77 protein-coding genes, 3 tRNA genes and 2 pseudogenes are annotated in these 80774 nt (G+C 67.4%); 26 read left to right on the top strand and 56 right to left on the bottom strand.

Features of this window, described 5'->3' with window-relative positions:
- Position 1: 1 nt before the first annotated feature.
- The 8 genes from AC1RNC_RS05390 to AC1RNC_RS05355 form a co-directional block, all read right to left on the bottom strand.
- Positions 2 to 76: transfer RNA gene (locus tag AC1RNC_RS05390), tRNA-Glu, on the bottom strand.
- Between the two features lie 45 nt (positions 77 to 121).
- Positions 122 to 196 (bottom strand) — tRNA-Glu (locus AC1RNC_RS05385).
- Between the two features lie 101 nt (positions 197 to 297).
- Positions 298 to 2127 carry a single-stranded-DNA-specific exonuclease RecJ gene (gene recJ / locus AC1RNC_RS05380; protein WP_492884402.1) on the bottom strand — a complete coding sequence of 610 codons (1830 nt, stop codon included), beginning with the start codon at positions 2125 to 2127 and terminating at the stop codon, positions 298 to 300.
- A 124-nt stretch (positions 2128 to 2251) separates the two neighbouring features.
- The gene (locus tag AC1RNC_RS05375; RefSeq protein WP_492884307.1) at positions 2252 to 3229 is read right to left on the bottom strand and encodes a class 1 fructose-bisphosphatase; all 978 of its coding nucleotides are present in this window, start codon (positions 3227 to 3229) and stop codon (positions 2252 to 2254) included.
- Between the two features lie 62 nt (positions 3230 to 3291).
- Complete coding sequence (gene glpX / locus AC1RNC_RS05370; RefSeq protein WP_492840056.1) at positions 3292 to 4245, bottom strand: class II fructose-bisphosphatase; 954 nt, start codon at positions 4243 to 4245, stop codon at positions 3292 to 3294.
- A gap of 76 nt (positions 4246 to 4321) precedes the next feature.
- Positions 4322 to 5611: a homoserine dehydrogenase gene (locus AC1RNC_RS05365; RefSeq protein WP_492884305.1), complete on the bottom strand. Its 1290-nt coding sequence runs from the start codon at positions 5609 to 5611 to the stop codon at positions 4322 to 4324.
- A gap of 29 nt (positions 5612 to 5640) precedes the next feature.
- On the bottom strand, positions 5641 to 6861 hold the full coding sequence (locus AC1RNC_RS05360) for an LL-diaminopimelate aminotransferase (protein ID WP_125158118.1): 1221 nt from the start codon (positions 6859 to 6861) through the stop codon (positions 5641 to 5643).
- 109 nt (positions 6862 to 6970) lie between these two features.
- Positions 6971 to 7411: a hypothetical protein gene (locus tag AC1RNC_RS05355; protein WP_395443762.1), complete on the bottom strand. Its 441-nt coding sequence runs from the start codon at positions 7409 to 7411 to the stop codon at positions 6971 to 6973.
- Positions 7412 to 7501: 90 nt separating this feature from the next.
- On the opposite strand from AC1RNC_RS05355, the gene AC1RNC_RS05350 reads away from it, so the two are divergent.
- On the top strand, positions 7502 to 9502 hold the full coding sequence (locus AC1RNC_RS05350) for a class I poly(R)-hydroxyalkanoic acid synthase (RefSeq protein ID WP_492884303.1): 2001 nt from the start codon (positions 7502 to 7504) through the stop codon (positions 9500 to 9502).
- A 101-nt stretch (positions 9503 to 9603) separates the two neighbouring features.
- On the top strand, positions 9604 to 10236 hold the full coding sequence (locus AC1RNC_RS05345) for a DUF1287 domain-containing protein (protein WP_492884301.1): 633 nt from the start codon (positions 9604 to 9606) through the stop codon (positions 10234 to 10236).
- A 10-nt stretch (positions 10237 to 10246) separates the two neighbouring features.
- Here AC1RNC_RS05345 and argC read toward each other — a convergent pair whose 3' ends face one another.
- The 5 genes from argC to AC1RNC_RS05320 all read right to left on the bottom strand — a co-directional run bounded on the left by argC (position 10247) and on the right by AC1RNC_RS05320 (position 15104).
- A complete protein-coding gene (gene argC, locus AC1RNC_RS05340; RefSeq protein ID WP_492884299.1) occupies positions 10247 to 11200 on the bottom strand; it encodes an N-acetyl-gamma-glutamyl-phosphate reductase in 954 nt (317 codons plus the stop codon).
- A 112-nt stretch (positions 11201 to 11312) separates the two neighbouring features.
- The gene (gene rpsI, locus AC1RNC_RS05335) at positions 11313 to 11786 is read right to left on the bottom strand and encodes a 30S ribosomal protein S9 (RefSeq protein ID WP_492840062.1); all 474 of its coding nucleotides are present in this window, start codon (positions 11784 to 11786) and stop codon (positions 11313 to 11315) included.
- A gap of 3 nt (positions 11787 to 11789) precedes the next feature.
- Positions 11790 to 12263 carry a 50S ribosomal protein L13 gene (gene rplM, locus AC1RNC_RS05330; RefSeq protein WP_492840063.1) on the bottom strand — a complete coding sequence of 158 codons (474 nt, stop codon included), beginning with the start codon at positions 12261 to 12263 and terminating at the stop codon, positions 11790 to 11792.
- A gap of 182 nt (positions 12264 to 12445) precedes the next feature.
- The gene (locus AC1RNC_RS05325; protein WP_492884297.1) at positions 12446 to 13990 is read right to left on the bottom strand and encodes an alkaline phosphatase; all 1545 of its coding nucleotides are present in this window, start codon (positions 13988 to 13990) and stop codon (positions 12446 to 12448) included.
- A gap of 82 nt (positions 13991 to 14072) precedes the next feature.
- Positions 14073 to 15104, bottom strand: a complete 1032-nt coding sequence (locus tag AC1RNC_RS05320; RefSeq protein ID WP_199743512.1) for a COX15/CtaA family protein — start codon at positions 15102 to 15104, stop codon at positions 14073 to 14075.
- Between the two features lie 153 nt (positions 15105 to 15257).
- Here AC1RNC_RS05320 and AC1RNC_RS05315 point away from each other — a divergent pair, with 153 nt between their 5' ends.
- Together AC1RNC_RS05315 and AC1RNC_RS05310 are read left to right on the top strand one after the other, a co-directional pair.
- The gene (locus AC1RNC_RS05315; protein ID WP_125158111.1) at positions 15258 to 15509 is read left to right on the top strand and encodes a GlsB/YeaQ/YmgE family stress response membrane protein; all 252 of its coding nucleotides are present in this window, start codon (positions 15258 to 15260) and stop codon (positions 15507 to 15509) included.
- 8 nt (positions 15510 to 15517) lie between these two features.
- Positions 15518 to 15757 carry a DUF2842 domain-containing protein gene (locus AC1RNC_RS05310; RefSeq protein ID WP_492884400.1) on the top strand — a complete coding sequence of 80 codons (240 nt, stop codon included), beginning with the start codon at positions 15518 to 15520 and terminating at the stop codon, positions 15755 to 15757.
- 99 nt (positions 15758 to 15856) lie between these two features.
- Here AC1RNC_RS05310 and AC1RNC_RS05305 read toward each other — a convergent pair.
- From AC1RNC_RS05305 to AC1RNC_RS05275, 7 genes are all read right to left on the bottom strand, one after another.
- Positions 15857 to 15933 (bottom strand) — tRNA-Pro (locus AC1RNC_RS05305).
- Positions 15934 to 15995: 62 nt separating this feature from the next.
- Positions 15996 to 16424 (bottom strand): MerR family transcriptional regulator, encoded by a 429-nt coding sequence (locus tag AC1RNC_RS05300; RefSeq protein WP_492884294.1) that lies wholly within the window; start codon positions 16422 to 16424, stop codon positions 15996 to 15998.
- Positions 16425 to 16436: 12 nt separating this feature from the next.
- Positions 16437 to 16739, bottom strand: a complete 303-nt coding sequence (locus tag AC1RNC_RS05295) for an integration host factor subunit alpha (protein WP_099578878.1) — start codon at positions 16737 to 16739, stop codon at positions 16437 to 16439.
- Positions 16740 to 16939: 200 nt separating this feature from the next.
- Positions 16940 to 17917, bottom strand: a complete 978-nt coding sequence (locus AC1RNC_RS05290; protein WP_492884292.1) for a beta-ketoacyl-ACP synthase III — start codon at positions 17915 to 17917, stop codon at positions 16940 to 16942.
- The gene (gene plsX, locus AC1RNC_RS05285; RefSeq protein WP_492884290.1) at positions 17914 to 18978 is read right to left on the bottom strand and encodes a phosphate acyltransferase PlsX; all 1065 of its coding nucleotides are present in this window, start codon (positions 18976 to 18978) and stop codon (positions 17914 to 17916) included. Before plsX ends, AC1RNC_RS05290 begins: the two co-directional genes overlap by 4 nt.
- Positions 18979 to 19072: 94 nt before the next feature.
- Positions 19073 to 19609, bottom strand: a complete 537-nt coding sequence (locus tag AC1RNC_RS05280; RefSeq protein ID WP_492884288.1) for a YceD family protein — start codon at positions 19607 to 19609, stop codon at positions 19073 to 19075.
- The gene (locus tag AC1RNC_RS05275; RefSeq protein WP_492884286.1) at positions 19594 to 20124 is read right to left on the bottom strand and encodes a ubiquinol-cytochrome C chaperone family protein; all 531 of its coding nucleotides are present in this window, start codon (positions 20122 to 20124) and stop codon (positions 19594 to 19596) included. The genes AC1RNC_RS05280 and AC1RNC_RS05275 overlap by 16 nt, the downstream gene beginning before the upstream one ends.
- Before the next feature lie 120 nt (positions 20125 to 20244).
- On the opposite strand from AC1RNC_RS05275, the gene AC1RNC_RS05270 reads away from it, so the two are divergent.
- Positions 20245 to 20727, top strand: a complete 483-nt coding sequence (locus AC1RNC_RS05270) for an outer membrane protein assembly factor BamE (protein WP_492840071.1) — start codon at positions 20245 to 20247, stop codon at positions 20725 to 20727.
- A 364-nt stretch (positions 20728 to 21091) separates the two neighbouring features.
- Entirely contained in the window at positions 21092 to 21634 is a 543-nt protein-coding gene (locus tag AC1RNC_RS05265; protein ID WP_492840072.1) for a response regulator, read from the top strand.
- An 82-nt stretch (positions 21635 to 21716) separates the two neighbouring features.
- On the opposite strand, the gene AC1RNC_RS05260 is transcribed toward AC1RNC_RS05265, so the two are convergent.
- The 7 genes from AC1RNC_RS05260 to glyA form a co-directional block, all read right to left on the bottom strand.
- Positions 21717 to 23852 carry a sodium-translocating pyrophosphatase gene (locus AC1RNC_RS05260; protein ID WP_492884284.1) on the bottom strand — a complete coding sequence of 712 codons (2136 nt, stop codon included), beginning with the start codon at positions 23850 to 23852 and terminating at the stop codon, positions 21717 to 21719.
- Between the two features lie 245 nt (positions 23853 to 24097).
- Positions 24098 to 24604, bottom strand: coding sequence for a hypothetical protein (locus AC1RNC_RS05255; RefSeq protein WP_492884282.1), 507 nt, complete (start codon positions 24602 to 24604; stop codon positions 24098 to 24100).
- Between the two features lie 69 nt (positions 24605 to 24673).
- A complete protein-coding gene (thiL, locus tag AC1RNC_RS05250) occupies positions 24674 to 25735 on the bottom strand; it encodes a thiamine-phosphate kinase (RefSeq protein ID WP_492884280.1) in 1062 nt (353 codons plus the stop codon).
- Entirely contained in the window at positions 25695 to 26144 is a 450-nt protein-coding gene (nusB, locus tag AC1RNC_RS05245; protein WP_492840076.1) for a transcription antitermination factor NusB, read from the bottom strand. The genes thiL and nusB overlap by 41 nt, the downstream gene beginning before the upstream one ends.
- Positions 26141 to 26605, bottom strand: a complete 465-nt coding sequence (locus AC1RNC_RS05240) for a 6,7-dimethyl-8-ribityllumazine synthase (protein WP_492884278.1) — start codon at positions 26603 to 26605, stop codon at positions 26141 to 26143. The genes nusB and AC1RNC_RS05240 overlap by 4 nt, the downstream gene beginning before the upstream one ends.
- Before the next feature lie 65 nt (positions 26606 to 26670).
- Complete coding sequence (nrdR, locus tag AC1RNC_RS05235) at positions 26671 to 27144, bottom strand: transcriptional regulator NrdR (RefSeq protein ID WP_492840078.1); 474 nt, start codon at positions 27142 to 27144, stop codon at positions 26671 to 26673.
- Positions 27145 to 27176: 32 nt separating this feature from the next.
- Positions 27177 to 28463: a serine hydroxymethyltransferase gene (gene glyA / locus AC1RNC_RS05230; RefSeq protein ID WP_492884276.1), complete on the bottom strand. Its 1287-nt coding sequence runs from the start codon at positions 28461 to 28463 to the stop codon at positions 27177 to 27179.
- 164 nt (positions 28464 to 28627) lie between these two features.
- Here glyA and AC1RNC_RS05225 point away from each other — a divergent pair, with 164 nt between their 5' ends.
- Positions 28628 to 29071 (top strand): Ros/MucR family transcriptional regulator, encoded by a 444-nt coding sequence (locus AC1RNC_RS05225; protein WP_492840080.1) that lies wholly within the window; start codon positions 28628 to 28630, stop codon positions 29069 to 29071.
- A gap of 185 nt (positions 29072 to 29256) precedes the next feature.
- On the opposite strand, the gene hemA is transcribed toward AC1RNC_RS05225, so the two are convergent.
- The 6 genes from hemA to AC1RNC_RS05195 all read right to left on the bottom strand — a co-directional run bounded on the left by hemA (position 29257) and on the right by AC1RNC_RS05195 (position 35310).
- Positions 29257 to 30483 (bottom strand): 5-aminolevulinate synthase, encoded by a 1227-nt coding sequence (hemA, locus tag AC1RNC_RS05220; protein ID WP_492884274.1) that lies wholly within the window; start codon positions 30481 to 30483, stop codon positions 29257 to 29259.
- Between the two features lie 178 nt (positions 30484 to 30661).
- On the bottom strand, positions 30662 to 31558 hold the full coding sequence (gene mmsB / locus AC1RNC_RS05215) for a 3-hydroxyisobutyrate dehydrogenase (protein ID WP_492840082.1): 897 nt from the start codon (positions 31556 to 31558) through the stop codon (positions 30662 to 30664).
- A 76-nt stretch (positions 31559 to 31634) separates the two neighbouring features.
- Entirely contained in the window at positions 31635 to 32438 is an 804-nt protein-coding gene (locus AC1RNC_RS05210) for a class I SAM-dependent methyltransferase (protein WP_492884272.1), read from the bottom strand.
- Positions 32439 to 32494: 56 nt separating this feature from the next.
- Entirely contained in the window at positions 32495 to 33547 is a 1053-nt protein-coding gene (locus AC1RNC_RS05205; RefSeq protein WP_492884270.1) for an enoyl-CoA hydratase/isomerase family protein, read from the bottom strand.
- Positions 33548 to 33556: 9 nt separating this feature from the next.
- Positions 33557 to 34168, bottom strand: a complete 612-nt coding sequence (locus AC1RNC_RS05200; protein ID WP_492884268.1) for a histidine phosphatase family protein — start codon at positions 34166 to 34168, stop codon at positions 33557 to 33559.
- Positions 34165 to 35310, bottom strand: a complete 1146-nt coding sequence (locus AC1RNC_RS05195; RefSeq protein WP_492884266.1) for an isobutyryl-CoA dehydrogenase — start codon at positions 35308 to 35310, stop codon at positions 34165 to 34167. Before AC1RNC_RS05195 ends, AC1RNC_RS05200 begins: the two co-directional genes overlap by 4 nt.
- A gap of 229 nt (positions 35311 to 35539) precedes the next feature.
- On the opposite strand from AC1RNC_RS05195, the gene AC1RNC_RS05190 reads away from it, so the two are divergent.
- The 6 genes from AC1RNC_RS05190 (at position 35540) to AC1RNC_RS05165 (ending at position 41127) form a co-directional block, all read left to right on the top strand.
- A complete protein-coding gene (locus tag AC1RNC_RS05190; protein ID WP_492884264.1) occupies positions 35540 to 36004 on the top strand; it encodes a DUF2147 domain-containing protein in 465 nt (154 codons plus the stop codon).
- 140 nt (positions 36005 to 36144) lie between these two features.
- Complete coding sequence (locus AC1RNC_RS05185; protein ID WP_492884262.1) at positions 36145 to 37644, top strand: flavin-containing monooxygenase; 1500 nt, start codon at positions 36145 to 36147, stop codon at positions 37642 to 37644.
- A gap of 57 nt (positions 37645 to 37701) precedes the next feature.
- On the top strand, positions 37702 to 38703 hold the full coding sequence (gene hemB, locus AC1RNC_RS05180; RefSeq protein WP_492884260.1) for a porphobilinogen synthase: 1002 nt from the start codon (positions 37702 to 37704) through the stop codon (positions 38701 to 38703).
- 1 nt (position 38704) lies between these two features.
- Positions 38705 to 39568 carry a helix-turn-helix transcriptional regulator gene (locus tag AC1RNC_RS05175; RefSeq protein WP_492884258.1) on the top strand — a complete coding sequence of 288 codons (864 nt, stop codon included), beginning with the start codon at positions 38705 to 38707 and terminating at the stop codon, positions 39566 to 39568.
- A gap of 30 nt (positions 39569 to 39598) precedes the next feature.
- On the top strand, positions 39599 to 40684 hold the full coding sequence (locus AC1RNC_RS05170; RefSeq protein WP_492884256.1) for a serine hydrolase domain-containing protein: 1086 nt from the start codon (positions 39599 to 39601) through the stop codon (positions 40682 to 40684).
- 47 nt (positions 40685 to 40731) lie between these two features.
- A complete protein-coding gene (locus tag AC1RNC_RS05165; protein WP_492884254.1) occupies positions 40732 to 41127 on the top strand; it encodes an NUDIX hydrolase in 396 nt (131 codons plus the stop codon).
- Between the two features lie 110 nt (positions 41128 to 41237).
- Here the strand turns inward: AC1RNC_RS05165 and AC1RNC_RS05160 are convergent, their stop codons facing one another.
- Positions 41238 to 41843 carry a TetR/AcrR family transcriptional regulator gene (locus tag AC1RNC_RS05160; protein WP_492884252.1) on the bottom strand — a complete coding sequence of 202 codons (606 nt, stop codon included), beginning with the start codon at positions 41841 to 41843 and terminating at the stop codon, positions 41238 to 41240.
- Between the two features lie 72 nt (positions 41844 to 41915).
- On the opposite strand from AC1RNC_RS05160, the gene AC1RNC_RS05155 reads away from it, so the two are divergent.
- A complete protein-coding gene (locus tag AC1RNC_RS05155; RefSeq protein WP_492884250.1) occupies positions 41916 to 42758 on the top strand; it encodes a metal-dependent hydrolase in 843 nt (280 codons plus the stop codon).
- A gap of 160 nt (positions 42759 to 42918) precedes the next feature.
- Here the strand turns inward: AC1RNC_RS05155 and glyS are convergent, their stop codons facing one another.
- From glyS to AC1RNC_RS05135, 4 genes are all read right to left on the bottom strand, one after another.
- The gene (gene glyS / locus AC1RNC_RS05150) at positions 42919 to 44988 is read right to left on the bottom strand and encodes a glycine--tRNA ligase subunit beta (RefSeq protein ID WP_492884249.1); all 2070 of its coding nucleotides are present in this window, start codon (positions 44986 to 44988) and stop codon (positions 42919 to 42921) included.
- Between the two features lie 6 nt (positions 44989 to 44994).
- A complete protein-coding gene (locus tag AC1RNC_RS05145; RefSeq protein ID WP_492081354.1) occupies positions 44995 to 45894 on the bottom strand; it encodes a glycine--tRNA ligase subunit alpha in 900 nt (299 codons plus the stop codon).
- A gap of 85 nt (positions 45895 to 45979) precedes the next feature.
- Entirely contained in the window at positions 45980 to 46882 is a 903-nt protein-coding gene (locus AC1RNC_RS05140; RefSeq protein ID WP_492884248.1) for a fasciclin domain-containing protein, read from the bottom strand.
- 84 nt (positions 46883 to 46966) lie between these two features.
- Complete coding sequence (locus AC1RNC_RS05135; RefSeq protein ID WP_492840098.1) at positions 46967 to 47317, bottom strand: DMT family protein; 351 nt, start codon at positions 47315 to 47317, stop codon at positions 46967 to 46969.
- 323 nt (positions 47318 to 47640) lie between these two features.
- On the opposite strand from AC1RNC_RS05135, the gene AC1RNC_RS05130 reads away from it, so the two are divergent.
- The 3 genes from AC1RNC_RS05130 to AC1RNC_RS05120 all read left to right on the top strand — a co-directional run bounded on the left by AC1RNC_RS05130 (position 47641) and on the right by AC1RNC_RS05120 (position 50458).
- The gene (locus AC1RNC_RS05130) at positions 47641 to 47979 is read left to right on the top strand and encodes a P-II family nitrogen regulator (RefSeq protein ID WP_004623580.1); all 339 of its coding nucleotides are present in this window, start codon (positions 47641 to 47643) and stop codon (positions 47977 to 47979) included.
- Positions 47980 to 48005: 26 nt separating this feature from the next.
- The gene (locus tag AC1RNC_RS05125; protein WP_492840099.1) at positions 48006 to 49535 is read left to right on the top strand and encodes an ammonium transporter; all 1530 of its coding nucleotides are present in this window, start codon (positions 48006 to 48008) and stop codon (positions 49533 to 49535) included.
- A 119-nt stretch (positions 49536 to 49654) separates the two neighbouring features.
- Positions 49655 to 50458 (top strand): lipid II flippase Amj family protein, encoded by an 804-nt coding sequence (locus AC1RNC_RS05120; protein WP_492884246.1) that lies wholly within the window; start codon positions 49655 to 49657, stop codon positions 50456 to 50458.
- Here the strand turns inward: AC1RNC_RS05120 and AC1RNC_RS05115 are convergent.
- The 4 genes from AC1RNC_RS05115 to AC1RNC_RS05100 form a co-directional block, all read right to left on the bottom strand.
- Positions 50455 to 51105 (bottom strand): peptidylprolyl isomerase, encoded by a 651-nt coding sequence (locus AC1RNC_RS05115; protein ID WP_492884244.1) that lies wholly within the window; start codon positions 51103 to 51105, stop codon positions 50455 to 50457. The two genes, AC1RNC_RS05120 and AC1RNC_RS05115, sit on opposite strands and share 4 nt — an antisense overlap.
- Before the next feature lie 10 nt (positions 51106 to 51115).
- Entirely contained in the window at positions 51116 to 51988 is an 873-nt protein-coding gene (locus AC1RNC_RS05110) for a 4-(cytidine 5'-diphospho)-2-C-methyl-D-erythritol kinase (RefSeq protein ID WP_492884242.1), read from the bottom strand.
- Positions 51989 to 52029: 41 nt separating this feature from the next.
- Positions 52030 to 53760: a tetratricopeptide repeat protein gene (locus AC1RNC_RS05105; RefSeq protein WP_492884240.1), complete on the bottom strand. Its 1731-nt coding sequence runs from the start codon at positions 53758 to 53760 to the stop codon at positions 52030 to 52032.
- A gap of 74 nt (positions 53761 to 53834) precedes the next feature.
- Complete coding sequence (locus AC1RNC_RS05100; RefSeq protein WP_492884238.1) at positions 53835 to 55508, bottom strand: electron transfer flavoprotein-ubiquinone oxidoreductase; 1674 nt, start codon at positions 55506 to 55508, stop codon at positions 53835 to 53837.
- 241 nt (positions 55509 to 55749) lie between these two features.
- Between AC1RNC_RS05100 and AC1RNC_RS05095 the strand changes: the two genes are divergently transcribed.
- Together AC1RNC_RS05095 and AC1RNC_RS05090 are read left to right on the top strand one after the other, a co-directional pair.
- On the top strand, positions 55750 to 56571 hold the full coding sequence (locus AC1RNC_RS05095) for a uracil-DNA glycosylase (protein ID WP_492884236.1): 822 nt from the start codon (positions 55750 to 55752) through the stop codon (positions 56569 to 56571).
- Between the two features lie 60 nt (positions 56572 to 56631).
- Complete coding sequence (locus AC1RNC_RS05090; protein WP_492884234.1) at positions 56632 to 58248, top strand: lytic transglycosylase domain-containing protein; 1617 nt, start codon at positions 56632 to 56634, stop codon at positions 58246 to 58248.
- Positions 58249 to 58296: 48 nt separating this feature from the next.
- Here AC1RNC_RS05090 and AC1RNC_RS05085 read toward each other — a convergent pair whose 3' ends face one another.
- From AC1RNC_RS05085 to AC1RNC_RS05050, 8 genes and pseudogenes are all read right to left on the bottom strand, one after another.
- Complete coding sequence (locus tag AC1RNC_RS05085) at positions 58297 to 58752, bottom strand: glycosyltransferase family protein (RefSeq protein ID WP_492884232.1); 456 nt, start codon at positions 58750 to 58752, stop codon at positions 58297 to 58299.
- A gap of 30 nt (positions 58753 to 58782) precedes the next feature.
- Positions 58783 to 58882 (bottom strand): annotated as a pseudogene (locus AC1RNC_RS05080) (hypothetical protein); the annotation flags it as partial.
- Between the two features lie 2 nt (positions 58883 to 58884).
- Entirely contained in the window at positions 58885 to 59967 is a 1083-nt protein-coding gene (locus tag AC1RNC_RS05075) for a PA0069 family radical SAM protein (RefSeq protein WP_492884231.1), read from the bottom strand.
- Positions 59968 to 60007: 40 nt separating this feature from the next.
- Positions 60008 to 61270, bottom strand: coding sequence for an RNA polymerase sigma factor (locus AC1RNC_RS05070; protein ID WP_492884229.1), 1263 nt, complete (start codon positions 61268 to 61270; stop codon positions 60008 to 60010).
- Positions 61267 to 61665, bottom strand: a complete 399-nt coding sequence (locus AC1RNC_RS05065) for a YciI family protein (protein ID WP_492884227.1) — start codon at positions 61663 to 61665, stop codon at positions 61267 to 61269. Before AC1RNC_RS05065 ends, AC1RNC_RS05070 begins: the two co-directional genes overlap by 4 nt.
- A 69-nt stretch (positions 61666 to 61734) precedes the next feature.
- Complete coding sequence (locus AC1RNC_RS05060) at positions 61735 to 62736, bottom strand: acyltransferase family protein (protein WP_492884226.1); 1002 nt, start codon at positions 62734 to 62736, stop codon at positions 61735 to 61737.
- Between the two features lie 22 nt (positions 62737 to 62758).
- On the bottom strand, positions 62759 to 63817 hold the full coding sequence (locus tag AC1RNC_RS05055; protein WP_492884224.1) for a class I SAM-dependent methyltransferase: 1059 nt from the start codon (positions 63815 to 63817) through the stop codon (positions 62759 to 62761).
- A 19-nt stretch (positions 63818 to 63836) separates the two neighbouring features.
- Positions 63837 to 65084, bottom strand: a complete 1248-nt coding sequence (locus AC1RNC_RS05050) for a class I SAM-dependent RNA methyltransferase (protein WP_492884222.1) — start codon at positions 65082 to 65084, stop codon at positions 63837 to 63839.
- Between the two features lie 215 nt (positions 65085 to 65299).
- Between AC1RNC_RS05050 and AC1RNC_RS05045 the strand changes: the two genes are divergently transcribed.
- Positions 65300 to 65929: a hypothetical protein gene (locus AC1RNC_RS05045; RefSeq protein ID WP_492884220.1), complete on the top strand. Its 630-nt coding sequence runs from the start codon at positions 65300 to 65302 to the stop codon at positions 65927 to 65929.
- 77 nt (positions 65930 to 66006) lie between these two features.
- On the opposite strand, the gene AC1RNC_RS05040 is transcribed toward AC1RNC_RS05045, so the two are convergent.
- Positions 66007 to 66738, bottom strand: coding sequence for a TlyA family RNA methyltransferase (locus tag AC1RNC_RS05040; protein ID WP_492884218.1), 732 nt, complete (start codon positions 66736 to 66738; stop codon positions 66007 to 66009).
- Positions 66739 to 66885: 147 nt separating this feature from the next.
- Here AC1RNC_RS05040 and AC1RNC_RS05035 point away from each other — a divergent pair, with 147 nt between their 5' ends.
- Positions 66886 to 68373: an amidase gene (locus AC1RNC_RS05035; protein ID WP_492884216.1), complete on the top strand. Its 1488-nt coding sequence runs from the start codon at positions 66886 to 66888 to the stop codon at positions 68371 to 68373.
- 60 nt (positions 68374 to 68433) lie between these two features.
- Here the strand turns inward: AC1RNC_RS05035 and AC1RNC_RS05030 are convergent, their stop codons facing one another.
- The gene (locus AC1RNC_RS05030) at positions 68434 to 70191 is read right to left on the bottom strand and encodes a class I adenylate-forming enzyme family protein (protein WP_492884214.1); all 1758 of its coding nucleotides are present in this window, start codon (positions 70189 to 70191) and stop codon (positions 68434 to 68436) included.
- A 196-nt stretch (positions 70192 to 70387) separates the two neighbouring features.
- Here AC1RNC_RS05030 and AC1RNC_RS05025 point away from each other — a divergent pair, with 196 nt between their 5' ends.
- Both AC1RNC_RS05025 and AC1RNC_RS05020 read left to right on the top strand, forming a co-directional pair.
- The gene (locus AC1RNC_RS05025) at positions 70388 to 71041 is read left to right on the top strand and encodes an HAD-IA family hydrolase (RefSeq protein ID WP_492884212.1); all 654 of its coding nucleotides are present in this window, start codon (positions 70388 to 70390) and stop codon (positions 71039 to 71041) included.
- Positions 71041 to 71151, top strand: a pseudogene (locus AC1RNC_RS05020) (hypothetical protein); the annotation flags it as partial. The gene AC1RNC_RS05025 and the pseudogene AC1RNC_RS05020, both read left to right, overlap by 1 nt.
- 14 nt (positions 71152 to 71165) lie before the next feature.
- On the opposite strand, the gene AC1RNC_RS05015 reads toward AC1RNC_RS05020, so the two are convergent.
- The 4 genes from AC1RNC_RS05015 to AC1RNC_RS05000 form a co-directional block, all read right to left on the bottom strand.
- Positions 71166 to 73886 (bottom strand): valine--tRNA ligase, encoded by a 2721-nt coding sequence (locus tag AC1RNC_RS05015; protein WP_492884210.1) that lies wholly within the window; start codon positions 73884 to 73886, stop codon positions 71166 to 71168.
- Between the two features lie 125 nt (positions 73887 to 74011).
- Positions 74012 to 74545: a pole-organizing protein PopZ gene (popZ, locus tag AC1RNC_RS05010; RefSeq protein WP_492884208.1), complete on the bottom strand. Its 534-nt coding sequence runs from the start codon at positions 74543 to 74545 to the stop codon at positions 74012 to 74014.
- Between the two features lie 128 nt (positions 74546 to 74673).
- Positions 74674 to 76149, bottom strand: a complete 1476-nt coding sequence (locus AC1RNC_RS05005; protein ID WP_492884206.1) for a TolC family outer membrane protein — start codon at positions 76147 to 76149, stop codon at positions 74674 to 74676.
- 131 nt (positions 76150 to 76280) lie between these two features.
- Positions 76281 to 76853 (bottom strand): protein-L-isoaspartate O-methyltransferase family protein, encoded by a 573-nt coding sequence (locus tag AC1RNC_RS05000; RefSeq protein ID WP_492884204.1) that lies wholly within the window; start codon positions 76851 to 76853, stop codon positions 76281 to 76283.
- 294 nt (positions 76854 to 77147) lie between these two features.
- Between AC1RNC_RS05000 and AC1RNC_RS04995 the strand changes: the two genes are divergently transcribed.
- The 3 genes from AC1RNC_RS04995 (at position 77148) to AC1RNC_RS04985 (ending at position 80679) form a co-directional block, all read left to right on the top strand.
- Positions 77148 to 77318 carry a hypothetical protein gene (locus AC1RNC_RS04995; protein WP_492884202.1) on the top strand — a complete coding sequence of 57 codons (171 nt, stop codon included), beginning with the start codon at positions 77148 to 77150 and terminating at the stop codon, positions 77316 to 77318.
- A gap of 109 nt (positions 77319 to 77427) precedes the next feature.
- Positions 77428 to 78501 carry a glycosyltransferase family 4 protein gene (locus AC1RNC_RS04990; RefSeq protein ID WP_492884200.1) on the top strand — a complete coding sequence of 358 codons (1074 nt, stop codon included), beginning with the start codon at positions 77428 to 77430 and terminating at the stop codon, positions 78499 to 78501.
- A gap of 15 nt (positions 78502 to 78516) precedes the next feature.
- Positions 78517 to 80679, top strand: coding sequence for an amylo-alpha-1,6-glucosidase (locus AC1RNC_RS04985; RefSeq protein ID WP_492884198.1), 2163 nt, complete (start codon positions 78517 to 78519; stop codon positions 80677 to 80679).
- Positions 80680 to 80774: the final 95 nt, after the last annotated feature.

Raw genomic sequence — 80774 nt, 5'->3', positions numbered from 1 at the left:
GTGGCAGTCCCTAGGGGAGTCGAACCCCTCTCTCCAGATTGAAAATCTGGCGTCCTAACCGATAGACGAAGGGACCACATCGTCGCCGAAGCGGAACATAGCCGATATATAGCCTCGCGGGTGGCAGTCCCTAGGGGAGTCGAACCCCTCTCTCCAGATTGAAAATCTGGCGTCCTAACCGATAGACGAAGGGACCACGGCCCCGCGAGGAAGCGGGTGTATAGCCGCGACCTTAGGGGTGCGCAAGCGGGCGAAAGTCATTTTTTCAGTCCGCCCACGACGCCTGTGGCAAAGGGTCTATTCTGAGTATCGCGCTCTGGGATCATGGGCGTCCTCGATCTCCAACTGGACGCCGTTGCGGCCCATGTAATCGTCCGGCTTCAGCTTGCCGACGACATCCAGCGCGCCGCCGCCCGCCAGCAGACGCTGGCCCAGCGGCGTTTCGGCGCTGCGCCAGCTGATGGCCTTGATGCGGTCGCCCGTGGGGCCCACGAGGTCCATGCGCACGTGGCCGCCTTTCAGCGCCGAGACCCGGTCGGGCCTCACCTGGGTAAGCGCGAACATCGGCTCGGGATTGCCGGGGCCGAACGGGGCCAGGCGCTGGAAGTCGTCGAGCAGCGCCCGATTCGCCGCGCGCGGCTGCACGAGGGCGTCGATCTCGACCGACTCGACGCCCACAGCCTCCATCTCACCGGCCAAGCGTTCCTCCAGGAAGGCGCGGAACTCTGGAATCATCTCGGGACGGATCGACAGGCCGGCCGCCATGGCGTGGCCGCCGCCGGCCATCAGCAGGCCCGCCTCGAAAGCGGCCTGGATGGCGCGGCCCAGATTGACGCCGGGCTGCGAGCGGCCCGAGCCCTTGCCGACATTGGCGGCGCGGTCGACGCCGATGACCACCACCGGCTTGCGATAGCGTTCGCGCAAACGGCCCGCGACGATGCCGATGACGCCGGGATGCCAGTCCTCGCCGGCCACCACGATGACGGGCGCGTCGGTGTTGAAGTTGCCGCGCTCCAGCACGGCCGCGGCCTCTTCGACCACGGCCGCCTCGACAGCCTTGCGCTCGGTGTTGAGACCGTCCAGCTCCTCGGCCAGGGCGGCGGCTTCCAGAGGATCGTCGGTCGACAGCAGCTTGGCGCCGAGGTCCGAGCGCCCGATGCGGCCGCCGGCGTTGATACGCGGCCCCAGGATGAAGCCGGCGTGGAACACGGACGGCTCGCCCGAGCCCTTGCCGACCTCGAACAAGGCCTTCAGCCCTGGATTGGCCCAGGCGCCCATGGTCCGCAGGCCCAGCGCCGTCAGGGCGCGGTTGAAGCCGACCAGCTGGGTGACGTCGCAGACCTCGCCCAGGGCCACGAGGTCGAGCCACTGGCGCAGGTCCGGTTGCGGCCGCTCATCGGAGAACAGGCCGCGCTTGCGGGCCTCGCGGTTCAGGGCGGCCAGCAGCACGAAGGTCACCCCGGCGGCGGCCAAGACCCCCTGCCCGCTCTGGCAACCGGGACGGTTCGGGTTGACCACGGCGGCGGCGGCTGGCGGATCCTCGCGCATCAGGTGGTGGTCGATAACCACGACCTCCAGGCCGATTTCGGCGGCGCTGGCGATGGCGTCATAGGCCGCCGCGCCGCAGTCCAGGGTCACGACCAGCTCGGCCCCGCCGTCACGGATCGTCTTGAACGCCGCCGGGCTGGGGCCATAGCCCTCGGTCAGGCGGTCGGGAATATAGATAGGCAGTTCGACGCCCATATACCGGAACCAGCGGACCAGTTGGGCGGCGCTGGTGGCCCCGTCGACATCGTAGTCGGCGAAGACCATGGTCGGGCGGCCTCGCTCCAGGGCGTCGATCAGGATCTCGGCGGCCCGGTCCATGTCGGTGAAACTGGACGGGTCCGGAAACAGCGCCTTCAGGGTCGGACGCAGATAGTGCTCAGCCTGCTCCAGCGAGACGCCGCGCGAGGCCAGGGCCCGGGCCAGGGGCTCGGTCAGGCCGTGACGCTGCTGGATGTCGCGCACCACGGCCATGTCGGCCGGCCGCTCGCGCCAGGCGCGGCCGCTCAGCGAGCGTTCGACGCCCAGAAAAGCGCTGGGCAAGGCGCTGGCGGAAATATCGGTGACACCATCGGCGGGCATCGCTGGAGAGTAGCTGGTCACGTGGATTCGGACCATGCGGCGCCGAGACGACAGGCCCGGACGCAGGGAGTCTTTGCTTGGCGCGCGATGGCCGCCAAAACCGGCGACCACTTTCGGCTATCGCTTAGCCCGCCTGAACCTCGCCGCGAACCTGCTCGACCTCGTTGGCCGAACCCAGCACCACCGGCACGCGCTGGTGCAGCTTGGTAGGTTGGATGTCGAGAATATCCGTAACGCCCTCGATCGACTTGCCGCCCGCACGCTCGATCAGCAGGCTCATCGGGTTGGCTTCGTACATCAGACGCAGCTTGCCCGGCTTGGCCGGTTCGCGGGCGTCCCACGGGTACAGAAAGATCCCGCCGCGCATCAGGATGCGGTGGACGTCGGCGACCATCGAAGCCACCCAGCGCATGTTGAAGTTCTTGCCCCGCGGGCCGTCCTTGCCCGCCAGGCAGCCGTCGATGTAGCGGCGCACCGGCGGCGCCCAGTGGCGCTGGTTGGACATGTTGATCGCGAACTCGGCCGAGTCGGCCTTGATCGCCAGATTCGGGTGGGTCAGCAGCCACTGGCCGTCGGCGCTGAGCGTGAAGCCGTCGACGCCGCCCGACAGCGTCAGGACCAGCATGGTCTGCGGGCCGTAGACGGCGTAACCGGCGGCGACCTGGTTTCTGCCCGATAGAAGGAAGTCAGCTTCCGTCGGCGCGTGGCCCGTTGGCGCGGGCAGCACCGAGAAGATCGTCCCGACCGAGACGTTGACGTCGATATTGCTGGAGCCGTCCAGCGGGTCGAAGGTCACCAGATAGCCGCCCACACGGCCGGTCGGCTCGACTTCTTCCAGCTCTTCAGAGGCCAGGCCGGCGACGGCGGCGCAGGCCTTCAGGGCGTCGCTGAGCATGTCGTTGGTGATGACGTCGAGCTTCTTCTGCTCCTCATCCTGGACGTTGGTGCTGCCCGCGGCGCCCAGGCTGCCCGAGAGCGCGCCGGAAGCGACGACGCGGCTGATCCGCGCGCAGGTCGCGGCGATCGTCTGGACCACGTCCTTGAGAGCGGCGTCGGCCGGCTCGGCCGCGAGCCGGGCGGCCAGGTCGACAAAGGCGGTCATCTGGAATCCTCGAAATCGAAAGCAGAACGGCCGCCCTACAGGACGGCCATGACAGAAAGGTCTCAGACCTTCCGCTTCATGCGGACCTCGCGGACGGTGCCCGTCGAGGAGTTCATCACCAGGGTATGGGTGTGGACGCAGCCGTCACGGAAGACGACGCCGTCCAGCAGCCCGCCGCGCGTCACGCCGGTGGCGGCGAAGATCGCCTCGTCCCGGACGATCTCGTGCAGGTCGTACTTCTTGTCGAGATCCGTCACGCCCCAGCGCGCGGCGCGGGCGCGCTCGTCGGCGTTGCGGAACAGCAGGCGACCCTGAAACTGTCCGCCGACGCACTTCAGCGCCGCGCAAGCCAGGACGCCTTCCGGCGCGCCGCCCGAGCCCAGATAGAGGTCGATGCCGGTCGAAGGATCGGTGGTGTTGATCACCCCGGCCACGTCACCGTCCGTGATCAGATGGATGCGAGCGCCGGCGGCGCGGACCTTGGCGATGATATCGGCGTGACGCGGACGATCCAGGACGCAGACGGTGATCTCGGTCTCCGCCACGCCCTTGGCGTCGGCGATCGCCTTGATGTTCTCGGCCGGCGAGCGGTCCAGGTCGATCACCCCTGCGGGCAGGCCCGGACCGCAGGCGATCTTGTCCATGTAGGTGTCGGGCGCGTTCAACAACGTGCCCTTGGGCGCCCAGGCCATGACCGTAAGAGCATTGGGCTGGGCCTTGGCCGCCAGGGTCGTGCCTTCTAGCGGATCCAGGGCGATATCGACCTTGGGCCCCTTCCCCGTGCCGACCTTCTCACCGATGTACAGCATCGGCGCCTCGTCGCGCTCACCTTCGCCGATGACGATTTCGCCGTCGATATCCAGCGTGTTCAAGGCGTTGCGCATCGCGTCGACGGCGGCCTGATCGGCGGCCATCTCGTCGCCACGACCCAGCATCGTCCACGACGCGATGGCGGCGGCTTCGGTTACGCGAACGGCGTCCAGGACCAGCGAGCGGTCCAGGGTGTTCGAACTCATCCGTCTCTCCCGACCGCCCCGGAAGAAGGCGGCCTTGTTCCCAATGTCGCCTTCAACGCTCAGTTTTCTGGGTCGTCTAGATGCGCGCGACGCGCAGAAGGCGGGGACGCTCTAGCACGGTCTGCAATTTTTCGATGCGGCTAATCGCGTCCAGAAGTTTCGATTCCGGCGTCGCATGGGTAACGAGCACGATCGGCACGCCGCCCGCTCCTTCGACGGGCTTTTGCAGGAAGCTGTCGATCGAAACGCCACATTCGGCCAGGGTTTCGGAGATGGCGGCGATCACGCCCGGCTGATCCTTGACCATGATCCGCAGATACGCCTTGCCCACCGCGCGGGCCGGATCGATGGCGATGAACGGGGCCAGAGCGCCGGCCGGAGCCTGGAACACGGGGCGGACGGCCTTGGTCATCACGTCGGCGATGTCGGCGGCCACGGCGGCGGCGGTGGGACCCGCGCCCGCGCCCGGCCCCTGGATGAAGATCCGGCCGATGCGCTTGCCCTCGATGAACAGAGCGTTGAGCGCGCCGCCCGCCTGGGCCAGCGGATGGTCCAGCGGGGTTAGCGAGGGATGCACCTTCACGGCCACGCCATCGTCGGTCTTGGCGGCGCTGGCCACGAGCTTGATGCGGTAACCCAGGTCCTTGGCCAGCTTGATGTCGAGCAGCTCGACATCGCTGATGCCCTCGATCTCGGCGGCCTCGAAGTTCGGGGCGCAGCCGAAGGCCAGGGCGGCCAGGATGCTGATCTTGTGGCCAGCGTCGAAACCGCCGACGTCCGTGGTCGGATCAGCCTCGGCATAGCCCAGGCCTTGGGCTTCGCGCAGCACGTCGGCGAACGAGCGGCCAGTCTTCTCCATCTCGGTCAGGATGAAGTTGCAGGTGCCGTTGAGGATGCCCGCGACCGAGACGACGTCGTCGCCGACCATGGCCTCGCGCAGCATCTTCACAGCCGGGGTGCCGCCCATCACGGCCGCCTCGAACAGCAGCGGCACGCCCTGGGATTCGGCCAGGGCGGCCAGCTCGGCGCCGTGAACGGCGATCAGGGCTTTATTGGCGGTGACGACCGGTTTTCCGGCCTTCAGCGCGGTCTCGACGGCGGCCTTGGCCGGGCCGTCGCTGCCGCCGATCAGTTCGACGAACAGGTCGACGTCCGGCGAGGCGGCCAGGGCCACCGGGTCGTCGAACCAGGCCAGGTTCGAGATGTCGACCGGACGGGCGCGGGTCTTGTTGCGGGCCGAGACGGCGGTGACCACCGCCCGGTCGCCGGCCGGCGCGAAGTCCGGGCGCTCGGCCAGGAATTGCAGAAGTCCGCCGCCGACGGTGCCGAGGCCCGCGACGCCGACGCGCCAGGTCTTCTTCGTCATCTTCGAGTCCTTGGAGTCGAAACCAGCCCTCAGGCCTGTTCCATCTTGTTGTGAGCCTTGGCCAGGATGGAGTCGGCGTTGGCGATGAATTTCTTCACATTGCGCGCGGCCTGGCGGATGCGGTGCTCGTTCTCGACCAGGCCGATCCGGACATAGCCCTCGCCATACTCGCCGAAGCCGATCCCCGGGGCGACGGCGACGCCGGCCTCCTCGATCAGCAGGCGCGAGAACAGCATCGAGCCGGCCTCGCGATAGGCCTCTGGAATCTTGGCCCAGGCGAACATCGAGGCCGGCGGATTGGGGATGTCCCAGCCAGCGCCCTTCATCGACTTGATCAGGGTGTCGCGGCGGCTCTTGTAGATGCCGCGGATCTCGTCGACGCAATCCTGCGGGCCGTTCAGCGCCGTGGCCGCGGCCACCTGCACCGGGGTATAGGCGCCGTAATCCAGGTACGACTTCACGCGGGCCAGGGCCGCGCAGATGCGGGCGTTGCCGACCACCATGCCCACGCGCCAGCCGGCCATGGCGTAGGTCTTCGACAGCGAGTTGACCTCGACCGCGATGTCCTTGGCCCCATCCACCTGCAGGATCGACGGCGGCGGATTGTTCTCGAAATAGATCTCGCCATAGGCCACGTCGCTGATCACCAGCAGGTCGTGCTTCTTGGCCAGCGCCACGGCGTCCTTATAGAAGTCCAGATCCACCCACTGGGCGGTCGGGTTCGACGGATAGGACAGGATCAGCACGCTGGGCGGCGGCACGGAGTGCTTCACCGCGCGGCTGATGTTGGAGAGGTACTCCTCCGGCGACAGGGCCGGCACATGGCGGATGATGCCGCCGGCCATGATGAAGCCGAAGGCGTGGATCGGATAGGCGGGGTTCGGGCAGATGATCACGTCGCCCGGACCGGTCAGGGCCTGGGCCAGGTTGGCGAAGCCTTCCTTGGACCCGAGCGTGGCGATCACCTCGGTGTCGGGGTTCAGCTTCACGCCGAAGCGGCGGCCGTAATAGTTGGCCATGGCCTTGCGAAGGCCGGGGATGCCCTTGGACGCGGAATAGCGCCCCGCCTTGGGGTCGCGCGCCGTCTCGATCAGCTTGTCGACGATGTGCTGGGGCGTGGGCATGTCCGGATTGCCCATGCCGAAGTCGATGATGTCGGTCCCCTCGGCGCGGAGGCGCGCCTTGATCTTGTTGACCTCTTCGAAGACGTAAGGCGGCAGGCGGCGGATACGGTGAAAATCGGTGCTCATGGGGGCTCTATGCGCCGCGTCGGCGCTCTGGGAGCGAAAAGTCGGGCATGGATAGACCCCGAGCGGGGCCACGCCAAGCCAGTTCAAGGACGATTATGCCTCCGTCGGCCTATTTGGGCTGGGACGGAGGCGCGCTAGCTCGGCCGCGTGCGTCACGGGCGAAGGCTTCGGTGGCGGCGCGATCGGCGTCGGTCGGCGCCTCGAAGGCGGGCGGCTTGGCGTCGCGACGAGCCTTGGCCGCGTAGGTCTCGCTGTCCTTGAGTTCCCAGGTGCTGGGCGCGGTGGCCGCCGTCAGGGCGTCGCCGGCGCGTTGCTGCTGCACCACGGCCGCGCGCACCTGGTCGGCGGTCGGCACGTCCGTGGGGATCGCCGGGATGTCCGAGAACTTGCGGCGTTCGCCCTTGGCCTTGGCCGCGGCGGTGGCGCGGGCGGCGATCGGCGAACTGGGATCGACCTTGGCGGTCGAGAACGGCGTCGCGCACGCGGCCACGCCGGCCGTCAGGCCGACGATCAGAGCGACACGTACGATTTTGCGGGTTTCGCCGTTCATTGGTTCTGGTCTTATGCGATGATCGCGGCGAGCGAAAGGCGTTCGGCGCCGCTTTTCGCGAACAAGACAATAGCACGCGGAGGAAACCTCATGGCCACGGCGAAGGCGGCTCCCAAGGCCCGGAAGAAAGCTTCCCCCAAGGACGAGATCGCCGCCCCCAAGGTCAAGGCCCCGCCCAAGACCAGCAAGGCCAAGTCCAGGCCAGCGGCTCCCGAGGCGCCGCCCAAAACCGAATCGGCTAGCAAGACTTCGGAGGGCTTCCAGGGCGGCCAGACTCCCCCCCCCTTCCCGCCGTTCGAAAAGGTGCTCTCCGCCGACCAACTGAAGATGGTCGAGACCCTCTCGGCCAACCTGGCCCGCGCCGCCGTCACCGCCCAGGGCGCGATCGCCGAAGCCGCGCTGCGCCAGGCCGACCGCCCGGCCGCCCTGACCCCCGACCCATTCCATGTCGCGCCCGCCCTGAACGAGGTGATGACCCGCCTGGCCGCCCAGCCCGACCGGCTGATGCGGGCTCAGGCCGACCTCTTCAGCCAGTACATGGACCTGTGGCAGTCGACCGCTCGCCGCGCCGCCGGCGAGGCGGTCACCCCCATTGTCGCCCCCGCCGCCGGCGACAAGCGCTTCAACGACCCGGACTGGGCGTCAAACCCGATGTTCGACCTGATGAAGCAGTCGTACCTGCTGTCATCGAACTGGCTGAACGGCCTGATCGCCGAGGTCGAGGGCGTCGATCCTAGCGCCAAGCGCCGGGTCGAGTTCTTCACCAAGATGCTGACCGACGCCTTCTCGCCGTCGAACTTCCTGATCTCCAACCCCGCCGCCCTGCGCGAGGTGGTGCAGACCCAGGGCCAGAGCCTGGTGCGCGGCATGGAGAATTTCGCCGCCGACCTGGAGCGCGGCGGCGGCCAGCTGGCGATCAGCCAGACGGATCTGGCCAAGTTCAAGGTCGGCGAGAACGTCGCCACGGCGCCCGGCAAGGTCGTCTACCAGAACGACATCCTGCAACTGCTGCAGTTCGATCCGACCACGGAAACGGTCTGCGAGATCCCGCTGCTGATCTTCCCGCCGTGGATCAACAAGTTCTACATCATGGACCTGCGGCCCGAGAACTCGATGATCCGCTGGCTGACCGGCCAGGGCTTCACGGTGTTCGTCGCCTCGTGGGTCAATCCGGACCAGAAGCTCGCGGCCAAGACCTTCGAGGACTACATGCTCGAAGGTATCTACGACGCCACTCAACAGGTCATGACCCAGTGCGGCGTCGATCGAGTCAACACGGTCGGCTACTGCATCGGCGGCACCCTGCTGTCGGTCGCCCTGGCCCACATGGCCGCGCGGGGCGACAAGCGAATCAATTCGGCCACCTTCTTCGCCGCCCAGCAGGACTTCGCCGAAGCCGGCGACCTTCTGCTGTTCACCAACGAGGAATGGCTGCAGTCGATCGAGCAGCAGATGGACCAGGCCGGCGGCTTCCTGCCCAGCCAGTCGATGGCCGACACCTTCAACGCCCTGCGCGGAAACGACCTGATCTGGTCGTTCTTCGTCAGCAACTATCTGATGGGCAAGGAGCCGCGGCCGTTCGACCTGCTGTTCTGGAACGCCGACCAGACCCGGATGCCCAAGGCGCTGCACCTGTTCTATCTGCGCAACTTCTACAAGGACAACGCCCTGACGACGGGCAAGCTGTCGCTGGGCGGCGAACGCCTGGACCTGTCGAAAGTGAAGATCCCCATCTACGTCCAGTCGTCCAAGGACGACCACATCGCGCCCTATCGCAGCGTCTATCGCGGGGCCAAGGCGTTCGGCGGCCCCGTGACCTTCACCATGGCCGGTTCGGGCCATATCGCGGGCGTGATCAACCATCCGGACGCCAAGAAGTACCAGCACTGGACCAACGAGAGCCTGCCCGGCGACGTCAGTGAATGGATCGCGGGCGCGCAGGAGCATCCGGGCTCTTGGTGGCCGCACTGGGCGGCCTGGCTGAAGGCGCGCTCGGGCGATCAGGTCCCGGCTCGTGACCCGACCAAGGGCCCTCTGAAGCCGCTGGAGGAAGCGCCGGGCTCGTTCGTCCTGGTCAGGTCCGACGACTAGAGCGCGCGTGTTGGCGCCCAGCGCGTTTTGATCGACGACTGAGGCCTTCAAGACCCACGTTCGCCCAAATGCCGCCGCGATCGTGGCGAAGCTTCCGCGCCATGCTCACGCTGGATCGCCGCACCGTTCTGGGGATGGCCGTCGTCGCGCCCTTCGCGGCGGCGAGCGACGTCAGTCACGCGCTGATTCCCGACGCCGGCCGCAAGCTGGCCATGGCCGCCCGCCAGCAGGTCGGCGTCACCGTCGACTACGATCCCAGCTACCGCAATATCGGCTATCCCAACGGCGACGTGCTGCGCACCAGCGGCGTCTGCTCCGACGTCTTGGTCCGCGCCGCCCGCGACGCCTGGGACATCGACCTGCAGCGGCAGGTGCACGAGGACATGCTCAAGGCCTTCTCGGCCTATCCGTCACGCCGCGAATGGGGCCTGACCAAGCCTGACGCCAATATCGACCACCGGCGGGTGCTGAACCTGGAGACCTTCCTGACGCGGCAAGGCGCCAGCCTACCCCTGCCCGCCCGGCGCCCCTTCGGCGGCGACGGGTTCGAGTCGCCGCTGCCCGGCGACGTCCTGACCTGGCGACTGGCTGGCGGCCGTCCGCACCTCGGCGTCGTGGTCGACGGCCCGCAGCATGTCCGCGTAACGCACAATATCGGCGAAGGCGTCCGCGAGGAGCCCCTCTGGATGTTCAAGCTGCACAAACCCGCCGGGCACTATCGCTGGCGGGTCTGAGGACCGGTCCCTAGAGACCGGCGTCCTCCTTGAGGCCCAAGGCGATGTTCATGTTCTGAACGGCCGCGCCCGAAGCGCCCTTGCCCAGATTGTCCAGCAGCGCCACCAGACGCGCCTGGCCGCTACTGTCGGAGCCGAACACGAACAGCTTCAGGCGGTTGGTGCCATTCAAGCCTTCCGGATCCAGGGTCGTCAGGCTCTTGGCTTCCTCGAGCGAGGCGACCTCGACGAATTTCTCGCCCTTGTAGTGCTTGTGAAGGGCGGCGTGGATGTCGCCCAGCGACGGCGCGCCGTTCAGCGTCGAGAAGTGCAGCGGCATCTCGACGAGCATGCCCTGGCGATAGCGGCCGACGGCCGGCATGAAGATCGGCCGGCTCAGTAGACCGCCGTGCATCTGCATTTCCGGCACGTGCTTGTGGCCCATCGACAGGCCGTAGATCCGGTACGGGACCTTGGTGAAGCTTCCGATGCTTTCGTCCTCGAACTCGGCGATCATGGCCTTGCCGCCGCCGCTGTAGCCTGAGACGGCGTTGTACGAGACCGGCAGTTCCGGCGGCAGGATGCCGGCGCTGACCAGCGGCCGCGTCAGGGCGATGGCGCCGGTCGGGTAGCAGCCCGGGTTGGAGATGCGCTTGGCCTTGGCGATCTTGCCGCGCTGCTGCTTGTCCAGCTCGGGGAAACCGTAGGCCCAGCCCTCGGCGGTGCGATAGGCGGTCGAGGCATCGATGATCACCGTGTTCGGATTGGTGACCAGCGCCACGGCCTCCTTGGCCGCATCGTCGGGCAGGCACAGGATCACGGCGTCGGCGCCGTTCAGCATCTCGGCGCGGGCGTCGGCGTCCTTGCGCTTGTCGGGGTCGATCGAGACCAGCTGCAGGTCGGTGCGGCCGGTCAGGCGCTCGCGGATCTGCAGGCCGGTGGTGCCGGCTTCGCCGTCGATGAAGACCTTGGGGGCGCTGGTCATGCGGACTCCGATCCTGGCTCTAGCCAGAGGAAGCAGAAAACAGAGACAGAAATGAAAAGGGGCGCTTCGGCCTGACCGAAGCGCCCCTTCCCGTAAGACGTAATCGTCGCGATTAGCGCTTCGAGAACTGGAAGCTGCGGCGGGCCTTGGCCTTGCCGTACTTCTTACGCTCGACGACACGGCTGTCGCGGGTCAGGAAGCCGTGCGGCTTCAGGACCGGGCGCAGGCCGGGTTCGTAGTAGGTCAGAGCCTTGGACAGGCCGTGACGGATGGCGCCGGCTTGACCCGACAGACCCGAGCCTTCGACGGTCACGATGACGTCGAATTGACCCAGACGGTCGGTCACTTCCAGCGGCTGGGCGATCATCATGCGCAGCACCGGACGGGCGAAGTAGACTTCCTGGTCACGACCATTGATCGTGATCGAGCCCTTGCCCGGCTTGATCCAGACGCGAGCGATCGCGTTCTTGCGCTTGCCGGTCGCGTACGAGCGGCCTTGGGCGTCGATCTTGGGTTCGACCGGAGCGGCAGCTTCCGGGTTGCTGGACAGGCTGGCCAGCGCTTCAAAGCCTTGTGCGTCGGTCATGGCTTAGAGGCTCCGGGTGTTCTTGGCGTTGCGGGCCGCGAAGTCGACGACTTCAGGGCTTTGCGCTTGGTGCGGGTGCTCGCCGTTGTTGTAGATGAGCAGGTGCGTGAGCTGCTTGCGAGCCAGCGGGCTCTCCTTCGGCAGCATGCGCTCGACGGCCTTCTCCAGGACGCGTTCCGGGAACTTGCCGCCCAGCACCTTGCGCGGGGTGGTTTCCTTGACGCCGCCCGGGTGACCGGTGTGACGGTAGTACACCTTATCGTCCATCTTCTTGCCGGTGAACTTCACCTTGTCGGCGTTGATGACGACGACGAAGTCACCGCAATCGACGTGCGGGGTGTAGTCAGGACGGTGCTTGCCGCGAAGACGCATGGCGATGAACGTCGCCAGACGGCCGACAACGGCGTCCTGGGCGTCGACCACGATCCACTTCTTCTCGACCTCGGCCGGCTTCAACGAAGCCGTGATCTTTTGCATGGGATTGATCCGTAATTTCTAGGCGTCCGACCCCGAGAAATCCGGTTTCGTCCGTGTGAGGCGCGGCATGTACGGGAGGGTTCGCGCGCTGTCAACAATGCGGAAGCAAGAAAGTACACAAACCCTTACTTTACAAAGGCTTGCGTGATACGGTATTCAGATACCGTATCACGCAATCTTCCCTAGCCGCGCTTGAACCACGATTTCTTGGTCTTGGGCGCCTCGGCCGACGGGGCGGCGGCAGGCGCGATCGCCGGGGCGTCGAAGCCGAAGGCGTGGCGCATGACCTGGAAGATGTAGCTCTCCTCGACCACGCCGCGCAGCAGGAAGGCCTGCGGGCCGTCGGCGAACACCCCCACGTCCTCGCCGGCGTGAGCGGCGCTGGCGAGGTTCACCGTGGCCTGCTGGTGATAGTCGACGTCGTCCAAGTCTTCCTTGGCCGGGTCGTTGCGCGTGTTGTTGCCCGTCGGCCCGCCCGGGCCGGTAGCGAACATCAGGGTCGTATAGGCCTTGCCATCGCCGGCGATGGCGGGGTCGCCCTCGTTGCCGGCCATGCCCAGGATCGGCGAATTGCGGGCGGCGTAGCCTGAGATCACCAGACCGTGGCTGTGGTCGGCCGTGACGACGACCAGGGTGTCCTTCAGGTCGACCTTGGCCAGCACGGCGGCGATGGCCTTGGAGAACTCGACCGTCTCGCTGAGCGTGCGCTTGGCGTTGCCCAGGTGGCTGCCCATGTCGATCTTGCCGCCCTCGACCAGCAGGAAGTAGCCGTTCGGGTTCTTGGACAGCACGTCGACGGCCGAGGTCGCCATCTCGGCCAGTGTCGGGACGCCCTGCCCCAGCACTGCGCGCTCCACCTCGTACGGCAGGTGCTCGGGCGCGAAGAGGCCCAGCACGTGCCTGGTGTCGGCCGGAATGGCCTTCAACTGGTCGACGCTGGTCACGTAGGACGAGCCCGGACCTTCCGCCTTCAGCCACTCGGCCGTCAGGTCCCGGCCGTCGGCGCGCTTGCCGTCCTTGTCGTCGGGGAGGAAGCGCGAGCGGCCGCCGCCCATGACGACGTCCAGCCGCAGGTTGTCGGGCGCTTCGATCAGCTGGCGGGCGATGTCCTTGCAGCCGGCCTGCAGGGCCTCGACCGGCATGTCGCCGTCGCCTTCCCAGTCGCGATAGGCGGTGTGGGCGTAGGCGCCGGCCGGGGTGGCGTGGGTGACGCGGGTGGTGGTGACGACGCCGGCGGCCTTGCCGCGCGCCTTGGCCAGCTCGGCCAGGGTGTCGACGCCATTGCCCTTCTCGGTCTCGCACTTCTCGCCAATCGCCGCGCCGGTCAGGCCGATGATCTTGTTGCGGGTCTTCACGCCGGTCATGATCGCGGTGATACCGGCGGCGCTGTCGGTGACCTGGGTGTCATGGCTGTAGGTCTTGGAGAGCGCCGAATAGGACAGCTTCTCGAAGGCCAGCGAATTGGACTCGCCATCGACGCCCTTCAGCTGGCCGTCATAGATGCGGCCGGCCGTGACCGTCGAAATGCCCATGCCGTCGCCCAGGAACAGGATGACGTTCTTGGCCTTGCCCGTGTTCGGGACCACGGCGATCTGCCTGGCCAGGGCGGCTTCGCCGGCCTTGTAATAGGCGTCCGCGGCGCTGACGGCGGCGTTCGGCGTTTGGGCGAACGCTAGAGCAGGAAAGGCGACGGACGCGACCAGCGCGAGAACAATGGGGCGGATCAAGGCCAAGCTCCATGAGGAATCGGCCCGATTTGCGCCCCGCGTGTGACAGTTGTTGCGGGACTTTGTTTCAGCCCCTCAAAATTCAGGGCCTGCGCACCCGCCACGCGAAGACGGTCGCCGTCGCCAGCAGCACGGCCGCGCCCGCCTGGTGCAGCACGCCCAAAGCGATCGGCACGCTGGCCATCAGCGTCCAGATCCCCAGTCCCGCCTGCAAGGTGACGACGATCGCCACGGCCACGGCCGCGGCCTTGCTGCCCGGCGCCAGCGGACGATCCCGCTGCGCCAGGAAGGCGATCGCCAGACCGGCCGCGAACAGGGCGTAAGCCGTCAGCCGGTGGTGCAGTTGTACGGCGCCCTGGCTGTGCGCCAGCGTGCCCCACAGACCCTTGCCCAGATATTCGGCGGGGAAGAAGCCGCCGTTCATCAGCGGCCAGTCGTTATAGACGAGGCCCGCGTCGTTGCCGGCGACCAGCGCGCCCAGCAGGCTCTGGAAAAACACCGCGCCCAGGAAGGCCAGGGCCCAGCCGCGCCAGGCGGAGCGCTCCTCGACGCGCGGCGATCCATTCCAGGCGTCGAGCGCGGTCCAGATCAAGACGACGAACAGGGCCAGCGCCAGGCCCAGGTGGGTCATCAGCCGCTCGGGCGCGACCGAGACGCGCTCGGAGAGGCCGCTCGACACCATCCACCAGCCCACCACACCTTGCAGGCCGCCCAATCCCAGCATGACGGCGCAGCGCCAGATCAGACGGCGCGGGATGTCGCGGCGGATCAGGAAGACGGCGAACGGGATGGCGAAGGCCACGCCCACGGTCCGCCCCAGCAGCCTGTGCGCCCACTCCCACCAGAAGATGCCCTTGTAACCCTCCAGGGTCATGTCCGGGTTCACGAGCTGGAACTGGGGGATCTTCTTGTAGAGCTCGAAGCTCTCGCGCCAGGCCTGCTCGGACAGGGGCGGCAGCGCGCCCATGATCGGCTTCCACTGGGTGATCGAAAGACCCGAGTCGGTCAGGCGGGTCGCGCCGCCCACGACGACCATGGCGAACACCATGGCGGCGACGATGAAGAGCCAGATCGCGACGGGGCGCGAACGGTCGGAACGCAGGAAGGACGTCATGGGGCCTGAAAAGCGTCACTACTGGGCCGAAATGCGGCGAGACCTCCCTACGCCCGACGCTTGCCCGCATCAATGTTTCTGTGGCTCGGCATGACGGCGCCGCGGGTTCGTGCGAGAAACGGGCGTCTTGGGCGAGGCGGGACGGAGAAAACAATGAGCGGCATGGGCGTATTCGCGGCGGCGGTGATCGGCATCCTGGCCGGCTGGATCGCCGACATCGTGCTGGGTCGCCACCACTCGCTGTTCATCAAGCTCTTGATCGGCGTGATCGGCTCGTTCATCGGAGCCTTCATCGCCTCGCGCATCGATCTGCACCTGGCCGGCTTCGTCGGCGAGCTGATCGTCTCCAGCGTGGGCGCGATCCTGTTCCTGGCCGTGCTCGGCCTTTTCCGGAGAACCGCGTGAGCGCTCCCATGAAGCCGGCCCGCCAGATACCCGCGAGACTGCGCAAGCTGATCGGCGCGTTCGCCGTGATGGCTGTCCTGTTCGCCTGGATCTGGGCCTTCACCAGCCTCTACGACCACCTGCCGCAGAACCGCTTCGTGCACCTGGTCTATTTCGTGGTCCTGGGCATGGGCTGGGTGCTGCCGGTGATCCCGCTGATCTCTTGGATGGGCAAGGCCGACAAGCCGCTCGACGTCGGCCAAAGATAATCGCGGCCAGCGCTGCCCCCGAAATGAAAAAGGCCGCCCCGAAGGGCGGCCTTTCGTCTTCCGCCCCATTCCCGAAGGAAAAGGGTTTCCCTAAGGAAATGGTCGGAGCGACAGGATTTGAACCTGCGACCCCTTGACCCCCAGTCAAGTGCGCTACCAGGCTGCGCCACGCTCCGACGGAAGAGGCGCTCTTATAGGCGCCGCTCCCCCATTGGGCAACAGCGATTTCGGACGAAATTCAACCCCTGACGAGAAGACCGTCCAGGCGTGATTTGATGGCCGTCAGGTCGTCCAGCGCGAAGGCCAGACGATCGCGCGCATGCGCGTCCAGACGCTTGGCGGGCGCATCCGAAATCTCATAGTCGAAATTGGGATCCAGGCTGGCGGAGCCGTTCGAGCCTATGCCGGCGGCGATCACCTGGGCCAAGCCCTGATCGCGGTGCAGCTTCTGCACGCCTTTGATAGTCAGGCCTTCGCTGTGCAGCAAGGTGCGGACGCCGTTCAGCACGGCCACGTCCTGCGGGCGATAGAAGCGTCGCCCGCCGGCCCGTTTCATCGGGCGAATAAAGGAGAACTTGGTTTCCCAGAAGCGCAGCACGTGCTGCGGCACGCCCAGCTCATCGGCGGCCTCTGAAATCGTGCGGAAGGCGTTCGGCCCCTTCGCCACCGCATCGATTCCCTAGTCGCCCAAGGCGCGGTCGATTCGCGCCTTCATGACCTGGGAGGCGCGGAAGCCGATCACCCGACGGGGTTCGATCTCGGCCGGCTCGCCAGTCTTGGGATTGCGCCCCATGCGGGCGCGCTTGGCGCGGACCTGAAAGACGCCGAAACCGGAAAGCTTGACCGTCTCGCCCTCTTCGAGCGCCTCGGCCACGAGATCCAGGGTGCGCTCGACCAGGCCGGCGCAGTCCTGACGGGTCAATCCGACCTCTTCATGGACCGCCTCACACAGGTCGGCCCGGGTCAAAGTAGCGCCCTTCATGCAACCCCCTTCACGCGTATCTTGGCGGTCCGATAGACCACCTCCGATGGAGCACTCGCGGCGAACCTGAGTATGCCGCGACCGCCCTCAACGGACCGCGCCCAAAATTCACCGACGACCTCATGCCGTGATTATCGCATGAAGTCAAAGGCTCAACGTCAGGAGTTCATGCCCGACGAGAAGATCGCGCAAGCTGCGCCTTAAAGACGCAGAACGCAGGCGCCCCAGGTCAGGCCGCCGCCCATGGCTTCCAGCAGCAGCAGATCGCCTTTCTTGATTCGACCATCCTTCACGCCGTGCGCGAGGGCCAGCGGGATCGAGGCGGCCGAGGTGTTGGCGTGGGTCGCGACCGTCGAGATCACCTTTTCCTCGTCGATGCCGCAACGGTGGGCGACGCCGGCGAGGATGCGCTGGTTGGCCTGGTGCGGGATGAACCAGTCGACGTCCGCCACCTCGACGCCGGCGTTGGCGGCGGCCGCGTGGATGGCTTCGGAGATGTTGATCACGGCGTGCTTGAAGACCTGGTTGCCTAGCATCCGCAGCTTGCCGACCGTGCCGGTCGTCGAGACGCCGCCGTCGACATAGAGCAGGTCCTGTTTGGTCCCGTCGGCGCGCAGGGCGAAGCCCAGCAAGCCCTGGTCGCCGGTGGTCCCCTCGCCCTCCTTCGGCTCCAACACGACGGCGCCGGCGCCGTCGCCGAACAGCACGCAGGTGCCGCGGTCGCTCCAGTCCATCAGGCGGGTCATGGTCTCGGCGCCGATCACCAGGGCGCACTTGGCGTGACCGCGCGCCACGAAGCCGTCGGCGACGCTCAGGGCGTAGACGAAGCCCGAGCAGACGGCCTGGACGTCGAAGGCGATGCCGACGGGCGCGCCCAGCTTGCGCTGAACGATGGTGGCGACGGCGGGAAAGGTCAGGTCGGCCGTGGTGGTGGCCACGATGATCAGGTCGACGTCGGCCGCGGACTTGCCGGCGGCCGCCAGGGCCTCCTTGGCGGCCTCGACGGCCAGGTCCGAGACCGGCTGGTCGTCGGCGGCCTGGTGGCGCTGGTGGATACCGGTGCGCTCGACGATCCAGGCGTCGCTGGTGTCAACGAACTTGGCCAGGTCATCATTGGTCACGATCTTCGGCGGCAGATACGCGCCGACGCCAGTCACTGCACTGCGAGTTACGCTCACTCGGCCGCTCCCTGCCCCTGCTCCGGGGCTTCGCTCTTGGCCGCCACGGCGGTCAGACGCTTCAGATTTCTATCGACCTCGGCGCGGAAATCGCTGCGTGCGAGGTTGGTGGCGACCCGGACGGCCGCGGCGAAGCCGTTGGCGTCCGCGCCGCCGTGGCTCTTGACCACGATTCCATTGAGACCCAGCAACGGGGCTCCGTTCACCCGGCTCGGATCCAGCCGCTGGCGCATTTTCTTCAACGCGCCGGAGGCGATCAGGGCGCCGAGCATGGCCATCGGTCCGGAGGTCAGGGTGGCCCTGATCTCGTTCGAGAAGAACCGCGCCATGCCCTCGGCGGTCTTCAGGGCCACATTACCGGTGAAGCCGTCCGTGACGACGACGTCAACCGTGCCGTACGCGATGTCATTGCCCTCGACGAAGCCGTGATAGTCGAAATCGAGCTTGGTATCGCGCAGGACGGCGTGAGCCTCGCGGACCTCCTCGTGACCCTTCTCGTCCTCGGAACCGACGTTCAGCAGCCCTACGGTCGGGCGCTTGGAGCCATGCACGGCGTGGTGGAAGGCCGCGCCCATGATCGCGAACTCGACCAGCTGGGCCGCGTCACTCTCGACATTGGCGCCGACGTCCAGGACCGTTGTCACGCCCTTCATATTGGGCCAGTTGGCGACGATGGCCGGGCGCTCCAGGTCCGCGCCCATGCGCAGGATCAGCTTGGAGATCGCCATCAGGGCGCCGGTGTTGCCGGCCGAGACGCAGGCCTGGGCCTGATTCTCGCGCAACGCCTCGATCGCGTTCCACATCGACGAGCCCTTGCCCCGGCGCATGGCCTGGGCGGGCTTTTCGTCCATGCCGATGGCCTTGTCGGTGTGGCGCACCTCGCTCACGCTCTTGGCGGAGGGATGCTTGGCCAGTTCAGCCTCGACCTTCGCGCCGTCGCCATGCAGCAGGAACCGCACACCCGGGAGCGCCTGGGCCGCTTGCGCGACGCCGGGCACGACGATGGAGGGGCCGTGGTCGCCGCCCATGGCGTCGACCGAGATGACTACGGATTGGGACACGTGGCGCTGTGAGCTCCGAGAGGCGGTCTCGCCGGGCGGCGGACGATACATCCGCGTGAATATCACGCAAGCGGTCGAGTCGGGCGCTTTCGCCCTACTCGCTGTCGCCTCTGAGGCTCTTTAGCGCCGCGAACGGGGAAAGTTCGACCGGCTCGGGCGGTTGGACGAACACCGCGCCCGGCTTGCGGGGGAACGGATCCAGTTCCAGGGCCAAGTGCTCGATCACGTAACCCGAGACGTCGATCTTGTCGCCGTCCAGCACGTCCGGCGGATCGTCGGCGTCCGGGTCGACGCCCAGGTCGCCGCTGTCCTCGTCCTGCGGTGCGTTCTTGCTGTTGGCCGGCAGAACGCGCAAGTCGAAGCGCGCGTCGATCGGCGTTTCGAAGTCGTCGGCCGTCGCGCTGCAGGTCTGGACCACGCGGGCGCGCAAGATGCCCGAGACCTCGGCCCCGTCCAGCCACGAGGTCAGGAACACCTCGGCGCTCAGTTCTTCCAGGCTCACCAGATCCAGTTGCTTGGCGATCGCCTTGCGCTGGTCGGCCGAGGGTTCCAGGCGCAGCTTGACGGCGCCACGGTCGACCTGGGCCAGCGAAATCTCACACGGCCAGGGCGCGGTCACGGGTTCGGCCATGTCACGTCTCCTTGTAGCAGGCCCTGCAGCGGCTGTTCCGCCAGGGCTTCGCGCGTCTTGATCACATAGGCGGCCAGGGCCGCGATGTCGCCCTCGCCGCGCTCCTCGAATGCGGTGCGGGCCAGGAAGCCGGTCATGCCCGCGAGATCCGGCAGGGTGGCGACGGCTTCGTCATAGGCCTTCAGACGGCCGTAGAAGGCGCCGGCCAGCTTCTTCATCTTCTTGCCGACCGCCGTGTCCGACACGCCGATCTCGCGGAAGGCGTCGTCCAAGCCCTTCACATACGAGTCGAAAACCGCCTGCGAGGTCTCCGCCGCCGCGTCGCCCTGCCCCTTCAGTCGCTCGATCAGGAATATCACATGCAGGCTGAAGAGTTCAAAGCGGCCTTCCATCGAGTCGCGGACGCCGAAGTCACGATAAAAGATCGCGGACCGCGCCTGAGCCACCGCGCCCGCATAGAGCTTGGCTCCCGCCGCCTTGGCGGGCCTGGGCTTGAGCCACCGATCCAGAAACATGAAACGCCTCGATTTCGCCGCGACATCCCGCTAGACGCGGGGTCCGCTTTCACGCGGGCATTGAACTAAGCTCCCGCGGGCGATAGGTCAAAGTCTGCATTTTTCCGGTTCGGAGCCTTGATGTCTCGCCCCGCCGTTTTCGCCGCCGCCATTCTGGGCCTGGCGATCGCCACGTCCGCCTGTACGCCGCTGACCAGCTACTCCGGCTTTCAGGCCATCGAGGCCAAGCCCGCCGACATGAAGGTCGGCGAGGACAGCAAGTCGACCCTGATGGAAAAGCTGGGTTCGCCGTCGGCGGTTTCGACCTTCGACAACAACACCTGGTACTACATCTCGCAGACGACCGACCGTGTGGCCTTCTACATGCCGCGCGTGATCAAGCGCGACGTCGTAGCCATCAAATTCAACCAGGCCGACGAAAAGGTCGCCTCGGTGAACACCTATACGCTGAAGGACGGCAAGGTCATCGCCTACAACGGCCGTGAGACTCCGACCCGCGGCCGCGAGATGACCATCCTCGAACAGCTGCTCGGCAACGTCGGTCGCGGCGGCATGCTCCCGCAGGACGACGAGGCCCCGGGCCAGCGCCCCGGCGGTCGCTAGAGCATTTTCCGATGGAGGGCCGCCGGCTCGCCGTCGAAAAAATGCGTAAGAGCAGGAAACTGGAGCATTTCACCGATCCAGTCGGATCGGAAAGCGCTCCAGAGTAAGTCGACAGCTCGACAGATCAAGAAAGCCGTCCACTGCAAGGTGGGCGGCTTTTTCGCGCGCCAGACGCCGAACCCCGCGCCGCCGCCCGACACGGTAAAGTAAATTTCTCCGATTTACTGTGAATTTGATATTCACCGTCCCAATTCGGATAGAATACTCACCCCTAAACACTTCATAAACCCAAAACGGGTCACACTCGACTCAAGCCACCTAAGTCGTGGCGCGGCGAATTCTCGACGGCGGTGGGAGACGCACTGTGGAAGGCATGGACCTTCGTGACGTATCGGTGCTTCTGGTCGACGACAACGCGAACATGCGCAAGCTCGTGGCCGAAATCCTGAAGGCCGCCGGCGTTCGCAGGATCCGCGAGGCCGGCGATGGCCTCGACGCGCTCAAGATCTTTCAGACGCAAGAGATCGACATCGTCTTCACCGACCTGATGATGCATCCGGTCGACGGCCTGGCCTTCATCCGCTGGATCCGCACCTCGAGCGCCAGCCCCAATCCGTACGTGCCGATCATCATGATGACCGGCCACGCCACCCAGCGCACGCTGACCGCCGCGCGCATGGCCGGCGTCACCGAGTTCCTGGCCAAGCCACTAACCGCGCGCGGGGTCATGCACCGGATCAACGAGATCGTGAACAACCCCCGACCGTTCGTGCGGGCCAGCGAGTATTTCGGCCCCTGTCGGCGTCGCCGGATCGACCACGAATTCTCCGGCGTCGAACGCCGGGGAGGCCAGCCGGACGAGATCACGGACGCCCTGTCCCAGATGGACCCCGAGGACGTGTACTAAGGTCCTCGACGGCAGGCCCCGAAGACAAAAACGCCCCGGAGGAAACTCCGGGGCGTTCCAGTTTCAGGCTGCTTTCGAAAGATTAGCCGTGGGCCAGCACCGCCAGCAGCAGCAGGGCCACGATGTTGGTGATCTTGATCATCGGGTTCACGGCCGGACCCGAGGTGTCCTTGTAGGGGTCGCCGACGGTGTCGCCGGTGACGGCGGCCTTGTGGGTGTCGCCGCCCTTGGTGTGCAGGACGCCATTCTTGTCGGTGAAGCCCTCTTCGATGACCTTCTTGGCGTTGTCCCAAGCGCCGCCGCCGCTGGTCATCGAGATGGCGACGAACAGGCCGGTGACGATCACGCCCATCAACATGGCGCCCAGCGAGGCGAACGCGTCGACCTTGCCGGCGATGGCCTTGATCACGAAGAACAGCACCACCGGCGAGACGACCGGCAGCAGGCTGGGCACGATCATCTCGCGGATGGCCGCCTTGGTCAGGATGTCCACGGCCTTGCCGTACTCGGGCTTGACCTCGCCGGTCATGATGCCCGGGTTCTCGCGGAACTGACGACGCACCTCGGCGACGACCGACTCGGCCGCGCGACCGACGGCGGTCATCGCCATGCCGCCGAACAGGAACGGCAGCAGGCCGCCGAACAGCAGGCCGACCACGACATAGGGGTTCGACAGGTCGAAGGTCACCGGCCCCATGCCGTCGAAGAAGCTGCCCGGCGTCGCATTGGCCGAGAAGAACTTCAGGTCCTCGGTATAGGCGGCGAACAGCACCAGGGCGCCCAGTCCGGCCGAACCGATGGCGTAGCCCTTGGTCACGGCCTTGGTGGTGTTGCCCACGGCGTCCAGCGCGTCGGTGGTGACGCGGACTTCCGGCGGCAGGCCCGCCATCTCGGCGATGCCGCCGGCGTTGTCGGTGACCGGACCGAAGGCGTCCAGGGCGACGATGAAGCCGGCCATCGACAGCATGGTCGTGGTGGCGATGGCGATGCCGAACAGACCCGCCAGATTATAGGTCACCAGGATGCCGACGATGATGGTCAGGGCCGGCAGGGCCGTGGATTCCAGCGACATGGCCAGACCCTGGATCACGTTCGTGCCGTGACCCGAGACCGACGCCTGCGCCACCGACTTCACCGGACGGAAGTTGGTGCCCGTGTAGTACTCGGTGATCATGACGATGGCGGCGGTGACCGCCAGACCGACCAGACCGCAATAGAACAGGCCATCGGCGGTATAGGTGCGCGCGGCCGTCACGACCGGGGCCGGGATCAGGTCGTGCAGCACGTACCAGACGGCCGGGATCGACAGCAGGCCCGTCACGATCAGGCCCTTGTAGAGGGCCCCCATGATGTTCTGGCTCTTGCCCAGGCGAACGAAGAACGCGCCGATGATCGAGGTGACGATGCAGACCGCGCAGATGGCCAGCGGCAGCAGCATCATGGCGCCCACGGCCTCCGTGCCACGGAAGAAGATGGCGGCCAGGACCATGGTGGCGACCGTGGTCACCGCATAGGTCTCGAACAGGTCGGCGGCCATGCCGGCGCAGTCGCCGACATTGTCGCCCACGTTGTCGGCGATGGTGGCGGCGTTGCGCGGATCATCTTCCGGGATGCCGGCTTCCACCTTGCCCACGAGGTCACCGCCCACGTCGGCGCCCTTGGTGAAGATGCCGCCGCCCAGACGGGCGAAGATCGAGATCAGCGAGGCGCCGAAGCCCAGGGCCACCAGGGCGTCGACGACGCCGCGGCCGGTTGGTTCCAGGCCCAGCGGGCCCGTCAGCACCCAATAGTAGCCGGCCACGCCCAGCAGCGCGAAGCCAGCCACCAGCATGCCGGTGATGGCGCCGGAGGTGAAGGCCAGCGACAGCCCTCTGGCCAGCCCCTCGGAAGCGGCCTGGGCCGTACGGACGTTGGCGCGGACCGAGATCAGCATCCCCGCGAAGCCGGCCGCGCCCGAAAGCACGGAGCCGACGAGGAAGCCCAGAGCGGCCCACTGGCCGATCAGCAGGTAGACGGCGACGAGGATGACCGCGCCAACGACCGAGATAGTGAGGTACTGCCGACGCAGGTAGGCTTGCGCCCCTTCCTGGATCGCCGCGGCGATCTCCTGCATCCTCGCATTGCCGGGCGACGCCCGCATCAGACTGGCCGTCTGCACGGCGCCGTACAGCACCGCCAGCAGCCCGGCCCCGATGGCCAGATAAAGCCAAAGACTCATTAGGTTCTTCGCCCCTTCGCGCTTCCAATCACGAGGGGGATGCCGGTCCCGGCGGCTGGAGGTAATGACGCACGTCAAACCGCCGCCCGGATCGACGGGCGGGCCTTTGGCCTCGTGCCCCCTCGATGCTCCCAAAATGACAGCCGAACGGCGTCATCCGAAAGAGACTGTCAGATGGTCGGGGGGCGCGCAACCCGCGTCGGCGCAAGCCTTTGCAGCGGCAAAGCTTGGCGCGGGGCATGGAATCAGGGGTGCAGTTCGCCCTGGCCGACCGGCTTGGCGGCGCTGGATTTGGGCGGCATCAGCTGCTGGCGGGGGATCTGCTTGACGATCTCGACCGAGGCGACCTTGCCCTTGCCCATCAGTACGCCGCATTGGCTCAGGACGAAGCTGGTCAGGCGCGGACCGTCGACTTCCTTCCAGGTGTCGGCGCGCGTGAACGGAGTCTTGTAGGCGGCCCGTACGATCGCGTCGCGCAGCATCGGCTCCTGGTCCTTCAGGGCCGCGGCGTCGGCGCCCTCCTTCAGCTTCAGGGTCATGGCGACGAAGACGTAGTTGACGATCCGGCCGTTGGCGATGATCGGAATGGTCATCGAGCCCAGCTTGTACGTCGGGTCGAGCGCCTGGCCCTCGCCCTCCTTCTTCTCCTTCTTGCCGCTATTGGCGAAGGCCGGCGCGGCCCCGATGGCGAAGGGGGCGGCGAAGGCGGCCGCGAGCAGGATACGGCGCGAGGGTGTGGCAAGATCGATCATGGCCATCATCCATAACCGACAGGGCTTGATATTGACCTAACCGGCTCCTTGCAGGGGCCTCGGGCGGGATCAGCCGTGCAACCAGCCCAGGCGCGAAGGCGTGACGTCGCGACCCTTGTAGTAGGCCGAGACCCCCTCGCCTTCCACGAACTCGCCGATCTCGCTGACCTTCACGCCGGCCGCGGCGGCGGCGACGCGGAAGTTCCAGGCCTCGCTGGGATCGACGGCGCAGACGATCTCATAGTCGTCGCCGCCGGAAGCCAGCGAGATACGGCCCTCGACCTGCTCTGGCTGCTGGTCCAGCCAGGCCTGACCGCCCGGCGACAGCGGCAGGCGCTCCAGGTCGACGCGCACCCGGCAGCCGCTGGCCTTGGCGATATGGGCGCTGTCGGCCAGCAGGCCGTCGGAGACGTCGGCGGCGGCCTTGGCGTGGACACGCATCGCCTCGCGCAGGGTGACGCGCGGTTCGGGCTGGCGATAGCGGCGCAGCATGGCGCCGTCGGCGTCGACCACCTCGCCCCACTGGGCCAGGAGACCCAGCCAGCCATCGCCGATCGTGCCGGAGACCATCAGGCGGTCGCCCGGCTTGGCGCCGCGTCGCAGGATGGCCCCGCCCTCGGGAACCCAGCCCAGCAAAGTGGCCGAAACGACCAGCGGCCCTGAGGTGGTGACCGTGTCGCCGCCCAGCAGCGACATGTCGAACAGCGCGCCGTCCTCGGCCAGACCCCGGGCGAAGGTCTCGCGCGAGGTGACGTCGGAGCCCGAGGGCCAGCCGATGGCCAGGAAATAGCCGTAGGGTTCGGCCGCCTTGGCCGCCAAGTCGGAGAGATTGGTGCGCAGCAGCTTGCGCGCGACGACGTCCAGGGCCTCGTCGGCCAGAAAGTGCACGCCAGCCACCATGGCGTCCTTGGTGATCACCAGGTCGTAGCCAGGACGCGACGGTAGCACGGCCGCGTCGTCCAGCAGGTCCAGCGCCGCCGGGTCGCCACGCGTTAGCGGACGCAGCAGGCGCGCGATGTGGTCGAATTCCGTCGGGGGCGCCTCCGCCGCGGCGGGCGCGGCGTCATCGTCAGCGAACCAGTCGTCTTCGTCAGTCTCGTGCATCACGGGCGATCGCGTCGAGGGCGCCATTGATGAAGCCTGACTCGGGACCCTCAAAAAAGGATTTAGCGATCTCGACATACTCGTTGATGACGACTTCGGTCGGAACGTCCGGCCGGTACATCAATTCGTAGGCGCCGGCGCGCAGCACGGCGCGGGCCGTGGCGTCCAGGCGCTCCAGGCGCCAGCCCGAGGCCAGGCGCTTGACGATGCCCTGGTCGATCTTGGACTGGTTGGTCACCACGCCCTTGGCCAGTTCGGCGAAGAAGGTCTCGTCGGCGGCGGCCAGGCGCTCGCCCTCGACATCGCGGTCGAAGCGGTGCTCGCCGAACTCGCGCACCACGGCGTCGACGCCCGCGCCCGAGACTTCCATCTGGTACAGGGCCTGGACGGCGGCGAGACGCGCCACCGAGCGCGGTTGGATGCGGTTGCCGCTCATCGGACCTGTCCCAGCAGTTGACGCTTCAGGGCGATGGTCTCGAGGCAGGCCTTGGCGGCCGAACCGCCGCGGTCGCCTTCGCTGACCCGCGCTCGGGTCAAGGCCTGGGCTTCGTCGTCGACGGCCAGGACGCCGAAGCCGATCGCCAGCCGCTTGCCGATGCCCAGATCCTGCAGGCCGCGGGCGGTTTCATTGGCGACCAGTTCGAAATGGTAGGTCTCGCCCCGGATGACCGCGCCGAGCGCGACATAGCCTTCGTAGCGCACGCCCACGGGGCGGCGAGCCGCGTCCTCGGCCATGGCGATGACCGTCGGGATCTGCAGGGCGCTGGAGACGGTGATCACGTCGTATTCCGCGCCCTGGGCCTCGATCGCCTGCACGGCTCCGCGCAGCAGCTCGTCGGAGATCCCCGAATGGCTTCGGCCCTCTACGATCAGCAAGCGGATGTTGTCTTCAACCATCTAGCTTCGAATCTCCACGGCCGCGCTTGCCGCGCGCACACAAACACACATCAGGGATTAACGAACTATAGCTCTTCTTCGACGCTGTCGCTCAGACCTTCTTCGGTCAGGAACTTGGCGAAGTCGCTGGTTTCCTTGAAATCCCGATAGACGGAGGCGTAACGGACATAGGCGACGTCATCGAGCGATTTCAACGCCTTCATGACCATTTCGCCCACCGTCGAGGACGGAAGCTCGGTCTCGCCCATGCTTTCGAGCTGCCGGACGATGCCGTTGATCATACGCTCGACGCGCTCGGCCTCGACGGGCCGCTTCTGGGTGGCCAGGGCGATCGAACGCACCAGCTTGTCGCGATCGAACGGCGAGCGCCGGCCCGAACGCTTCAGGATGATCAGCTCGCGCAGTTGCACCCGCTCGAACGTGGTGAAGCGACCGCCGCACTCGGGGCACATGCGGCGACGGCGGATGGCCGCGCCGTCTTCAGACGGGCGGCTGTCCTTAACCTGGCTTTCGGCGTGTCCGCAGAAGGGGCAGCGCATGATGTGGCCCCTCCCGCGGCGCCTAGACCATATTAGTTGTAGATCGGGAAGCGGGCCGTCAAGGCCAGCACTTCCTCGCGGACCTTACCCTCGACCTCGGCGTTGCCTTCCGGACCGTTGGCGGCCAGGCCGTTGACCACTTCGCCGATCAGCTCGCCCACGCGGGTGAACTCGGCTTCCTTGAAGCCGCGCGTGGTGCCGGCCGGCGTGCCCAGGCGAACGCCCGAGGTGATCGTGAACGGCGCGGTGTCGAACGGCACGCCGTTCTTGTTGCAGGTCATGTGGGCGCGCTCGAGGCTGTGCTCGGTGTCCCGGCCTGTCACGCCCTTCGGACGCAGGTCGACCAGCATCAGGTGGCTGTCGGTGCCGCCCGAGACGATGTTGACGCCCGACTTCAGCAGGGCTTCCGACAGCGCCTTGGCGTTGGCGATGATCTGCCGGGCATAGTCCTTGAACGCCGGCTGCAGCGCTTCGCCGAAGGCCACGGCCTTGGCGGCGATGACGTGCTCCAGCGGACCGCCTTGCAAGCCCGGGAAAACGGCCGAATTGACCTTCTTGATGATGGCTTCGTCGTTGGTCAGCACCATGCCGCCACGCGGGCCGCGAAGGGTCTTGTGGGTGGTGGTGGTGACGACGTGGGCGTGGGGGACCGGGCTCGGGAACACGCCGCCGGCCACCAGGCCGGCGAAGTGGGCCATGTCGACCATCAGATAGGCGCCGACGCTGTCGGCGATCTGACGGAAGCGGGCGAAGTCGATTTCGCGGCTATAGGCGCTGCCGCCGGCGATGATCAGCTTGGGCTTCTCGCGCTCGGCCACCTCGGCGACGTTGTCGTAGTCGATCAACTGGTCCTGCTGGCGCACGGTGTAGGACACCGGCTTGAACCACTTGCCCGACTGGTTGGCGGGCGAGCCGTGGGTCAGGTGGCCGCCGGCGGCCAGGTCCATGCCCAGGAAGCTGTCGCCCGGCTGCAGCAGAGCCATGAACACCGCTTGGTTGGCCTGCGAACCCGAGTGCGGCTGAACGTTGGCGAAACCGGCGCCGAACAGCGACTTGGCGCGTTCGATGGCGATCGTCTCGATCTCGTCGACATATTCGCAGCCGCCGTAGTAGCGCTTGCCCGGATAACCCTCGGCGTATTTGTTGGTCAGGATCGAGCCCTGGGCCTCCAACACCGCCTTCGAGACGATGTTCTCCGAGGCGATCAGCTCGATCTGGTTCTGCTGACGGTCCAGCTCGCGACCGATGCGGTCGAAGATGTCCTTGTCCGCGGTGGCGAGGTCGGCGCCGAAAAAGGCGCTGGTGTTGGCTTGGGTCATTTCGCTCTCCGGGCGTTTGGGGGAGTCGGCAGAGGCGCCCTCTTTAACGGGATGGGCGCGGCGATCAATGTAGGAACCGCATCCTGTTTTGTGCGTTGCCGTCCTGCAGGGCGGTGCTCAACCCCCGCGGAGTTCCAACGACAACAACGGGAATGGGGTATCTCATGGCGTCTCAAGGCGGCGGCACGGACACGACGAGCGACAACAACGTCGATATTCTGGGGCTCAGCGCCGAGATCGTGGCGGCTTATGTAGGTCAGAACACAGTCTCTCAGACGGCCATTCCGGACCTGATCCGTACGGTCCACCAGGCGCTCGCCTCGCTGGGCAACGGCGGCGAGGCTCCGCAACCGGCCGAAAAGGCCAAGCCGGCGGTTCCGGTGGGCCGCTCGGTGCAGCATGACTTCATCGTCTGTCTGGAGGACGGGAAGAAGCTCAAGATGCTCAAGCGCTATCTGCGCTCGCACTACGACATGAGCCCCGAGGAATACCGTCGCAAGTGGGGCCTGCCGCCCGACTATCCGATGGTGGCGCCGGCCTATGCGGCCCGCCGCTCGGACTTCGCCAAGAAGATCGGCCTGGGCAAGGGCGTGCGACGGGGAAGCTGACCGCCTCTCGCCGTTCGGGCACGCGAACGCCGCCGGACTCCGGCGGCGTTTTTCGGTTCGACGATGTGCGGTCTGGTCGAAGCTGAAGGTGCGTCTGATCCCCTGAACGTGGCGAAGACCACGTTCAAAATGTTTGAGATAGAGCCTGTTTATCCGCTTCGGATAAAATCCAAAACGGATAGGCTCTACGCCGCGTAGCCGCCCATGCGGGCGACATTGCAGTGAGCCCACAGCTTTTCCATCGCCGCGACCAGCTTGCGCATCATGTCGTCGGTATGGAACGGAGTCGGGGTGAAGCGCAGGCGCTCGGTGCCGCGTGGCACCGTCGGGTAGTTGATCGGCTGCACATAGACGCCGTGATCGGCCAGCAGCATGTCGCTGATCAGCTTGGTGTGGACGGGATCGCCGACCAGCACCGGAACGATGTGGCTCTCGTTTTCCATCACCGGCAGGCCGGCGGCCTTGAACATGGCCTTCAGGGTCGCTGCGCGCTCCTGGTGGATCTCGCGCACTTCCGGGTGCTGTTTCAGCCAGCGGACGCTGGCCAGCGCGCCGGCCACCAAGGCCGGCGGCAGCGAGGTGGTGAAGATGAAGCCCGCAGCCATCAGGCGGATGGCGTCGATCACTTCGGCGTCGCCGGTGATGTAGCCGCCCATGACGCCGAACGCCTTGCCGAGCGTCCCTTCGATGATGTCGATCTCGCCCATCAGGCCGTCGCGCTCCGCGACGCCGCCGCCGCGCGGGCCGTACATGCCGACCGCGTGGACCTCGTCCAGATAGGTCATGGCGCCGTACTTCTTGGCGAGAGCCGCCGTGGCGCGGATGTCGGCGATATCGCCGTCCATCGAATAGACGCTCTCGAAGGCGACCATCTTGGGCGCGTCGGCCGGGGCCGCCGCCAGCAGCTCTTCGAGATGCTCAAGATCGTTGTGGCGGAACACCTTGCGCGGACCGCCGCCATTGCGGATGCCGGCGATCATCGAGGCGTGGTTCAACTCGTCCGAGAAGATGATCAGGCCGGGCAGGATCTTCTGCACCACCGACAGACTGGCCTCGTTGGAGACGTAGCCCGAGGTGAACAGCAGCGCGCCTTCCTTGCCGTGCAGGTCGGCCAGTTCCTGCTCCAGCAGGACGTGGTCGTGGTTGGTGCCCGAGATGTTGCGGGTGCCGCCCGAGCCCGAGCCATGCGCGTCGACGGCGGCCTTCATGGCGTCCATGACGACGGAATTCTGACCCTGGCCGAGATAGTCGTTGCTGCACCAGACCACGACTTCACGTTCCGAGCCGTCCTGACGGGTCCAGGTGGCGCGCGGGAACTGTCCACGCTGTCGCTTAAGGTCGGCGAAGACCCGGTAGCGGCCCTCTTCGCGGATCTGGTCGACGGCGCTGCGGAACGCGGCTTTGTAGTCCATGTCGATCTCTAAACCACCGGCCGGATGGTCCGGGGGTCCCCTTAGTTCATGGCTCGGCTTTTCGCACCAAGCGCCGTTGGTGTCCATCTAGGGACGTTTACCTAGCAAATTGAAGTACGCGATTGGCCGCATCGACTTCGCCAATGAACTCCGTCGCGGATGCGGCGTCCTCGGCGATTCATCCAAGCTGCGCCAGCTTTCCGCGCAGTAACTGGATGATGGCCGAGAAGTCCTTGCCGCCGAAGCCGTTGCCGTCGAACAACGCGTACAGCGCCTCGGCCTGCGCCCCCATCGGCGTGCTGGCCCCAGCCTTGGCGGCGGCCTCCTGGGCCAGCTTCAGGTCCTTCAGCATCATGGCCGAGGCGAAGCCGCCCTCGTAGTGGCGGTCGGCCGGAGTCTGGGGCCCCACGCCCGGGACCGGGCAGTAACTGGTCACCGACCAGCACTGGCCCGATGACTTGCTGGCGATCTCGAAGAAGCGATCGGCGTCCAGACCCAACTTCTCGGCGAGGGCAAAGGCTTCGCAGGTCCCCAGCATCGAGACGCCCAGCAGCATGTTGTTGCAGATCTTGGCCGCCTGCCCCGCCCCGTGGTCGCCGGCGTGGATCGTCACGCGCGACATCGGGTCCAGCGCCGCCTCGATGGCCGGAAAATCCACGGCCGCGCAGCCGACCATGAAGGCCAGGGCGCCGGCCTCGGCGGCCATCACGCCGCCCGACACCGGCGCGTCGGCGAAGCGGAAACCGGCCTCGGCCGCCTGCCCGGCCACAGCGCGGGCGCTCTCGACGTCGATCGTCGAGCTGTCGATCAGCAAGGCGGACTTGGGCGCGCTCTTCAGAATCTGCTCGCCATAGACGGCGCGCACGTGCGGACCGGCCGGCAGCATGGTGATCACCACCTCGGCGTCCGCCACCGCCTCGGCGACCGAGCCAGCCGCCTGGCAGCCAGCCGCAACCGCCCGTTCGACCGCCGCCGCCGACAGGTCGAAAGCGTGGACCTCGTGACCAGCCTTGGCCTGATTGGCGGCCATGCCGCCGCCCATGTTGCCCAGGCCGATGAAGGCGATGCGGGTCATTGTGGAGCTCCCAGAAAAGGCGAACCGCGCCTCATGGGCGCGGCTCTTATCATTGAATATCCTGGCGCTTTCCGGCTCAGCGCGCCGTGGCCGGCTTGCGGAACTTGTAGACGAACTGGTCGGTCTTCCCGCGGATCGACGGGTCGTAGACGTTGGCCTTGCGGGAGTCGGCCGGATCCTTCAGCACGCGGCTCTCGCCCTCGAAGATGAAGCCGGCGGCCGTGACCTCGGACCTCACCACCGCCGAGTCGATGCGGTGCAGGGTCTCGGTGTCGCGCAGGCCCGAGCCGGCCTCGGCCGAATGGTCGATAACCAGGAACACGCCGCCCGGCTTCAGAGCTCTGAAGATCTGGCGGTTCACGACCGACAGGTCGGCCGGTCCCATGAACTTGTCGTGCATGTCGTGATAGTTTTGGGCGGTGAACACCAGATCCAACCTCTCCGGCGTGGAGAAGTTCGGCAGCGTGTTCAGGATCACCTTCACGTTCGAATAGGCCGGATCACGGGCGATGGCGTTCACCGCGGGCTCGCGATTGGCCAGCTTGGTCAGCTCGTCCGGCACATAGGCATAGACCACGCCCCTGGGGCCGACCGACTTGGCCAGGATGCGGGTGAAGTAGCCGCCGCCGGGGATCAGATCGGCGACCTTCGCGCCCGGGCGCACCCCGGCGAAGGTCAGGACCTCGCCCGGATGCCGGTTGGCGTCTCGGACCATGTCGGCGGCCGGACGCGACGGATCGCTGAGCGCGGCGGCGATGTTCGGCGAGATGGCCGCGGCCGCCGGGCCCGAAGGCGGCGGCGGCGGAGGTCCCATCATCGGCTGGGTGGCGCAGGCCGCGAGGCCCAGCACGGCGACGAGACTGAGAAGCGGCTTACGCATGGCAATCCTTCCGAACCGACGTGTTCTTGTTGTGCGACCCTAACCTAGCGTGACGGCTACGTCAGCGGCCTCCATTCCTCCCCGCGGGGAAGCGGAGCGAAAATCTCCTCCAGCATGGCGTCCGTGACCCCCTCGAGGGTCGCGGGATTCCACTTCGGGGCGTTGTCCTTGTCGACGATCACGGCCCGGACGCCCTCGATGAAGTCGTGCTTCATCACCACCCGCGAGCCGATCCGGTACTCCATGACCATGTTGTCAGCGAAGTCGGTCATGGCCGCGCCGCGCTTCAGCTGCTCGAAAGCGACTTTCATCGTCTGGGGCGACTTGGTCCGCATCACGGCCAACTGGGCCTTGCCCCAGTCGCTGGAGTCGAGGGTCAGGAACTCCACGATCTCCTCGACGGTCTCGCCGACGAACAGGCGGTTGAGGTCCTGCTCGAAGCCCAGCAGCGCCGCCTTGCCAGCGTCGGCGCGGTATTTCTTGAGGATCTCTTCGATGCGGCGGGGATCGGCGATGATCGCCTTCTTCAGCCCCGCCACGGCGCCGAACTCGACGAAGTGGGTGGCTACTCCCAAGCGCATGCAGTCCGCGCCCTTGATCCGCGCGCCGGTCAGGGCCAGCCACAGCCCCGCCTTGCCCGGCAGGCGCGGCAGGTACCAGCCGCCGCCGACATCCGGAAACAGGCCGATGCCGGTCTCGGGCATGGCGAAGGTCGTGCGCTCGGTGGCGATCCGCACATGGGCCGGCATCGAGATGCCGACACCACCGCCCATGACGATGCCGTCCATCACCGCCACGACGGGCGTGTCATAGGTGAACAGCAGGTGGTTCAACTGGTACTCGGTGTGGAAGAACCGTCGCGCCTCGACGCCGTCCTTGGCCCCGCTGTCGGCCAGCATCCGGATGTCGCCGCCGGCGCAGAAGCCGCGCTCGCCCGCATGGTCGATCAGGACCATGTAGATCTCGGGATCTTCCCGCCAGTCCAGCAGCGCGCCGATCATGGTCTCGCACATGCCAAGCGTCAGGGCGTGCAGGGCTTTCGGGCGATTGAGCGTGATGCGGCCGACGTTCTTCTCGACGCGGATCAGGACTTCGGGTTCGTCGGTCATCGATAGGTCCTAGGCGGGTTCGGCGACGGGCGCGCAGTCGAAGCGGTCGATCTGACCGGCCGTGAGGCGATAGACGGCGTCCTGCGGGATGTCCTGGGCCAGAGTCTCGGCTTGCGACAAGCCGGCATAGGCGCCGCGCAGCAGCCGGCCGGCGACGCCGTGGCTGACGACGATCAGCCGGCGCTCGGGCTCGGCCGCCTGTTCGCCCAGCCAGTGGGTAATGCGGGCCATCATGGCCTCATAGGTCTCGCCGCCCGGCGCGTGGAAGCCCCAGGCGTCGTCGCCGTGAAGATGCGGATTCTCGCCTCTCACCTCCTCGCGGAGGCGGTTGGACCATTCGCCGACGTCGATCTCCACCAGGCGTTCGTCGGTCGCGACCGACAGCCCCAGATGCGCGCCGATGGTCTCGGCCGTGTCGCGCGCCCGGCGCAACGGGCTGGCGACGATGCGCCACTCACCCAGGGGGCCGGCCGGCGGGTCGCGGCGAACCAGGTCGAACAACAGGTCGGCCATGGCTCCCGCCTGGGCGCGGCCCAGCGGCGTCAGGTCCGACTCCGACCGCCCCTGCAGACGGCCTTCGCGATTGTGGAAGGTCTCCCCATGGCGACAGAGATAGATCACTGCCTGAACATCTCTCGGGCGATGATGACGCGCATGATCTCGTTGGTCCCTTCCAGGATCTGGTGCACCCGCAGGTCGCGCACGATGCGCTCCAGCGGATAATCCTGGAGGTAGCCGTAGCCGCCGTGCAGCTGCAAGGCGTCATTGGCCACCTGGAAACCGGCGTCGGTGGCGAACCGCTTGGCCATGGCGCACAGCTTGGTCGCTTCCGGGTGGCGATTGTCCAGGGCGTGGGCGGCCCGGCGCACCATCAGGCGGGCGGCCTCCAGCTCGGTGGCCATGTCGGCCAGCTTGAACTGCAGCGCCTGGAAGTCCTTCAGCGCTTTGCCGAACTGGTTGCGGGTCTCCATGTAAGCCTTGGCCGTATCGAGGGCGAACTGCGCCCCGCCCAGCGAGCACGAGGCGATGTTCAGGCGACCGCCGTCCAGGCCCATCATGGCGAAGCGGAAGCCTTCGCCTTCCTGGCCGATGCGGTTCTCGACCGGCACGCGGCAATTGTCGAAATTCACCTGCGCCGTCGGCTGGGCGTTCCAGCCCATCTTGCGCTCGTTGGCCCCGAAGCTGAGCCCTTCCGTCCCCTTCTCGACCACGAAGGCCGAAACGCCCTTGGCGCCCTCGCCGCCCGTACGCGCCATGACGACATAGACGTCCGACACGCCGCCGCCCGAGATGAAGGCCTTTCCACCGTTCAGGACATAGTGGTCGCCGTCGAGCTGGGCGCTCGTGCGCATGTTGGCCGCGTCCGAGCCCGAGCCCGGCTCGGTCAGGCAGTAGCTGGCGATCAGCTCCATGGTCGTCAGACGCGGCAGGTAACGCTTGCGCAGATCCTCGGAGCCGAAGCGATCGATCATCCACGAGGCCATGTTGTGGATGGTCAGATAGGCGGCGGTCGGCACGTCGCCGTAGCTGAGCGCCTCGAAGATGATCGAGGCGTCTAGGCGCGACAGACCGCTGCCACCAACATCCTCGTTCACATAGATGCCGGCGAAGCCCAGCTCGGCGGCTTGGCGCAGGGTCTCGACGGGGAAATGCTTCTTCTCGTCCCATTCGGCCGAGAACGGGGCAAGCTGTCCTTCGGCGAAAGCGCGAGCCGCATCCTGGATTGCGACTTGATCTTCGTTCAGCGCGAAATCCATGCGCACTTCCTCCCGTTCGGGGCAAAGCCGCCCTCACCTTCTTGGCCGCTGACGTGCCGCGCCGTGCGCCGGCTGTCAACGCGTGTCGCGCGGGCCTCCAAGTGTGGCCTGAAATCCTCCGTTACACGGTGTGTAGCGGATCAGGCGTCGCACCCCCTTGATAACCATCGCCTTTCGGCCCAAATGCCGATCTCGAGTCTGGGCGTTCTCAACAATAACATTTGCATCGACGATCATGCGTTTCGTGAAACTTGCACTCGCCGCTCTTGTCGCGGCCCTGGGGATGGCCACGGCCGCGGTCCCGGCCCATGCGGCCGAGGGCGGCGACATCGCGCGTAGCTACGGCGTGTGGCGTAACCCGCACAACACCGTGCACCTGGAAATCAAGGATTGCGGCCCCAGCACCTGCGGCGTCGTCGTGTGGGCCAGCGCCAAGGCCGAGGCCGACGCGCGCAAGGCGGGCGCCGACACCCTGATCGGCAAGCAACTGCTGCGTGACTTCGAAAGCCAGCGCGACGGTTCTCTGAAGGGGCGCGTGTGGGTCCCGACCCTGAAGGTCACCCTCGTGGGGTCGGCCAACATCATCGACCCCAAGACCATGCGCGCCAAAGGCTGCGTGATCGGCAACTTCCTGTGCAAGTCGCAGCTGTGGACACGCATCGACGGACCGTCGATGCTGGCCGCCCGCACGGCGCCCTGACCTTTTCGCCCAAACGCGCAAACGCCGCTTGATTCAGCTCAAACGGCGCAGCACCCTCTAAGTGTACATTGATAACCCAGGCGTCCGAAGAGACGCCGGGGGCGACTTGGCCGTCTGTCGGCCAGCACGGGAGGAATGACATGACCGAGGCGGCGACGCTTTCGAAGACCGCGTCAGGCGCGGCCACACAGCATTTCGACGTGATCATCGTGGGCGCGGGCATTTCCGGGATCGGGAGCGCCTATCACCTTGGCGTGCAACGACCGGGGACGACCTTCACGGTGCTGGAGGCGCTCGAGAGTTTTGGCGGCACCTGGCTAACGCACACCTACCCCGGCATCCGCTCGGACAGCGACCTCTACACTTTCGGCTATCGCTTCAAGCCGTGGGTCGGGCCACCGATCGCCACCGCCGCGGAAATCCTCGACTACATGAGCGAGGTGATCACCGAGAACGACTTGGCGCGCCACATCCGCTATCGGCGACGGATCGTCTCGGCCAGTTGGTCGTCCGCTGACAAGCTCTGGACGCTGGAGGTCGCTGGCCCGGACGGCGCCGAGCGCTACACCACCAACTTCCTGTGGATGTGCCAGGGCTATTACCGTCACTCGGTGGGCTATACGCCCGACTGGCCCGGCATGTCGGACTACAAGGGCCGGATCGTGCATCCGCAAACCTGGCCCGACGACCTCGACTTGAAGAACAAGCGGGTGGTGGTGATCGGCTCTGGCGCGACGGCCGCGACGCTGGTTCCCAACATCGCCGGCGACTGCGCCCATGTCACCGTGCTGCAGCGCTCGCCCACCTACTTCGTGCCTGGCCGCAACGAGAACGAGCTGGCCAATGTCCTGCGCCAGCTGGAGATCGACGAGACCTGGATCCACGAGATCGTTCGCCGCAAGGTGCTGTTCGACCAGAACGAATTCACGCGGCGCTCGATCGAGGAGCCCGAAGTGGTCAAGGCCGAGTTGCTGGAAGGCGTGAAGGCCTTCCTGGGTCCCGACTTCGACATCAAGACCCATTTCACGCCGCGCTATCGTCCGTGGCGGCAGCGCATCGCCTTCGTGCCCGACGGCGATCTCTTTCAGGGGATCGCCTCCGGCAAGGCCTCGGTGGTGACCGACGAGATCGACCGTTTCACCGAGACGGGGCTGCTGCTCAAGTCCGGCAAGACGCTGGAGGCGGACGTCGTCGTCACGGCGACGGGCTTCGACCTCAGCGTCCTGGGCGACATCGCGTTCGCGGTGGACGGCAAGCCGCTCGACTTCGCCAAGACGGTCACCTACCGCGGCATGATGTTCACCGGCCTGCCGAACCTCGTCTGGGTCTTCGGCTATTTCCGGGCCAGCTGGACCTTGCGCGCCGACATGATCGGCGACTTCGTCTGCCGGCTGCTGGCCCACATGGAAGCCAAAGGCGCGCGACAGGTCGAAGTCGCCCTGCGGCCGCAGGACGCGGACATGAAGATCGGCGAATGGATCGATCCAGAGGACTTCAATCCCGGCTATCTGATGCGGAACATGCATCTGCTGCCCAAGGCCGGCGACAAGCCGGAGTGGCGACACACCCAGGACTACTGGACCGAGAAGGACCTCTTCCCGACCCTCGACCTGGACGATCCGGCGTTCCGCTATTCTTGAGCCTCTTAAGGGTCCCATGAACTTGCCTAGAGAGGCGGCGCGGTCCAAATCAACGCCATGACCGTTCCGCCCCTCGCTCCCTATCCCGCCACCCGCCTGCGCCGCCTGCGCCAAGCTGACTGGACCCGTCGCCTCGTCCGCGAGACCGAGGTCCGACCATCGGACCTGATCTGGTCGATGGTGGTGCACGAGGGCGAAGGGACGATCCCCGTCGCCTCGATGCCGGGCGTCGAGCGCCTTTCCGTCAAGGAGGCCGCCAAGGCCGCTGTCCGCGCCCGCGACCTGGGCATCCCCGCCATCGCCATCTTCCCGCACATCGACGGCTCGCGGAAGGACGCGACCGGCTCGATCGCCGCCGATCCGGACGGCGTCATCCCCCGCGCCGTCAAGGCCATGAAGGACGCCGCCCCCGAGGTCGGCATCATGTGCGACGTCGCCCTGGACCCCTTCACCGACCACGGCCACGACGGCGTGATCGAGGGCGGCAAGATCCTCAACGACCCGACCATCGAGCGCCTGGTCGAACAGGGGCTGATCCAGGCCGAGGCCGGCGCCGACATCCTGGCTCCGTCCGACATGATGGATGGCCGTATCGGCAAGCTGCGCGCGGCGCTGGAAGGCGCGAACTTCCAGGACACGATGATCATGTCCTACGCGGCCAAGTACGCCTCGGCGTTCTACGGTCCGTACCGCGACGCTATCGGCTCGGCCAAGCTGGCCGGCGGCCAGGGCGACAAGAAGACCTACCAGATGGACCCGGCCAACACCGAGGAAGCCATCCGCGAGGTCGCGCTCGACATCGCCGAGGGCGCCGACATGGTCATGGTCAAGCCGGGCATGCCGTATCTGGACATCGTCCGGCGCCTCGTCGACGAGTTCCGCATGCCCACCTACGCCTTCCAGGTGTCGGGCGAGTACGCGATGATCATGGCCGCCGCCCAGAACGGCTGGATCGACCAGGACCGCGCCATCCTCGAAAGCCTGTCAGCGTTCAAGCGCGCCGGCGCGGCGGGCGTCATCACCTATTTCGCCCCCTGGGCGGCCGAGAAGCTGGGCTGACGTGGCCGCGCCGAGGACCGCCTTCAGCCAAGGCCGGTTCTATGGCGCGCCGACCGTCGAGCGCCAGCTTCACGGCGTGCGCCTGGCGCACCTGGAGGCCACCAAGCGCGCCGAGCATGTCGACGAGCACAGCCACGACGACGCCCACTTCGTGCTGGCCACCCACGGCCGCTACCTGACCACCGCCGCCGGCCCCGAGACGGAGGGGCCGGTGCTGGTCTTCAACCCGCCGGGCGTGGTGCATCGCGACCGCTTCGTCGATGTCGGCGGCTATTTCCTGGCCGTCAGCTTCGCCCCCACCGACTGGCGGACCCTGGCCGACGCCGGACGCGGCGCGGCGATCGACGCTCTGCGGCTGACCGGTCCCGCCGCCCGCCGCGCGGCGCTGCGCCTGACCCGATCGCTGCTGGCCCGCGACGCCGAGACGCTGTCGCTGGAGGGCCTGAGCCTGGAGCTGGCCGCCCAGGCGCTGACGCCGGCCTCGGACGGCGACAGCCGCCCACCCTGGCTGGACCGCGCCGAGACCTATCTGGCCGACACGTTCGACCAGCCGATCAGCGTCGCGGATCTCGCCGAGATCGCCGGGGTGCATCCGGTCCACCTGGCGCGCGGCTATCGCCGCTGGCTCGGAGCGGCGCCCGGCGACCGCCTGCGCACCCGCCGGCTGGAGCGGGCCGCCGACCTGCTGATGCGCGGCCGCGATCCGATCGGCGAGATCGCCCTGGCCACCGGCTTCTGCGACCAGAGCCACCTCAATCGCCAGTTCCTCAAGGCCTATGGCGTCACGCCTGGCGAGTTCGCCCGGCTGTGCGGTCGCCGGCCGGAAGTTTCAAGCGTCCAAGACGAGGCGGCCGGCTCAGCCTAGACGGCGGAGGTTCCTTTTGGAGTTCACGCCTTGAAAGCCTTCGCGTTCGCCGCCGCCCTCGTCCTGACACCGCTGGGCGCCCAGGCCGCCGACTGGTCCACGGCCACGCCCGCCGCCGAGGGCCTTTCCGCCGCCAAGCTCGACGCGATGTCGGCCGCCATCAAGGCCGGACAGTTCCAGCAGATCACCAGCGTCCTGGTCGCACGCCACGGCAAGCTGGTGTTCGAGGCCTATTACGACGCCGATCAGAAGGACGGCGGTCCCGAGGCGCGGCGCAATACCCGCTCCACCACCAAGACCGTCACCGCCATGCTGGCCGGGGCCGCCATCGCCCGCGGCGCCCTGCCCGGCGTCAACGCGCCCATCAAGGCCTACCTGAAGGACCGCCCGCCGGTCGCCAATCCTGACCCGCGCAAGGACAAGGTCACGGTCGAGGACCTGCTGACCATGAGCTCGATCGCCGAGTGCGATGACGACAACGAGTTCTCGCGCGGCAACGAGGAGCGGATGTACCTGATCGAGGACTGGGTCGGCTTCTACCTCGACCTGCCGGTGCGTGGCTTCCCCGACTGGATGCCCAAGCCGGAGGCTTCGCCGTATGGCCGCAGCTTCAGCTACTGCACCGCCGGGGTCGTGACCCTGGGTCAGGTCGTCCAGAACGCCGTGAAGAAGCCCCTGCCCGCCTTCGCCGACGAGGTGCTGTTCAAGCCGCTCGGCATCGAGGCCCCACACTGGCAGATATCGCCCAAGGGCCTGGCCATGGGCGGCGGCGGTCTGGGCCTGCGTAGCCGCGACCTGCTGAAGCTGGGCCAGCTCTATGCCAATGGCGGCCAGTGGGACGGCAAGCCGGTGCTGCCGGCCGACTTCGTGAAGGCGGCCGTCGCGCCCCACGCCAACGCCCGGGAGAACACCGACTACGGCTACCTGATCTGGCTGCAGACCTTTGCCGGCCACAAGGCCTGGGTAATGAGCGGCACGGGCGGCCAGAAGGTCGCCATCGTACCGGACCTCGACCTGGTGGCGGTGATCACCACCACCAACTTCGGCGTCCGCCAGCCGCACGTCATCGCCGAGAAGCTGCTGACCGAGCACATCCTGGCGGCGGTCGAGAAATAGCGCCGCGAAGCCCGGAAAAGAATCGGGGACGCGGCTATCTTCCCGGGATGAGCCGCGTCCTCGACATCGTCACCGCCGTGATCCGCGACCAGGACGGCCGCATGCTGCTGGTCCGCAAGCGCGGTACCGCCACTTTCATGAAGCCCGGCGGCAAGCGCGACGCCGGCGAGGACGATCTCACCACCCTGGCGCGCGAGCTCGACGAGGAGCTGGGTTGCCGGCTGGTCCATGCCGAACTGCTGGGCCATTTCTCGGCCCCGGCCGCCAACGAGGCCGGCTTCACCGTCCAGTCGGCGACCTATCTGGCCACGGTCGAGGGCGACATCGCCGCTCAAGCCGAGATCGAAGAACTGGTCTGGATCGACCCGGCCGCGCCGGGCGACCTCCGCCTGGCGCCCTTGCTGACGCAGGCCGTCCTGCCGGCGCTGCTGGCCCGCGCCTAGAGCCTGTCCCGTTTAGATGGAGCCATCTAAACGGGATAAACAGGCTCTAGAATCAAACATTTAGAGCCCTTTTGAACGCTTTAGATGATTCCATCTAAAGCTAAAGGGCCCTAGGCCTTGCCGCCCATGGCGGTGATCCGTCCCGCGACCATCTCCAGCGCCAGTTCACGCGCGCGGCCCGACGGCCGGCCCAGCAGCTCGCTCAGCGTCGGCCCGAACAGGCCCACCCCGATCGCCAGGATGATGTTGACCAGGATGAAGTCGACGATCTTGTCGCGCTCGACGCCGACGTCGCGCGCCAGCCGCGTCTGAACCACCTCGTCGACGACCCCTCGCACCAGGGTCATGCGCCGCCCTTCCCCGGTCAGCTCCAGCCACGCCGCCAGCCGCGCCACGCCCTTGGCCTCGAAGGCGTCGAACAGGGCCTGGGCCCCGAAGCCCGGCGAAACGCCCTGCGCGTTGAACCCGACGATGATCTTGTCGGCCAGTTGCCGGATCATCCGCTCCATCAGCGCCGTCTCGACCCCGGCGATCGAACCGAAGTGGTGGATGACATTGGCGTGGACCACACCGGCGGCCTTGGCGACATCGGCCAGCTTGATGGCCTGGGGGCCGTGTTCGACCAGCAGGACTTCGGCGGCCGCGAGGATGTTCTCGCGCGCGGCCTCGGGCGTACGACGCACGCGGGTCTTCGGGGCTGAAGCCTCTATTGACATTTTTGTCAGTACAACTCACTCTGCGCCATCGAGCGGCTTAGACAGCCCTAAACCGGCGGAGCGCAGAACGCCATGATCGACACCAAAACCACCCCGGCCGACCTGGACGTCACCCCGCGCGACATCCGCTTCGACCTCGCCGACGCCCAGAAGGGCCACTGGCTGGGCGGCGATCCCGTCGGCACGGCGGTGTTCAACGCCCTGTCCCTGACCTTCCCGGACGGCGAGCGCCTGTTCATGGACGCGGTTCGCAACTACCGCCACCTGCTGACCGGCAAGCTGCTGGACGACGCCAGGAACTTCATCGCCCAGGAAGCCATCCACTCGCGCGAGCACCATCAGCTGAACAGCCTGATCGACCGCGACCGCTATCCGGTCGCCGAGATCGAGGAGACGGTGCGGGGCCGCGTGAAGATGGCCCGCGAGCGCGGCCAGATGGCCATGCTGCTGTCGACCATCGCGCTGGAGCACTTCACGGCGATGATGGCCGAGACCCACGCGCGTCATCAGGACCTGTTCGACAAAGCCCATCCCGAAGTCGAGAAGCTGTGGCGCTGGCACGCCATGGAGGAGACCGAGCACAAGGCGGTCGCCTATGATGTCTTCATGGTCGCGACCAAGGACTGGTCGGCCCGCCGCCGCTATTTCACGCGCTGCCGGGCGATGTTCTTCGTGACCATCATGTTCACCCGCAACATCTGCCGCTACTCCGCCCGCCTGCTGGAGGCCGACGGCTATTCGCCCAAGGCGGCGCTGAAGGCGGTCAACGCGTTCGTCTGGGGCAATCCCGGTCTGTTCCGCCGGGGCTGGAAGACCTATTTCGCCTGGTACCGCCCCGGCTTCCACCCCTGGGACCAGGACGACCGCGCCGCCTTCGCCGGCTGGAAAGCCGAGTTCGACGCGGCGGCGGCTTAGGGGTCTTTCGAACCAAAACACCCGATCTCCCCGGCGAATGCCGGGGCCCAGATCCATCCTGAACGTCAGCCGTGAATGCGAAAGAGCGCCGAGCGAAGCCGCCCGGCGCTCTTGGTTCGTCTGGGCCCCGGCATTCGCCGGGGAAATCGGAAGATCGGATTTACCCCGCGATCAGTCCGAAGTCCGCCACCTGGCCCATGGCGTCGCGGACGGCGGCCAGGGTTTTGAGGCGGTTGTCGCGGTGCTCGGGCTCGTTGACGAACACGCCGTCGAGATAGGCGTCGACCGGGCCGCGCAGCTCGGCCAGCTGGGTCATGGCGCCGGTGAAGTCTTCCTTGGCCAGGGCGTCCTTCAGCGGTTTGTCCAGCAGGCGTAAGGCGTTGTAGAGCCCCACCTCGGCGGCGCTGTCGGCGGCCGGCTCCTCGGGCGCCCCGACCGGCAGAGCGCCCTTCTTCTCCTCGGCCTTGAGGATGTTGGAGGCGCGCTTGTAGCCGGCCATCAGGCTCTTGCCGTCGTCGGTCTTCAGGAAACCGTCCAGGGCCTCGACCCGCGCAACGATGCGCGCCAGATCGTCGTCGCCCAGGGCGAAGACGGCGTCGACGAGGTCGTGACGCTTGCCTTGGTCGCGCAGGGTGACCTTCAAGCGGTCAGCGAAGAAGGCCTTGAGGTCGATACGAACGCTGATGAGGCGAGCAGCACTATCGGCCGAATCCATCGCCTTTTGCCCAGTCAGAATTTCCATCGACCTGTTGATCGTAGAGTTCAGCGGCAGCGACAGTTTGTTTTCGAGGACTATACGGATGATCCCCAACGCTGATCGGCGCAACGCATAGGGATCCTTGCTCCCCGTCGGCTTCTCGTCGATCGCGAAGAAGCCAACCAGCGTATCCAGCTTATCGGCCAGCGCCACCGCCACGCTCACCGGCGTGGTCGGAACGGAGTCGCCCGGCCCTTGCGGCTTGTAGTGATCGCGGACCGCATCGGCGATCTCGCCATCCAGGCCGAAGGTCCGGGCATAATAGCCGCCCATGATCCCCTGCAGTTCAGGGAACTCCCCGACCATCTGCGAAGCGAGGTCGGCCTTGGCCAGGCGCGCGGCTTCCCTGGTCTTCTCGACATCCGCGCCGACCAGCGGGGCGATCTCGCCGGCCAGGGCGACGATGCGCTCGACGCGCTGAGCCATGGTGCCCAGCTTGGCGTGGAAGGTGACGCCGTTCAGCTTCTCAAGCCAAGGCTCGAAGCCGACCTTGACGTCCTCGTCCCAGAAGAAGCGGGCGTCGGACAGGCGCGAGGACAGCACCTTGGCGTTGCCGGCCGCGATCACCGCGCCGCCGTCGGCGGCCTGGATGTTGGCGATGGTGATGAAGTGCGGCGCCAGCCCCTCTTCCCCGGCCTTGCGGACGGCGAAGTACTTCTGGTGCGTGCGCATCGAGGTGCGGATCACCTCGGGCGGCAGGCTGAGGAACACCGGGTCCATATCGCCCAGCACCGGCGTCGGCCATTCGGCCAGGCCGGCGACTTCGTCCAGAAGCCCCTGGTCCTCGACCAGTTCCAGGTGACGGGCGAAGCACAGGGTCTTGCAGCCTTCGAGGATGCGCTGCTTGCGCTCCTCGACGTCGAGCACGACGTAGTGGGCTTCCAGGCCGGCGGCGTATTCATCGAAGTCCCGCGCCACGAACGGCTGGGCGTCGCCCATGAAGCGGTGGCCTTCGGTCACGTCGCCGCTCGGGATGCCCTCGATGGCGAACGGCACCACCTCGCGGTCCAGCACGCACAGGATGCGCTTCAGCGGCCGCACCCAGCGCAGCTTCTTGGTCCCCCAGACCATCGACTTGGGCCAGGGGAAGCCGCGCACGATGGCCTCGACCATCTCGGCGACGATCTCCGGCGTCGGGCGGCCCTTCTTCTCGATGAAGGCCATGTAGACGCCGTCGCGCTCGACCAGCTGGTCCTGGGTCAGGCCCGCCTTGCGCAGGAAGCCTTCCATGGCCTGCGGCGGGGCGCCGATGCGCGGGCCCTTCAGCTCTTCCTTGCGGTCGGCCTGGGCCAGCGGCAGGCCTTCGGCCACCAGGGTCAGGCGACGCGGGCCGGCGAAGGTCTTCAAGGCCTCGGGCAGGAAGCCGGCGGCGGCCAGGTGCTCGCGCGCCATGCGCTCCAGGTCCTTGGCGGCCTGGGCCTGCATGCGGGCGGGGATCTCTTCCGAGAACAGTTCGAGGAGAAGTTGGGGCATCAGACTTTACGCGGCTTCCTGCTGATCGACCCAGGCGCTGGCGCACATCTTACAAAGGTCGCGGATGCGGCCGATGTAGCTGGCGCGCTCGGCGACGGCGATCGCGCCGCGGGCGTTCATCAGGTTGAAGAGATGGCTGGCCTTGAGGACCATGTCGTAGGCGGGCAGGACCAGAGCCTTGTTGTGGTACGAGCGGGCCAGCATCAGCGGCACCTGCTCTTCCATCTGCTCGAACTGCTGCTTGAGCACCGCGACGTCGTAGCCGTGGAAGTTGGCTTCCGACTGCTGGCGTTCGTTCTCCAGGAACACGTCGCCATAGGTCGTCGCGCCCAGCGGCGAGTCCGGGTCGTTGAACGGCAGGTCGTAGACGTTGTCGACCCCGAACACATACATGGCCAGACGTTCCAGGCCGTAGGTCAGCTCGCCGGCCACCGGCGAGACATCCAGGCCGCCGACCTGCTGGAAGTAGGTGTACTGCGACACTTCCATGCCATCGCACCAGACTTCCCAGCCCAGGCCCCAGGCCCCGACGGTCGGGTTCTCCCAGTCGTCCTCGACGAAGCGGATGTCGTGGGTGCGCAGGTCCAGGCCGATCGCCTCCAGCGAGCCAAGATACAGGTCCTGCATGTTCTCGGGGTTCGGCTTCAGGATCACCTGGTACTGATAATAGTGCTGCAGGCGGTTGGGGTTCTCGCCATAGCGACCGTCGCCCGGACGGCGCGAGGGCTGCACATAGGCCGCGTTCCACGGCTTGGGACCCAGCGCGCGCAGCACCGTGGCCGGGTGCAGGGTCCCCGCCCCCACTTCCACGTCATGCGGTTGCAGGATGATGCAACCCTGCCGGCTCCAATAGTCATGGAGCGTCAGGATCAGGCTTTGGAAGGACTTGGGTTTTTCGCGCGACATCAATCGAAGCAGGCCTAGAAAAAAGTCGGCGGACCATAGGGCCCGCCGACCGGTGCTTCAAGCGATGTCCGGAACGGTAAGGGCTTTAGTTGCCCTTCGGCACGGTGTGCTTGCCGGCGTTCGACTCCGGGGCGCCGTACTTGGCGCGGTTGGCCTTGGTGTCGGCGACCGGCGGGTTGGAGACGACATTGGCGTCGCCGGCCTTCAGCGAGGCCTGGGCCTCCGGCGATTGCGACGACACCGGCACGACCACCGAGGTGTTCACCCCGGCGTCCGGAGCGGCCGTGGCCGCCGGCATGGCGGGGCTGGCGGCGGGGTCGGCGGCCATGTCGGTCGCGGCGGCCGGGGCCGGCGTCATGGCCTGGCCGGCCGGCGCTTGCTGCTCGTTGGCGGAGACCTGCATGGTCGCATTGGCGTCGGTCGCCGAGGCGGCGGCCTGCAGGCCCGGGACGTCCTTCGGGATCAGAACCTTGTCAACCACGTGCAGCACGCCGTTGGTGGCCATCACATCGGTCTGAGTGATGGTGGCGGTGTCGACCATGGGGATCGCCCCCGAGCCATCCAGCAGCAGCGGCGAGCCCTCGACGCTCTTCACTTCACCCTTGGCGCCCTTGATCTTGGTGGAGTCCACCTTGGCGTTGATCAGGTGATAGGTCAGCACCTTCTGCAGCATCGGCCCATTCTCGGGCAGCATCAGCTTGTCCAGCTCACCGGCCGGCAGGGCGGCGAAGGCCGCGTCGGTCGGGGCGAACAGGGTCAGGTTCTGGTTGGTCTTCAGGACGCTGGTCAGGTTCACGGCCCCGACGGCCTTCAGGAAGGTGTTGAACTGACCCGAGGCCTCTGCGGTCTGGATCAGGTCGCCCTTGGCGACGACGGGCGAGGACGCGGCCGGCGCTGGCGCGGCGGGCGCCGTGGCGTCCTGGGCGTGGGCGAAGCCGGTCATCAGGGCGACCGCGGCGGCGGCGGTCAGGAGACGCTGGGTGATCATGATCGAGTTCCTCTCGGTTCGAGCGGAGTACGCTCGGACCGGGGAGTCGGTTCCGTGATCACGGGCACGTGATCACACAAAGCGTCACCGGAAATAGAATATGACCGCTACGCCGGCGACGATCAGACCAAATCCGGCGACGGTCGACCACTTGATCGCTTCACCGAGATAGAAATACGAGAACAGCATGAAGACCATCAGGGTGATGAACTCCTGACCGACCTTCAACTCCGCTGTCGAATACACGGCGTGTCCGATCCGGTTGGCCGGCACGGCAAGCAAGTATTCGGGCAGGGCGATCAGCCAGCTGGAGATGATCGCGACGGGCAGGGCCATCGGCTTGCCCTTCAGGTGACCGTACCAGGCGAAGGTCATGAAGACGTTCGACATGACCAGCATCAGCCAGGGAGCGATCTTCATGACCAGCGGCGACATGGGCGGGCTCCGAAGCGGGGCGTTGGGGATTCCGCCAACCTAGGACAAGCCGGCCCGTCGGGGCCAGAACTTCCCGTCAGGCCAAATCGCCGGTTTCTGACGCAGTAGCAGCGCTACGTGCTGATATTTTGGGCGCCTTGCCCATTTCCTTTCCAAAACCTTGCCCGCGCCGCCCGTCATGGAACCGTCGCCGATAGCGTGGCCAAGCCGGGGAACGATGCAGCGCGTGATGGCGGCGTCGGCGGTGATCGCACCGGGGGCGAGAACGCTTCCGAACAACCAAGCAAAGCAAGCCCGTAGCTCAACGGGTCGGAGCAAGGCGGATGAAACTGATCATAGCGGTCGTCAAACCCTTCAAGCTGGACGAGGTGCGCGAAGCGCTCGTCGCCGCCGGCGTCGAAGGTCTGACGGTGTCGGAAGTGAAGGGCTACGGCCGTCAGAAAGGCCAGACCGAGATCTACCGGGGCGCCGAGTACCAGGTGAATTTCGTGCCGAAAGTGAAGCTGGAAGCGGTTGTCGACGACGCGTCCGCGGCCAAGGCCGTCGAAGCCGTCAAGGCCGCCGCGGCCACCGGCAAGATCGGCGACGGCAAGATCTTCGTCCTGAACGTCGAAGAAGCCGTCCGCATCCGCACCGGCGAAACCGGCTCGGCCGCTCTGTAACGCATCGGGAAAAGGGGATACCGACGATGAAACTCACCTTCAAACCGCTGGCCGGGCTGTTGCTCGCCGCGACCCTGGCGGGGGCCCCGCTGGGCGCCACCGCCTTCGCCCAGGAGGCCGCGCCCGCGCCGGCCGCCGCCATGACCGCCGCAGCGCCCGCCGAGGCCGCGCCGGCCGCCACGCCGGCTCCCGCCCCGGCCGCCGCGCCCACCATCGTCGACAAGAACGACAAGGGTGACAACGCGTGGATGCTGACCTCCTCGCTGCTGGTCCTGCTGATGATCATCCCGGGCCTGGCCCTGTTCTACGGCGGCCTGGTGCGGGCCAAGAACATGCTGTCGGTCATGATGCAGGTCTCGACGGTCGCCATCATCGGCTTCGTCGCCTGGGTGCTGTGGGGCTACAGCTTCGCCTTCACCGACGGCGGCAGCTGGGACAGCTTCGTGGGTGGTCTCGGCCGTCTCTTCCTGAAGGACGTGACCCCGGCCAGCAACGTCGCGACGTTCTCGACCGGCGTGGTGATCCCCGAGTTCACCTTCATTTCGTTCCAGTCGACCTTCGCGGCCATCACCGCCGCCCTGGTGGTTGGTTCACTGGTCGAGCGCATGAAGTTCGCCGCCATCGTCGCCTTCGCCGTCCTGTGGCCGCTGCTGTCGTACTATCCGATGGCCCACATGGTCTGGTGGTGGCCGGGTCCTGACGCGATCGCCCTGGCCCCGACCGCTCCGGTCAAGTCGGGCCTGATCTGGGGCTTCGGCGCCCTGGACTTCGCCGGCGGCACCGTCGTCCACATCAACGCGGGTATCGCCGCTCTCGTCGGCGCCCTGATCCTCGGCAAGCGTCAAGGCTACGGCAAGGAGCCGATGCCCCCGCACTCGCTGACCCTGACCCTGGTCGGCGCCGGCCTGCTGTGGGTGGGCTGGTTCGGCTTCAACGCCGGTTCGAACCTCGAGTCGAACGGCTACGCCTCGCTGGCCATGATCAACACCTTCGTCGCCACCGCCGCCGCCGGTCTGTCGTGGATCGTCGTCGAGTGGGTCACCCGCAAGAAGCCGTCGGCCCTGGGCTTGGCCTCGGGCATCGTCGCCGGCCTCGTCGCCGTCACCCCGGCCGCCGGCTTCGCCGGTCCGATGGGCTCGGTGATCCTGGGTCTGGTCGTCTCGCCGATCTGCATCTTCTTCTGCTCGGTCGTGAAGAACGCCCTGAAGTATGACGACAGCCTGGACGCCTTCGGCATCCACGGCATCGGCGGCATCGTCGGCGCCATCGGCACCGGCCTACTGGTCAATCCCGCCTGGGGCGGCGCCGGCATCGTCGACTACACGAGCTGCGGCAAGGACGGCGACCTGTCGACCTGCGACAACGCCGTCTATGACCTGGGCGCGCAAGTAATCGCCCAGCTGAAGGCGGTCGGCGTCACGGTCGTCTGGTCGCTGGTGGCCTCGCTGATCGTCTTCTTCGTGATCAAGCTGATCATCGGCCTGAAGGCTTCGCCGGAAGCCGAAGAAGAAGGCCTGGACATCTCGGAACACGGCGAACGCGCCTATCACAGCTAAGGCTGGCGTAAGCACCTAGTCGAAGGGCGCGGAGGGCAACCTCCGCGCCCTTTCTCTTTGGCCCTTTCCAAACGATGAAGCGATCGGCCAAGCTCGCCCCGCCCCGCCTGGAGACCGCCGTGGACGCCCAACTGTTCCTGCTCTGCGTCCTGACCTTCGTGATTCACCTGATCGGAGCCCTGGCCTACGCGGTGCGCATCGCGGGCGTTCGCACGCGGCGGATCGCCATGTCGTTCGCGCTGTTCAACGTGCTGGTGCTGCTGTCGCGCGCCTCGAACGCCTTCCAGGGCCCGTTCCTGTCCAAACGGATCGAGAGCGACCTGCTGCATGGTACGGGCCAGAACCTGCTGGCCGACTTCCAATGGCTGATGGCCAGCGCCAGCCTGGCGGCGATCATCGGAGCGCTGGCGATCCCGACCGCGCAGCGCCTGTTCACCCGCGCGGTCGCCCACTTCCAGATCCACCGTTCCGTGCCCAAGCTCCTGATGCACGCTTTCGCCAAGGGCGGTGTTGGCTATATCCGCGACGCGGTCGCCCTGCCCTCGCCGCGCCACCTCGACGGGCTGAAGCATAAGATCGACGTCCCCGCCCGAGTGATCGTGCTGAACGTCCTGGCCCAGGCCCTGCTGACCGTCGGGGTCTTCGCCTCGCTCTACGCGGGCTATCTGGATCCGCAGTTCCGGGTCACGGCCGTCAGCCTGTCGTCGGTGATCAACGGCGTGGCGACGATCCTGCTGTTCGTCCTGATCGACCCGGCGCTGTCGATCATGACCGACGACGTGATGGACGGCCGGGTGAGCGAGCCGGCCTTCCGCCGCGCCGTGGTCTGGTTCGCCGGCAGCCGCGTGGCAGGCACCGTGCTGGCCCAGTTGCTGCTAGTCCCGGCGGCCGGCGCCGTCGTGTTCCTCGCGCGGCTGATCTAGAGCCGCCGCGCCGTGACGATCGGCACGACCGGATCGAGCATCTGCCCCTTCATCACCGGATTGATCGCCTCGCCCGGCGTCGGCAGGTTCAGGATCTCGCGGACGATCTCCATGCCCTTGATCACCTGACCGAAGGCGGCGAAGCCCAGGTTGTCCCCCTCGGCGGCGGGGTTGGCATCCAGATACGGGGCGTCACCCGCGCAGATGAAGAAGTCGCTGTCGCCGCTGCCCGGCTCGCGGCGGGCGAGGGACAGCGTGCCGTCGACATGGCGCAGACCCGTCTGGGTGGTCGGCTCGTGGGCGACGGGTTTCAGCACCTTCTTCGGATCGCCGGCCAGGCCGCCTTCGATCAGGCCGTAGGTGGTCGAGCCTGGCGCCTTGGCCGCCCGCCAGAAGCTGGCCCCGTCATAGAGCTTGCCGTCGACATACCGCAGGAAGTTGGCCGTGGTCAGCGGCGCCTGCCTGGCCTTCAGAGCGATGATGATGCCGCCCAGGCTGGTGTCCAGGCTGACCACGACGTCGCCGGGGCCAGGCACGATCGGCGTCGGGGCCAGGTTCAGGATCTGGGCGTTGGCCCGCCCAGGCGCGGCGGCCAGGCCCCAAATGGGACTTAGACCGAGGGCGGCGAGAACGTCACGGCGCTTCATGTCCATTTCCTCAGCTCAGGCGGCAGCGCCGCACCCACCAGTCCGGTCGCATCGCCTCAAGACGGTCGACCAGACCCTCGGCCTCGATGTCGCCGGCGCAGAGGGCGAAGCAGGTCGCCCCGGAACCGGACATCCGGACCAGCAGACTTTCAGGCTCATCACGCAGAACGTCCAGCACCTCGCCGATGCGCGGCTCCAGGGCCACGGCCGGCGCCTCCAGGTCGTTGCGGGTGGCCACCGACAGCCAGGCGGCGACTTCCTCGACGCTTTCGAGGTCGGACGGCATGAACGGGCGCTCGGCGCCGTCCGGATGCACGGCGGCGTCATAGGCGCGATAGACCGCCCCGGTCGGCGATGGAACGCCTGGATTGACCAGCACCGCATGCAACTCCGGCAAGGCCGGGGCCGGCGACAGGATCTCCCCTCGCCCCTCGGCCATCAGGGCCGTGGCCCGCAGGCAGGCCGCGCCGTCCGCGCCCAGGCTGGCGGCCAGCGGCTCCAGGTCGTCGTCGGACAGGCTCGGGGCCAGGGCGTCGCGCAGCAGCTTCAGGGCCGCGCCCGCGTCGCTGGAGCCGCCGCCCAGGCCGGCGGCGATCGGCAGGTGCTTTTCGAGGATCAGCCGGTACGGCGGGATCGGCCCGCCCAGCTTGGCGTGAAAGGCCCGCGCGGCGCGGACCACGAGGTTGTCGCCTCCGGCCGGGATCGCGCCGCCGAACGGGCCCGAGGTCTCGAAATCCGGGGCGTCGGCGGGCTGGATCATCACCCGGTCGCCGACATCGGCGAAGACCATCAGGCTGGAGATCGGGTGGTAACCCTCCGCGTCCGGCCCGCCCACATGCAGGAACAGATTGACCTTGGCCGGGGCGAAGGCGGAAAGCCGCATGATCTCTCGAACTCAGCTGAAAAGGACGAAAGCCCGATAGCCTAGTTGTGGGCCACCGTCGACGCGGTCGCCGCCGCGCCGGTCGCGGCCAGGCCGTTCTTCAGCTTGGCTTCGGACTCGGCCTTCTGCTTTTCGTCGGGCTCAAGGCTCAGAACGCGCCGCCATTGGAACTGAGCCTCGGTCTTGCGACCGACCCGCCAATAGGCGTCGCCCAGGTGGCCGTTGACGTCCGGATCGCCAGGCTCCAGCTCGACGGCGCCTTCCAGCTTCTCGACGGCGGCCTTGTAGTCGCCCAGGCGATAGTAGGCCCAGCCGAGACTGTCGAGCATGGCGCCTGACTGCGGGCGAGCGGCGACGGCCTTCTGGACCATGCCCATGGCCTCGGCCAAGTGCTCGTTGCGGTCTATCCAGCTGTAGCCGAGGAAGTTCAGCAGTTCCGGCTCATTCGGGTTGATCTTCAGAGCAGCCTGCAGGTCACGCTCGGCCTCGGGCCAGCGCTTGGCCTGCTCCAGGGAGACGGCGCGCAGATAGAGCACGCGCCAGTCGGGGCTGGCGCTCTCGCGTTCGACCACCTTGTCCAGCACCGCCACCGACTCGTCCCACTGGCTGCCCGCCCGCAGCAGATCGGCCAGGGCCAGCTGGGCGTCGCGATCACCGGGCGCCGCCGTCGCGGCGGCGCGGGCCACGTCCAGCGCCTTGGCCTTGTCGCCGAGGTCGTTCCAGGCCCAGGCGATCTTGCTCTGAGCCGAGGCGTATTGCGGCGAGCCCGCCGGCACGTGCCCATAGGCCTCGATCGCGCCCTGTGGGTCCCGGCCCTGGTTCAGCAGGTCGCCGACCAGCACCCACGCCTCGTCGCGGGCCGGATCCAGGCGCAGGGCCAGACGCAGATAGGCCAGGGCGAACTGGGCCTGGTGCTCGCCGGCGAAGGTGGCGGCGCAGGCCACCAGCCCCTCGGCCGCGCCCTGGCGAAGGGTCGGCATCGGCGGCGGCGCGCCCTTGGCGGCGGCGCGGGCGCGAGCCCGCAGCAGGCCCGTATCGTTGGGCGCGGCGCCCAGCGCCGTATCGTAAAGGGCCACAGCGTCGTCGTGGCGCTTGCGGCGCTCCAGGAACGCGCCGTAGTCCAAGGTGAAGATGCTGGCCGTGGCGGCGTTGCCGGTCAGGGCCTTGTAGTCGGTCTCGGCCTCGTCATAGCGCTTGGCGCGCTCATAGAGGCGCGCCTGACCCTGTTGGCCGAAATACTGCACCAGCCTGTCGGTGCGCAGGGCCGGCTGAACGGTCGCGCCCTCTTTGTCGCCGGCCGCGGCGGCGGCCCACGGGGCCAGCAGCGCGGCGGCCTGCTGGTGCGGGAAGCCGAGCGGCTCGGCCTTCAGCAGCGCCTGAGCGTCCTTGCCCTTGTTGGTGGCCAGCGCCTCGACCACGCGGGTCAGCACGCCCATGCGCTGGACGGCCTCGGTGGCGTCCGGACCGGTGGGGGCCGCGGCGGCGGCGCGGGTGATCTCCCCCGCCAGCAGCAAGGCCGAGAACGAGCGCTCGCCGATCACGCCGGGGTCGTCGCCCAGCACCGCGGCCGTGCCGAAATAGCTGGCCGCTTCCTTGGACTTGCCGTCGCGCAGGGCCGCCTGGCCCGCCAGGAACTGGCCGTACGAGGAGCGGGTGTCGAACAGCGGCGAGCCCGCCACGGGGCCTCGTAGCGTCACCGTACTGGGTCCCTGGGCGCAGGCCGCCAGGGCCGAAACGGAAACGCAGGCGAGGAGGACTTTGAAACGCGTCATCCCGCCACCCTCGGCGGTTTCGAGGTCGGTCGCAAGAAAAAGCCTCCCGGTCCGGGACCGGGAGGCTATTCCATTTACATGTTGGGGTAGTTCGGTCCGCCGCCGCCTTCCGGCGTGGTCCAGACGATGTTCTGCGACGGGTCCTTGATGTCGCAGGTTTTGCAGTGGACGCAGTTCTGGGCGTTGATCTGGAAGCGCGGATCCTGACCCTGCTCGTTGTAGAGCACCTCGTAGACGCCGGCCGGACAGTAGAGGCGCGCCGGCTCGCCGTACTTGGGCAGGTTGACCGAGATCGGGATCGACGGGTCCTTCAGCTTAAGGTGCGCCGGCTGATCTTCCTCGTGGTTGGTGGCCGACAGGAACACCGAGCTCAGCTTGTCGAAGCTGATGACGCCGTCAGGCTTGGGATAGACGATCGGCTGGTAGTCCTTGGCCAGGCCGGTCGAGGCCGCGTCGGTCTTCTCGTGCTTCATGGTGCCGAAGAACGAGAAGCCGCCCAGCAGGTGCGTGCACCACATGTCGAACATGCTGACCGCGCCGCCCAGGGCGGTGCCGAACTTGCCCAGCATCGGCTTGGCGTTGCGGACGACCTTCAACTCCTTGGCCACCCACGACGTGTCATAGGCGGTCTGGTAGCCGGTCAGTTCGTCGCTGGCGCGGCCCGCCTGGACAGCCTCGTAGGCGGCCTCGGCGGCCATCATGCCGGTCTTGACGGCGTTGTGGCTGCCCTTGATGCGCGGCACGTTGACGAAGCCGGCCGAGCAGCCGATCAGCACACCGCCGGGGAAAGTCAGCTTCGGCACCGACTGATAGCCGCCCTCGGTGATGGCCCGCGCGCCGTAGGCGATGCGCTTGCCGCCTTCCAGGTACGGACGCACGCCCGGATGCTGCTTGAAGCGCTGGAACTCGTCGAACGGCGAGATCCACGGGTTCTTGTAGTTCAGGTGCACGACGTAGCCGATGGCCACGTAGTTATCCCCGAAGTGGTACATGAAGCTGCCACCGCCGGTCTGGTTGTCCAGCGGCCAGCCGGTGGTGTGCTCGGCCAAGCCCGGCTGGTGCTTCTCGGGCGGAACCTGCCACAGCTCCTTGATGCCGATGCCGTACTTCTGCGGCGACTTGCCAGCCGAGAGGTCGAACTTCTCGATCAGTTGCTTGGCCAACGAACCGCGCACGCCCTCGGCGATGAAGACGTACTTGCCGTGCAGCTCCATGCCCGGCTGATAGTCCGGCTTGTGGTGGCCGTCCTTGGCGATGCCGACGACGCCGACGACGACGCCCTTGACCGAGCCGTCCTCGTTCCAGACCAGATCCGAGGCGGCGAAGCCCGGATAGATCTCGACGCCCAGCTCCTCGGCCTTACCGGCCAGCCAGCGCGTCAGGTTGCCCAGCGAGGCGATGTAGCAACCGTGGTTGTGCATGAACGGCGGCATGGCGAACATCGGCAGGGACAGCTCGCCCTGCGGACCCAGCAGCTTGAAGCGGTCCTTGGTGACCGGCGTCTCCAGTGGCGCCCCCTCTTCCTTCCAGTTCGGGAAGAGTTCGGCCAGGCCCTTGGGATCGATCACCGCGCCGGACAGGATGTGGGCGCCGACTTCCGAGCCCTTTTCCAGCAAGGCCACGGAAATCTCGGTCCCGGCCTTGGCGGCCAGTTGCTTCAGACGGATAGCCGCGGAGAGCCCGGCGGGACCGCCGCCGACGATGACGACGTCGTACTCCATCGACTCGCGTTCGAGGTCTTCGCTCATGGGGTCTCCCGGTAAAGGGGGCTCGGCCGCCCGTCTTATGACTGTTTGAATCAGAGCTTATCCGAACGTGACGCAGTGGCGGTCAAGCGCCTAGCGCCTCTTTTTTGCTGCGACGCAGCGTGGAGCCCGGCGACATTCCGCGACCAAGCCTGCGCAAGGCAGGCTCGATCTCATACTTTTTGAGCGTGGCGGGCGCCAAAACCGCTCACACTTTTGGCTGCCACGCTCTAATTACCGTCTCATGAGCCTCGCCGTCGATCAACGCGCCGTCGAAAGCCTGCTGGCCTTCTGGGCCGATGCGGGCGTCGATACGTCCTACGCGGACGCGCCGATCGATCGTCTGGCCGAGGGCGCGGCGATGCTGCGGGCTCGCAGCCAGCCGCCACCTCCCCCGCCGCCGGTCTCCCGCCCCGGCCTGGCTCTGGCGCGCGGTCCCGATGTCGGCTCGGCCATCGCCGCCGCCAAGGCCGCCGCGGCCGCCTGCGACGACCTGGAAAGCCTGGCCGCCGCCATCGCCGCGTTCGACGGCTGCCCTCTGAAGATGCAGGGGGCGAAGCAGGCCGTGTTCTCGCGCGGGGTCGGCGACGCGCCGCTGATGATCATCGGCGAAGGCCCCGGCGCCGACGAGGACGCCCAAGGCCAGCCGTTCGTCGGTCGCGCGGGCAAGCTGCTGGACCGCATGCTGAAGGCCGCCGGCCTGGAAGGCCGCGTCTTCATCACCAACACCGTCTTCTGGCGCCCGCCCGGCAACCGCACGCCGACGCCCCAGGAGCAGGCGACGTGCGCTCCGTTCGTCGAGCGCGCCATCGCGCTGGTGAAGCCGAAGATGCTGCTGCTGGCCGGCGGGGCCTCGGCCAAGGCCATGCTGAAGCGCGAGGAAGGCATCCTGTCCATGCGCGGCCGCTGGTTCGAATGGCTGTCCGAGGACAAGTCCATCGAGCTGCCCGCCATGCCGACCCTGCACCCGGCCTTCCTGCTGCGCACGCCCGCCCAGAAGAAGAAGGCCTGGCAGGATCTGCTGACGCTGACCGAGCGACTTGATCGCCCGGACCGCCCGCACTAGAACTGCGTTCGACCAGTCGGAACAGGGGACGCGCGCCTGCGGGGGAGCGCGGAACAGTTTTTGCGGATTTGGGCTCGCCCTTTGGCCGTGTTATCGGCCCTTTTCCTGTGCGCGACGGTGTCTGTCGCGCACGCGGGCGCCCTTGACCCTTTGTCGCCGGAAGACGTCCGCGCCTATCGCGCCGCCTTCGCCGCAACCGATCGCGGTGATTTCGACGCCGCCGCCGCGGCCTTCGCCAACACCCATGACCGCAGCCTGGCCGGCCGCCTGGCCTTCGCCAAGGTCATGCACCCCACTCGCTTTTCGGCCAGCTATGACGACCTGACCCGTTGGCTGCGCACCTATGCCGACGAGGCCGGCGCCGACCGCGTCTACGCCCTGGCCGTCAAGCGCAAGCCGGCTGGCAAGCGCGTCGCCGCCGCGCCGGTTCCCGAACTGTTCATCGGCGACGAGACAGCCCCGCCGCCCGCCGACAAAGGCCGCGCCGCCCGCGAGGCCTATTATTCCGGCGACGTACAGAAGGCGCTGAGCCTGGCCGTGGCTGGCGGCGAGACCTGGATCGCGGGCCTTTCGGCCTATCGCCTGGGCGACTATCGAGCCGCCCAGGCCTATTTCGAGCAGGTCGCCCACGACGAACACGAGGACGAGTGGCTGCGCGCAGCCGGCGCCTTCTGGGCCGCCCGCGTGGCCAGCCAGGCCGGCCACGGCCGCGACGCCCGGACCCTGCTGAACGAGGCCGCCCGCTCGCCGCACACCTTCTACGGCATGATCGCCGTGCGGCAGCTGGCCATGGCCGGAGTCACCATCGCTGAAGACAACTACGACCCGATCGCCAGCCTGCTGACCCGCGCCAGCTATGTCGGTCCCGACACGGCCTCGCTGGAACAGCTCGTGAAGAACGACCCGCGCGCCCGTCGCGCCACCGCTCTGGCTCAGGTTGGCCGCTGGCGCGAGGCGGGCATGGAGCTGCGCGCCGGCTTGTCGCTGGCCGACACCCAGGAACTGCGCAATGACTGGACCGCGCTGGCCCTGGCCCTGAACGCCAACGCCCCGCTGAACGCCGGCCGCCCGGTGCGCCGGGTCGGTGGCGAGGACTATCCCCTACCCCCGCTGGATCCGGTCGGCGGTTTCACCATCGACAAGGCCATGGTCTACGCGCTGGTGCGCCAGGAAAGCCGCTTCGACCCGATGGCCCTCTCCGCCGCCGGCGCAATGGGCCTGATGCAGGTGCGCCCAGCCTCGGCCGCCGACGTGGTCGGCGATGACAAGTTGCTGGCCGACAACAGCCCGCTATTCGATCCCGCCTACAACCTGCGGGCCGGCCAGGACTATTTCACCTGGCTGATGGACCGCGGCGTCAAGAGTCCCGACCTGCTGCGCACCGTCGCCGCCTATAACGGCGGGCCGGCGACCCTGAACCGCACGGCGGCTCAACTGGGCGCGGACTGCGACACCCTGCTGCTGATCGAGAGCCTGCCGTTCAAGGAGACCCGCAACTACGTCGAGAAGGTGATGGCCAGCTACTGGACCTATCGCCGGCTGATGGGCGCGGAGAACAAGACCCTGGACGCCGTGGCCAGCGGCGCGCGGACGGTCGACTTCCGCCTCGACCCGCAGGTCGCCGCCCCGACCTCGATCGACCAGCTCATGACGCAGCTGGCGCAGGTTCAGCCCTGACACGCTTGTCCCCGCGAAGGCGGGAGAACCATGCGGAGGGGAACCTACCTAGTAAGTCAGCCGCCTAACCCGCAACGTCTTCGCTAAAGCTTTCTCGTCACCGCCGCTCGCGGGCCAGTCGAGCCGTCGAACCAGGACGCCATGCAGGCGTGGCGAAAGCTTGCTGAGCATGCCACCCGGAGCGGTCAGAACCGCGGGCGTCCCAGCCCCGCCGGTCAGATGCTTCTCGACGGGCTCGCGCCAGCCTTCGCGCAGGATCGGCGTCGCACGCAGGGTCAGGATCCAGTCGCCCCGAACCACCGCGGCGCCCGCCGCCAGGCGATCACCCGAGGTCGTCACCAGCCGCGCCCCACTGTCCTCGGCCAGGGCCTCGACACCTGGTTCGCCGCCCGCGACCAGCACCACCTCCTTGACCAGCCCGTCCACGGCGGCGGGCACCAGCATGGCCATCTGGGCGGCCAGGCCCGGAAGGTCTTCGGAGGCGACGAGGACGACGGAGATCATGGCCTTGCTTGGCCAGCGGGGGCGGCGCGGTCAAGGCCCCGCGTGATCCTCGTCCTTCGACAAGCTCAGGATGAGGACCAAGGTGGCGGCCCCACACTAGAAACCTCACCCTGAGCTTGTCGAAGGGCGAACCTATCCAAACAAGTCCATCTGCATGCTCGGCTTCCTCGGCGGCGTGAACTGCGTCGCGTCCAGCGGCGCCCACGGCTGGTCCAGCCCGAACTTCTTGACCGCCAGGTGGAACCGCTGTCGCAGCACCTCGGCCACTGGACCCTCGCCGACCATCCGTTCGCCCCAACTGGCGCTGTAGGTCTCGCCCTTGCGGATCTGACGAACCAGCGACATCACCTTCCTGGCGCGGTCAGGATGGTCGGTCTCCAGCCACTCCTGAAACAGCTGAGCGATCTCACGGGGCAGGCGCAGGGCGACATAGCCCGCGCCGCACGCGCCGGCCTTGGCCGCCGCCTCCAGCACGGTCTCGCACTCGTGGTCGTTCAAACCCGGAATGGCCGGCGCGAACATCACCGTCACCGGCACGCCCGCCTCGGTCAGTCGGCGCACCGCCTCGATCCGCTTGCCAGGCGTGGCCGCGCGCGGCTCCATGCTGCGGGCCAACTTGCGGTCCAGGGTCGTGATCGAGATCGCCACCCGCGTCAGCTTGCGCTCGGCCATCCGGCTCAGCACGTCGAGGTCGCGCAGGATCAGGGCCGACTTGGTGATGATCGTGAACGGGTGGCTGACGCGGTCCAGCACCTCGATGATCTGCCGCGTCACCCGAAGTTGCTTCTCATCGGGCTGGTAGGGATCGGTGTCGCCGCCGATGTGAATCGTCGCGGGCTTGTACGAAGCCTTGGCCAGTTCCTTTTCCAGCAGCTCGCCCGCGTGCGGTTTGAAGAAGATCTTGCTCTCGAAATCCAGGCCCGGCGACAGGCCGAGATAGGCGTGATTGGGTCGGGCGTAGCAATAGATGCAGCCGTGGCTGCAGCCGCGATACGGATTGATCGAGCGATCGAAGCCTACGTCCGGGCTCTGGTTGCGGGCGATGATCGTCCGCGACTTCATCGGCTGCAGCTCGGTCTTCAGCTGCCCGGGTTCGTCCTCTTCACCCCAGCCATCGTCGAACGCCTCGCGTTCGTTCGCCTCGAACCGCCCCGTTCGATTGGACTTCGCGCCTCGCCCCCTGGGCGCCGGCGCCGACTTCATTGCCTCGGCCATGCAGCCACTATGGGCCGGCCACTCGAACAAAACAAGAACATCATTCGGTGTTTGGCGCCTCCGCCTCGATCGCGATGCGGTCCAGATACTGGCGGATGTTGGCGGCCTCGGCCGCGGTGTTGGCTAGCGAAATCGCGCGGTCGAAAGCCCGACGCGCCTCGACCTGGCGACCGGCCTGCAGCAGGAAGGCGCCGCGCGCGCCGTGATAGTGAAAATAGGCGTCCAGCCGCGCGCCCAGCGGCTCGATCATCGCCAGCGCCGCATCTGGCCCGCGAACCTTGGCCGTCGCCACCGCGCGGTTCAGCGTGACCACCGGCGAAGGCTGCATGATCTCCAGCGTCGCGTAGAGCGCGTCGATACCCGCCCAGTCGGTGTCACCGGCCGTGGCGGCGCGGGCGTGCAGGGCGGCGATGGCGGCCTGGACCTGGTATGGCCCGGGATCGCGCTTCAACATCGCCTTGTCGATCAAGGCGAGCCCCTCCCCGATCATCTTGCGATTCCAGAGGCTTCGGTCCTGATCCTCCAGCAGGATCGCCGCGCCGTCGACGGCGAAGCGCGCGCCCGAACGGGCATGTTGCAGCAGGAGCAGCGCGGTCAGGCCCATCATCTCCGGTTCGGCCGGGAACAGGCGCAGCAGCAGGCGCGCCAGGCGGATGGCCTCGTCGCAGAGGCCGCCCTTGGCTTCGACCGCCTGGCCGCTGGCCGAATAGCCCTCGTTGAAGACGAGGTAGAGCATGGCCGCAACGGCCGCGAAGCGCTCGGCGCGCTCGATCGGGCCCGGGGTTTCGAACGGCGAGTCTCCAGCCCCGATACGGGCCTTGGCGCGCGTGATGCGCTGTTCCATGGCCGCTTCGGTCACGACGAAAGCGCGGGCGATCTCGCGCACCGACAGACCCGAGACGATACGCAGGGCCAGGGCGATCTGCTGGGTGGCCGGCAGATCCGGATGGCAACAGATGAACAGCAACCGCAGGACGTCGTCACGATAGCGCGAGCCGTCCAGCCGCTCGGCGGCCTGCGCCTCCGCGTCCTCCAGGTCGGACAGCAGTTCCTCGGGCGGCAGGGCCACGTGGCGGCTGGTCTTACGGACGGCGTCGATGGCGGCGTTGCGGCCGACCATGATCAGCCAGGCGGTCGGATCGCGAGGAGGACCGTTCTTGGGCCAGGCCTTCAGGGCGCGCAGGCAGGCGTCCTGGAACGCCTCCTCGGCCGCGTCCATGTCCCGGAAGTAGCGCAGCAGCGCCGCCATGGCCTGAGGCCGCGCGGCGCTGATCGCCCCTTCGATCCAACCGAGCTCGGTCATGTTCCACCGGACTCCTGGCCGGCGAACGCCGGGTTCGGCGCCGGATTGAACAGCGCGATCGGGCGGATCTCGTAGGAGCCGCCGGGATTGGCCTTGCCCAGGTCCTTGGCGATGTCGAGCGCGCCGTCCAGGCTGTCGCAATCGACGACATAGAAGCCCAGAAGCTGCTCCTTGGTCTCGGCGAACGGACCGTCCAGCACCAGCGGCGGCTCGCGGTCCTTGCGCAGGGTGGTGGCGGCCGTGGTCGGCATCAGACGGGCGACGGGGCCTAGCCGGCCGTCGCGCGCCAGCTTCTCCTGGACGACGCCCAGCTTCTCCATGACGCCGTCCTCGTGCGCCTTGGACCAGCCGCAGATCACATCCTCGTAGTTGTAGCAGAGTATGGCGTAGAGCATGGGCGATCCTCGTCTCTCATCCCTAGGACGGCGAACTATGCCCGCATCCGACATCGGCTCTAGACAATTTTAGAGACGCCGCAGCCGCCGGCGAACGGGCTCGTCGTAGAGCTTCAACACCGCCCAGGCGAACGCAAGGATCACCGGGATAGCCACCGCCGCGAAGCCCAGTGGATAGCCGTGGCCGCCCAAGGCGCGGAACAGCCGCAACATCAGCTCCCAACCCAGCCAGTGCAGCGCGTAGAGCGGGTAGGAGATCGCGCCGGAGACGCGGGCCAGCCTTCCCTGGAGGCCGCCCGGATCACGCCGCCCAGCCAGCACGATCAGCGGAAAGACCAGGCTCATGCAGACATAGTCGTAGACCCAGTTCAGCGGCGTCCACGGGAAGCACAGGATGGCGGCCAGGATCAGGGCCAGCAGCCAGGCGGGCGCCGTGAAGCCGGTGAACGGCTGGATCCGGTAGCAGCCCCAGCCCAGCAGGAACGAGAACACTGTCCGCAGAAAGCTGATCACGAACGTCGCCCGGTCCCAGCCGGTCAGAACCCCGCCCATCCCATGGGCGATATAGGCCATCACCGGGATCAGCAGCACGATCATCAGCACGTGCCCCATGACGCCCAACCGCCGGATCGGGAACCACAGCGCCCCGACCACCAGCTCGAAGAACAGCGACCAGGCGGGCGGATTCAAAGGGAAAATCGGCGCGAAGCCCGGCTCCTCGGCCCATAGCCGGGGGACCATGAGCAGGCCGAGGACCAGCCACTCCGGCACGCGCTCGCGATGCTGGATGATCACCGTCGCGCCGGCCAGCATGGTCAGGGCGATCAGCGGCCACAGCCGCACCAGCCGCTGGCGCAGGAAACCCCGCCAGCCGATCTCGCGCCGACCATAGGCGTGGGCCAGCACGAAGCCGGACAGGCAGAAGAAGAAGTCGACGGCGAGGTAGCCGTGGCTGACCAGCCATGGCCGGCCGGTCCAACCGCCGATGTGGTAGAGCATGACGCCCACGGCCGCGACGCCGCGCAGGCCGTCCAGCGCCTCGTACCGTCGTCCCGACTCGTAAGCCTGCAAAACGCCGTCCCCCCATCCTTGCTTAGCTGAGGGGTTTCTCCAGCAGCAAGGCCTTGGTCAGGAAGGCGCGATCCTCGCCGATCAGCTTCAGGCCCGCCTCGGCGAACAAAGCCACCAGATCGGTCTCGGCATAGCTGCCATAGTACGGCTCGTGGAAATAGACCGGGAAGGCCTCCAGCAGGCGCGCTAGGTCCGGCGTGTCGGAGGGCTGCACGGAGTCGACGAAGACCAGCACGCCGCCGGGTTTGAGCACCCGCGCCAGGCTGGCCGCCACGACGGGCCGCACGCGCGGCGGCAGCTCGTGGAAGAGATAGACGCAACTGACCGCGTCCAAAGAGGAATCCCCAAACGGCAAGGTTTCGGCATTGGCCTTGATCCCGCCCGCGCCCGTCCGCTTGCGAGCCTGCGCCAGATAGGCTTCCGAGAGGTCCAGGCCCGCGATCGCGGCGCGCGGGAAGGCCGCCTTCAGATCCTTGAGGAAAGCGCCCGAACCGCAGGCCACATCGATGATTTTCGCGTCGCGATGATCGCGGCCGCGCCAGTGTTTCGCCAGCAGCGACAGGCCGCGCCGCCGCATGGCTCCGGCCGTGCCGGAGAACAGCGCCTCGACCTGGGCGTCGTAGCGGCGCGCGCTTTCCGGCGTGAACCAACCGCCCGACTGAAAGTGAAAGTTCTGGCGATAATAGCTTGGATAAACTTGACTATTGGTCTCGTCGCGCACCTCGACGCCATCGCCGCGCCGACGCCGCTGGTCGACCTCGAAGGCGTCGGCAATGAGATCAGCGGCCTCGCGCACGGCGGCCGAGGGGCGGACCGGACCGTCCTCAATGGCGGGGTAGAGGCCCGCGGCGACGTCGCGGGCGTCCTTTTCGAACGCCTCCAGATAGGCGCGGCGCAGGCCGCCTTTGGTCGGCGGCGCGGCCGTTGGCTCGAAGCTTCGCGCCTGCTCGCCCTGGGTCGGCCGGGTCATGGAGCGGGCCAGCGAGCCCGTTGCTGTCCACCAGGCCGCCTTGACCGCCGCCCTGGCGCGTTGGCCTACCGCGTCGACCGCGAAGGCGGACCGCCTGCGTCGCTCGTCCATCCTTGGTTCCCCATGGGCCTCAGCGCGTGAAGACCCCGACCAGCTCAATATGGGGCGACCAGACGAACTGGTCCACCGGCAGCACCTTCTCCAGCCGGAAGCCGGCGTCGACCAGGGCGCGGGCGTCCTTGGCGAAGGTGCCAGGATTGCACGAGACGCTGACCACCTTGGCGACCTTGGACTTGGCGATCTCGACCGTCTGCTCGGCGGCGCCGGCCCGGGGCGGGTCGATGACCACGACGTCGGTCTTGGCCATCTCGGTGCTCAGCATCGGGCGCTTGACCAGGTCGCGGGCCTCGGCGGTGATCGGCTTCAGGCCCGACGCCGCGCCAAGGGCGGACTTCAGGGCGGCGATGGCCGGCGGGCTCATCTCGGCGGCGTAGACCGCGCCGATCTCGGCCAGGCGGAAGGTGAAGGTGCCAACACCGCAATAGAGATCGGCGATCCGTGACGCGCCCTGGGCCTGGGCGACGGCGAATTCGACCATGGCGCGCTCGGCGGCCGGCACGGCCTGCAGGAAGCCGCCGGGCGGCAAGGCGACCACGGCGGGGCCCAGCCTCACCATCGGTTGGCGCGCGCCATAGACGGTCTCGCCCGCCAGGGTCACCCGCGCGAAGTCGCCCTCGCTGGCCGCCATGGCCGCGCGCATGCGAGCGTCCGCCGACAGCCCGCCGCTCTTGCGCTCGACCCCGGTGACGTCGATGTCGAGGCCCGTGGCGGTCAAGGTGACGTGCAGGGTCGGAGCCGACTTCGGATGCTCCAGGAATGGTTCGGCCAACCGCGCCAGGGCCGGAAAGGCCGCGACCAGGCGCGGATCGGTGACCGGGCATTCCTCGATCGGCACGAGATTCCAGGAGCGCCGCTCCTTGAAGCCCAGCAGCGCGCCCTGCCCTTTGGCGCCCTTGCGGGCGTGCAGCGCCACGCGGCGGCGCGAGGCCGGCGGCGACGCGAAGGTTGGCAGGATCTCTGTCTCCAGGCCTTCCATCGACAGCTGGATGCGGATCTGCTCGGCCTTCCAGCCCAGATAGGGCTCCGCCGCCCAGTGCTGCAGCGCGCACCCGCCGCAATGGCCGAAATACTTGCAGGGCGGCGTCACGCGGTCGGCGCTGGCGGTCAGGATCTCCACGACCTCGCCGCGCGAACCTTCCATCCGCGCCCGCACGGTTTCGCCCGGCAGGGTCAGGGGCACGAAGGCTGGCTTGCCATCGTCGAAACGAGAGAGTCCGTCGCCTTGCGCGCCGATGGCGGTGATCATCATGTCTTGCATCGCGCGTCCATACCCTAAAACCGGGGCTTGAGCGCGGGCCGCGAACGATTTTCAGTGCGATATCAGTGAAGCTGAATAGCCCCGTCAGCGATCGTTCATGTTGGCGATGTCACACCCTACATAACGGATGGGCCTCGGCGGCCCGGCGCGAGCCGGACGCCCACAAAAAGACAAGCTCTCTTATGACCATGACCGCCTCAACGCGCAGGACTCCGATGATCAAGACCGTTCTGGGCGTCACCGCCGCCCTCGTTTGTGGCGTGCTGACGCCGACCCTGGCCTCGGCCCAATCCTACGGCTCGCAGCCTTACGGCTCGAGCTACGGCGGGGCGTACAACAATCAGGGCTACTATTACGACCAATGCCAGCGCTCGACGACCAACCGCACCACCGGCGGGGCCCTCGCTGGCGGCGCGATCGGCATGGCGCTGGGCAGCGGCATCGCCGCCCGCGGTCACCGCACCGACGGCTCGGTCGTCGGCGGCCTGCTGGGCGCTGTGGTCGGCGGCATGGCCGGCAAATCCTCTGCGGCTTGCACCCCGGGCAGCAACATCGCCCCGCCGCCGCCTCCCCCGCCGCCGCGCGCCTACAACGACGGCTATGACGACGATTACCGCCCGGTCCCCTACGATCAGGTCCGTCGCGACGCCCAGCGCGACAGCTACTACGAGCAATCGTATGAGCATCGCGACGGCTACCGCGTGAACGACCGCGTCGGCGGTCGGGCCGACGTCAACGGCTGCACCCTGGCCGAGAGCCCGATCTACCTGCCGGACGGCCGCGTCCAGAAGCGCTTCGTGCGCGTCTGCCCGGACGGCAACGGCAAGTACCAGGTCGTCGACTAAGTCACCGACCTAGCTTGTGTGGAAGACGATCGGCCGCCCCTCCTCCTTTAGTGGAAAATGGGGCGGCCGATTTCGTTTCAGGCCTTGGTCGCCCAGACCAGCCGCTCGACCTGGCCGTCGCCGCCGGTGATCGGGCTTTCGGTCAGGCCTTTGACCGTCCAACCGGAGGCTTCGAGGAACTCCACGACCTCGCGCTCGCAACGGGCGATGATCTCGGGATCCTTGACCAGCCCGCCCTTGCCGACGAAGTCGCGGCCCGCCTCGAACTGCGGCTTGATCAGCGCCACCAGGTCCGCGCCCGGCCTCGCTAGGCCCAGCGCCATCGGCAGGGCCTTGGTCAGGGCGATGAAGCTGACGTCGCTGACCACCAGAGTCGGCGCGGTCGAAATCACCGTCTCGTCCAGCGCCCGGGCGTCGACGCCCGACAGGTCGATGACGCGCGGATCGTCCCTCAGCTTGGCGTGCAGCTGATCGCGGCCAACATCGACCGCGAACACCCTCTCGGCGCCGCGCGACAGCAGGACCTCGGTGAAGCCGCCTGTCGACGCGCCGACGTCGAGCGCCAAGCGCCCCTCCACGACGATGGGCCACAGGTCCAGCGCGTGGACCAGCTTCAACGCCCCACGCCCGACCCAAGGATGGGCGGCCTCGGCGACGATCTCGGCGTGCTGGTCGACCGTATCGGCCGGCTTGGTGATCAGCTTACCATTGACCGTGACGAGGCCAGCCTCGACGGCCGCGCGGGCCTTGGCGCGGCTGTCGACGACACCCCGCTCGACGAGCAACAGATCGATACGCTTGCGGGCCACGCGGCCTCCTCGAAAGTTCAGACCGCCGTCTAGCATGGGCTTGCGGCCCAGGTCTCTTCGGGTTCAACTGAACGCCGATCACCGGCGCATCAGACGCTGGCCATTTGACTGAGCGTGGCGAGACCACGCTTTGGGGGAGAGAAACCGATGCGATTCACCCGTCGCGGCCTGCTGGCCGCATCCGCCGCCGTGGCGGCCGCATCTTCAGTGGAGGCAACGCCCAAATCGATGTCCGCACCCGCGCCCTGGACTCCCGACGCCACAGAGCTGGCCGGCCGTATCCGTCGCAAGGAGGTCAGCGCCGCCGAGGTGGTCGAGGACGCCATCCGCAAGGCCGAGGCCCTGCAGCCGCAGGTCGGCGCGATCGTCACCTCGGACTTCGACCGGGCGCTCGCCAAGGCCAAGGCCGGCCAGCTGTCGGGTCCGTTCGCCGGCGTGCCGTTCATGGTCAAGGACCTGGATCCCTATAAGGGCCTGCCCACCCGCAACGGCTCGCGCAGCGGCCTGCGCGCCCCGCCCGAGACCACCCAGACCCCATATGTCGACGCCTTCGACGCGGCCGGCTTCGTGGTGATCGGCAAGTCGGCGACGCCGGAATACGGCTTCCTGCCGACCACCGAACCGATGGGCTTTCAGCCGACCCGCAATCCCTGGAACACGGCCCGCTCGTCCGGCGGCTCCTCGGGCGGCGCGGCGGCGGCCGTGGCCTCGGGCATGATCCCGCTCGCCCACGCCACCGACGGGGGCGGCTCGATCCGCATTCCGGCCAGCAACTGCGGCCTTTTCGGCCTGAAGCCCTCGCGGGGCCGCATGTTGCAAGGCCGTCCCGTCGCGCGCGGCCTCGACATCTCGGTCTCGCACTGCGTCTCGCACAGTGTCCGCGACTCGGCCGCCCTGTTCGCCGCCACCGAACGCACCGGCGCCGACGCGGTGTTCAAGCCGATCGGCGTGGTCTCCGAGCCGCTGAAGAAGAAACTGAAGATCGGGCTGGTCATGGCGACGGGCACGGGCGTCACGCCCGATCCGGAGGTGCAGACCGCCGTCAACAACGCCGCCAAGCTGCTGGAGAGCCTGGGCCACAAGGTCGAACCGACCGCCTGGCCCATGGACGGCGCCCAGTTCGGCCAGGACTTCACCGTGCTGTGGGCCAGCGGCGCGGCCGAACTGGTCGCCGGGATCGGCAAGGCCATCGGCCACAAGCCCGATTCCAGCGTGCTGGAGCCCTTCAGCCTGGGCATGGCTGAACTGGTCGGCCAACTGCCGCAAGGCGCCCTGCCCGCCGCCATTGAGCGCCTGAACGCCAACACGAAGGCCTATGACGCCTGGCTGACCAAGTACGACGTCATCCTCTCGCCGGTGCTGGGCAAGCCGCCGGTCGAGTTGGGCTATGTCGCCGGCTGGATTCCGTTCCAGGAGCTGCAGTCCCGACTGACAACCTATGTCGGCTACACCCCGGTCCAGAACGTCGCCGGCGCGCCGTCGATGAGCGTGCCGCTGCACTGGACGCCGGACGGCTTGCCGGTGGGCGTCCAGCTGGCCGGCCGCGCGGGCGGCGAGGCGCTGCTATTCCAGCTGGCCTATCAGCTGGAGGAGGCCCAGCCGTGGGCGCACCGCAAACCGCCGGTGAGCCTGTAAACCAAGAGGGCCCGCATCAACCGATGCGGGCCCTTCCTTCTCGCGGCGGACGCCGAGAGATCACCCCTCGACGAACACCTTCTTGAGGTCGTTCTTCATGATCTTGCCATTGGCGTTGCGCGGCAAGGTCTCGTGCCAGAAGACGATCTTCACCGGCACCTTGAAGGCCGCCAGGCGGTCGGCGACGAAGGCGCGCAGCTCGGCCTCGGTGGCTTCCGCGCCCGGCTTCAGGGTGACGACGGCCGCCGGCTCCTCGCCCAGGGTCTTGTGCGGGATGCCGACCAGGGCCGCGTCCATCACCGCCGGGTGATCGTAGAGGCAGTTCTCGACCTCGATGCAGTAGATGTTCTCGCCGCCGCGGATCAGCATGTCCTTGGCGCGGTCGATGATGAAGCAGAAGCCCTCGGCGTCGAGGCGCGCCAGGTCGCCCGTGCGCACCCAGCCGTCGACGAAGGTCTGGCTGGTGGCTTCCGGCTTGTTCCAGTAGCCGCGCACGACCTGCGGGCCCTTGCACCACAGTTCCCCGACCTCGCCGATCGGCAGCTCGCGATAGGGAGCCTCCACGGTCATGATCTTCAGGTCGGTGACCGGCACGGCGGGGCCGCACGAGTCGGGACGGTTCTCATAGTCCTCGGCCGAATTGGACGTCGCGGTGGCCGAGGTCTCGGTCATGCCCCAGCCGTTGCCGGGCGCCGCCTTGGGCCAGACTTCCTTGATCTTGCGCACCAGCTCCGGGGCCGAGGGCGCGCCGCCATAGGCCACGGCCTCGATGGACGAAAGGTCGTACTTCTCGCGGTTGGGATGCTCGATGATCTGCCAGGCGATCGTGGGCACACCGCCCATCGAGGTCAGGCGCTCGTCCTGGATCAACTGCATGGCCTTGTCGGGATCCCACTTGCGGATCATGGCCAGCTTGGCGCCGCCGAACAGCGAAGGGTTCAGCACCGCGAAACAGCCCGTGGCGTGGAAGAACGGCACGGAAATCAGCGAGCCCTTCTGCGGCAGGCTGGGATCAGGCTCGGGCGGGGCCTCGCCGCGACGCAGGAAGCTGCGCGCCCCGGCGGCGGCGGCGGCGAAGATGTTGCTGTTGATGTTGCGATGGGTGCCGATGGCGCCCTTGGGCTTTCCCGTGGTGCCGGAGGTGTAGAAGATCGTCGCGTCATCGTCCGCCGCCAGGGGCGTGGTCGACAGCGGCTTCTCCTCCAGCCCGGCCCAGTCGTTGGGACCGCCGATCACCGCCTCGAGGTGGATCACGGCCGGGTGGCTGATCTCCTCGGGAGAGCGGCTGACATAGACAGTCCGCAGCTCGGGACAGTTGTGCAGGTGCTCGGTCAGGCGCTCATAGCGTTCGACATCGACCACGAGGACCGAGGCGCCGGAATCGAGCAGGCCATATTCCAGCTCCGCGCCGGTCCACCATGCGTTCAGCGGCGTGACGATCGCGCCCAGGGACAGGCCGGCATAGAACGCCACGGGCCATTCGGGCAGGTTGCGCATGACGATGGCGACCCGGTCGCCCTTCTGAACGCCCTTGGCCGCCAGCTCCGCCGCGAAGACGGTGACGGCCCGATAGAAGGCCTCGAAACTGACGCGCTCATCCTCGTGGACCATGAAGATCTTGTCGCCGTGGGTGCGGCCCATCAGCAGGGTCTCGCGCAGGGTCGGCGGCGCGTGCTTCCAGACCCGGGTCTTCACGCCCCGGATCTCGATCTCCTCCATCTCGCCGGGGGTCCCGGGCTGAGTGATCAGGGCATAGGCCTGTTGGACGGACATCGCTGGCCACGGAACGGACGCGGTGACGGGGGCGGCCTGGCTCATTCTACTCTCCCGGTTAGGTGTCGCGCCCTGTTTGATCGAGCGCGTTCGCCGACCAGAGAGCACAGCCGCAAGCCGGATGCAAACGTCCGTTTGACCCTAGGAGAACATTGATAACCTAGACGCGCGATACGGGCCTGGACACCATGCTTTCGAGGGGCGATGACCTAGCGTCATTTCCCGACTTCGGAGCGCCGCCTTGGCCGAATCCCTGCTGTTTCCCGATCGCGAATTCGCCGCTTTCCTGTTCGACATGGACGGCACGGTCCTGACCTCGATCGTCGCCGCCGAGCGTGTTGTGGGCGCCTGGGCGCGGGAGCATGGCCTCGATGTCGACGCCTTCCTGCCCACCATCCATGGCCGTCGCATGATCGAGACCTTGCAGGCCTTGGCCCTGCCCGGCGTCGATCCCGAGACCGAGGCGCGAGCCATCAACGCCGCCGAGATGGCCGATGTCGACGGAGTGGATGCCATTGACGGCGCGAAGGCGTTTCTGGCCGCCCTGCCCGACGATCGCTGGGCGATCGTCACCTCGGCCCCACGCGAACTGGCCAAGGTGCGGCTGGCGGCGGCGGGCCTGCCCCTCCCCGCCGTGCTGGTCACGGCCGAGGACGTCGAGCGCGGCAAGCCGGCGCCCGATTGCTTCCTGCTGGCGGCCCAGCGGCTGGGCCATCCGATCGAGGACTGCCTGGTGTTCGAGGACGCCCCCGCGGGCATCGCCGCGGCCGAAGCGGCCGGAGCCAGCATCGTGGTGATCACCGCCACCCACAGCCATGCGCTGGAAACGCCGCATCCGGGGGTGACGGGCTATGGCCCCTTCAGGACGACGGCTTCCGGGGCGCTGAGCTTCTAAAAAATGCTTGTCATCCCGGCCGTAGCGAAGCGGAGAGCCGGGACCCAGGGGCCGGCGCACCGCGGTTGCCCCTGGGTCCCGGACAGCCTCTACGAGGCTTCCGGGATGACAAGATGGGATGTTGTCAGCCCACCGACTCCAACCGGCTCAGCGCCGCCTGGAGCTTGGCCTTGGCGGCCTCGGCCTCGGCCAGGCGCTCGCGATTTTCCTCGACCACCTCTTCCTTGGCGCGGGCCAGGAAATCGGGATTGCCGAGCTTCTTGTTGACCTTCTCTATCTCGCCGGCGTGACCGGCGATCTCCTTGGTCAGGCGCGCCTTCTCGGCCGTCAGGTCGATGAAGTCGGCGATGGCCAGGGCGCCGGTGGCCTCGCCCATGACGATCGGAACCGAACCGGCCGGCGAGGCCTCGGCCTCGCGGAGGCTGTCCAGACGGGCCAGGGTCAGCAGCAGGTCGCGGTGACGGGCCAGGCGAGCCTTGGTCTCCGCGCCGGCGCCGACGATGCTGAGCGCCGGCTTGGCCGACGGCGGCACGTTCATCTCGGCGCGGATCGAGCGAATCTCGCCGACCGTCTCGACCAGCCAGCCGATCTCGGCCTCTGCGTCGGCGTCGATCCAGCTGTCCGGCAGTTGCGGCCACTGGGCCGAGATCAGCATGGAGTCGCGGGCCGGACCGAACACGGCGGTCTTCTGCCACAGCTCCTCGGTGATGAACGGCATCACCGGGTGCAGCAGCTTCAGGATCACATCCAGCGCCCAGGCGGCGGTGGCGCGGGTTTCGGCCTTGGCGGCGGCGTCATCGCCGTTCAGGATCGGCTTGGCCAGTTCCAGGTACCAGTCGCAGAACACGTTCCAGACGAAGCGGTACAGGGCGCCGGCGGCCTCGTCGAACGCCGGGGCGTCCAGGGCCTTGGTCACCTCGGCCACGGTCTTGACGGTCTCGCCGCGGATCCACTTGTTGATCGGCTGCTGCACGGTCGAAGGATCGAAGCCCTCGATACGGACGCACTCGTTCATCTGGGCGAAGCGCGAGGCGTTCCACAGCTTGGTGCCGAAGTTGCGATAGCCCTCGATGCGTTGCTTCGACAGCTTGATGTCGCGGGCCTGGCCCGACATCGCCGTCATGGTGAAGCGCACCGCGTCGCAGCCCAGCTCGTCGATCAGGATCAGCGGATCCATCACGTTGCCCTTGGACTTGCTCATCTTGGCGCCCTTCTCGTCACGGACGAGGGCGTTGATGAACACCTGCTTGAACGGAACTTCGCCCATGAAGTGGATGCCCATCATCATCATCCGAGCGACCCAGAAGAAGATGATGTCGAAGCCGGTGACCAGGGTGCTGGTCGGATAGAACCTGGCGAGGTCGGCGGTCTTCTCCGGCCAGCCCAGGGTCGAGAACGGCCACAGGGCCGAGCTGAACCAGGTGTCGAGGACGTCTTCGTCCTGGCTCAGGACGACGTTCTCGCCGAACTGGGCCTTGGCGGCGGCGTAGGCGGCCTCCTCGGTTTCCTCGACGAAGATCGCGCCATCCGGCCCGAACCAAGCCGGGATGCGATGGCCCCACCAGAGCTGGCGCGAGACGCACCACGGCTCGATGTTGCGCAGCCATTCGAAGTAGGTCTTTTCCCAGTGCTTGGGTTCGAAGACCGTTTCGCCCTCTTCCACCGCCTTCAGGGCCGGCTGGGCCAGGGTCTTGGCGTCGACGTACCACTGGTCGGTCAGGAAGGGCTCAATGACCACGCCCGACCGGTCGCCGTGCGGGACCATGTGCTTGGTCTTCTCGATCTCCTTCAGCCAGCCCTCTTCCTCGGCGCGGGCGACGATGGCCTTGCGCGCGACGAAGCGGTCCATGCCCTGGTACTCGGCCGGAACAGCCTCGTTGAGCTTGGCTTCGACCGTCAGGATGTTGATGACCGCCAGACCCGCGCGCTTGCCGACTTGGAAGTCGTTGAAGTCGTGGGCCGGGGTGATCTTGACCGCGCCCGAGCCCTTGGTCGGGTCGGCGTAGTCGTCGGCGACGATCGGGATGCGGCGGCCGACGATCGGCAGGGTCACGAACTTGCCGACCAGGCCCTTGTAGCGCTCGTCGTCGGGGTGAACCGCGACGCCGGTGTCGCCGAGCATGGTCTCCGGACGGGTCGTGGCCACGACGATGTAGTCGCGGGTCTCGTACTCGGTGGCCTTGCCCTCATCATCGAAGGCGATCGGATGCTGATAGGTGACGCCGTCGGCCAGCGGATAGGCGAAGTGCCAATAGGCGCCGTCGACCTCCTTCTGCTCGACCTCGAGGTCGGAGATGGCGGTCTGGAACTGCGGGTCCCAGTTGACCAGGCGCTTGTCGCGATACAGCAGGTTCTGCTTGTAGAGCTGGACGAACACCTTGCGGACGGCGGCCGACAGGCCCTCGTCCAGGGTGAAGCGCTCGCGCGACCAGTCGCAGCTGGCGCCCAGGCGGCGCAGCTGGTTGGTGATGGTCCCGCCGCTCTCGGCCTTCCATTCCCAGACCTTGGCCACGAAGGCCTCCCGGCCCATGTCGCGGCGGCCGATATTGCCGGCGGCGGCCAGCTGGCGCTCCACCACCATCTGGGTGGCGATGCCCGCGTGGTCGGTGCCCGGCAGCCACAGGGCGGCCTTGCCGCGCATGCGGTGGAAACGGGTCAGCACGTCCTGCAGCGTGTTGTTCAGCGCGTGGCCGATGTGCAGGCTGCCCGTGACGTTCGGCGGCGGGATCACGATGACGAACGGCTCGGCGTTCGGATCCTCGCTCGGCTTGAAGGCCCCGGAGGCCTCCCAGGCGGCGTACAGGCGGGGTTCGACGGACTTGGGATCGAAGGTCTTTTCAAGCATGGCGGAGCGGATATGCCATCTGCGGCCCGCGCGGGGAACCGGCGGGCCTGGATTTGTGGGGTAATTCACAACGAGAAAGGCGGCCGCCGCGGCGACCGCCTCGATTTTTCGAAGATCGAGCGCGTTTAGCCGCGACCGCGGGCGATGCGCTGTACTTCTTCCTCGACCTTGGTCTCGACGATGCGCGGCAGGTTCTGGTCCAGCCACTCCTTGAGCAGCGGGCGCAGCAGCTCGCGGACAACGTCTTCCAGCGTGCGGCCGTCCTTGGGCATCAGCAGGGCCGAGCTCAGGCTGCCGAAGGCGCTGGCGGCGGCCGAGGCGGCGTGGTCGCCGACCAGGTTGTCGGCCATTTCGTCACGGTTGAACGCCGGCGCCGAGGGCGGCGGAGTGTAGACCGGCTCGGGCGCGGGCTCTGGCGGCGAATAGACGTCGATGTCGCCGACGGTCTCCAGCGGCGGCAGCTCGGGCTCCGGCTCCGAAATGATCGGATCGGTCAGCTCGAGGATGTCGTCGTCGAACGATTCGGGCTCGGGCTCCGGCGGCGGAGGCGGCGCGGCCTCGGCCGCAGGCTCCGCCGGCGCGTCATCCTCCGAGATGATGCGCCGGATGGAGGCGAGGATCTCCTCCATCGTCGGTTCTTGAGAGCTCTGATCGGACATGTGCGGGGCCGTCGTAAAGGGTACGAATCCTTGCGCGCCCTAGGACACGCTTGGCCGCGATGGTGCAGACTTACGCGTGTTAAGCAAGCGTAAGTCCACGCCTGAGCGGAATCGACGCGGAGTTAAGGCTACTTGGAGGTCGCCACGCTGGTTGAAGAGGGCAACTTCGTCGAGGGCGCGCCGATCTTGTCGATCGCCTGAACCACCGGCTCCCACGGCACCCAGCCCACGCTGTGCGTCACGCGGCCGTAGGAAACCTTGGGATCGTAGGCGGTCGTGCCCGTCGACAGCTTGCTGACGTCCAGCTGGCCCATGGCCTGCAGGACGATGGCGCTGGCCACGTATTCGTCGCGACGGGCGCTGACCAGGGCCAGTTCGGCGTTCGACAGCTCCAGCTGGGCGTTCAGCACGTCCAGCGTGGTGCGCAGGCCGACCTGCTGCTCCTGGCGCACGCCTTCGAAGGCGATGCGGGTGGCGCGGACCTGTTCCTCGTTCGAACCCAGCTGGGCGCGCGAGGCCAGGAGGTTGCTCCAGGCGTTCGAGACTTGCTGGATCGCGGTGCGCTTGGCGCTTTCCGTGGCGCTGCGGGCGGCGTTCTCGCGCTCCGTAGCGGCGCGGACCTGCGAAGTCGTCAGGCCGCCGGTGAAGATCGGCACCGAGGCGGTGACCGAACCCGAGACGGTGCGCGAATAGTCGTCGAACTGGCTGCCGACGCCAGCGCTGCGACCGGCGTCGAAGCCGAGGCCGGCGCGGGCCGAGATCGTCGGGCGATAGCCGGCCTTGGCCACCGCCACACGGGCGGCGGCGGCCTCTTCGTTGTACTGGGCCGAGGTCACGCCCGGATTGGTCGTCTGGGCGGCTTCGAAGGCCTGGTCGACCGAGGCGGGCAGCAGGCCGGCCAGGGTCGGCTCCGGCGCCAGATCGCCCGCCGTCTGACCGACGACGGCGGCGTAGCCTGCGCGGCTGACCTCGAGTTGGGCCTGGGCGCCCGACAGGCCTGCCTTGGCGGCCGCCAGGCGCGCCTGCGACTGGGCCACGTCGGTGCGGGTGATCTCCCCCACCTCGAAGCGGGCGTTGGATTCGTCGAGCTGGCGCTGCAGGACCGCGACGTTTTCCTTGGCGATGCGCAGGCGTTCCTGGTCGCGGCGGACGTCGACATAGGCCTGGACCACGTTGACCAGCACGCTCTGTTCGACCGAGCGCAGGCTTTCGCGGGCCGACAGCACGTCGGCCTCGGCGGCGCTGAGCGTCGCGCTGGCGCGGCCGCCGGTGTAGAGCGGCTGGGTCACCGAGACCGTGGCGCTGCTGCCCGAGGACTTGACCGTGGCGCCGGAGCCGGCCGGGTTGACGTTCGCCCCGGTCACGTCCAGCACGGCGCCGACCGTCGGGCGGAAGCCCGTCTTGGCCTGCACGACGCCTTCGTCGGTGATGCGGGCGCTGGCGCGCTGCTGCTGCAGCGTCGGATTGGTCTGATAGGCCAGGGAGATCGCGTCGGCCAGGGTGTCAGCCCGAGCCTCGGAAAACGAGACGGCGGAAAACGCGCCGGCCAGCAGGCTGGCGCAGCAAGCAGCGGCCAGGAGCCCGGCCCGTCGACGGTTCGACATCAAAGTTCTATCCCCAATCCCCGCGAAGCGCGCGCTCGCCACAATATGACCGCGTGTAAGTCCAGCCGCCAGACGCCGCTAGTTAAGCTTTTTTCACGCAGACGTTGCGGCAGGCTACCGCCCAAGGGTGTCTAGAAGCTGAAACCGGCCTCGACCTCGAAACCGGCCAGCATCGGCGGCGAAGCGTCGAAGGCTTGGCGACGGCCCACGCCGTCCTCGGCGCGCAGATAGACGGCGGCCCGGCCGACCGGGCCGGTGCGCTCGATGACGCCCAGACGGCCGCCAACGGCCAGGGCGTCCTGCCAGGCCTTGGGAGCCACAGCGACCGCGCCTTCACAGATGATCACGTCGTAGGAACCGGTCGGCACGGCCTTCAGATCGTCGCCTTCCAGGCGGGTGACGACCAGGCCCATGGTCTCCAGCACGGTCGCGGCGTACGGCGCGGCGATGGCCAGGGCCTTCTCGCCCTCCCGGGGCTTGAGGGCCTGCAGCAGCTTGCCCACTTCACGCGGGCGCAGCAGCCAGCGGCCGGGCGCGTATTCGATGTCCGCGTCGGCATAGGCCAGATAGGCCTTCGAAGCCGGCACGACGCGCTCGCGCGCCACCACCCGCAGGGCGTCCTGCAGCGGCAGGTCAGTGACGTCGGCGGTGCGAATCTGGCTCTCGACCATGTTCAGCCGCGCGGCGGCGAAGTCGGTGCTCATGGAATCCCTCGAAGGACTGGACTTTCGAGCAGGCTTATAGGTCCGCGCCCGGCCGAAACGCAATGCGATCGGAAGCCGCGCTCGCTCGCCTGTCGCCCGGTGAGCGCCCTAAAAGCGTCATCGCCTTCTGAGGGCATGCTCCCAAAGATCAAAAGGTGGTCATCAGACCCCATGGCGGCGACTGTCACGTAACCTTGATTGATCAGCTTCGCCGTATGGTAAATAAGCGGCTGTCGGCGGTTCACCCGCCGAGTGGGGAGGAAGCCGGAAATCTAGGCTTCATAGGAAACCGCCATGTTGAGTGCGCCCGTTGTGATCGTGACGACGATCTGCGCTCTGATCGTGATCTATTTCCTGCCTCGCCTGACCGCGGCCGGCCGCAAGCTCTACGGACGCTATCGGCGGCGCCAGCGCGCCTTGCGGCAGGAACGGGAACGTCGGGAGCAATTGCAACGACGCGCTTAGCCGCATTGAGGCCGCAAAAGGGCGAGCTGCGGAACCAATAGCGGCGATCGGAACTGATCTGTGGCGGACCCGCGCCGCGTTCCAGCTCCTCCCCGTCAAGGTCCGCGCCATGAAGATCGCCCAAGTCACCCCGCTATACGAAGCTGTTCCGCCGCGGCTTTACGGCGGCACAGAACGCGTGGTCGCCCACCTGACCGACGCCCTGGTCGACCTGGGCCACGAGGTCACCCTGTTCGCCAGCGCCGAAGCCCGGACCAAGGCCCGACTGATCGCCGTCCGCGACCAGGCCATCCGCCTGGACCCCGCGCCGCTAAAGTCGGATCTGGCGGCCCACCTCGCCCAGTTGGCCGAGGTGCGCGCCATGGCCGACCAGTTCGACATCGTCCACTTCCATACCGACATGGTGCAATTCCCGTTCTTCGCCGACCGAGCGAAAAACACCCTGACCACCCTTCACGGTCGCTTGGACCTGAAGGACCTGCCCGCCGTCTACAAACGCTGGCCGCAGTTCCCGCTGGTCTCGATCAGCGACGACCAGCGGCGACCCCTGCCCTTCGCCAACTGGGCCGGCACGGTGCACCACGGCATGAACGCCGACATCTACGCCTTCTCCGAGAAGAGCCAGGGCTACCTGGCGTTCCTGGGCCGCATCTCGCCGGAGAAACGCCCCGACCGCGCCATCAACCTGGCCAAGCGCCTGGGCAAGCGCCTGAAGATCGCCGCCAAGGTCGATCCCGCCGACCGCGTCTATTTCGAGGACGTCATCGAGCCGATGATGCGCGGCGAGCCTCTGATCGAGTTCATCGGCGAGATCGGCGATAGCGACAAATCGGCCTTTCTGGGCGGGGCCGACGCCCTGCTCTTCCCGATCGACTGGCCCGAGCCCTTCGGCCTGGTGATGATCGAGGCCATGGCCTGCGGCACGCCTGTCGTGGCCTATGCTTGCGGCTCGGTGCCCGAAGTCATCGATGACGGTCTGACCGGCTTCATCGTCGAGAATGACGACCAGGCCGCCGACGCCATTCTCAAGGTCGAAAGCCTGGATCGAAAGCGTGTCCGTGCGCGTTTCGAGGAACGGTTCTCGTCCGAGGCGATGGCCCGCCGCTATGTCGCCCTCTACGAGCGGCTGTGCAATGGCGCGGCCGTCTATCCGTCCTTGGTCGATATGGCGGCTAGCGCATGAATTGAAGGAGGGGCCATGGAGAGTCTTGCACCGGCCATGGAGGCGCCGGTCGACTACGGCGTGACGGCGGAAGTCCGCGCACCGCAGAATCTCTATGCGCTCAAGGACAAGGACACCTTTATCGTCGCCGATGAGTTCGGGGATATCGCCGGCCAAGGCGATGGGCTGTTCCACAACGACACTCGCATACTGTCGCTCTACCGACTGACCTTGGGCGGTCGCATGCCGTCGCTTCTGTCGGCCGCGGTCGCTCACGACAACGTCTTCTTCACCTGCAACAGCACCAACCAGGCCCTGCCCTATCCTGGCGAACGGATGGGGCCTCCCGGCGTGCTGCACATCGAGCGCAAGCGCTTCTTGTGGGGCGAGCGCCTGTTCGAGCGCATTCGCTGCGTCAACTACAGTCGCGACACCGTGCTGCTGCCGATGACCATCGAGTTCGACGCCGACTTCCGCGACATGTTCGAGGTGCGCGGCAGCCATCGCGCCAAGCGGGGAACCAAGGGGCCGCCGCATATCGACGGCCGAAGAGTCGCCTTCAGCTATCTCGGCCTCGACGACGTCGAGCGAACCTCGGTCATCGCCTTCTCGGACGCGCCGTTCCGCCTCTCGGCCCACAGGGCCGAGTTCATGTTCTCGCTGCACGCCGAGGGCCAGACCGAGCTCTATATCGAGATCGGCGTGGTCGACGGCCATATTCCCAGCCGCGAGCGCTTCCGCGACGCCGCGGCCCACGCCCGCTGGGACATGCGCGCCCGCCGCCGGCATGGCGCGCGGCTGAACAGCTCCGGCCGCCTGTTCAACGAGTGGCTGGGCAAGTCGCGAGCGGATCTGGCCCTGCTGACCACCCGGATGGAGACCGGCCCCTACCCCTATGCCGGCATCCCCTGGTTCTCGACCGCCTTCGGGCGCGACGCGATCATCACCGCCTGGCAGATCCTGTGGTTCGAGCCGTCCCTGGCCAAGGGCGTACTGCGCTATCTGGCCGCCCATCAGGCGCAGGAGCGCTCGACCTTCCGCGACAGCGCGCCCGGCAAGATCATGCACGAGACCCGCAAGGGCGAGATGCCCGCCTTGGGCGAGGTGCCATTCGGCCGATACTACGGCGGGGTCGACACCACGCCGCTGTTCGTGGCCCTGGCCGGCGCCTACCAGGAGCGGACCGGCGACGACAGCCTGATCGACGAGCTATGGCCCGCGCTGGAAAAAGCCATGCACTGGATCGAGAACGACGGCGACAGCGACGGCGACGGCCTGATCGACTACGCCCGCGGCCAGGACAGCGGCCTGTCCAACCAGGGCTGGAAGGATAGCGAGGATTCCGTCTTCCACACCGACGGCCGCTATCCCACGGGGCCCATCGCCCTTGTCGAGGTGCAGGGCTACGCCTTCGCCGCCTATCGCGGCATGGCCCGCCTGGCCGAACGACGGGGCGAGATCGGTCAGGCCGCGATCTGGAAACAGAAGGCCGAGACGCTGCGCGAGAAGGTCGAGGCGCTGTTCTGGATCGAGGAGCGCGGCTTCTACGGCATCGCCGTCGACGGCCAGGGCCAGCTGTGCCGGACCCTGTCGTCCAATCCGGGCCATCTGCTGTTCTGCGGCCTGCCCTCGCCCGAGCGGGCCCGCAAGGTCAGCGACCAGTTACTATCGGCCAGCTTCAACTCCGGCTGGGGCGTGCGGACCCTGGCCACCGGCGAGGCCCGGTTCAATCCGATCAGCTACCACAACGGCTCGGTCTGGCCGCACGACACGGCCCTGTGCGTCATGGGCCTGTCCCGCTACGGCGAGCGCGACGGGGTGGTGAACCTGACGGCGGATCTCTTCGAGACCGCCAGCCGCATGGGCATGCGCCTGCCTGAGCTCTTCTGTGGCTTCCCGCGCTCGCCGGGCGAGCCGCCCGTGGCCTATCCGGTCGCCTGCCTGCCCCAGGCCTGGGCGGCGGGGTCGGTATTCATGATGTTGCAGGCGTGCCTGGGGATCACCATCGACGCCAATCGCGGCGAGATCGTCCTGGTGGACCCGCGCCTGCCGATCGGCATCGATCGTCTGGCCGTCGAGCGCCTGCGCGTCGGCGCCCTGACCGTCGACCTGATCTTCGAACGGCAGGGCGAGCGCGTCGCCGTGCGCACCGAGGGCGACGTGCCGCTGATCATTCGGTCCAAGCCCTCGTGGGACTGAGGCCTGGTTTGAGCTCTTCGAAAGTCTTCGCAGGCGGCCTCGACTTGCCACGACCAAACATCGTCGATCGCAAGTCTGGAAAGAGTGGCTCCGCG

This window comes from Caulobacter sp. GW822-FHT01G02, from assembly GCF_058802865.1.
Note: the sequence above shows the minus strand (reverse complement) of the source record. Positions and strands in the feature narration are given on the sequence as shown.

Bases quoted from the DNA above. Each gene is read 5' to 3' on its own strand.
- recJ (WP_492884402.1), bottom strand. From the start codon at position 2,127: ATGCCCGCCGATGGTGTCACCGATATTTCCGCCAGCGCCTTGCCCAGC.
- AC1RNC_RS05375 (WP_492884307.1), bottom strand. From the start codon at position 3,229: ATGACCGCCTTTGTCGACCTGGCCGCCCGGCTCGCGGCCGAGCCGGCC.
- glpX (WP_492840056.1), bottom strand. From the start codon at position 4,245: ATGAGTTCGAACACCCTGGACCGCTCGCTGGTCCTGGACGCCGTTCGC.
- AC1RNC_RS05365 (WP_492884305.1), bottom strand. From the start codon at position 5,611: ATGACGAAGAAGACCTGGCGCGTCGGCGTCGCGGGCCTCGGCACCGTC.
- AC1RNC_RS05360 (WP_125158118.1), bottom strand. From the start codon at position 6,861: ATGAGCACCGATTTTCACCGTATCCGCCGCCTGCCGCCTTACGTCTTC.
- AC1RNC_RS05355 (WP_395443762.1), bottom strand. From the start codon at position 7,411: ATGAACGGCGAAACCCGCAAAATCGTACGTGTCGCTCTGATCGTCGGC.
- AC1RNC_RS05350 (WP_492884303.1), top strand. From the start codon at position 7,502: ATGGCCACGGCGAAGGCGGCTCCCAAGGCCCGGAAGAAAGCTTCCCCC.
- AC1RNC_RS05345 (WP_492884301.1), top strand. From the start codon at position 9,604: ATGCTCACGCTGGATCGCCGCACCGTTCTGGGGATGGCCGTCGTCGCG.
- argC (WP_492884299.1), bottom strand. From the start codon at position 11,200: ATGACCAGCGCCCCCAAGGTCTTCATCGACGGCGAAGCCGGCACCACC.
- rpsI (WP_492840062.1), bottom strand. From the start codon at position 11,786: ATGACCGACGCACAAGGCTTTGAAGCGCTGGCCAGCCTGTCCAGCAAC.
- rplM (WP_492840063.1), bottom strand. From the start codon at position 12,263: ATGCAAAAGATCACGGCTTCGTTGAAGCCGGCCGAGGTCGAGAAGAAG.
- AC1RNC_RS05320 (WP_199743512.1), bottom strand. From the start codon at position 15,104: ATGACGTCCTTCCTGCGTTCCGACCGTTCGCGCCCCGTCGCGATCTGG.
- AC1RNC_RS05315 (WP_125158111.1), top strand. From the start codon at position 15,258: ATGAGCGGCATGGGCGTATTCGCGGCGGCGGTGATCGGCATCCTGGCC.
- AC1RNC_RS05310 (WP_492884400.1), top strand. From the start codon at position 15,518: ATGAAGCCGGCCCGCCAGATACCCGCGAGACTGCGCAAGCTGATCGGC.
- AC1RNC_RS05295 (WP_099578878.1), bottom strand. From the start codon at position 16,739: ATGAAGGGCGCTACTTTGACCCGGGCCGACCTGTGTGAGGCGGTCCAT.
- AC1RNC_RS05280 (WP_492884288.1), bottom strand. From the start codon at position 19,609: ATGGCCGAACCCGTGACCGCGCCCTGGCCGTGTGAGATTTCGCTGGCC.
- AC1RNC_RS05275 (WP_492884286.1), bottom strand. From the start codon at position 20,124: ATGTTTCTGGATCGGTGGCTCAAGCCCAGGCCCGCCAAGGCGGCGGGA.
- AC1RNC_RS05270 (WP_492840071.1), top strand. From the start codon at position 20,245: ATGTCTCGCCCCGCCGTTTTCGCCGCCGCCATTCTGGGCCTGGCGATC.
- AC1RNC_RS05260 (WP_492884284.1), bottom strand. From the start codon at position 23,852: ATGAGTCTTTGGCTTTATCTGGCCATCGGGGCCGGGCTGCTGGCGGTG.
- AC1RNC_RS05255 (WP_492884282.1), bottom strand. From the start codon at position 24,604: ATGATCGATCTTGCCACACCCTCGCGCCGTATCCTGCTCGCGGCCGCC.
- thiL (WP_492884280.1), bottom strand. From the start codon at position 25,735: ATGGCGCCCTCGACGCGATCGCCCGTGATGCACGAGACTGACGAAGAC.
- nusB (WP_492840076.1), bottom strand. From the start codon at position 26,144: ATGAGCGGCAACCGCATCCAACCGCGCTCGGTGGCGCGTCTCGCCGCC.
- AC1RNC_RS05240 (WP_492884278.1), bottom strand. From the start codon at position 26,605: ATGGTTGAAGACAACATCCGCTTGCTGATCGTAGAGGGCCGAAGCCAT.
- nrdR (WP_492840078.1), bottom strand. From the start codon at position 27,144: ATGCGCTGCCCCTTCTGCGGACACGCCGAAAGCCAGGTTAAGGACAGC.
- glyA (WP_492884276.1), bottom strand. From the start codon at position 28,463: ATGACCCAAGCCAACACCAGCGCCTTTTTCGGCGCCGACCTCGCCACC.
- AC1RNC_RS05225 (WP_492840080.1), top strand. From the start codon at position 28,628: ATGGCGTCTCAAGGCGGCGGCACGGACACGACGAGCGACAACAACGTC.
- hemA (WP_492884274.1), bottom strand. From the start codon at position 30,483: ATGGACTACAAAGCCGCGTTCCGCAGCGCCGTCGACCAGATCCGCGAA.
- mmsB (WP_492840082.1), bottom strand. From the start codon at position 31,558: ATGACCCGCATCGCCTTCATCGGCCTGGGCAACATGGGCGGCGGCATG.
- AC1RNC_RS05210 (WP_492884272.1), bottom strand. From the start codon at position 32,438: ATGCGTAAGCCGCTTCTCAGTCTCGTCGCCGTGCTGGGCCTCGCGGCC.
- AC1RNC_RS05205 (WP_492884270.1), bottom strand. From the start codon at position 33,547: ATGACCGACGAACCCGAAGTCCTGATCCGCGTCGAGAAGAACGTCGGC.
- AC1RNC_RS05190 (WP_492884264.1), top strand. From the start codon at position 35,540: ATGCGTTTCGTGAAACTTGCACTCGCCGCTCTTGTCGCGGCCCTGGGG.
- AC1RNC_RS05185 (WP_492884262.1), top strand. From the start codon at position 36,145: ATGACCGAGGCGGCGACGCTTTCGAAGACCGCGTCAGGCGCGGCCACA.
- hemB (WP_492884260.1), top strand. From the start codon at position 37,702: ATGACCGTTCCGCCCCTCGCTCCCTATCCCGCCACCCGCCTGCGCCGC.
- AC1RNC_RS05165 (WP_492884254.1), top strand. From the start codon at position 40,732: ATGAGCCGCGTCCTCGACATCGTCACCGCCGTGATCCGCGACCAGGAC.
- AC1RNC_RS05160 (WP_492884252.1), bottom strand. From the start codon at position 41,843: ATGTCAATAGAGGCTTCAGCCCCGAAGACCCGCGTGCGTCGTACGCCC.
- AC1RNC_RS05155 (WP_492884250.1), top strand. From the start codon at position 41,916: ATGATCGACACCAAAACCACCCCGGCCGACCTGGACGTCACCCCGCGC.
- glyS (WP_492884249.1), bottom strand. From the start codon at position 44,988: ATGCCCCAACTTCTCCTCGAACTGTTCTCGGAAGAGATCCCCGCCCGC.
- AC1RNC_RS05145 (WP_492081354.1), bottom strand. From the start codon at position 45,894: ATGTCGCGCGAAAAACCCAAGTCCTTCCAAAGCCTGATCCTGACGCTC.
- AC1RNC_RS05140 (WP_492884248.1), bottom strand. From the start codon at position 46,882: ATGATCACCCAGCGTCTCCTGACCGCCGCCGCCGCGGTCGCCCTGATG.
- AC1RNC_RS05135 (WP_492840098.1), bottom strand. From the start codon at position 47,317: ATGTCGCCGCTGGTCATGAAGATCGCTCCCTGGCTGATGCTGGTCATG.
- AC1RNC_RS05130 (WP_004623580.1), top strand. From the start codon at position 47,641: ATGAAACTGATCATAGCGGTCGTCAAACCCTTCAAGCTGGACGAGGTG.
- AC1RNC_RS05125 (WP_492840099.1), top strand. From the start codon at position 48,006: ATGAAACTCACCTTCAAACCGCTGGCCGGGCTGTTGCTCGCCGCGACC.
- AC1RNC_RS05115 (WP_492884244.1), bottom strand. From the start codon at position 51,105: ATGAAGCGCCGTGACGTTCTCGCCGCCCTCGGTCTAAGTCCCATTTGG.
- AC1RNC_RS05110 (WP_492884242.1), bottom strand. From the start codon at position 51,988: ATGCGGCTTTCCGCCTTCGCCCCGGCCAAGGTCAATCTGTTCCTGCAT.
- AC1RNC_RS05105 (WP_492884240.1), bottom strand. From the start codon at position 53,760: ATGACGCGTTTCAAAGTCCTCCTCGCCTGCGTTTCCGTTTCGGCCCTG.
- AC1RNC_RS05100 (WP_492884238.1), bottom strand. From the start codon at position 55,508: ATGAGCGAAGACCTCGAACGCGAGTCGATGGAGTACGACGTCGTCATC.
- AC1RNC_RS05095 (WP_492884236.1), top strand. From the start codon at position 55,750: ATGAGCCTCGCCGTCGATCAACGCGCCGTCGAAAGCCTGCTGGCCTTC.
- AC1RNC_RS05085 (WP_492884232.1), bottom strand. From the start codon at position 58,752: ATGATCTCCGTCGTCCTCGTCGCCTCCGAAGACCTTCCGGGCCTGGCC.
- AC1RNC_RS05075 (WP_492884231.1), bottom strand. From the start codon at position 59,967: ATGGCCGAGGCAATGAAGTCGGCGCCGGCGCCCAGGGGGCGAGGCGCG.
- AC1RNC_RS05070 (WP_492884229.1), bottom strand. From the start codon at position 61,270: ATGACCGAGCTCGGTTGGATCGAAGGGGCGATCAGCGCCGCGCGGCCT.
- AC1RNC_RS05065 (WP_492884227.1), bottom strand. From the start codon at position 61,665: ATGCTCTACGCCATACTCTGCTACAACTACGAGGATGTGATCTGCGGC.
- AC1RNC_RS05055 (WP_492884224.1), bottom strand. From the start codon at position 63,817: ATGGACGAGCGACGCAGGCGGTCCGCCTTCGCGGTCGACGCGGTAGGC.
- AC1RNC_RS05050 (WP_492884222.1), bottom strand. From the start codon at position 65,084: ATGCAAGACATGATGATCACCGCCATCGGCGCGCAAGGCGACGGACTC.
- AC1RNC_RS05045 (WP_492884220.1), top strand. From the start codon at position 65,300: ATGATCAAGACCGTTCTGGGCGTCACCGCCGCCCTCGTTTGTGGCGTG.
- AC1RNC_RS05035 (WP_492884216.1), top strand. From the start codon at position 66,886: ATGCGATTCACCCGTCGCGGCCTGCTGGCCGCATCCGCCGCCGTGGCG.
- AC1RNC_RS05030 (WP_492884214.1), bottom strand. From the start codon at position 70,191: ATGAGCCAGGCCGCCCCCGTCACCGCGTCCGTTCCGTGGCCAGCGATG.
- AC1RNC_RS05015 (WP_492884210.1), bottom strand. From the start codon at position 73,886: ATGCTTGAAAAGACCTTCGATCCCAAGTCCGTCGAACCCCGCCTGTAC.
- popZ (WP_492884208.1), bottom strand. From the start codon at position 74,545: ATGTCCGATCAGAGCTCTCAAGAACCGACGATGGAGGAGATCCTCGCC.
- AC1RNC_RS05005 (WP_492884206.1), bottom strand. From the start codon at position 76,149: ATGTCGAACCGTCGACGGGCCGGGCTCCTGGCCGCTGCTTGCTGCGCC.
- AC1RNC_RS05000 (WP_492884204.1), bottom strand. From the start codon at position 76,853: ATGAGCACCGACTTCGCCGCCGCGCGGCTGAACATGGTCGAGAGCCAG.
- AC1RNC_RS04995 (WP_492884202.1), top strand. From the start codon at position 77,148: ATGTTGAGTGCGCCCGTTGTGATCGTGACGACGATCTGCGCTCTGATC.
- AC1RNC_RS04990 (WP_492884200.1), top strand. From the start codon at position 77,428: ATGAAGATCGCCCAAGTCACCCCGCTATACGAAGCTGTTCCGCCGCGG.
- AC1RNC_RS04985 (WP_492884198.1), top strand. From the start codon at position 78,517: ATGGAGAGTCTTGCACCGGCCATGGAGGCGCCGGTCGACTACGGCGTG.